The organism is Romboutsia sp. MSSM.1001216sp_RTP31141st1_G3_RTP31141_220114 (assembly GCF_039031195.1).
In the GTDB taxonomy this organism is placed as follows: domain Bacteria; phylum Bacillota; class Clostridia; order Peptostreptococcales; family Peptostreptococcaceae; genus Romboutsia_C; species Romboutsia_C hominis.
The window spans coordinates 71,638-186,980 of record NZ_JBCIUO010000004.1 but is presented as its reverse complement, the minus strand read 5'-3'; the positions used below and the strand labels follow the sequence as shown (position 1 = coordinate 186,980).

The window sequence follows — 115,343 nt, the reverse complement described above, 5'->3', positions numbered from 1 at the left end:
GCAAGTATGTTAAAAGAAGAAGGGATTAATATAGCTAGGAGAACGATTGCTAAATATAGAGAAGAGCTTAAAATACCATCTTCAAGTAAGAGAAAACAATACTAGTATTAGAAAATAAAAATAAAAATATCTCAAAAACTATTGAAATATATTTACATTTCATTTACAATAAAATTATCTTGTGGGACTAAAAAAATACACGGGGACATAAAAAGTCCCTCGGTGGACGTTGATGAAGGAGACAATATGAATAACTTAATAAAAATTCAACAAAAACTAATTCCACAAGTTATAGAGCTAATGGAGAAAAGATACTCTATTTTAAGACAGATATCCTTGAGTGAACCAATAGGTAGGAGAACCTTATCAAATGTTTTAGGAATAAGTGAGAGGGTCGTAAGATCAGAAACTGAGTTTCTAAAAGAACAAGGTCTTATAGAGGTAGCAGTATCTGGAATGACCATGACTCAAGAAGGTATGGATCTTTTAGAAGAGCTTAAAGATATAATGAACGATATCATGGGATTATCAACGCTACAAGAAAAGGTAAAAGAAAAGCTTGGAATAAAGAAAGTTTTACTAGTACCTGGTAGCTATGATCAAAATCCTAGCTTAATAAAAGATATAGCAAAACTAGGATCAGAGTATTTCTTAAGTATCTTAAAAGATGGAGATGTAGTTTCTATAACAGGTGGAAGTACTATGTTAGAGTTTTCAAATGCTATAAAGACTGACAAAAAATACGAAAATACAACTGTAGTACCTGCAAGAGGTAGTATGGGAAAAGATGTAGTGAGTCAATCTAACAACATAGTAGCGACAACAAGTAAGAAATTAGGAGCAAACTACAAATTATTACATATACCTGATGAACTAGGTACAGAGGCTATGAAAACACTTACACAAGAGCCTCAAATAAAAAAGACTTTAGATATGATTGAAAAAACTGATGTATTAGTGTTTGGAATCGGAATTGCACTGGAGATGGCCAAAAAAAGAAGGCTTCCAGAAGAAAGAATACAAGAACTTATTGATAAAGATGCAATAGGGGAAGCATTTGGACACTATTTCAATAAAGATGGTGAAATAGTATGCAAGCTAAATACTGTAGGGATACATCTAGATACTTTCAAAAAAACTAAAGAGAACATAGCTATATTTGCTGGAACTCAAAAAGCAGAGTCTTTTATAGCTATGACAAATATCAATAAAAACATATCACTAGTAACAGATGAAGAAAGTGCAAATAGAATATTAGAGTTATTACAATAGTTTATAACTAGCATTGCTAGTAAAAATATATTTTATACACAATTTAGGAGGTAGCATTATGGTTAAAGTTGCTATAAACGGATTTGGTAGAATAGGAAGATTAGCTTTAAGAAAATTAATGGAGCAAACAGATAAGTTTGAAGTTGTTGCTATAAACGACTTAACAGATGCTAAAACATTAGCTCACTTATTCAAGTATGACTCTGCACAAGGAAGATTCAATGGTGAAATAGAAGTTAAAGAAGGTGCTTTCGTAGTTAATGGACATGAAATAAAAGTTACTGCTGAAAGAAACCCAGCTGATTTACCATGGGCTGAGCTTGGAGTTGATATAGTATTAGAATGTACTGGATTCTTTACTTCTCAAGAGAAGGCTGGACTTCATTTAGAAGCTGGAGCTAAAAAAGTTGTTATATCTGCACCAGCTACAGGAGACTTAAAAACTGTAGTATTCAATGTTAACCATGATGTATTAGATGGAACAGAGACTGTTATATCAGGGGCATCTTGTACAACTAACTGCTTAGCACCAATGGCTAAAGCATTAAATGATGCATTTGGATTACAAAAAGGATTCATGACTACAATACATGCATACACTAATGACCAAAATACATTAGATGGTCCTCATGCTAAGGGAGACTTAAGAAGAGCTAGAGCTGCTGCTGCAAGTATAGTTCCTAACACTACAGGTGCTGCAAAAGCTATAGGTTTAGTTATACCAGAATTAAAAGGTAAATTAGACGGAGGAGCTCAAAGAGTTCCAGTTATAACTGGTTCTTTAACTGAATTAGTTTGTACATTAGATAAAAAAGTTACAGTAGAAGAAATAAACGCTACTATGAAAGCTGCTTCAAATGAATCATTTGGATATACTGAAGAGCTATTAGTATCTTCAGATATAATAGGAATAGACTTTGGTTCATTATTTGATGCAACTCAAACAAGAGTTATGGAAGTAGACGGACAACAATTAGTTAAAGTTACTTCTTGGTATGACAATGAAATGTCTTACACTGCTCAATTAATAAGAACATTAGGATACTTTGCTGGTTTAGCTAAGTAATTTAATATAGAGTCCAGGCTTGTAGTTTAAACTACAGGCTTAGGACTTTTTTAAAAGAGACTTACAACAAATAACAACTAAAAATAAGGTATGCTAAATTCGGTGTTATAGAAAGATTATTCATTTTAACAATGGGTTAGCTTGATTTAAAGGAGAGAGATAAATATGTCAATGCTTAATAAAAAGACTATAGAAGATATAAATGTATGTGGAAAAAAAGTTTTAGTAAGATGTGATTTCAATGTGCCTCTAAAAGATGGCGTTATAACAGATGAAAACAGATTAAACGGAGCTTTACCAACAATAAAGTACTTAATAGAAAATGGAGCAAAAGTTATATTATGTTCTCACTTAGGAAAACCAAAAGGAGAAGCTAAGCCAGAATTATCTTTAGCACCAGTAGCTACTAGATTATCAGAAATGTTAGGTAAAGAAGTTGTATTTGCAGCTGATGACAACGTTGTAGGAGAAAATGCAAAGGCAGCTGTAGAAAAGATGGAAAATGGTGATGTAGTATTACTACAAAACACTAGATATAGAAAAGAAGAAACTAAAAACGAAGAAAACTTCTCAAAAGAATTAGCATCACTTGCTGAAATATTTGTAAACGATGCATTCGGAACTGCTCATAGAGCACACTGTTCAACAGTAGGAGCTGGCGAGTTCTTACAAGAAAGAGCTTGCGGATACTTAATTCAAAAGGAATTAAAGTTCTTAGGAGAAGCTGTTGAAACACCAGTAAGACCTTTTACTGCTATACTTGGAGGAGCTAAAGTATCTGATAAGATAGCTGTTATAGAACAATTATTAGAAAAAGTAGACAATCTAATAATAGGTGGAGGAATGGCTTATACATTCTTAAAAGCACAAGGATATGAAATAGGAACTTCTCTAGTAGAAGAAGAAAAAGTAGATTACGCTAGAGAAATGATGAAAAAAGCAGAAGAAAAAGGAGTTAAGTTATTATTACCAATAGACAACGCTGTTGCTGATAAATTTGCTGATGTTGAACCAGTTATAACTGAAGATGCAAATATACCAGCAGGATTCATGGGACTAGATATAGGACCTAAAACAATAGAGTTATATGTAAATACAGTTAAAAACTCTAAAACAATAGTATGGAATGGACCAATGGGAGTATTTGAATTTGAAAACTTCAACAAAGGTACATTAGCTGTTGCTAAAGCTATGGCAGATTTAACTGATGCTACTACTGTAATAGGTGGTGGAGATAGTGCTGCTGCAGTTAACCAATTAGGATTTGGAGATAAGATGACTCACGTATCAACAGGTGGAGGAGCTTCTTTAGAATTCTTAGAAGGTAAAGAATTACCAGGTATAGTAGCTTTAGATAACAAATAAATTTGAAAATTATCGTAAGGCATTTATTTGTCAAACATTTATATATATGACCACAGTTTAGTTTTACCTTAATAGGTAGAACTACCTTAATAAATATTTATTAAATCTAGAGAAATCTTAAATAAGGTTTCTCTTGGATTTAATCAAAGGTGGAGGAGTAAAAAATGAGAAAGCCTATAATAGCAGGAAACTGGAAAATGCACAAAACTATAGCAGAAGGTATAGCTTTTGTGAATGAAGTTAAAGATAAAGTAAATAATGATAAGGTAGAAGCTGTAATATGTGCACCTTTCACTTTATTAAAAGACTTAAAAGAAGCAACTAAAGGAACTAACATAAAGATAGGTGCTCAAAACATGCATTTTGAAGAAAAAGGGGCATTCACTGGAGAAGTATCACCACTTATGTTAAAAGAATTAGATATAGACTATGTTGTAATAGGACACTCAGAAAGAAGACAATACTTCAACGAAACTAATGAAACAGTAAATAAAAAAGTTTTAAAAGCTCTAGAAGTTGCTATAGACCCAATATTATGTGTTGGTGAAACTTTAGAAGAAAGAGAAGCTGGAGAAACTAAAGCAGTTTGTAAAGTTCAAGTTGAAAAAGCTTTAGAAAAAGTAGCTAAAGAAGATTTAGCTAAGGTTGTTATAGCATATGAGCCAATATGGGCTATAGGAACTGGAAAGACTGCAACTAGTGAAGATGCTAATGATGTAATAAAATACATAAGAGAAGTTGTAAAAGATATATACGGAGACCTAGCTAACGAAGTTAGAATTCAATACGGTGGAAGTGTTAAGCCTGCTAACGTAGCTGAAATAATGGGTCAAAGTGATATAGATGGAGCATTAGTTGGTGGAGCTAGCTTAGAAGCAAGTGACTACACTCAACTTGTTAACTACTAAGGAGAGGAAACTATGAAAAAGCCTATAGCATTAATAATAATGGATGGTTTTGGAGAAAGCAAAATAGTAGACGGAAACGCTGTACTAAATGCAAATACTCCTAATCTAGACAACTTAATAAAAGAATATCCGCACACTTTAATAAGTGCTAGTGGACTTGATGTAGGTCTTCCAAATGGACAAATGGGTAACTCAGAAGTAGGACACACTAACATTGGGGCAGGAAGAATAGTATATCAAGACTTAACTAGAGTTAGTAAGGCAATAGAAGATGGAGATTTATTCAAAAACGAAGTCTTACTAGAAACTATGAAAAATGCTAAGACTAGCGCACTTCATTTAATGGGATTAGTATCTGATGGTGGAGTACATTCACATATAGACCATTTAAAAGGCATTTTAAAGATGGCCAAAGAAAATGGTGTTGAAAATGTATATGTACATGCATTCACAGATGGTAGAGATACAGATCCTAAAAGCGCATTAAAATATATACAAGATGTAGAAGACTACATGAAAGAACTTGGAGTAGGTAAATTTGCTTCAGTTTCTGGAAGATACTATGCTATGGACAGAGATAAGAGATGGGATAGAATTAAGCTTGCATATGATACAATGGTTAATGGAAAAGGATTAACTGCATCTAGTGCAAAAGAAGCTGTAGAAAACTCTTATGCAGAAGATAAGAATGATGAATTCGTTCTTCCAACAGTTATAGTAGAAAATGGACACCCAGTAGGTCTTATAAAAGAAGGGGATTCAATAGTATTTGGTAACTTTAGACCAGATAGAGCTAGGGAGATAACTAGAGCAATAGTAGATACAGATTTTACAGGATTTGAGAGACCAAACATGAAAACATACTTTACATGTTTAACTACATATGACATAACTATAAAAAATGTACATGTAGCATTTAAACCTCAAAGCCTTGAAAATACATTAGGGGAATATTTAGCGAAAAACGGTAAAAAGCAATTAAGAACAGCAGAAACTGAAAAATACGCTCACGTTACATTCTTCTTCAATGGTGGAGTTGAAGAACCTAATGAAGGTGAAGATAGAGAACTAGTACCATCGCCAAAGGTTGCAACTTATGATTTACAACCAGAGATGAGTGCTTATGAAGTAACAGATAAGTTACTTGCTAAAATAGATGAAGACAAATACGACTTTATAGTTGTAAATTTCGCAAATCCTGATATGGTAGGACATACAGGTGTAATAAAAGCAGCAATAAAAGCTGTTGAAACTGTAGATGAATGTGTAGGAAAGGTAGTAGAAAAGATACTTTCTAAAGGTGGAGAGGCTATAATAACTGCTGACCATGGTAATGTAGAACTTATGCAAGACCCAGAAACTAAATCTACTATAACAGCACACTCTACAAATCCAGTACCATTTATATTAGTAGGAGAAAAAGATAAATCATTAAGCCTAAGAGAAGGCGGAAGATTATGTGATATAGCACCTACAATATTAGAAATGATGAATTTAGATAAACCAGAACAAATGACTGGTGAATCTTTAATAATAAAATAAATTTTAAAATTAAAACTATAAAATAATAAAATATAAAACCCCATCAAAGAATTTTTTTATTAAATATAAGATATTATATTCTTAAAAATAGGTATAATATTAAGTAGTTTACTTAATTTTTAAAATTTAGACATTAAAAGTAGCAAATAAACCATTTAAAATCGAAGGGAGATACAAACATGTCAGTTATAGAATTAGTATATGCTAGAGAAGTATTAGACTCAAGAGGAAATCCAACTGTAGAGGTTGAAGTAGCTTTAGAAAGTGGAGCTCAAGGTAGAGCAATAGTTCCATCAGGAGCATCAACAGGAGCTTTTGAAGCTGTTGAGTTAAGAGATGGCGACAAGTCAAGATACTTAGGAAAAGGTACTGAAAAAGCTGTTGCTAATGTAAATGAAATAATAGCTCCTGAATTAGAAGGAATGGATGCATTTGACCAACCAGGAATAGATGCATTAATGATAGAATTAGATGGAACTCCAAACAAAGGTAAGTTAGGAGCTAACGCAATATTAGGTGTTTCTATGGCTGTAGCTAGAGCTGCTGCTGATGAAGTAGGATTACCATTATTCCAATACATAGGTGGAGTAAATGCTAAGCAATTACCAGTGCCAATGATGAACATATTAAATGGTGGAGAACATGCTGATAATAACGTTGACGTACAAGAGTTCATGATATTACCAGTTGGAGCTAAAACATTCAAAGAAGGATTAAGAATGGGTGCAGAAGTATTCCATTCATTAAAGAAAGTTTTAGGAGAAAGAGGATTAGCTTGTGGTGTAGGTGACGAAGGTGGATTCGCTCCAAACTTAGGATCAAACAGAGAAGCTTTAGAATTAATAGTTGAAGCTATAGAAAAAGCTGGATACAAGCCAGGAGATGACGTAAGATTAGGTCTTGACGTTGCTGCTACAGAAATGTACAACAAAGAAACTAAAAAATATGTTTTAGCTGGAGAAGGTAGAGAATTAACTGCTGAAGAAATGGTTAATTTATATGAAGATTGGGCTAACAACTTCCCAATAATAACTATAGAAGATGGATTAGATGAAGAAGATTGGGATGGATGGAAGTTATTAACTGATAGATTAGGAAACAAATTACAATTAGTTGGAGACGATTTATTCGTAACTAATACTGAAAGATTAGAAAGAGGAATAGAAGCTGGTGTAGCTAACTCTATATTAGTTAAAGTTAACCAAATAGGAACAATAACTGAAACTTTAGATGCTATAGAAATGGCTAAGAGAGCTGGATACACTGCAGTTATATCTCATAGATCAGGAGAAACTGAAGATACTACTATAGCTGACTTAGCAGTAGCAGTAAATGCTGGGCAAATAAAAACTGGTGCTCCATCAAGAACTGATAGAGTAGCTAAATACAACCAATTATTAAGAATAGAAGAAACAGTTGGTGAGCAAGCTAGATACTGTGGATTAAAATCTTTCTACAACTTAAAAAAATAATTAAATAAAAGTAATATAAAAGGGGTTTAGATTATCTAAGCCCCTTTTTTACATATAATAAAATTTATTAATATTTTATGGATTGCAACATAGTGTTACAAAAGAAAAGATACAATATAAAACAATTACAGAAAACATCAAACTATACTGTATACCTTGAATACACTAGGGTTATATGATATATTAAAGTGTAAGACAAACCTACAATTAATGAAGGAAAGGAGGGAATATAGATGGATTTAGGTATGATATTAATGGGAGTACAAGTAGTACTATCTATAATTCTTGTAGTAAGCATAATGCCACAAGATACAAAAAGTGCAGTTCCTTCACAATTTGGTGGAGAAGGTAACCAAAGTTACTTCAAGCCGAAAGGAAAAGAAGCATTCTTAGCAAGAACAACTAAGGTAGCAGGGGTACTATTCTTTATAAATGCAATAGCAATGCTTTTAGTAAAATAATATTAAATAATTGGCCATTATTTAATAAAAATTAAGATTTAAAAATTAAATTTAATTTTTAAAGAGGCAGCTACAACTAGTAGTTGTCTTTAATTTTTTTCATCAATTTCTTCTATATAAATATCAGCCCAAGTAACACGATTACAAAAAGGACACTTTAATCTAGATTGAAGACCAGAATTTATAGCAAACATCTGATGAAACTTAATATAAAACTTATGACTACAATTTTTACATACATAAGGAATATGCTTAATTTTATTATAAACAGACACAAAAAGCATAGTAATTGAAACGATGGTAATAACTAAAAAACAAAAATTTTGATTAGGAAACTCATAAAACTCAAAAATTAATCCAATTATAAAAAAAAGGACAGACCAAATAATGATAGGTTTGAAAGTAAGACGATTATAAAAAGAAAATTTATCCCAAAACTTACTCATAAAAACACTCCCTATAAACTAATTAACTAAATAGTAGCACTTGCAAATCAAGAAATCTACCTAATAACCCATAGTTATCTAAAAAAAATAAAGTAAAATAAAACAATTTATGATATCAAAACAAAAAGTATAACCTTAAAGTACTAATATCTAAGAATATATTGAAATTTACTAGTTGAAAGTGTTGAAAAATACAAGAATTTTATACACTCTTATCTTGAATTTAACAAGGATTTTTTAGGTTACATAAAGAAATAAATGATTAAAGATGTTACAAAACAATGGAAACAAGGAGGTATAACTATGGCTGTGTTTAAGATGAAGCAAGATGATGAATGGAAAAGAAACTATATATTAGAATTCAATGATATGAGAGATAATTATGAGTACAAACTACAATTAAAAGACGTAGAAATAGAAAGATTAAAATCAGAGATCTTAAGATTAAGAGACAGTAAAAATACTCTAAAACCAAGAGATAAACAAATTTCAGATAGAGATATACAACTTATAAAAGACTTAAGAGTTTGTAAGCTAAGCTATAGTGAAATATCAAAGAGAACAAAATGGAGCAAAGCAACAGTAAGTAGAGTATTAAATGGACTTTATGATTAATAAAAAAAATATAAATTATATAATATAAAGCTCATGCGTTATAAAAATATATAAACATGAGCTTTTTAATATGAAAATACCTATAATTACATGAATAAATATATAAACTCATATAAAAATAAAATATAAATTACAAAATATGGCTATTGTATTGGAATAAATTGCTTTTTTATATACAATAGACTAATAAGAATAGTTTTCTTTAACATAAAATTTTTTATAAGTATTATATTTACTAAAAAAGTATATATTTTAAATATAAGTAGTAAAAAATAAATAAAATTATAATACTAATAAAGTATGTAAATACACAAACTAAGTAATAACAAATTTAAAAATAAATTTAGGAGGAAGCACAAATGTTACCAGGACTTAAAGAACGTTTATTAGGCTTAATAAATGACAAAGCATACAATCCTCTAAAAAAAGAAGAATTAGCATTAATATTTGAAATACACCCAACTGAAATGCCAATGTTTTATAATTTTTTAGAAGAATTAGAAGAAGACGGATATATATGTAAAACTAAAAAGGGAAAAATAACATCTCCAAAATCAATGGGATACTTTGTAGGAAAATTCGTAGCTCATAGAAAAGGATTTGGATTTGTAGAATCTGATGAAGAATACACTCAAGACTTATTCATACCAGCAAGTGAAACAAATAGTGCTATGCATAACGATAGAGTAGTAGCTGAAATAATAAAACCAGCAACAGATGAAAGAAGAGCAGAAGGTGCTGTAATAAAAATACTTGAAAGAGAAATAACAAAAGTAGTAGGATTATTCCAGCCAAGTAAAAGCTTTGGATTTGTAATCCCAGATGAAAAGAAATTTAACCAAGATATATATATACCTAAAAAATACTTTAGTGGTGCAAAGGCTGGAGATAAAGTAGTTTGTCAAATAACTATATGGCCACAAGAAGGAAGAAAGCCAGAAGGTAAGATAGTAGAAGTATTAGGACCAAAAGGAACTAAAGAAGTAGAAATACTATCAATAATAAGAGCACATGGATTACCAGAGGAATTCCCTAAAAAAGTATTACAAGAAGCTGAAAGTGTAGCACAGCCAATAACACAAGAAGAAATAAGAAGAAGATTAGATATAAGAGATATGAACATATTCACAATAGATGGTGAAGACGCAAAAGACTTAGACGACGCTATATCTATAGAAGTACTTCCAAATGGAAACTTTAGCCTAGGAGTACATATAGCAGACGTTACTCACTATGTACATGAAAAAAGCAAACTAGACAAAGAAGCATTAAAAAGAGCAACTTCAGTATACTTAGTGGATACAGTAATACCAATGCTACCTAAAACTCTTTCAAATGGAGTATGTAGTTTAAATCCAAATGAAGATAAGCTTACATTATCAGTATTTATGGAAATAGATAGAAAAGGTAATGTTAAAAAGTACGATATAAAAGAAACAATAATAAACTCAAAAGCTAGAATGACTTATACAGAAGTATCAGACATATTAGAAAAAGATGATGCAGAGTTAAAAGAAAAATTCGCTCACGTAGTAGAAGAATTTAAAAATGCTGAAATATTAGCTAAAATACTAATGAATAGAAGAAAGCAAAGGGGAGCAATAGACTTTGACTTCCCAGAAGCTAAAATAATATTAACACCAGAAGGAAAAGTAGCTGATATAAAACACTACGAAAGAAGAATATCAAACAAAATAATAGAAGAATTCATGCTTATAACAAATGAAACAGTAGCAGAGCATTACTTCTGGTTAAACATGCCATTTGTTTATAGAATACATGAAACTCCATCAGCAGATAAAATGCAAGACTTAAGTAGATTTATATCTACATTTGGGTATACTATAAAAGGAGACTTAGAAGAAGTACATCCAAAAGCATTACAATCAATAATAGAAAAAATAAAAGGAACAAGAGAAGAAGAAGCAATAAGTACAATAATGCTACGTTCACTAAAACAAGCTAGATATTCACCAGAATGTAGTGGACACTTTGGTCTAGCAGCACAGTACTACAGTCACTTTACTTCTCCAATAAGAAGATATCCAGACCTTCAAATACACAGAATAATGAAGGAACATATAAATAATAAAATAAACAACAAAAGACAAGAACAACTAGCTCATACAGTAGAATATGCATCAACTCAATCATCAGAAAGAGAAAGAGCAGCAGAACTTGCTGAAAGAGATGTAAAAGATTACTACAAAGCTGTATATATGGAAGACAAAGTAGGAGAAGAATACAATGGTATTGTATCAAGTGTAACATCATTTGGTATGTTCATAGAACTTCCAAATACAGTAGAGGGATTAAGTCGATTAGCAAATATGGGAGATGACTATTATATTTATGACGATATGACATATACTATAATAGGAGAAAGAACTAAAAAGACTTACAAAATAGGTGACCCAGTTAGAATAAAGGTTGCTAATGTAAATGTAGATTTAAGAGAAATAGACTTTGAAATACTATACAAATTAGAAGATGAAAATGAAATAGAATCTGAAGAATCTATTGAAGAATAGATAATATAATAGTCGAAATACTACCCTCCGTCGGAGATACCGACAGAGGGGGTGGTATTGACTATTTAATGCACTTATGGTATATTTTTACTAATAAATGTTAGTGAAGAATTTTTAAGTAAGAGGTGAGAGTATGGCAGGAACAAAAACACTTGCTACAAACAGAAAAGCAAGACATGAATATTTCATAGAAGAAACATATGAATGTGGAATAGAATTAAAAGGTACAGAAGTAAAATCTATAAGAGCAGGTAAGGTAAACTTAACTGATGGATTTGCATCTGTAGATAACAGTGAAGTATTTTTAAAACAAGTTCATATAAGCCCATACGAACAAGGAAATAGATTCAATGTAGACCCTCTTAGAGTTAGAAAATTATTACTTCACAAACATGAAATAAGAAAGCTTATAGGAGCAACTACTGTTAAGGGGTATTCATTAATACCTTTAAGTATGTACCTTAAACATGGTAAGGTTAAGATAGAATTAGCCCTAGCAAAAGGTAAAAAGCTATATGACAAACGTCAAGATTTAGCTAAAAAAGATGCTCAAAGAAATATAGAAAGAGAACTAAGAGGAAAATATTAATAGTGATTACAAATACTATTCAAAATTCCATTAGATAACATTGATTTTTATTTTAAAAAGTATTATATTAAATATATCAACAACACAACTTAATATAAATGGTGAAAACAAGGTTTGTGAAAGTAAAGTCCAAGGACTATAAAATACCACGGGGGCGTAAAGGTTTCGACGTGGGTTTGGAACTTGGGGTTGCGTGTCGTGTTACTCTGGGTCACGTAAAAACTGGGGAACTTAAAATAAACGCAAACGATAATTACGCTTTAGCAGCATAGTGCTGCTAGTCCCGCCTCGCCCTCCTGCCGGCTAGGCCTGGACTTCATCTATGCAGGGAACTACTCTCGGGGTGTCTCGACCGAAAGTGGACTAATTGGGACTGGTCAAGCATATAGCCTGCCACTGGGCGATATGTGAGACGAGATTCTAGTACAGTTGGCTACACACGTAGAAGCAACTAGGAAAGGACTTGCGGACAGGGGTTCGACTCCCCTCGTCTCCACCATTGAAATCCACGAAAAACATATTGATATAATAGTCAATATGTTTTTTTATAATTCAAAAAAGTATCTATGATGAATTTAAAATACGTCAAATTCTTTATAAAAACTGATAAAGTATTAAAATAGTTCAATGATTCATGAGATAGATTGGTTTAAAATCAGTTATTGTAAGTGAATTTAAGTATCATACTAAAATAGTAGGTTATTCATTTTAGAAACCAATGGCTACAGATTTAAGTATAAAAATTTTAGATAAGCCTGTCGGTACAATTGACAGGCGAGGTCTTGATATTTCAATTAGACTTAATTATGCATTTTAGTAAAGAGGCACTAATGTAAATTAAAATGGTTTACTAAGAGAATTTTATTATAAAAAAGTTAACTTTGCCATAATAACTCAATATGATATTGATGTAATTGTAAGTATAATAAATAATAGACATCGCAGTGTCTTGGATATAAAACCTTGCCGAGGTCTTTGATACAACATAAATATAAACTGTTGTACTTGCATTGAAAATTATAATTTAAAAGTTTATGATATTTTTTTAGTTTCAATTACATTATTATCTTTATTCATTTTTACTATCGAACTAGTAGAATATAATAATCCTGCATAAGCTATTACAGCATAGATTATTGTAGATATCCATGCATTTGTAAAGCCAGACTTATCAACTATAAATCCAAATACTGTAGAACCTGAACCAAATCCAACCGCAAAGAATATTTGTACAATACCTAATATAGTACCAAATTCTTTGTTACCAAATAGAGCACTAGTCATATAAGATGGTCCTATTATATATGAAAACATAGATATGCCTAGACAAACTGCAAATACAAATCCAAGTGCATTTATCTTACCAATAAATATTAAAGATAAACCACAAATTATAACTAATAATTCTGCTAGTATAAGAGATTTTGTTATACCAAATTTATCAAACAGAACGCCACCACAAAGGTTTCCAAATATTGAAAACAGTCCAAATAGAGAGGCAACTAATGCTGATCCTAAAGTTAATACTTTAGCTTGTTCTAATATTTGTAAGTATGGTATAAATTGTAATGCCATTCCACCAACATATAATCCTACAAATACAAATGATATTGCGAAAATCCAGAAGTATTTTATTTTGCTAACTTCTGCAAAAGTATATCCCCAGTTAGAGCTTTGTGAAGAAGTTTTTTTAGATTTCTTTGATTTATTCATTTCTAATTCAGATTTTGACTTTGGTAATCTCATTACAAATAATGCTATTGGTAATGCTACTATTATAGCTAATAATCCGAATCTTAAATAAGCACCTTTATAGCCAATTGCTGGATTAGATAGCCATTTACCTGCAAATTGTTGAAGAATCATATTGCCAAGTCCTCCACCAGAGAATGCAAGACCCATTGCAATACCCTTATTTTCTGTAAACCAACTATTTATAAGTGTAGGAACTCCTATAGCTGATATTATAGCTGAACCTATTTGAACTAATATAGATAGCGCATAATAAGCGAATATATTTCCTTCAGCTAAAGACATCGATGCAAATCCAACACCTACTAAAATAATACCTAGTACATATAGCAATTTTATATTTGCTTTAGGAGTGGAATATAATTTTCCGATAAAAGGAGAGCATAATGCAGACACTATAGTACCAATTGTGAATATTAGTGAAAATTGAGTATAAGTAAAGCCCTCTCCTGAAGTTACATAACTTGTAAATGCAGGTTGAATATTAGCTGCTAATGAGTATGGAACTGCTTGGATAAGCATACAACCTATAACTATTAACCAGCCATAAAAAAATGTGCTTTTTTGTTTTGTTTGTTCCATGATGAATACCTTCTTTACTTTTATATTTAGAAAAGTTTAATAAGCTTATTAAACTTTTTAGCTAACCTGTTGTAATAGTTATCTAACTTTCACAACAGGTTAGATTATACTTATAATAATATTCCAATCAAAGTTATTGCAGAGACAATTTGTAATAACCCTATAAATAATCCATACAGAGATACTGATTTTCCTTGCTTAATTAAATCTTTTACATTAACCCTTAATCCGATAGCAGCTAAAGCAATTATTTCAAATTTATTGCTTATTTCTTTGCAAAGAATTGAAATATCATTGCTTATTATATTTAAAGAGAATAAGGCACAAGTTATAAAGAAGCCTATTACATACCATGGAACCTTTATTTTTCCTTTTTCCATATCTTGTACTTCTTCTTCTATAATTTCTTTATTTGATTTATGTTTTAAATGACCTAATACGAAAACAACAACAACTAAAAATATTATACGTACAATTTTAAATATTGTAGATAAATCTTTTACATGTTCATTTACCATTGCTCCACTAGCGACAACTTGTCCTACAGATTGTAATATACCTCCGACCATGGCAGATGTTTGAGTAATCTCATTATTATATAAGAATTGAGATATTATAGGTAATAAGAACATAAGGACTATACCAGTTACGTTAACAATAGTTATTGATATTCCTTTTTCCTTATCATCAGCTCCAATTACAGGTGATGTTGCTGCTATTGCAGAAGATCCACATACTGCATTACCACTTGCCATCATATATCTGAAGTTGTCTGAAAAACCTAATTTTTTCCCAATATATAAAGCTCCTATTATTGTAATTGCCATTTGTAATACTATAAATATTACTCCAGAAAATCCAATTTCAGATATAGTAGATATACTTAATGTTGCACCTAATAACACTATTGAGTATGACAACAAATCAGTTTCTGAAAACTTATATCCCTTTTGAAATATATTATGATTTAAAAATACATTACCTACAAACATACCTAAGAATATAGCAATAGATGCTGCTCCAAGCTTTGGAACAAATTTTGCAATAAGTATACTTAAATATGCTACTAATATAGAAACTATAAATCCAGGTAATATACCTTTTATATTTTTTATAAAATTATTATTTAATTTTTTCATTATAGTACTCCTTTTATTATGATATAAATTTAATTTTAAATTCATATTTACAATTTGTTAAATATGTGTTTTTTATAATAAATATAAGTATTTACCTATATATCGCATATAAGTATTTAGTTATATGTGATATAAAATTTACGTATTTAACAAATTAAATAAAAATATTTATAATAAAGTTATGAAATTTAGCAAAGAAAAGGAAAGTGAGAGGATTATGAAAAACGAACAAAATAATAAGAGAAGATACTTAATAGTATTTATTTGTATGTTAATTCAAGCAATACCATATTGCATATCTCAAAATTTACAAAGTCAGATGCAAACACCAGTATCTCAATCAGGTGTAGTATCTGAGGTAGGATTTACATTACTATATTTATCAGGAACAATTCCGGCATTATTCAATCCAATAATAGCTAAAGTATATGATAAATTCAAAATTAAATATATATATGTAGCAGGTTTAATAATATCAGGTATAGCATTCGCATCATATGGAATGGCTCAAAATGCAATAATGTTTAATGGAAGTGCATTTTTTACACAAGTAGGAACAATATTATTTACAGGTTTATCATTACCAATAATGATGAGTCATTGGTTCCCAGGCGAAGGTAAAGGGACAGCATTAGGAATAGCATTAGCAGGTGGATCATTAGGTAATGTATTTTTACAACCAATAACTGTTAAGTTATTAGCTAACGTTGGATGGAGAGGAACATATATGGCATTAGGGGCAGCTATGATAATAATAGGTGTGCCACTAGCATTATTATTCATAAGATATCCAAGACAAGAAGAAGTCGTAATAGAAACATCATCTAATAAGTCAAATGCGAAACCAGCAAGAGCAAAATTTGATGGTTTATCAGACAAAGAAAATGATAAAAATCCAATATTCTGGACTTTCTGTGTAGGGTGTGCATTAATATGTTTTGCAGTTGTTGCAGTATCGACACAAGCAATACCAGTATTAGGACGAAAAGGATTTGAAGCAGGGAAATTAGGAATCGCAGGATCAATATTTGGAGTATCATGTTTAATAGGTAACGTAGTAGGTGGTAAATTATTCGATAAACTAGGATCATTTATTCCGATGGTTTTATCAGGAATATCTACAGTAATAGCATTATTAATAATGGCATTTATGCCAGATGGAAGTGCAATAGGATTTTTAGTACCTATATGTTCAGGATTAACTGTATATACAATAACATCAGCACCAGCATTTATGCCAGCAGATGTATTTGGACAAAAAGATGGAACAATGAAATTAGCAAAAGTAGGTATGTTCTATGCATTAGGTAGTTCAATATCAGCATTATTATTCACAACTATATCAAACAAGTTAGGATTAACTGGCTCATGTATGTTATTTATAGTTGTTGGTGTAGTAGGATTTGGATTAAATTTATTTGCTCAAATAAAATCAAAAAAAATGTTCGCACAAAACTAATGATTGATAAACCTATAAAATATAGATTATTAATAATTTAAAATTTTATAGATGGTCTAAAATAGCTTATTTGATTAATATTAATTTGGGGATATATTGAATACTTAATGCAATAATAGCAATTGCTATATCAGTATTAAGTATTCAATATGCAACATATTTTACAGGAAGAGTTTGGAATGAGTTCAATATTAGTTGGGACATTAGGTTCAGTATTTACTCTACTTTGTTTAATAGGAAGTGTAACTGGAGGAGCTTTATTTGATAAAATAGGTACATTAAAAACAATGTCTATATCATTAGTACTTTCAATTGTAGCTGTAATAGGATTAATGATATTTACTACTTACATCAATAAAAAAGTCAAAGATTAAAATAAAAATTAGCATAAAGTATATATTTACTTTAAGAAATAAATTAAATATGGATTAGGAGTGAATAAAATGAGAAAAATATACTTCAATGGAGACATTATAACAGTTAATGATAAAGAGCCTATAGTAGATGCTGTTTTAGTTGAAAATGGGAAAATAATAAAAACAGGATCAAAAGAAGAAATACTAAGATTAAAAAATGAAGATACAGAACTAGTAGATTTAGATGGTAAAACCATGTTACCAGGTTTCATAGATTCTCATAGTCATATTATTGCAGTAGCTCAGACTTTAATGATAGTAAATTTAAGTGATGCAAATTCTAAAGAAGAATTTATAGCAATATTAAAAGATTATGTTAAAAATAATCCACCTAAAAATGGAGAGTGGATAATAGGATTTGGTTATGATAACACAAGATATGAAAATGAAGAACATCCAACTAAATTTGATTTAGATTTGGTAACTAAAGATATACCTATATTTATAAGTCATGCGTCAGGTCATATTGCAACTACAAACTCAAAGGCGCTAGAAGCTTTTGGATATGTAGGAACAAACTATGAAGTACCAGTAGGTGGAGTTGTTAGAACTGTAGGAGAATCAAATGAGCCAAATGGAATATTAGAAGAAAATGCTTGTTTATCTCCTGAAAAGAGAAAGGTAATTCCTACACCATCTGTAGATACACTTTTAAGCTGTATAAAGAAAGCGCAACAAATATATTCATCTTATGGATTAACAACAGCTCAGGATGCAAGTATAGATGAAAATTTAAATCAACTTTTAAATTTAGCAGCTCAAAAAAATGAATTAATAATTGATATTGTTGGTCAAGCTGTTCAACATACAACATTAAAATTATTAAAGAATGAAGGAACACCAAAGAGAAAATACTATAATCATTATAAGTTACTAGGTGGAAAAACTTGGCTTGATGGCTCACCACAAGGAAAAACAGCTTGGTTAACTAAGCCGTATTATGAAGTTCCAGAAGGGGAATCTAAAGATTACTGTGGGTATGCAACTCAAGAAGATAAAGACGTAATAGAATATTTTAAATCTTTAATTGAGAATAATATACAGGTAAATGTTCATTGTAATGGTGATGCGGCATCAGATCAATTTATAAGATGTTATAAAAAAGCTTTAGAAATGACAGATAATAAAACTGATTTAAGACCAGTAATGGTACATGCTCAAACAGTTAGAGAAGATCAATTAGATGATATGAAGGAACTTGGTATAATACCTACATTCTTTTTAGATCATATATGGTTCTGGGGAGATTATCATTATGAATCAGTATTTGGACCAGAAAGAGCTAATAGACTTAGTCCAGCAAAATCTGCATTAAGAAGAAATATAAACTTTACATTACATCAAGATTCGCCAGTAAAGATGCCAAATCAAATACTAGCAATGCATAATGCGGTTAATAGACAAACTCAAAGCGGTAGGATATTAGGAGCTGATCAAAGATTATCTACTATGGAAGCAATAAAAGCTTTAACAATAAATGCAGCATATCAGTATTTTGAAGAAGATGAAAAAGGATCTATAGAAGAAGGTAAAGTTGCAGATTTTGTAATACTTGATAGAAATCCTTTAGATGTAAATTTATCTGAGATTAAAGAAATAAAAGTATTAGAGACAATAAAAGAAGGTAATACAATATATAAAAAATAGTAAAATTAAGAAAGAGGTGAAACTTTATTTTCACCTCTTTTTGCTAGATATAGTAATATAGATATGAGGAGAATATACTTATGAATATTAGAAAATTAGAGATTTTTTATAAAACAGCTAAGTGTTTAAATATGAGTCAAGTAGCAAAGGATATGTATATTAGTCAACCATCAATAAGTCAATGTATATCTGAAATTGAGTCAGAAATTGGTACAAAATTGTTTGATAGAATAGGTAAAAAACTGTACTTGACACATGAAGGTAAAATTTTTTATGAATATACAAGGAGAATATTAAATATTTATGAAGAAGGGATAAATGTAGTACGTTCATCTAAATCTAATAAAGGAAAATTAGTTATTGGTGCAAGTACAACTATAGGTACATATATAATGCCCTATATAATACATAAATTTAATAAAAAAGAAAAAGATATTGAAATATCTATGATTATAGATAATAAGCATAATATAGAAGAACTTATATTAAATAATAAAGTAGACATTGCATTTATAGAAGGCACAGTAAATTCAAAAGAAATAATATTAAAAGATATATGGACAGATGAGCTTGTATTTATAAGTTCAATAAATTATGAATGGAATGGAAAAAAATACTTAGACATAGAGGATTTAAAAAATAATAAATTTATTATAAGGGAAGATGGCAGTGGAACAAGACAACGATTTGAAGGTTTTTTAGAAAATAATGATATTAAATTTAATTCATATATAGAATTAAGTAATTTAGAGGCTATTTTAAATTATGTTAAATTAAATATAGGAGTAAGTTGTGTACCTTATATGTCTGTTTTATCTGAAGAAAATTCAAAATCAATAAATGTATATAGGATAAAAGATCATAAGATTAATAGATCTTTATATAGTGCTATACACAAAGATAAGTATATTTCTAAACCTATAGAATGTTTTATGAAATTTTGTGAAAAAACAGATATTTTAAATAATAAATAATCATATATGAAAAACTATAATTGACATATTAATTATTTTACTACAATTTATTACATAATAATCGTGGGTATTATTCTTGTGATTCGTCTCCACCATTGAAATCCACGAATACCTATATCCAAAAGGATATAGGTATTTTTATTTTAAGATAATAATATAACAAAAGAAATTTAAAAATCAATTAATATTAACAATAAAGAAAGCATAGCTCCAGATAAACCAACTTGAGTGTACCAAGGTATTAATTGTGTGTTTAAAAAAGAAATCTGATAAATAGAATACTCCATAGAATATAAGAAGTATAAAAATAATTTTACCGACGCGTTTGGTTTTATCAAGATTACATTGTTTAGAATTTTGCGATTTAGAACTATCATATGCTCTAACTTCACCGTTTTTATCGATGAATATATCACCATGTGAGGTATTCCAAGCACAAGAACTAGCACTTAAATTTATTGAATTTTCCTTAAGGTTTTCTTTTTTAAAAGGGTATATATTTATGTTCTTAGAAAACTCTTCAATTATATCTATTTTACTAAGCATTAATCCTCATTTAATTTATGGATTAAAATTATGTATATATTATCACAAATATTTTAGTTTAATTTGTATAAATTACATAATTATTTGTGATTAAAAAAAAGCGAAAATGATATTGATTATCTATATCAAATGCTATATAATGTATTAAAAATAAACGATAATGATGAATAAAAATAATTAATTGGATGCTCATGAATATTTAAGAAAATAAATAATAGTTATAAGACATAATAGAAAGGAGACAGCTATGGAACATATTTTTATTAATTAACAGATTAGACTATAGATATAGCAATGAAATATAATTATGAGGATTTAATGATAATGAGTATCGATATCTACAAATTGAAATATAAGACATGATAGAAAGGAGACAGCTATGAAATATATTTTTATTAATCCAGTTGTAGATAATATGTATATAAAAGAAGATCTAGATAAATTATTACTTAACAATGGTTACTCAAGGGTAGAAGTTGAAAATGATTGGCATAAGGTTGTAAAAGAAAAGTATAATGAAGCTCTTAAATCAACAGAAAAGGCACTTTTAGATCGAAGGTGTCCTTTAGCTATTGATACAATTAATGAATATATAAATGAGCAGGATGTTTTTATTCCTAAAATTGATCCAATTCTAATACATTGTGGTATAGAAATTGCAAATAGAGAGGATCTAAAAGGAAAGAAAAAGGTAATTACTACGCCATGTAAAAGTCTAGCTTCATATGGAAACAAAAAGGGTTTAGAAGATACAGTATTTATAAGCTGGAAAGAATTTATAAAGAAATTAAATTTATATGAAAAAATTCAAGTAAAACTACTTGATGAGAGTCCTATTCCACTGGGTTATTTTAATTCATTAGAAGCTAAAATTAGTAGTATCTCAGGAGAAGAAAATATAGAAGCGTATTTTAAAAATAACCTACATAAGGAAAGCGACTTGGTTGAGATGCTTTATTGTAAGGATGGATGCAACAATGGAGATGGAGTATTAATAAATGAATAAGAATAAAGTTATAAAAACATCAATTTCTATAATAATTTTGGTTTTAATATGGAGTATAGTTACTAAAATGGATATAGTTAGTTCTTATATTTTACCATCTCCATCAAAGGTATTAGACAGCTTATTAAAAATGATTAAATCAGGAGAAATCTTTGAAGATATTTACATAAGTTACATAAGAGTTTTAAAAGGATTTTTCATAGCAACTTTATTAGCTTTTTTATTAGCAATGGTGAGAGTTATTTTACCAAAATTTAATGATTACTATGAAAATATAGTTCAATTTTTAAAGAATGTACCACCATTAAGTTTAATATCATTATTAATTTTATGGTTTGGTATAGGAGAAACAACTAAGATTGGGATAATAGTTTTAACTGCGTTTTTCCCAATATACCTAAATACAGTAAAGGGATTTGTAAGTTGTGATAAAAAACTGTTAGAAGTTGGAGAAATTTATGGATATTCAAAAGTAAATAGCTTTTTTAAGATAAGAATTCCATATGCTATGTCAGATATATTAGTTGGAATGAGAATAGGACTAGGTTATAGTTGGAGAGCTATAATAAGTGCAGAAATGATTGCTGCGTCAACTGGTCTAGGTCATATGATTTTATTTGCTCAGCAAATGTCTAGAACAGATAAAGTTATAGTCGGTATTTTAGTAATAGGTGTAGTTGGTTATATAACTGATAGATTGTTTGCACTTATAATCGATAAGGCTTTGAAAGGATCAGAAGAAAATGGATGGGATTAAATTAGTAAATGTAAGTAAGTTCTATACTGTTGAAAAAGAAAGTATGAAAGTTCTAAATGGAATTGATTTAAATATACCAGCAAATAAGATAACTGTAATCTTAGGTCGAAGTGGATGTGGAAAGACTACTTTATTGAGACTTGTATCAGGTTTAGAAGAATTTGATCAAGGAGAGATATTAGGTACTAATTCAAAAAGAAAGGCATATGTATTCCAAGAGGATAGATTAATGCCATGGCTAGATGTAAAAAAGAATATAACATTTGGTATACATAATAAAAATATAGATAATAGAAAAATTGATAGGATTATTGAAACTGTAGGTCTTAAAAAATTCTATAGTGCATATCCAAGACAATTATCAGGTGGAATGAAACAAAGAGTCTCGATTGCAAGAGCATTTGCATATGATCCAGACTTTATAATGATGGATGAGCCTTTTTCGGCATTAGACTTTTTTACAAGAGAGCAAATGCAAAATGAATTATTAAAGATTCACCAAACATCAAAATGCTCAATTTTATTTGTAACTCATAGTATAGATGAGGCACTTATCCTTGGAGATAAAATAGTAATTTTAGAAAAAGGTGTTATTAAATCTCAATATGAAATTAAAGAAAAAAGTAGCACAAGAGACTTATTAGATGATAAGTTTGTTAAATTAAAAAAACAAATAATTGATGATTTAAAAGTTATTTAATTAAAGATATATAAGTAATGGAGGATAAATTTATGAAATTAAGTAAGTCAATAAAAATAAAATTAACATCGGTACTTGCAACTGGTGTATTAATGATATCAATGGTTGGATGTACAACAACAAAAGAAGCAAGTTTAGATAAGTTAGTAATAACACATGTAACTTCACCTTTAAATGTACCAAGTATAATACAAAAAAATAAAAATGTTTTTGCTAATGAGTTCAGTGAAAATGGTAAAGATATAGCTATTGAGTATGCTGAAATAACATCGGGGGCTGATCAAACTCAAGCATTAGCATCAGGAGATGTTGATATATTATACGCTGTTGGAGGAACTTCTGTAGTTTCAGCAGCAGCAAATGGTGCAGATATAAAAATATTAAATATGTACAGTAGATCACCAGAAGCATTCTGTATGTATTCGCTTGATGAAAACATAAAATCAGCACAAGATTTAAAAGGTAAAACTATAGCAGGACCAGTTGGAACTAACTTACACCAACTATTAATAGCATACCTTGAAAAAGCTGGAATGACTATAGATGATGTTAACTATGTGAATATGTCTATAGCTGATGCAAAAGCAGCTTTAGATGGAAAAAGTGTTGATGCAGCATTAGTTGCAGGACCTACTGCATATAAAGCAGAACAACAGGGATATAACTTAGTTACTAATGGAAAAGGATTAACAGATGCAGTAATAGCAGTTGCAGTTAGAGAAGATTTCTATAATGAGCACAAAGAAGAAGTTGAATTATTCATGAAAGCTCAAGAAAACGTAAATAAATACATGAATGAAAACTACGATGAAACTATGGAAATAGTTTCTAAAGAACTTGATTTAGATAAATCAGCAGTTGAAGAAATGTATAAACAATATGATTTCAGTATAGAAACTACAGATGCAGACCGTAAAGCATTTCAAAATGTAGCAGACTTTATGTTAAAAACTGGAATGATAGAAGAAGAAGTTAAGACAAATGAACTTTTTATAAAATAGTAGGTGAATATAAATGATACAAGAAAAAGTTATAGTAAAAGATCAAAATGATATTATAGAGATAACTTACGATGATATATTAAAATATCATGGTAGAGAAATGATAGGTGGAGCAGCTTTAGCATTTAAAATAATGCTTATGACTTTTCCTAAACTTTCTGATGAAATACCGCAAAGAGGAAAGTTTAGTTTTTATAGTGGAATAGGGAAAAATGGAAAAGGTATAATAGATGCAGCAGAAATGGTTATGCGTGTAAAAACTTATGGAAATTTAGAACTAGATATTGATTATTCTAATGATAAGATGGGACAAGAAGCACCAGGTGGTGGAAGATATTATTTTGAAATAGGATATGATGATAAACTAGTTAAATTGTACTTAAAAGAGGGGGTTATACCTAGTGAATTTATAAATTATTCAAAATTATCACATAAGTGCAAAGCAGAAAATATTTCTATGAGAGTAGAAGATCAAGAAAAATTATTATCATTGAGAAAAGAACTAGCTATCAAAATTATGGCATCTGACCCAGAAGACCTATTTGTAATAATAAAATAAAAATCAGTAGCATAATAAATAATATTACATTAAATTAACTTGTGTATTCTAGGTTAAAAATTAATCGTGGGTATTATTCCTGTGATTCGTCTCCACCATTGAAATCCACGAAAAGGTATTGGCTAAATAGCCAATATCTTTTTTTATGGAAAATAATATTATATTTATACTAGACTTAATAATATATACATTTACAAAATAATTAATGGAATATGCTATAATAGCTTTGTATTAGACTAAAATTATTTTATTGATAAATTTATAGACAATATTTATGTTGTATAGGGGAGATGGCATGAAGAATCGAATTTTAATTATAGAGGACGATAATGAAATATCTAATATGATTGCAGATTATCTTGGTAAAAATGGATATGAAACGCATATAGCTAAAGATGGAATAAGAGGGATTAAATATGTGATAGAAAAGAAGCCTGACTTAATTATCTTAGATATTATGTTGCGATATAAAAGTGGTGATGAGATTTTAAGAGAAGTGAGGGAATTTTCCGATATTCCAATAATAGTAGTATCAGCAAAAGAAAATGTACAGTTTAAAGTTGATTTATTTAAAATAGGAGTAGATGATTATGTAGTCAAGCCATTTGATTTATTAGAACTTCTAGCAAGGATCGAAACAAATTTAAGACGCTACTTAAAACTTACAAGTCAACAAACACTTTATAAACACAAAAACATAACACTAAACTATGATTTAAAGGAAGTCTTTGTTGATAATAATGTTGTCAAACTTACATCTAAGGAGTTTGAGATTTTATACTTATTTATAAAATATCCAAACAAAGTATTTTCTAAGAAAAATATATACGAAACAGTGTGGAAAGACTCATATGCATATGATGATGATACGATAAACACTCATATAAGTAATATAAGAAAGAAAATTGATAGTGAACTAATCGAAACTGTTTGGAAAATGGGATATAAGTTAAAGTGATTATTTTAGAATTTCTTTAGAATTTAATTTAGAAATTCTTATATTCTAAAATATATCATATAAGGCAGAGGAGATGATAAATATGTCAGAGATAATTTGCCAAACAGTAAACTTATCAAAAAAATATAAAGATAATATAGTACTTGATAACGTAAATATCAACATTAAAAGAGGCGACATTTATGGTCTTATAGGGGAAAATGGAGCAGGTAAGACTACATTAATAAAAATAATCGCTCAGTTAATAAACCAAACAGAAGGAAAAGTAAAGCTATTTGGAACAACTGATAAAAATCAATTGTGCAAATTACAAAAAAATATTGGGTATACAATTGAAAATCCAGCACTGTACATGGACATGACAGCAAGAAAAAACCTAGAAGTAATACGTATGCAAAAAGGAATACCTGGAACATACGATATTGAGAGGGTATTAAAACTTGTAAACCTAAATATTAATGATAAAAAGAAGGTAAAAAACTTTTCTCTAGGAATGAAACAAAGATTAGCATTAGCTATGGCATTGTTAGATGAGCCAGAATTATTAATTTTAGATGAGCCTTTAAATGGACTAGATCCTACAGGAATTTTAGAATTAAGGCAATTGTTAATAAGATTAAACTTAGAAAAGGGAATTACAATAGTTTTATCTAGTCATATTCTTAGTGAACTATATAAGCTATCAACATGTTATGGAATTATGCACAAAGGAAAGTTAATAGAAGAGATATCGTCTAAGGAATTAGATGAAAGATGTAAAAAACATATATATCTAAATGTTTCAGATAGCAAAATTGCATCTATTATTTTAGAAAAGGAACTAGGTATAAATGATTTTATTGTTTTTAATAACAATATTATAAAAATATATAGCCACCTTGATGAATGTTCAAAAATCAATTCAACTTTAATATTAAATAAAGTCTTAGTCGAAGAGATTAGTATTAAAGGAGATAGTTTAGAATCATATTTTGCAAAAATAATTGGAGGTGGGGCTAATGTATAATATTTTAAAAGCAGAAATATATAAATTAAAATACAGTAAAGAACTTATGATATGTTTGATAGGACTATTAATACTAGCTATCATAAATACTTACTACGGTTCAGTAGAATTTGGTGCGAAAGGTGCATTAGTCCATCCAAGTAGAGAAATAATTGGAATAATGGCTTGTAGTTTATTTGCGGCTACATATGTAGGAAAAGATTTAGTATCAAAAACTATTAATCACACACTAACATCAGGACATGAGAGAAGTAAAGTTTTTCTAAGTAAGTATTTGTGTTATTTGATTGGTTGTGTGATTATTTTACTTGCAAACTATGCATTTATAGGAAGTACATATGGCTTATTTTACGGATGGGGACAAGTATTTAATAGCAGTGAGTTATATTTTTTAATTGTATATGTAGTAGTTGGGATATTTTTTAATATATGCATTTCTTCAGTTTCATTTTTTATTTGTATACTTGTAAAAAACTCAAGTGTATCAATTGCCTTATGTGGAGGAACTGTAGGATTGATACTAGCACTAACTCAGTTACCTTGGAACACTATTACTTATTATGTTGCAAATAAAGATTATTCTTTAGGAATGATGCCACTTATCTTTGCAATAAGTTTTGGATTAGGTACGGGTATTTTATATTTAATTTGCAATTATTGTTTTAACAAACAAGATATTTAATATGAAAGGATGGATTATGATTTGATAACAATTTTATTAATTATAGGATTTACATATATCGTAATCCGTTTCATATCTATAAAAAAACAACTAAGAAAAATTAAGATTCAACTTAATAAGAAAGAACGGATAAATATAATATTAAATGATAAAGATGTAGAAAAAATAGCTGAATCTTTTAATATTTTTCTGCAAGAACAAAAACAACTAGAGATAAATATAAGAAACAGAGAAGAAAATCTAAAACAATCTATTTCTAATATTTCACATGATTTAAGAACACCACTTACAGCTATTAGAGGGTATATTACACTTCTTGAAAATTGTACTGAAGAAGAAAGAAATATGTATATTGGCATTCTTTCTAAAAAATCAGAAGAACTAAATAATTTACTTAATAATTTTTATGAGCTTTCTATTTTTGATAATGATAGTTACCAAATAGATATAAAAGCTATTGATATAGTAGAAATAATTATGGGGACTGTTATTTCTAACTATGCCTTAATTAAAAATAAAGAAATAGAAATTGATAATAGACTTCCTTCTAAACCAATAGAAGTTCAAGGCGAAGAGGTGGTTTGTTCAAGGATTATTCAAAACTTAGTTTCTAATGCAATAAAGTATTCAACAGGCTATATTTCTATTGAACTTAAAGAGTTTGATGAGTATGTTATTTTTAAGATTAGAAATAGTGTTTCGGATTTAACTCAAGATGATTTGAAATATTTATTTGATAGGTTTTATACTGCAGATAAATCTCGAAACCGCAGTGGAAGTGGTTTAGGGTTATTTATTGTAAAGGTATTACTTGATAAGATTGATGGAGAAGTTTATGAAGTTAGTTTAAATGATGATATATTAAGTATAAGTATTTTATTTAGATATTTTTAAGGATAATTATATAAGTTATTTGATATTTATCAAGAATTATTAGATGAATTAATTATGGGTATGATTGTGAAGAATCACCTCTACCAATTACATAATTTTTATCGTCAAACCAATTGGAATTGTTAGAGTTTAAAATCTATTAGTTCCTTTTTTATTAAAATAAATTAAAGAAATATAGGATTTATATAATAGGGAAATAAATAATTTATAACAAATAAAAGTGAACCCTATCACAAGTAAGGGATAGGGTTGATTATTATATAGCATTTGTTTGTTCATTAATACCTGAAATAGGTGGAAACATCTTAAAAAATAAAAATCTCATTAAAGGAGATACAATTAATAAATTTAAAGGAATTGCAAAAATAAAGTTTGTAACTATAGCAACACCATAAGCAGAAATAAAATTAGAATCTAATCCTACATTAGCAATTACTCCGAATAATGACATCCAAATAACCATACCACATGATGTAAAAAATGACATACACAGTCCTACTTTTTTCATAGTGTCATTTGGCTTTAATATTTTACTTGTAATGACCTTAACAATTCTACCAACTATAAAAATATCTCCTATTAGTGCATATATAAAAGCCAATGGGAACCCTAGTGCTGCATGATTAAATATATTTAATGAAAATCCTTCAATTATAGCTATATTGTAGCAACTCATAATAAATACCATTGTTGCAGCAATCATTAATATGAATATAAAATGTTCTTTTTTGTTTTTAAACAAGTTAAATACCTCTCTTCTAATAAATTGTCAACTAAGTTAACTAATGTATAGTATCATTTTTAACTCTAAAATGTCAACTAGGTTGACTAAAGTTGTATTATTTATTTTAAAAATTATATAATATAGATAGATTTGATTAAAATAAAGGAGTATTTATATGAGTTCAGATTTTAAAAATTTAAATATAATAGATTTAATAAGTGAAAAACACGCAAAGCTTAGAAAAATGGTAATAGAAACTTGGGTTGAAAGGGGAGAAGAAAGGGTTAGTGATACAGAATCGTATATGATTGCATTAGTAGAAAGAAATGAATTAACAGTGGCACAGATTGGAAGGATAATAGGAATATCACGCCAAGGAGCTCATAAATGCGCAAAAGGCTTAATTGAAAGAGGATATATTATTATAGAAAATAAAGACGTAAATTCTAGGGACAAGATACTTTCTTTAACTGAAAAGGGATCAAGATTTTGTAGAGAGACATTAATTTTAAAAGAAGAATTTGAAACAAATATTATAAATTCTATAGGTGAGGATAAATTTAAAATATTAAAAGAGTGTTTAAGTCAAAATTGGTTTGCAAAATAAGTATTGTGCAAAACTAACTCTAATATAAAATTCTTTAGGTTATATTTTAGAATACCCAAAAAGCAAGGTGTAATAAAAGACTTAAAAAGTTACTTTATATAATAAAAACACGCTCCGTAAAGTAGATACGGAAAAACTATATCATAAGCAAGAGAGTATGGCTTGTGAAAATAGCTTGTTGTAAAGAAATGCTAAATAAAATTAAAATAAATACTAACGTAAAAGATTTGTCACCTTAATATACTTGCAAGTACTTCTGACACAAAGTTATATTATTATGCCTTTTATTAAAAAATCCAAGTGATGCAATGAAAAATCTTTGAAATCAGGGGTTTGACCATTGGTTTTAGCTTTTATTATCATTTCAGATAAACCCAAAACATGAACTAAAAATTAACAAATAGATGCGTATATAAATTTAAGGATTGTGAATAATATATTACATAGTTATACTCAGTAATATTAACTAGTATGATTAACACAAATAAAATAAATATTTTGATAATAAAATATCCTAGTTATTACATATAAGATTCAGAAGCAATATTAGTTAATAATAAGTTCGAATATAATAAGTTAGTCTATAAAGGAGAATAAAGGTTATGCTATTAATAAAAAATGGGAAAATAATAACCATGGCTGATAAAAATTATAATAGTGGATCTATTTTAATAAAAGATAAAAAGATTGTAGAAATTGGAGAAAATATTAATATAAATAGTAATGAGGATTGTAAGATAATTGATGCAGAAAATTGTTGGGTTATGCCAGGCATAATAGAAGCTCATTGCCATATTGGAATTCAAGAAGAAAGAAAAGGATTTGAAGGCAATGACTGTAATGAAACAAATGAATCAATTACACCATATCTTAGGGCTTTAGATGGTATTAATGTTATGGATTCAGCTTTTCATAATGCTTTGACTGCTGGTATTACAGGAGTAATGGTAGGACCTGGAAGTTCAAATGTAGTCGGAGGACAGTTTGTTTTTATAAAAACTCATGGTAGAACAATAGATAACATGGCTGTCCTTGAACCAGCAGCAATGAAAATTGCATTTGGAGAAAATATAAAAACAAATTATAATCAAAAAAATATGATGCCATCAACTCGTATGTCAATAGCTGCACTTTTACGTGAGGAATTGTTTGAAGCTCAAAAATATAATCAAAACAAAAAAAATGCTATGAAAAATGGTGATAGTTTTGATGAGGTATTTAGGAGAGAGTGTTGGTTACCTGTAATTAACAGAGAGATTCCTTTAAAAGCACATGTACATAGAGCAGATGATATTTTAACAGCAATCCGTATAGCTAAAGAGTTTAATTTAAGATTAACTTTAGATCATTGTACAGAAGGACATCTAATTTCAGAAGAGATTAAGGAAGCTGGATTTCCGGCAATAGTTGGACCTTCATTAGCAATAAGAAATAAGATAGAGACTCAAAATGCAGATTTTAAAACAGCTGGTATATTACACAAGGCTGGTGTGAAAGTAGCTATTACTACTGATCATCCAGTTACAAGAATACAAGATTTACCTATTTGTGCTGGATTTGCAGCAAGAGAAGGACTAGGAATAGAAGAGGGACTTAAAGCAATTACAATAAATGCGGCAGAAATATGTAATGTATCAGATAAAGTTGGAAGTCTGGAAATAGGAAAAGATGCTGATATTGCAATTTTTGATGGGAATCCAATGGAGGTATTTACAAAAACAATGTATACCATAATTGATGGTGAAATAGTTTATGAAGCAAAAGATATAGATAATTAGCTATTAAAAATAAGAATGGTAGATAGTTTTATATAACAAGCTATCTACTTTTTTATATTAATTATTAATAGTTTTAGATAAATATATTATATAGATTAATAGTATGTATTATAGCAAATAGAAATTATATTAATTTTGAATAAGATTGTAGGTAAGAATTTCGGGAATTTACTTGATGAAGTTAGCTTGGTTAAACTTTGTGGTAGAAAGGATTGGTTTGAATAATTTATTAAGTAGAATAATAATTAAAATTTTCTTATAATTTTTATAATAAAGCGATAACAAAGTCAATTTTATAATGACTTTGCTATCAGCTTATCAATTACATAGAACTTGCTTTACTAACTTCTATGTAAGTTTTGTCAATAAAACTATCTATTGTTGTTGTTTCTATTATTTTCGTTGTTGTTGCAGTTATTATTGTTTCTATTATTGTCGTTATTATTTCTATTATTGTTGTTATTGCAGTTATTGTTGTTGTTATTGTTTCTATTATTGTCGTTGTTGTTTGACTTTATCATGATTATCACCTCCTCGAAAATATTATTGGCAGAAAGGTATCGTAATATACATAATCAATAAAAATAATTTTTTATTAATAATGCTAGAATTAGTTTAATTAATTTGTAGATAATATGGATGTTAATTATCGAATTACATGAAAATGAGGATAGGATTAAGGTAGTTTTACCAGATATAAGGAATTTTCAAAATGGAAAATAGAAATTAAACTATAATATATACTTATCCTAAAAATTGAAATTTTAATGCTATGAAAATAGTGAGGTTGCATACTTTTTATGAAATAAACTATCTATATTTTTTAGTATTTTGCTATATTGAATTGAAGATTTTTAGCATAGGTGAAGGAATCCTACACATAGAATACATTTATCTTTTACCCAAGTGGACTTCATATTGGGCATTTCTATCACTTTAATAGGACATTTTTTTGTATAAAGGCTGCGACAAATACAATTATTTTTTAGATGGAATCTATCTGTTTTTCTCATTTCTTCATATCTTGGGATAATACATATTACATATTTATATTTTTATCTATTTTGTTTGGATTATGGATTGTTTATTATCAAAAAATTTAAAAATGTAACAAAAAATGATATATAGAAATATAATAATATGAAACATATTGTTTATGGAGGTTGAGTATATGGAGTTAAAATGGACTATAGTTATTATTATAATTATACTTGCCTTACTCTTATATAGATGGATAATACAAAGAAAACAAGTTATTAATAATGTGTTACAAAGAAGTGATGAAGAAAAAATTAAAGATATTAATAATGCACTAGAGTTATATGGTTTTGTATATGATAAAACTAATGATATTATATGTTCAAATATGTATCCTTGGCAAAGAGAAGTAGGATATTGTAGGTTTTATGATGAAGCAGCACCTACCTTAAATATGATTATTGATAGCGAGCCTATTTATTTTGAATATGATAATAGAAGATGGCTTATTGAACTTTGGAAAGGTCAGTATGGAATGACTACTGGTGGTGAAATTGGTATATATGTAAGTGAAATGGATGATATTAATATACCAGGTATTTTTTCAGGTCCTTTTTTCGAAGCCGTATCAGATGAAGAACTATTAAATATGGATTTTAAGCTTAAAATAAATGAAGAAGAATTATTTCAAAGACAAGATTATCATTGGTGGCTAACAGGTTTTGATGTAGGTGTATTTTCTAATCCTAATAACTTATCAATGAAAATTAGAATAATTTTTCCAAATTCAATTATGAAAGATGCATTTCTTGGTGGATTAAAAAGAGTAGGTTATAAAGAAGATGAAATTAAAATAACTAAGAATATAATTTATTTTAATTTTGATAAACCTAAATCCGATCAACCATATAATCGTTATAAATTAATAATACCTTTTATCCAATTTATGAATAAAACTTACTGTAAGATATACAATTTAATTACTAAAGATTTTGAACGTACAATAGATAAAATTGACTTTTTACGATTATACTATCCTAATTTGCTTAGATTGATTGCAGGTAAAAATAGAATGAAAAAATTAAAAAAATCTTATAAAGTGATTTCATCTTATATAAGTGGAAATGAGATGAGAAGTAATGAGCATTTATAAACGCTTATCCAAAATCTATGAAAATTCTAAAGTTATTCCTTATGATTATTCTTCAAAATTTGTCATAATGAGTGATTGTCATAGGGGTAGCGGAAATTTAGGAGATAATTTTATAAAAAACCAATATATATTTTTCGCGGCACTTAATGACTACTATAAAAAAGGATTTACTTACATTGAATTAGGTGATGGAGATGAACTTTGGGAAAACAGATCTATGGAACAAATTATGGAAGTACACAGTAGTACATTTGAATTACTATCTAAATTTTATGAGTCAAACAGAATGTATATGATTTATGGTAATCATGATATGCAAAAAAGTTATACAGAATTTTTAGAGTGTCATTATAAAGGATATTATTGTGGAATAAGAAAAGATATTTTTTCATTATTCAATTATATAAGAGCATATGAAGGAATAATTCTAGAAAATGAAGACAATAATCAATATAGAACCTTTCTTGTACATGGTCATCAAGGAGATTTGATTAATGATAGACTATGGAAGCTAGGTAGGTTTTTAGTTCGTTATATCTGGAGACCACTAGAGATATGGGGATTTAATGACCCTACAAGAGCAGCTAAAAATTATAAAAAGAAAAATAGAATAGAACGACAACTGATGGCATGGTCAAAAGAGAATAACATAATGTTAATTGCAGGTCATACTCATAGACCTAGCTTTGCTAACTTAGATGAAGCTATGTACTTTAATTCAGGAAGTTGCATACATCCAACAGCTATTACAGCTATAGAGATTGAATGTGGTTGTATTAGCTTGGTGAAATGGAGTGTTATGACAAGAGAAGACAGTAGTATGTATGTAGGAAAAAAAGTTTTAAAAGGACCAGTAAAATTAGAAGATTACTTTGTAAAAAATTTAAAAGTAGAAAGTTTTTAAGTATTTAAAAGCTGATTCCTGTATTGATAAGGAGTCAGCTTTTTTAGCATTAGTATTACATTAAAAAGGAAAAGTATTATGATATAAGAATGGCAAAATCAAATATAAAAGGTATTAATATTTTAGTTAATGCTTTAGGTAATTCTTTAATGAATGGACAGTATAATCTATATAGATATCCAAATATAGGTTTTTTATACATATTTTTTTAATCTATTTATTTTTTATTGTCATATTATAAGCAAATAGTATATATGGAATTTTTAAGGTAAATTATCTTACATAAATAAGAACCATTGTCTAGTATTTACATATAATATAGAGAACAATATTTATATCAGAAAAAGGGGAATCAACAATGGACAGAAATTATTGGCAAGATTATTGGGAAAATTATTACAAGTTTATGGCTGTATATCTTAGAGAGTTACAAAATGCATATCCTGATGCGGATATAAAAAATGAATACGCAGAAGTTGCTAACTTATTTGAACCTCCTATGTCTCTTGAAGATTACGAGGATTATGATGAATATGACGATGATAATGTCTATGCACAAACAGGTAACGATCCAATTTTTACATTACCTGGTGGTGGGCAATCTCCTACTCCTTTTATATCACCTGGTGGTGGGCAATTTACTATAAATAATTGTAGGAGGATGGCAGTAGTTAGAATAGTAATGAGGAGAGGCTTTACTCCTTCTAATTTCTTTATGCTAGTAGATAGAGCTGATAGAAGAAGTATTCAAGGATTTAGGATAGCTTGTGAAGGTAGTAGAATCAGATTTGTACCAATGGCTGTAGAATATAGAAATATTAATCTTATAGAATGTGCATTTTAGATTAAATGTAATAATAGGGGAAATGATAATTTAATGAGTTATGTTGTGCTCATAGAGAGTATAGGTGACTTAAGTAATAAAATAGAAATAATAGTATAAGTTGATTTTGGGTTTGATTTTGCGAATCGTCTACAATATTGAAATCAAAGAAAAGATATTAGCTACTTAGCTAATATCTTTTTTTAGTATGCAAATATAAAGTATGATATTATAAAATAAAATACAAATTAGGGAGAATGGGTATATGTACAAAGAGAACATTTTAGTAGTAGAAGATGATGTAGATATAAATAACCTAATAACAAAAACACTAGAAAAACAGAACTATAAAGTAACGCAGGCATTTTCAGGTAGTGAAGCGCTGTTACAACTATCTATATCAGAATTTAAATTGATGCTACTAGATTTAATGTTACCAGGTATGAGCGGAGAAGAGATAATCAGCAAAATTAGAGATGAAAAAGAAATACCAATAATAGTAATTTCAGCAAAAACGTCTTTAAAAGATAAAGTAAATGTTTTGAATATAGGAGCGGATGATTATATAACTAAACCTTTTGAATCAGAAGAAATAATAGCTCGAATAAACTCACAGTTAAGAAGATATAGAAAGTATGAAATAAGTACACAATCAAATGAAATATACAAATTTAAAAATCTTATCTTAGAAGAAGAAACAAGAAAAGTAAAGGTCAAAGGAGAAGAGATACATTTAACTGGTCATGAGTTTGATATTTTAAGCATTTTAATTAAAAATCCTGATAAGGTATATTCAAGGGAATCATTGTATGAACAAGTATGGAAAAATGGATACTATGGGGAAGATAACTCTGTAAATGTTCATATTAGCAATATTAGAAAAAAAATTAAATCAGTATCACAAGATGAAGATTACATAAAAACAGTATGGGGAATAGGATTTAAATTAAATAATAATTAATAAAAATCTTTATACTTTCTTTAAACTTTCTTGAATATTTATTAAAAAAATTTTTATATCATAGTTATTATAAGTTAGTTAATAAATGGTACTTAATACTGCTTAAATAAAGAGGGAGAAATATATGAAGGAAGTTATAAAAACGTATAATTTATCTAAGAAATATGGAAATTATGATGCATTGTTAGATGTAAATATTAATGTAAAACAAGGTGATATATATGGTTTAGTAGGTGATAATGGAGCAGGTAAGACTACTTTACTTAGAATATTATCTGGGCAGTCACATGCTAGTAGTGGTAGTTTTGAACTTTTCTCAGTTTCAGATGAGAAAGAATTAAATGAAGTTAGAAAACATACAGGTGTTATTATTGAATCGCCAAGTTTTTATCCTAATCTTACTGTTGAAAAAAATATGGAGTATTATCGTATTCAAAGAGGTATACCAGGAAAAGACAAAGTTATTAAAGCTCTTGAAGATGTTAATTTGAGTCATGCTAAAAAGAAAAAATTTAATCAATTATCTCTTGGTATGAAGCAACGACTAGGATTAGCTCTTGCTATTATGACAGAACCAGAGTTATTAATACTTGATGAACCAATTAATGGCTTAGACCCATCAGGAATTATTGAAATTAGAAATCTACTATTAAAATTAAATAAGGAAAAAAATATTACTATAGTTATATCAAGTCATATACTTTTAGAGCTATCAAATATTGCAACTTGCTATGGATTTTTAAGCAAAGGAAGATTAGTCAAAGAAATATCTTCAACTGAAATTAATGAAAAATGTAAAAGCTATTTAGAAATTAAAGTTACTAATGCCAATAAGTTAACTGCACTATTAGAAGAAAAATTAGGTTATAGTGATTATAAGGTTTTACCTAATGATATAATACAGTTATTTGATAGAAATAGAGACCCTCAAAAGATAAGTGAGCTTATAGTTAAAAATGGAATTGGATTAAATTGCATAGAAGAAAAAACTATAAATCTTGAAAATTATTATATGTCATTGATTGGGGGATATTGCAATGCTTAATTATATAAAAAGTGAATTTTACAGAAATATAAATACTAAAGGAAATTATATATTTTTATTTGGAAGTATAGCATTTGTAATATTTATAAATGTAGCCTTAGGTTTATTTGCACAAAGCCAAGTGAATTTTCCGTATGGAAATACAAAATATTCTCTTAGTAGTTTTTATACTTATATGGGATTATTAATACTTATATCTATTTATTTAGTTTCATTAATTTTTGGTCAAGAATTTAAGAACTCTACACTTAAAAATTCTATTGCCTTTGGAATTTCAAGAAGTGAAATATATTTAGGCAAATTTTTAGTAGAAGTAGTAATTTGTACAATAAATTTAATATTAATTAGTAGTGCATATGTTATAGCTGCATACGTAATGCTAGAGGATAGCGGTATAGTATATTTAAAAGATTTTATACATGCAATAGTAGCATGCTTTCCACTGCTATTAGTTAGTATGACTGCTGCTCATTGTTTTTACTTCATATTTGATAATGAGAGTATAGCTGTGACATTTTGGTCAATTTTTATAGTATTTGTGCCACTATTAATATCAATGGCTGGACGTAAAATAGATATACTAGGTAAAATAGCAAGATGGCTACCTTGGAATATAGTTGGAAATGCTACATTTGACAGTAATACTAATCGAATAATCATGGCATGGAATACTACTGATGGTTTTGTAAGATGTTTTATAGTAGGATTTATAGGAGTTGTATTATTTTATACATTAGGATTAATTATGTTTAAGAAAAAAGAAATAAAATAGATAAAAAGGGGCGTGTGGATGATGGAATGAATGTTAGTAATTTTATTAATACCAAGTGTGTATTTTTCTGCACGCTTTTTCTTGCTTTCTAGAAATATTAAAACATCAGTTAAGGACTTTAAATATATTTCTGAAAATATAGATACAAATCGTAAACTTAAGTTAAATCATCCAGATAAGAATTTTGAGAAATTATTATCTGAAATAAATCAGTATTTAGAAGATACACAAGTAAATAAATTAAAGTACATAAAAAGAGAAGAAGAAATTAGAAAAGAAATCGAAAATGTTTCTCATGATTTAAGAACACCTTTAACTTCTATTAGGGGATATTTAGAGTTAATAAATGATGAAACTATTACATCTAAAGAAAAGAAAGATTACCTTTGTATTGTAGAAAAAAGAGCTAAGGTTCTTCAACATTTAATTCAGGATTTTTATGATTTAAGTAGGTTTGAAAATAATGATTATAATTTAAATATGGAAATTATAGATATTAATAAGGAGCTAAGAGAGCATATACTGGTATTTTATAATGATTTTGAAAAGAAAAATATTGAAGTGGATTTAAAGTTAGATGAAAATCCAGTATTAGTAAGGTTAGATGAAAGTGCTATTAAAAGAGTTTTTAATAATTTAATTCAAAATTCTATTAAGTATAGTAAGAGTCATTTTTGTATGTCAATAAACAATAAAGGTAGAGAAGTTATTATTGAGTTTAAAAATGATGTCCAAGATATTAATAAAGATGAGTTAAACTTACTGTTTAATAGATTTTATATGAAGGATAAATCAAGAAGTAGTGATAGTTCTGGTTTAGGTCTTACAATAACCAAGCTTTTAGTTGAATCTATGAATGGTGAAATTGATGTTGATATGGATAAAGAATGGATTATATTTAGAATAAAGTTTTTATCAGAGATATATTAAATATATGAAAAACTAATTACTTAAATAATTTTATCGTAGGTATGATTTTTGAGAATCATCTCCACCATTGAAATCCAAAAAACACATTGAGAATATTATCAATGTGTTTTTTATTTTATAAAGTAGTTAAGCTAGTCTAATATAATATATAATTAAACATAGGCAAATATAATATGATAATATATGGAGAAAAAGTATGTTTACTATAATGATAATAGAGGATAACGAACTAATAAGAAATGAAATTCATAATTTATTAGATTTAAACAGATATAAAACAATAAAGGTAAATGATTTTAATAGTATTACAAAGCAAGTGAAAGAATACAATCCAGATTTAATACTACTAGATATAAATTTACCAGATGAAGATGGCTTTAAAATCTGTACAGAAATAAGAAGTTTTTCAAAAGTTCCTATAATATTTGTAACTAGTAGAAGTACAAATATAGATGAACTTATGGGAATAACATTAGGAGCTGATGATTTTATAACAAAGCCTTATAATACACAAATACTTCTAGCAAGAATAGCATCATTACTAAAAAGAGCATATCCTAAAGAAAAAACAATAGATAATATAGAACATAATGGAATAGCATTAAATATATTAAAAAGCACAATAGAAAAAAATGATAAATCAGTAGAGCTTACAAAAAATGAATTAAAAATATTACATTACTTACTTATAAACAAAGGTAAGATAGTTTCAAGAGTAGATATATTAGAGTATTTATGGGATAGTGCATTATTTGTAAATGATAATACTCTTACAGTTAACATTACAAGAATAAGAAGTAAGGTAGAGGAGTTAGGGGTAAAAGACTATATAATAACTAAAAGAGGACAAGGTTATATGGTATGAATATAAAAGATTATTTAAACAAAAGGATAGGTATAATTAGCTTAAACATTATATCTTTGATAACATTATCAATATTTTTATTTAGTGTAGGAAACCCTTTTAAAGTTATAAAAATAGTGGCAATAACATGGATCATAGTATTATTAATATATCTTTTGTATGAATATAAGGCTATAAGAAAACATTTTGATGAAATAAATAAATACATTGAAAACACAGATAAAAAATATTTACTAAGTGAAATAATAAAAGAACCTAAGTATATAGAGGCAATGCCATATTACTATGCTTTAAAAAAGGCGAGTAAATCTATGAGAGACGAAATAAACACAATAAAAAAACAAAGAAAAGATTATAAAGAATATATAGAAAAGTGGGTACATGAAGTTAAGACACCTATTTCAGCTATTAAATTAATAGAAGAAAACAATAAAACATCTACGTCAAGACTAGTACTTCAGCAGTTAGAGGAAATAGATACATATGTAGAACAAGCATTATTTTATGCTAGAAGTGAAGATGTAGAAAAGGATTATTTAGTAAAAGAAATATCTTTAGATGAGTGCATTAATAGAGTTATCACTAAAAATAAGCAAGTGCTTATACTTAATAATATAAATATTGAGATAGATGATATTAATAAAAGCGTATATAGCGATAGTAAATGGTTAGAGTTTATAGTAAATCAAATTATAGTAAATGCAATAAAGTATAGGAGAGATAACAATCCTACCATAAAGATATATACTAATGAAATAAAAAATGCAGTTGAATTAATTATTTATGATAATGGTATAGGAATACCTAGTTATGAAATAGATAGAGTATTTGATAAAGGGTTTACAGGTAATAAAGGTCGCCTAAATTATAAATCAACAGGGATAGGATTATATTTGTGTAAAAATTTATGTGATAAGTTGGGGTTATTAATAAAAATAGAATCAAAAGAAGACAAATGTACAAAAGTTAGAATTATTTTTCCAAAAGGAAATTTTTCTAAATTTTAATAATTACCTCTTAACGTTACAATAACGTAACATTAATGAAAGGTTAAATCAAATCAAAACAAGGATAAATCATATAAAATAACCTTGAGGTGATAAATATGGGTGAAATATTAAAAATTGATAGTATAGAAAAATACTATGGAAATAAGGGAAATATATTTAAGGCAATTGATGATATAAGCTTTAATGTGAGGGAAGGTGAGTTTGTAGGGGTTATGGGACCTTCTGGTTCAGGAAAAACGACTTTATTAAACCTAATAGCAACTATTGATGAAGTAAGTTCTGGTCATATCTACTTAAATAAGCAGGACTTAACTGAAATAAATAAAAAGAATATAGCTAGATTTAGAAGAGAAAATCTAGGATTTATATTTCAAGATTTTAATTTATTAGATACTTTAACAATATATGAAAATATAGCTTTAGCACTTACAATAAATAAAACTAATAAAAATGAAATAGACGATAAAGTAAAATCTGTAGCAAAAGAATTGGGAATAATAGAAATACTAAATAAGTATCCTTATAAAGTATCAGGTGGTCAAAAACAAAGGACAGCTTGTGCAAGAGCATTGATAACAAATCCAAAGCTAATACTTGCAGATGAACCAACAGGAGCTCTAGATTCTAGGTCGGCTCAAATTCTAATAGAGATGATATCAAGTCTAAACAAGGATTTTAATGCAACAATATTAATGGTAACACATGATTCGTTTACGGCAAGTTACTGTGATAGAATTTTGTTTATTAAAGACGGAAAGATATTTACAGAATTAGTAAAGGGAAATAATACACGAAAACAATTTTTTAATCAAGTATTAGATGTAGTTGCATTGTTAGGCGGTGATGTAAGGGATGTACGTTAAATTAGCCATAAATAATGCAAAAAAATCTATTAAAGATTACTTAATATATTTTATAACTATAACAATGTGTGTAATTTTGTTTTATGCTTTCACATCTTTATCAAGTTCTAGTTATGAACTTATAACTGAGGATACTTTCAACTTTGAATCTCTAAAAAAGATGTTAAAATACTCAACTTATATAATTACAGCATTATTAGCAATACTTGTTGCATATGTAAGTAAATATATGATTAAAAGAAGACAAAAAGAATTTGCTACTTATATATTATTAGGAGCAGAGCAAAAGAGTATAGCACTTATGTTTTTTGTAGAAATGTTGATAGTTGGAATATTATCCATAGCATGTGGGATATTTATTGGAACACTTTTCTCACAAGTTGTTACAGCTATGGTATATATAAGTGCTAAACAAGAAATAGTATTTTCATTTAAACTTTACTTAGACACAGTTTTTATAACATTTATATTCTTTATAGGAATGTTTTTAGTAGTAGGTATTTATAATATTAGAGTTTTAAATAAGTTAAAGCTTATAGATATGATGAATAATAGTAAAATAAGTGAATTTAAGTTTAAAAAAAGTAAAAAAGTTTATTCAATAGTATTTTTAATATCTTTAATATTATATGGTATATTTATATATTCAATTAAATTTATTATAAATATTAAAAAAGGAATAAATAGCACTAATCATTTAATTAGTGCAAATCAAATGATGTTTGCAGAAGTTATTTCAATAGTTTCATTTATAATAGCAACTTATGCTTTATTTTACTCAATATCATATATTCTTATAAGAATAAAAGAAAAACACAAAAAATTTAGCTATGAAGGTACAAATCTTTTTTTATTAGGAACAATAGTATCTAAAATAAGAACAACTCCAATACTTATGGCTACTATATCATTAACATTTTTAGGTGCTTCAATAAGCTTTATACTTACATTATTAATCTCTCAGTGGTCTTTAGGGTACTTAGATTATAGACTTCCTTTTGATATAGAGTTAAGGAGTGAATATTCATATAGACCTGAGAAAGAGTACAGTATAAACAAAATAGAAGATATGCCAAAGTTTAATTATTCAGAGGTTATAGACTATCTAAAAAACTCTGGTTTAGATATTAATGAGTATGAAGAATTAGAAAAGTACTGTATAAATAAAGAAGATTTTTACATAAGAGATAATAGAGAAAAGCCTGCCTTAGCTATAAGTTTAAGTGATTTTAATAAACTAAGAAGTATGAAAGGTTATGATACAATAAGTTTAAAAAATGATGAATATACAACTCAATGGGATAATACTACTGATCAGCAAGAAATTGACAAGTATATAGAAGAAAATAAAGTTATAAATGTAGAAGGAAAAAGTTTAAAAGTTAGTAAAGATGCATATTATAAAGAAACTTTAGGAGAAGGTATATATAATTATCCTACTACAAATATTATTATATTACCTGATGATATATGTAAAGATCTTGTAAGTGCAGGGGTAGATTTATTTATTACATCTAATAATGAGCTAAGTTATGAAGAAGCTACTAAATTTGAATTAGAGTATATACCGAAGTGGTTTGAAGAAAATAATCCAGAATTAATGAAAAAATATGATAGATTTTATTATTTTATACACGGAAGAATTAAATCAGCAGAAACTAGTGAAATTATAAATTTTACTCTAGGAATGAGAATCTTAGGATTATATTTAGGTACAGTTTTACTTATGATAAGTTTGACAGTGCTTGCTCTTCAACAGCTTACAGATTCAATAGAACATAAAGATAGATTTAATGTTTTACGAAAACTGGGGATAGAAGAAAATGAAATTAATAAAATAGTATTAAAGCAAATAAGTGTATATTTTACTATTCCTGTAATAATAGGCATGATAGGATTTGTAGTATTTATATATAATTTTTATTTAATATATGAATCCTATATTAGTGCTTATATTGGAGATAGCATGTTTGTATTAAATATGATTACAGGTATATTTATTATGGTAATGATTTATATAAGCTACTTTATTGGAACATATTATACATTTAAGAGAAATATAAGAAATTAAGAAAGGGATAATAAGAAAATTTAAAATATATTATCTATGATAGTTATATTCTTTTTAAATTCACTAAATAAGTATATTAGAATTTTTTGCTAAACAATAAATGCTCCAAAGAGTTTAACTCTACGGAGCGTTTATTGTTTAGTAGTGTGAAATAATTTAAATTAATAAGTATAATGACAACACATATATGTAAAGAGATTTATAAAAGATTTTTAATATAGAACTAATAATAGATAGGAGATTAATTATGGATAGATTAAGAAGAAAAGAATTATTACAACAATACAAAGAAATGAAGCCAGAAATGGGTGTATATATGTTTAAGTCTATAAAAACAAACATAGTTTATTTAGGTTGTGATAAAAATATAAAAGCAACTATAAATGGTGATAGATTTAAATTAAATTCTAATAATCATAGATGTAAAAAGTTGCAAGAAGATTGGAATGAAAATAAAGAAGAGAACTTTGAGATAACAACAGTAGAAGTATTACCTTATGATAAAGATGAAAGTAAGGTAGATTATAGTGAAGATTTAAAAATATTAAGAGAAATGTGTAAAGATAGATTTACAGAAGAAAATGTGGAAGAAATATAGAAATAGAATTTAAATCAGTTATAAAAAATTACTTTAGCGGATGAATTTAATAAGCAAGGTGAATTATTAGGTGAAAGATTTTAAGGTAATTGTAGAAACACTAGAAGAGTTAGGATGATCACTGTTAATCTCCTCAAATATTGAAATTTACGAAAACACATTGATAATTTTATCAATGTGTTTTTTATTTAATAATATTGTTTTATAAATGAAAATAAGAAAACTGACAATATAAAAAATAATAACCTAGAAATAATTATCAAAGACAATTTTTAATAAAATAAGGATGCCTTTTTTCTACAACATATTTTATACACATATGTTCTTTGAAATCATCAAACTTCAAATGATATCGTTACCTCATAGAACAAAACAAAACGAAATAGGAGGTAGTAATGAAATACAAAATAAACACAGAAATAATAAAACTACAAATGTTAAGAAAAGGCTATTCAATAACCAAACTAGCAAAAGATAGCAACCTATCAAAATCAACAGTATCATTTTTGGTGTACTGTATTTAAAATATAGAAAAATAGTGTAGTCTAAAATATTTAGTACAGTAGGTACACTATAGCTAATAAAATTTTATATATTTACTTAGTATGTATAGTTTTATAGTTTAGTAGATTGTTAATGTACTTAGTGTACATGCTTTTTTCACTAATGAAAAATAACTTGATAATAAAGGATATTATAGATTAGTAGTGAAAATAAATTAAAAATGATAAATTAGGAAGTTATTAGAGTATAATTTAAAAGTATAGAATATAAACTTATATTAACTAAGACAAAGAAATTAGAAAGGTTGGAACACAGATGATAAGAACAATTGTAAAAGATATATCATTTTTAAAACAAAAATCAGAACCTGCGACAAAAGAAGATATAGACGTTATTAATGATTTAATCGATACATTAAGAGCAAATTTAGATCATTGTGTAGGCATGGCAGCTAATATGATAGGAGTAAAAAAACGTATATTGGTATTTACTGTAGGTAATATTGTAGTCCCTATGGTAAATCCAGTTATATTAAAAAAAGAAAATCCTTATGAAGCAGAAGAAAGCTGTTTATCTTTAGATGGTTTTAGAAAAACAACAAGATATGAAACTATAGAGGTTGAATACCTAGATATAAATTTCAAAAAGCACAAACAAATATTTACAGGATTTACTGCACAGATTATTCAGCATGAAGTAGATCACTTCGAAGGTATAATAATCTAACAGATAATATTGTGAATATTAACATATGGATTTTTTTATAAAAATTATAGAATGATATAACCTTTAAAGTATTTAAATTACCGCATGAATATGTGTGGTAATTTTTTTATTTTATTAATAATAAAAGTATAAGGGTTTTTATTGACATAAGTAGCGATAATAGTTACTATAGTTTTGTACAAAACAAATTTTGTATGGAGGTGTTTCCATGAAAAATAAAAATAAGCTTAAACTAGGCCTTGATATTAGTAAAATTCATCATATAATTTCAAGGAAGATGGATGCTTCTGTAATTAGTGCAATTGATGATAATTTAACTGTATCACAAGCTTATGTAATAGATTTTATTTCTAATGAAGGTAAAGATAAAGAAATATTCCAAAAGGATTTAGAAAAAGCATTTGATTTAAAGCGCTCATCTATTAGCTTGATGCTAAATAATATGGAAAAGAGTGATTTAATAGAAAGAGTACCTGTTACAGAGGATGCACGATTAAAGAAAATAATTTTAACTCAAAAATCTATAAAACTTTATGAAAAAATTTCAACTGCAATTGATTCAATTGAGGATAAATTATCAGAAAATATAACTCCAGAAGAAATAAAAGTATTTCAAAGTGTACTTGATAAAATAAGAAATAGTCTAGAATAACCGTTTGAAATTTTAATAACGGTTATATTTATATAAATATTGTTTTGCACAAAACATAAATAAAAATAGGAGGATGATATATGTCAAAAGTATCTAACTTTACAGAAGGGAAGATATTCTCCCCTTTATTAAAATTTGCAATACCTATACTACTTGCACTATTTTTACAAACCATGTACGGTGCAGTTGATTTACTTATAGTAGGGCAATTTGGTAATGCAGCAGATGTGTCTGCCGTTTCAACAGGTAGTCAAGTAATGATGACTATAACTGTAATAATTACAGGGTTAACTATGGGGATTACCATATTAATAGGACAAAAACTTGGAGAAGGAAAGTCAAAAGAAGCTGGAAATGTTGTAGGAAGTGGTATTTCAATATTTGCTATTATAGCTATAGTTATTACTGTTTTAATTGTTAGCTTTGCTTCACCTATTTCAACTTTTATGCATGCTCCAAAAGAAGCTTTTGATAGCACTGTAATGTATATAAAAGTTTGTGCTTCAGGCTCTATTTTCATAGTCGCTTATAATATTATAGGAGGAGTATTTAGAGGATTAGGAGATTCCAAAACTCCACTTATTACAGTAGGAATTGCATGTATTACAAATATTATAGGAGATTTAATATTTGTTGGAATGTTTAAAATGGCTGCTACAGGTGCAGCACTTGCTACTATAATGGCTCAGGCAATTAGTGTTATACTTTCTGTAATAATTATTAAAAAGCGTGGACTTCCTTTTGAATTTTCTAGAAAAAGTATAAAGTTTCATAAAGGTTTAACGTCAAAGATAATTAAATACGGTACTCCAATAGCTTTACAAGATGGACTTGTACATTTATCTTTCCTTGTAATTATGATTATAGGTAATTCAATGGGAGTAATCCCATCAGCAGGAATTGGTGTTGCAGAAAAACTTGTTGGATTTATAATGCTTATACCATCATCTTTTTCTCAAGCTGTATCTGCATTTGTTGCACAAAACTATGGAGCTAAAAAATACGATAGGTCAAGAAAAGTTCTTATTTATGCCATTTCGGCTTCATTATGTTGTGGGGTTGTAATGTTTTATATTACCTTCTTCCATGGAAATTTACTTGCAGGTATGTTCTCTAAAGATAAAGATGTAGTTTTAGCATCTTGGGAATACATGAAAGCATACGGAATAGACTGTCTTTTAACTGCAATTATGTTCTGTATGGTAGGTTATTTTAATGGATGTGGAAAAACAACTTTTGTAATGGTACAAGGAATAATAGGTGCTTTTGGGGTAAGAATACCAGTATCATATATTATGAGTAAAATATTACCAGTATCGTTATTTAAAGTAGGTCTTGCAACACCAATGTCTACATTTGTACAAATTATATTATGTGTAATTTACTTTATGATTTTATCAAAGAAGTTGTCAAAAGAAGAGACACCTGTAGATATAACTTATCAAGTACAAGAGCAGTAAATCTTTAATTTTAATAATTGAAGTACACGAATACCTATATCCTTTTGGATATAGGTATTTTTTATTATGAATTTTTATATAAGTTTTCAAAAAGTACATAATAATTATTTTTATTTGATTTTAAAATGTTATTGATATTGATTATTAATAATGATAGAATTGTTATAGTAAATTAAATTAGGGGGAAAAGCTAGTGAGTAAAATTAAAAAGTTTATATATGTAACAGTAGGATTAATATCATTTGTGTTAGGCGCGATAGGCGTTGCACTTCCAATACTTCCGACTACTCCATTTTTATTATTAGCGTCATATTGTTTTGTTAGGGGCTCTGAAAAGTTTGATAGATGGCTTAAGTCAACAAAAATTTACAAAAAACATTTAGAAAGCTTTGTAAATGAAAGAGCTATGACTATGAAACAAAAGATAGGTATATTATTATTCGCAGATATAATGTTAGCATTTCCAATTATAATATTAGATAGTTTACATATTAGGTTATTTTTAATAGCTTTAGCATGTTTTAAATATTATTACTTTATGTTTAAAATAAAAACAATAAAACAAGATGATTTAAAAGTAAATTCTCAATAAAGGTAAAAGTAGAAAGGAAAACATGAATGTTACATAGATTAGGATCAATGTTATTTTTGTTAGCTATAATAACATATTTTTTTAAGTATTTAAAATTTATAAATAATAAACTAATTTTAAAGTTACATATTTTAACTGGAAGTTTAGGATCACTAGCAATGATTGTATATTCAATAACAGATTATATTAAGGATAAGGAAGTTACAATATTGCCAGTAGGTATAGCTAGTTTATTAATAATATTATCTGGGACTAATAAGGTCAGAAAAAAATATAAATGGTTACATTTAATGTCGGTTATAGGATTTGCAGTTGCGCTTGCATATCATATAATCAACTAATATGCAGGAGGGAATATTATGGTAAATAAAAGATTACTTTCGCTTAGCAAAGAATCTCAAAAATATGTATATTTTACAGTTTTAATGAACTGGATATCAATAATTTGTAATATAGGAATAGTTTTATTTGTTGGAAATATAATAGACAAATTATATAATAATGATTTGAATTTTAATATGGTAGCTTATGTGGCTTATTTAGGTTCGTTAATATTGATAAGATTTATATGCAATTATATGTCAGGAATATTTTCTTATAATTCTTCAGCAAAGGTAAGAGCATCAATAAGAGAAAGTATTTATAAGAAATTATTAAAATTAGGTGTAAATTATAATGACACAATATCAACATCATCAACTGTTCAAATAGCAGTGGATGGAGTTGAGGCACTTGAAATTTATTTTGGTAGATACTTACCTCAATTATTTTATAGTTTATTAGCACCACTTACATTATTTGCTGTTATAGCACCTATAAGCTTTAAGGCAGGAATAGTACTTTTAATATGTGTTCCATTGATACCAATATCAATAGCGTCAGTTATGAAATTTGCTAAAAAACTTTTAAGCAAATACTGGGGGATATATACTAATTTAGGAGATTCATTTTTAGAAAATCTTCAAGGTCTTACCACTTTAAAGATATTTGATTTAGATAAAGAAAAAAATGATGAAATGAATAAAGAAGCAGAAACTTTTAGAAATATAACAATGAAGGTTTTATCAATGCAATTAAATTCTATAACAATAATGGACTTAATAGCATTTGGTGGTTCTGCTATAGGTATATTAATAGCTGTTAATGAATTTTCTAAAGGCAATATTACTATAGGATCTACAGTAGTAATAATATTATTATCATCAGAGTTCTTTATTCCGATGAGGCTACTTGGGTCATTTTTCCATGTCGCTATGAATGGATTAGCTGCTGCTGATAAGATATTTGATTTACTTGATGCTAAGGTTGAAGAAGAAAAAGAGTTATCAGATAAGAATAAAGCAAAATTAAAAGATATTTCTATATCAATAAAAAATGTTGATTTTAGTTATGATAAAGAAAGAAAAGTCTTACATAATGTAAATATAGACATAGAAAATAAATCAATGGTTGCTTTAGTCGGAGAAAGTGGTTGTGGAAAAAGTACAATAACTAATTTACTTTTAAAGTTAAATAAGGTCGATAAAGGTGAAATTCTATTAAATGAAGTAAACTTAAATGATATACCATTTAATGAATTAAGAAAAAAAGTAAGCTTTATAAGTCATAGCTCGTATATATTTAACTCTACGATAGAGGCAAATTTAAGAATGGGTAAAGAAGATGCAACTGAAGAAGAACTATATATAGCTTTAAAGACAGCAAATCTTTATGATTTTGTAATGGGACTTGATAAAAAATTACAAACTCCAGTTGGTGAAAATGGATCGTTCTTATCAGGAGGGCAAAAGCAAAGATTAGCTTTAGCTAGAATGATACTAACGAATCCGGAAGTTTATATATTTGATGAAGCAACTTCAAATATTGACGTTGAAAGTGAAGACTCAATACTTGAAACGATATATGCTTTAGCAAAAGAGAAAACTGTAGTAGTTATATCACATAGATTAGCTAACATAAAAAATGCGGATAAGATATATGTGTTAGATAAAGGATATATAGCTGAAAGTGGAAATCATGAGGAATTAATGAACAATAATTCAGCATATGCGAATCTATATACTAATCAAGAAAACTTAGAAAATATATATAAAGAAGATATAGTTAGGGAGGTGGCTATAAGTGAATAATGAAAGAAAAAGATTGTCAGGTAGTAAAATAATGCTTAGACTTATAAAAATACTAAAGCCACTAGTACCTGTAATGATGATAACAATAAGTTTTGGTGTATTAGGATTTTTAGCGGCTATAGCAATAACTACATTTGGAGCAGTTGCTATGGGAGATATTATAGGTCTTGATATGGGTTATACTTTTAAAAATGCAGTAAAAATAATAATAGTATGTGCAGTACTTAGAGGTATATTAAGGTATATAGAACAATACTCAGGTCATTATATAGCATTTAAAATACTTGCTATACTAAGAGACAAGGTATATAAAGCTTTAAGAAAGTTAGCACCAGCTAAGCTTGAAAGTAAAGAAAAAGGAAATTTAATATCAGTTATAACTAGTGATATAGAATTACTTGAAGTATTTTATGCTCATACAATAGCACCAATAGTTATAGCCATAATTACATCATCAATAATAGCATTATTTTTATATAATATAAATCCATACTTTGGGATTATAGGATTAGTTTTTTATGTAATAGTAGGATACATAATACCAGTTTTATCTTCTAAATTAGGAAGTGAAGCAGGACTTGATTATAGAAATGAATTTGGGCAAGCTAATAGTTTTTTACTTGATTCATTAAGAGGTATAAAAGAAATATTATTATTTGGTCAAGGCGATAATAGACTAAACTCAATAAATAAAAATAGTGATAAATTAAATGAAAAAATGAAAGTTATAAAAAGTCATGAAGGTTTAATAAGAGCTTTAACTGATATAACTATAATGATAGCAATACTTATAACTCTTTACGTAGGTGTTGAATTATTTAAAGCTGATATTATAAACTTAGGTCAAGTAATAGTTGCTTTAGTTTTACTTTCTAGTTCTTTTGGACCAACTGTAGCGTTAAGTAACCTATCAAATAACTTAATGCATACATTTGCTTGTGCACAAAGATTATTCGATATATTAGATGAAGTGCCTGCTGTTGAAGAAGTATCTGGAAATTGTGATTTAGAAATGAATAATACTAATATAAATGATTTAGAATTTAAGTATGCAGATAGAGATGAAGTATTACTTAAAGATGTCAATCTTAACATTAAAAAAGGGGATAAGGTTGCAATAATAGGAGAAAGTGGTTGCGGAAAGAGTACACTTTTAAAACTTATGATGAGATTCTGGGATGTAGAGAATGGAAGTATTGAAATAGACAATAAGAATATAAAAACTATTCCAACTAAAGCATTAAGAAAAACTCAATCATTAGTAAGTCAAGAAACATTCTTATTCAATGATACTATTATAAATAACTTAAAAATAGGTAAAAAAGATGCAACTATTGAAGAGGTAATAAGTGCTTGTAAAAAAGCCTCAGTACATGAGTTTATAGAAACTTTACCTAATGGATATGAAACTAATGTTGGAGAAATAGGTTCTAATCTTTCATCAGGTGAAAAGCAAAGATTAGGTATAGCAAGGGCATTTTTACATAATCCACAAGTTTTAATACTTGATGAGCCTACAAGTAATTTAGATACACTTAATGAGGCACAAATATTAAAAAGTATAAAAGAAGAATCAGATGATAAAACAATAATAATGGTATCACATAGAAAATCTAGTACATCAATATGTGACAAGAAGGTTTATGTAAAAAATAATACACTTAAATTCAACTAATATAAAAGGGCTATTTTAGCCCTTTTATATTAGAGATAATTAGGGAGAAAGAGTATGACTAGAATAGAAAAAGAGAAAAATATTATTAATCTTATGATAAATATATATTGCAATAAAAAGCATAGGCATAAAAACGGAAGCTTATGTAATGAATGTAGTGAACTTTTAGAATATGCTAACAAAAGGTTGGATCTTTGTAAATTTGGAGAAGAAAAGAAGTTTTGTAGTAAATGTCCTATACATTGCTATAAAAAGGATATGAGAGCTAAGATTAAAGAAGTCATGAGGTTTTCAGGTCCAAGGCTATTACTTCATGAGCCAATAGAAGTTATAAAACATATTTTTGAGAGATAAGATAAATTAATAATATACTTAGAAACTAAAATAGATTTGTAGATGTATATATCATACTTGATTATTTTTAAGTTTAGTTTAAGGTAGAGTTGCTATTATATCCTAAGAAAAAGAATACAAATAAAGATTCAAATTAAATAGATATAATTTTCGGAGGGTAAATTATGAACAAAAAACTATTAACAACGTTATGTGCACTTTCCTTAACAGTAAGTGTAACAGGATGCTCAGTAAAAACTAATACAACAACATCTACAAATACAAACAAAACTACAGTAACCGATCAAACAATAGATTCAACAAAAAGCGAAGAATTAAAAGAAGTAGATACATATATAGAACTTGGAGATAGCATAAGCATAAACGGAGAAGGTGCTAAGGTAGAAAACAATGTAGTAACAATAACTTCAGCAGGTACTTATAGCATAAGCGGAGAATTAAAGGACGGGCAGATAGTAGTAAGTTCAAGTGAAGAAGATAAAGTTCAAATACAATTAAACAATGCAAATATAACAAGCTCAAATAGTGCACCTATATATGTAAAAAGTGCTAAAAAAGTAGTAATAGGGCTAAGTGAGGGAACTAAAAATACTATAACAGATGGAGAAAATTATGTATTTGAAGATGCTACAACAGATGAACCAAATGCGGCAATTTTTAGTAAAGATGACCTTACTATAATAGGAACAGGTTCATTAGTAGTAAATGCAAACTACAACAATGGTATCACTAGTAAAGATGACTTAAAAATAGAAGGCGGACAAATAACAGTAAATGCAGTATCAGATGGACTAAGAGGTAAAGACTCTATTACAATTTTAGATGGTAAAATAACTATAGATGCAAAGGAAGATGGTATGAAATCTAGTAATACTGAAGATGTAGAAAAAGGATATATACATATTCAAGGTGGGACTTTAAACGTCACGTCAGGACAAGATGGAATACAAGCTGAAACTAATGCAGTAATATCTAATGGAGAAATAAATATAGTCTCAGGTGAAGGAAGTAAAAATAGTAGTAGTAAAAATGAAAACTGGGGTAACTGGGGAGGTAAGCAGCCAGCAGAAATGCAATCACCAGGAGTGCAACCACCAGAGAAGAATAATACAACTACTACAGAAGAAACGGATTCTACTAGTGCAAAAGGGATAAAAGCAACTTCTAACATTACAATATCTGGAGGTGACATAAATATAGATTCATCTGATGACTCTATTCACTCAAATGACACCATAATGATCAATGGAGGTAATATCAAAGCATCTTCTGGAGATGATGGTGTACATGCAGATTCTAAAATAGAAATAAACGATGGAGATATAGATATTACAAAATCATATGAAGGGATAGAGAGTCAGTCTATAGCAATTAACGATGGGAATGTAAATGTAGTATCAAGTGATGATGGAATAAATGCTGGTGGAGGCAATGATGCTTCTTCAACTAGTGGTAGACCAGGAGAAAATAATTTTAATTCATCTAGCAAATGTGAAATAGTTATAAATGGCGGGTATACAGTAGTAGACGCTAGAGGAGATGGTATAGATGCAAATGGAACAATAACAATAACAGGTGGTACAACAATAGTAAACGGTCCTGAAAATAACGGAAATGGTTCTTTAGATTATGATGGAAGTTGTGATATAAGTGGAGGAATATTAATAGCAGCAGGTAGTGCAGGTATGGCACAATCACCTAGCGCCACTTCCTCTCAAAACTCAGTAAACGTAGCTTTATCATCACAACAAGCTAACACAATAATTCATATAGAAGATGAAAAAGGAAATGAAGTAATTACCTTTGCACCATCAAAACAATATCAGTCAGTAATAGTATCATCACCTGAATTAAAAACAGGTTCAACATATACAGTATCTTATGGAGGAACTTCAACTGGAGAAGCTAAAGATGGATTATACACTGGTGGTAAATACTCAGGAGGAACAAAATCTACGAGCTTTACAGTATCAGAAAGTGTAACTAACCTAGGTTCAGCAGGAGGTTCTATGGGAGGTCCTGGTGGGGGTCATATGGGAGGTGGAAAAGGTGGCATTAGACCAGATAGAAATGGTAGTATGCAACAACCACCAACACAAAATAGCATGGAAAACAATATTCAAACACAATAACAAATACTAAAAAAGAGGAGCAGTAGCTCCTCTTTTTTAAGTGTTTGTTATTTTATTGAAGAGGAAGCTCTACTATAAAAGTAGTATCTTTTCCTACGTTACTTTTAGCATATATCTTACCTTTATGTTGAGCTACTATAGACTTAGCAATAGATAATCCTAATCCATAACCTCCAGTTTCTCTTACCCTGGAAGTATCAATTCTGTAGAATCTTTCAAAAATTTTCTCTAGATACTCAGGTTCAATACCTTCACCAGTATTTTTAACTATTAGCTTAACTTTATTTTTATCTTTAAATAAATCAACAGTAATTTTACCACTCTTATTACTATGCTTTATAGCATTGTCCATTAATATATTAAATAATTTTTTGATACCCTCAGTATCTCCATTAATAAAGATATCATTTGAGATATTTTCTTCTAATTCAATACCATTTTCATAGATAATAGCATCAAATCCAAGCATCATACTTTGGACTATCTTACTAATATTAATAGATTGGAGTTCAATTTTATTTTCTTCAACATCTAGCTTAGCAAGAGATAACATCTCATTAACTAACTCAGACATTCTGTCACATTGAGAGTTAATGTAGTTAATCCATTTAGACTGATTTTTTACAGCATCATTTGGATTACTTAGTACTAATGAAGTATTGGTCTTTATAATGGTAAGAGGGGTTTTTAACTCATGAGAAGCATCAGCAATAAACTGTTTTTGCTTTTCAAAAGTTTCTTTTATAGGTTTTAGAGCCTTGTTAGTTAAATAAAAACTAATAAATAATAAAGCTATTAAACTTATACAGCCAACTAATAAGAAACTCTTTAAAAGCTGAGTTACTGTATTTTGCAGATAAGTTCTATTTAGTAAAACAATTTTACTGCCCATAGGAGTATCTTCTTTTGTATAAGAATATTTAGTATCACCTATTTCTATTTTGCCAGATCTACTTTTATTGTTTAGTATTTGTACTACAGATTCCTTTAGATTATTGTTGTCAATTTTAGTATTAAAACGAGTAAAAGTATTTAATATATTTTTGTCCTTATCATACTCTGCAATTATATAGTCATAATAAGGTTTAGGTTTATGACCACCCCTTAATAAAACTTCCATTTCACCATTCATTTCATTAACTATATTAGTATAAGTTATGGCAAAAATAGTTCCAAAAATAGCTACAAAAACTGTAGTAAGCAATGTCATATTAATAAGTATAAATTTTTTCTTTAGCTTATCAAACATTTTGCTCCTCCAGTTTGTACCCAACTCTTCTTAAGGTAGTAATTTGAACATTTGACTTTACATAGGCTAATTTTTTTCTAAGGAAGGAAATATACACTTCAATATTATTGTGCTCTACATCAGAATCAAAGCCCCATAGTTTAGTGATTAAATCATCCTTAGTTACTATAGATGTAGGTCTTTCCATAAAATATTTTAGTATATCAAACTCCTTAGAAGTTAGAGTAAGAGAAGTACCATTGACTTCCATATTATAGGTAGAAATATTTAATTTAATATCTCCAAATTCCAATATATTATTATTTACCATAGGACCTTTTCTTCTAGTTATAGCTCTTAGTCTAGCCAATAGTTCTTCAGGAGAAAAAGGCTTAGGTAAATAGTCATCAGCACCATAATCAAGTCCTAAAATTCTATCTTCAATACTACCTTTAGCAGTAAGGAGTATAATAGGAGTTGAAATTCCTTCTTTTCTTAAGTCTTTTAATACATCTAGACCATTCATTTTAGGCAACATTATATCTAAAATAATAACATCATAAACATCTGTTAAACCATAATCAAGTCCATCTTCACCATCAAATACGGCATCAACAGAGTAATTATTTTTTATTAAAATCTGAGTTAAAGCTTCGGAAAGTTGTTTTTCATCTTCTACTAATAATAATTTCATAAAAATATACCTCTTTATATATTGTCTAATAATATATTACCAAATAATTACACATTTATTATCTAAATTTAAAATTATAAAATAAATCCCCTTAAAATTACTTTAAGGGGTTAATATTAACTGTAAGTATTATTTTCAAATCCAGCTAACGTTAAGACTATATTTAAATTTCCATTTCTACATCTTAATTCATCAATGAATTTCTTTTGATTTACATTAGGCTTTAATTGAACTTTGTAATTTAATTCAAACAATGCACCGAAATCTCTAGTCCTGATTCTTTCTATATAAAATGAGTCAGTGTATTTGTTTAATATATCTTCAAAAGCATCTTCATAGTTTAAATCTTCAGGAATAGTAATTTTAAGTTGCATATTTTTATTTTTAGGTGTTGCGAACTTAGTCAATTCAAGGATTGCCATAACTGCACATAATATAGTAGTGAATATTACAGCATATCCAATATATCCCATACCACAAGTAAGACCAACAGCTAAAGTAAAGAATACATAAGCTATATCTTTAGGATCTCCAGGAGCACTTCTAAAACGAATTATTGAAAATGCACCAGCTAAACTAAATGCTCTAGCTATGTTGTTTCCTACTAATAAAATTATTATAGCTATAACCACAGGTAGCATAATAAGAGTAGTAGTAAAACTTGAGCTATAAGTGTTTTTGTTTGTCTTCATATATATAACGCTAATTAAAAGTCCTAAAACAATTGATGATATTATTACAATAAAAGCATTTATCAGAGTAAATGACTCCCCACTTGTTGATGAAATTATTGTTTCTAACATACTTTTTCTCTCCCTTTTATATCTATATTTGAATTGTTTAAGCAGTAATTCATAAATTAACTCCCGTACTTTGAAAAATGAGTGTTGTAAATTTCTAGTTCAGTAAGTATTCTAGTAAACCATAAAGGCATAGCACCTAAAATTTTTACTTCCATTAAATACTTACTTTCGCCTAAAATATCTTGTCCAAAACTTCCAGACTCTAAAGCTAAATCATCTCGTCTAGTAATAATTTGAGAATCAAAAGTTAATCTAAAATCTCTATCATCGTTAGCAAAAAATGCCTTTCTAGAGTAGCTAATATATACTTTTGGATAGACTTTATTTTTTTTTAGATAATACTGTATCTCATTAATAACTTGTTTATTGATATAATCATTAGAAGTAGGTGCTATACCTTGGTTTACAAATTTATAGGCTTCATCTAAAGTAAGAACAACTCTTCTTTTATTAACAATACCGTTGATTTTCTTTTTAAGTTCTAAAAAGACACTATCATCTATACTATTAGGTACAGTATAACTTCTAAGTCTTAGCTTTTCCTTATAATAAGGTTTAGCAATAGAATGTCTAATAACATCGTTGTTATCTGTATCGTAATATATATTGTAGATAGAGTAGTTCTTACCAGACTTACAATGTTCATCTGGATTCATATACTCTAGTAATCTTGGTATTAATGCATCATACTGTTTTTGAGTTAAAATAAACTTCTTTTCATAACGTTTAAATGACTTAATCGCCATCAAAATACCTCCTAAAAAATATTTCTATATCTCTGTGATTTTATTGTATAAATTTAACCTTAAATGAATCTTAAAATAAAATTTGCTTTGTTTAAGTAACCCTATTGAAATCCATGAAAAATATATTGATATTACTACTAATGTATTTTTATATTTTAAAATGATATAATTAATATGCTAATTAGCTAATAAAGAAAAAATATAAAAAGGAAGTACAAGAAATTATATTTAATTATAAGTGGAAGGCAGTAAAACATTTATTTTTAAGCGAAATAAATAATAAGTATAGCTCATCTTCAATAAATAATTTATTTTTATATTGTTATGAGATGATTATGTGTGAAAAGAAATTTGCATCAGTAGAATATATAAATGAGCATTATATGAATGATATAGATTTAAAAGATTTAGCTCAAATTGAACATTATAATATGAATTATTATACTGAATGGTTTAAAAATAATATGGGTGTATCTCCAATTGAATGTCTCCAAAAGTTAAGAATTGATAAGAAAATATTAGACCAAAATAATTCAGGAAATATTCTAAATAAGTGCTAAAAAGTATCTGTATATGAGATAAGAATATTTTTACTGCATAGTATAATAATTTATAAATCAATAAATATCAATAATTTGTTACCATTGAGAAAGGAATTGATATACTATGATAGATATTAAAGTTTCAGAAAAGCTAAAAGAAGTATGTCCAGATATTACATTAGGATGTATACAAGCAAGTGTAAAAGTGGAAAGTAGTAGTGAAAGCCTATTAAAAGAAATAGATAAATATTGTGAAGATCTAATTAAAAAAATTTCTTTAGAAGATATAGCAAGTTTACCGAGAATAAAGGATGCTAGAGAAGTATATAAAAAATTAGGCAAATCACCTAGTAAATACAGAGTATCTTCAGAATCTTTAATGAGAAGAATTTTACAGAAAAAAGGACTTTATAAAATAAATAACATTGTAGAAATTAATAATTTAATATCTTTAAAATCTGGTTTTTCGGTAGGGAGTTATAATGTAAACAATACACAACCTCCAATATGTTTGACTATAGGGAAAGAAGGACAAAAATATAAAGGTATTGGTAAAGATCCTATAAATATTGAAAATCTGCCAGTATTATCGGATGAGATATCTACTTTTGGTAGTCCTAAAAGTGATTCAGAAAGAGCAATGATAACTAATGATGTGAGTGAGATAATTATGTGCATTTATTCTTTTAGTGGAAAGCAAGAAATAGAAGAGTATTTAAAATACGCAAAAGAATTATTAGAAAAGTATGCAAGTGCAAAAAACATTTCGATTAAAGTAATTAGCTAATGAATTAAGGTGTTGGTAGAAATACTAACATCTTTTTTAGTATAAAATTAAAAGGGAGAAGTTAAGTTGATTTTGTAAGATTATTTAAAATAATAAAAAGAGTGTAGATAAGCTTGTTTTTACACAAATCTATCTACACTCTCATACTTAGATATTTCTCTCTATATAAATTTACTTATTAGATTTATATTTACATACACCATTTATATAAGTTTCATGTACATTTAAATTATTATCTATAACTATAAAATCTGCATCCATACCTTGGTCTATACAACCACATACATCATTAATATTACAACTTAAAGCAGGTACATATGAAGCCATTTTTATTGCCTCTTCTAAAGTTGCTATATTCCAATCAATTACATTTTTAATAGCATTATTCATTGTTAATACGCTTCCAGCCAAACTTCCGCTACTTAATCTTGCAACTCCATTTTTTACATTAACATCGAACTTCCCAAGAATATACTCACCATCAGGCATAGCACCAGCTCTCATACAATCTGTAATCAAGGCAATATTATCTCTAGATTTAATATCCATCATTATTTTAGCAGCAATAGGGCTTACATGATGTCCATCGCATATTAGCTCTGCATATGTATCTTTTAATGCCATAGCTGCTCCAACCATTCCAGGTTCTCTATGATTTAATGGGCTCATACCGTTATATGTGTGTACAAATATTTTAGCACCTGAATTAACCACTTTCTCGGCTTGTTCAAATGTAGATGAACTATGCCCAAGTGCTATTGATATATTGTTTTTAGTAGCATATTTAGTAAATTCTACTGCACCTTCACGTTCTGGGGCAATTGCTATTTTCTTTATTAAGTTTCCTGATTTCTCTTGCCATTTTTTTAGGATATTAATTTCAGGGTCCTTAAAATATTTTTCATTCTGGGCACCTTTATGTTTTTCAGTAAAAAATGGACCTTCTAAGAAAATTCCTTGTATTTTTGCGCCCTCAACTTTTTTGTAATTATTACTTATATTTTCTATAGATTCACTTAGTGTTTCTATAGAATCAGTCAAAGTTGTTGGTAGAAAAGAAGTTACTCCATATTTTAGTAATCCTTTTGAAATTGTATTAATAGCCTCAAATGTGTTATCCATAACATCTGCATTTAAAAGACCATGTATGTGAGTATCGACTAAACCTGGAGCAATATACTTACCTGAGTAATCTATGATATTGTCATTAACATCTGGTTTTTCTTTTTGAAATTTGCCAAATTTACCATCAATTATACTAAGGTATCCTTTTTCCTCTATACCATATTTCATAAAAAACTTATCTGCATAAATAAAATTTTTCAAAGTTGATCCCCCTAATCATATTATATTTGGTATGTTTCTTATCTCAAATGTCTTATTTTATATACAAATTTATCACTTCTAGCAACGCTTAGAGTAAATTCAATAACTATATTATTATCATTATATGTAGTACGAAGTAACTTTAAGCATGCTGAATCTATTGGTACTTCCAATAGCTCCGCCTCTTTATCAGATACTATACCTGCAGAAAATTCCTCATCAGCCACCTTGATAATTTCTCCATAGTCTTCTCTAAATATTTCATATAAAGGTTTTTGTATAACTTTTTCTTGTGTTAATCCCGCAAACTCTCTCATAGGAAGATATGTTCTTTCAAGCATCATAGGAATATTATCTGCAAGTCTTAGACGCATTATTTTTATTATTTTTTCGCCAGGATTTATACCTAACTTTTCAGCAAAATATCTTGTACTTTCTATTATCTCAAAGGATAATACTTTTGTACTTGGATTTTTTCCTTGAGCTTTCATATGATCAGTAAAGCTATAACTATCCATTAAATTTTGTGAATTTTGATTAAGTGCAGCTACGAAAGTTCCTTTTCCATGTCTTTTGTATATATACCCCATATGTTCTAAGTCAGCCATGGCCAATCTAACTGTAGTCCTACTTACCCCGTATTCATCACAAATTTTTCTTTCTGATAGCATCCTATCATTAGGCTCCATCTCATTTTCGATTTTATTTCTTAGTATTTCAACCAATTGATCATATATTGGTCTTTTATCATTTCTGTTTATCATAAAAATTTTAATCCTCTCTAAGTGGTTATTACCACATTTTAATTATAAAATGAGCAACTATTTCTGTCAATGAATAAAGTATAGAGATAACTGAGCAAGGAAAATTATTAATTTATGCTAAAACTACATAGTATTGACAAAAATAATAAAATAATTTATATTCTAAGTGGTAGTAACCACATTGAAGGTTATAGATTAGGGGTTTGTATATTAATAAAAGGAGAAGTAATTATGATTACGACAATAACATTCAATCCATCTATAGATAGAATGTATCGAGTAAATAGTATAAATATAGGTGAAGTTCAAAGAGTAATAAGTACAAATGCAACTGCTGGAGGAAAGGGTCTAAACGTAACGAAAGTATGCAAAATTTTAGGAGAAAATCCGCTAGCTATGGGATTTATAGGGGGATTTAATGGAGCATTTATAAAAGATGAACTTAGAAAATTAGGTATAAAAAACAAATTTACAGAAATAAAGCAAGAGACTAGAAATTGTTTAAATATAATTGAAGATAATAAGGTAAGTACAGAGTTCTTAGAAAAAGGGCCAATAATAGAAAAGAATGATTTAGAAAAGTTTGAAAATGATATAAAAGAAGTGATAAAAGACACTAAAATACTAATAGCTTCAGGTAGCTACTGTCAAAATATGCCGCTAGATTATTATGAAAAGATAGGTCATATATGTAGAGAAAATAATATAAAATTTATATTAGATACATCAGGAGAACCATTAAAAATAGCACTAAAATCAAAACCATATTTAATAAAACCTAACACAGATGAAATAAAACAGATATTAAGAACCAATGTAGAATCAAGAGATGAGGTTATATCTGCGGGGAAAAAACTTCTTGAAATGGGAGCACAAAATGTGTGTATATCTCTAGGAAAAGATGGAATGATTTACTTAAATGAATATGGAGTATATGAAGCAAAAGTACCAAAGATAGAAGCTGTGAATACTGTAGGTAGTGGAGATAGTACAATAGCTGGATTTAGTGTAGGTATTTTGAGAGGATATGAAGTAGAAGACTTGCTTAAACTTTCGAATGCTTGTGGTATAAGTAATGCTCTTAACATAGAAACTGGATTTGTAACTTTAGAAGAAGTTAAAAAATATCAAGGCTTAGTTAAAGTAACAAAATTAAGTTAGTAAAATCTGAGATAAATAGGTTCATAATAATTATTTTTAGCATATTTTTATAATTGTAAACTTAATTATAATTAAAGCATAAAGTTTATAAGGAGAGTAATATAAACTTTTTCTTATTGACAAAAAATTCAAATTAATTTATATTTGGATTATTGGTAATTACCACTTGGGAGAGAATAAAATAGTTTAAGTATGATATATATTTTTTTTAAAAATAACTGGTTATAACCTTATTACCAGATTTAAATTTGAAAATATGAAAGGGGAAAGTAATATGTTTAAATTAGAAGAACAAAAGTTACAAGATTTAGGTGCAATAATAACAACAACAGAAATAAAGCAACAACCTGAATTATGGTTAGAAGCTTATGAAATATATAAGGATAATAAAGAGCAATTAAATAAGTTTATAGAAAATATAGGTAATAAGCATGGACAATTTAGAGTTATATTTACAGGTGCTGGAACTTCAGCTTATGTAGGAAATTCAATACTTCCATATCTTAAAAATAAAAATGATATAAGAAAATGGATAATTGAAGCAATACCTACTACAGATATAGTTTCTAATCCATATGATTACTTAAAAAAGGATGTACCAACATTATTAGTTTCATTTGCAAGAAGTGGAAATAGCCCTGAAAGTTTAGCAGCTCTAAATTTAGGAAGACAAATTGTAGATAATTTTTATCATTTAGCTATAACTTGTGCTCCAGAAGGAAAACTTGCTCAAGTAACTAAAAATGATGAAAATAATTATTTATTATTAATGCCATCAAGATCAAATGATAAAGGTTTTGCTATGACAGGAAGTTTCTCATGCATGATGTTAACTGCAATGTTAATATTTGATAACTTAGAAGAAGATGTAGAGAAATCTTATATAGATGCAATAATAGAAATGGGTAAAAATGTATTAGATAGAAAAGATGAAATACACGAGTTAATAAATAAAGATTTTAATAGAGTAGTATACTTAGGATCTGGAGGTCTAGGAGGATTAACACAAGAAGCACAGTTAAAGTTATTAGAACTTACAGCGGGGAAAATAGCTACAGCATATGATTCTCCTATGGGATTTAGACATGGTCCAAAGTCGTTCATTGATGAAAATACACTTATATTTGTATTTGTATCCAATAATGTATACACAAGAAAATATGATTTAGATGTTTTAGAAGAAATAAATGCAGATAAAATTGCTAAACTTACTTGTGCAATATCAGTAGAAAATGAAAATAATTTCTCAGGTACAACATTTGGATTTGAAAGAGAATACGATAAATTACCAGATGCATACCTTGCATTCCCATATGTATTATTTGCACAAACTATATCACTATTTGCATCAGTAAAATGTAATAATAAACCAGATACACCATCGCCAACAGGGACAGTAAATAGAGTAGTAAAAGGTGTAATAATACACGAATATGAGAAGTAAGAAATTGAAAATTTATAAATATTTAGATTAAAATTAGGGGGTATAAATATGGCATTAGTAACGACAACTGAAATGTTTAAAAAAGCACAAGAGGGAAAATATGCAGTAGGGGCTTTTAATGTAGAGAATATGGAAATGGTAATGGCTGTTATAGAAGCTGCAGAGGAACTAAATTCTCCAGTCATACTACAAACTACTCCATCTACTGTAAAATATGCAGGTCTTGACTATTATTTAGCAAATGCAAAAGTTGCAGCAGAGAGAGCGAAAGTACCTGTAGCAATGCATCTAGATCATGGTTCAAGTTTTGATCTTGCAATGAGGGCTTTAAGAACAGGTTATACATCAATAATGATAGATGGTTCCCATCAAAGTTTTGAAGAAAATATATCATTATCAAAAGCAGTGGTAGAAGCTTGTAATCCATCTCTTATACCAGTAGAAGCTGAACTTGGAAAAGTTGGGGGAAAAGAAGATGATCTAGATGGTGGAGAAGGAAGTGCTCATACAGATCCACAAGAAGCAAAGGAATTTGTTGAAAGAACAGGAGTGTCTTCATTAGCTATAGCCATAGGTACAGCACATGGTTTATACAAAGGAGAACCTAAAATAGATTTAGATAGATTATCAGAAATTAAAAAATTAGTTTCAGTACCATTAGTATTACATGGAGGATCAGGAATACCTGATGAAACTATAAAAGAAACTATAAGAAGAGGTATTGTTAAAGTTAACTATGCAACTGAATTAAGAATTGCATATAGTAACGGTGTAAAAAAAGTTTTAAGTGAAGATCCTGAAGTTATAGATCCAAAGAAATATGGAAAAGCTGGACTTCAATCAGTAAAATCATTTGTAAAAGAAAAAATGGTTGTATGTGGGTCTATAAATAAAGCATAAAAATAAAAATATCCTAGATTTATTTTAGATAAATCTAGGATATTTTTATTTTTGAAAAAGGTATGTCATTTATTTAAATAATGGTATAGTTTTTTCATATAATTGTTGAAAAATATCGGCTTTTATTGGAAAAAGATTGAAGATATAATTAAAATATAATAAAAAACAAACTATAGGTTTTATTGTTGTATCAAACATATATTTTATTATGATATATTAAGATACATAAATTTCGCTATAAATATAGAAAAGATCGACTTTTTAAAGAAAGTGTTTTCAATTCATAACATTATTTAAAAGTATAAAAATAACTGAGGGAGGTGGGTATATGAGAGAGCGTGTTATTCTTGAATGCTTAAGAAACAGTGGTGACTATCTAAGTCTAGATTATTTTGCAGATAAGCTAGGGGTATCTACTAGAACTATTAGAAATGAAATTAAGAATATAGAAAGTGTAGAAGAACGCAATGGTTTTAAATTAGAATACAAGACTAGACTAGGATATATTTTAAATCTTAAAGACCAAGAAAAGTTCGAGAATTACCTAAAAAACTTACCCTCATATTCAATTGAAAATCCAGAACAACGGATAGAATCTATAATAGTAGAACTATTAGTAAATGAAGGTTACAAAACTATAGATCAGCTAAGCAAAAAATTCTTAGTAAGTTCATCTCAAATTAAAAATGATTTAAAAAAAGTAGATAAAAAGCTAAGAGATACAGAATTGAAGTTAGAGCGTAAGGCTCATTATGGAATTAAGATAGAAGGTACTGTTAAATCAATTCAAAAAATATTAGTAGAAAATTATTTTAAAGAAAATAGAAATATAACGGAATATAGAGATAAATTTATAGATGATTTCAAATTAGATGATATTAGAAGTACAATAAAAAATGTACTTAATAAGCATGATTTGGAAGCAAACCTAACGGAACTTGAAGAAATATTAGCTCAAATTGTTACTTTATATATAAGGGTCAATTTGAGAGTATTAGAAAATATTAATGAATTAAAGTTAGATACAGAAGATTTAATAATAAATGATTTACTAGATAAAATTTTTAAAGACAAAAAATATTATCTTACTTATGAGGAAAATGATTACTTAAAGCAACTTATAAAGCTAAGGACTAAAGATAAAAAAGCTACCATAATGAATGCTGACAAAAGTAAACTTCAAGATATAATATACGAATTTTTTAAAGGTGTAGATAAAAAATATAATACTAGTTTTTTAGAAGATAAAGAATTCTTTAATTTACTTTATTTACATATCGCGTCTTTAATAGAACGTGTAAAAAGGAATCATAACACAAAAAATCCTTTTTCGGTGAAGATAAGTCAGCAATATCCAACAGTTTTTAATTTAGCTATTCAACTTTCCAAAGTTATAGAAAGTGAACACAAGATAAAGATAAGTCAAGAGGAAATAGGTTTTATAGCCACTCATATAGCTGTACCATTTGAGAAAAGAGAAGAAGCTAGTTTTAATCAAAAATATAAAATAGCAGTAATATGTTCATCAGGAGGGGGAAGTGCATTTCTAATAAAATTAAGATTAAGAGAAATTTTTCCAAATGCTGAAATAAAAAACTTTTCTTTGTTAGATGAAGAAGAAGTAGTATGTTTTGAGCCAGACTTGATTTTTTCAATAACAAATTCACAATTCAAAACAAATGCTCCAGTTATACTTATAAATGAAATTTTAGATGAATTAGATTATCTAAATATTAAAGAAAGTGTACGATTTGCAGACCAGATAGGGAGTTTGTCAAATCCTAAGAAATATATATTAAGTCTGTTTAATAAAAATCATTTTAGATGTATAAAAGAAAAAATTGATTATAAAGATATTCTTGATAATATGTCACAGTGTATAGTTGATGAAGGTGCTTGTTCTCCAAGTTATCCTCAAGATGTATGGGAAAGAGAAAGTTATTTAAGTACCATTTATACAAATGGGGTATCAATACCTCATCCAATTGAAATGACAGGTAATAAAAATATAATATCAGTAGCTTTGGTACACTCTGATATTATTCATGAAAATAGAAAACCAAAAATTATTTTTATGATTTCGCTAATAAAGGGAAATCTAGAGCTTCACAAACAAATATCTAAATACTTAACTAAGATTATGGCAGATAAAGATATAGTAGATATGCTAAATAGATCACAATCTTATGAAGAGTTTATGTATAAATTAAAAATCTACATAGGGGGTTAGATATGAATATAGATTTTTTTAAGAAATTATCAGAAGCAGATGGGATAGCCTCTAATGAAGGAGAAATTAGAGAAGTCTTATTAGAAGAGTTGAAAGATTATAGTGATGAAATAGTATGTGATGGATTAGGGAGTATAATTTTTTCTAAGATAAAAAATGAAAAAGCACCAAATGTAATGATCTGTGCTCATATGGATGAAGTAGGGTTTATGGTAAGAAGTATAGATAAGCTTGGTATGATTCATTTAATAACAATAGGAGGAGTAAAACCTCTTGCACAATTCACACAAAAAGTTAGAATCACTACAAGCGAAGGGAAGAAAATCCCTGCTATCATAAATGGAACATACAATGATGGTAAAGTTGAGAAGGTGTATGCAGATGTTGGAGCATATACAGCAGAAGAAGTATACAATTTAGGTATTCAAGTTGGGGACATGGTAACATACACTACTGATTTTGAAGAATTTACTTTAGAAAATAGATTAGTAGGTAAGGCCTTTGATGATAGAATTGGATGCTTTGCAATGGGAGAGGTCTTAAAAAGACTAGAGAAAAAAGATATAAATTGTAATGTTCATTTTGCAGCTACGAGTAGTGAAGAAGTTGGTATAAGAGGTGCAAAAACAGCAACTCAGTTAATAAATCCTGATGTAGTATTTGTAATAGATGTAGCATGTGCTAAAAATGAATTTTTAAGAGATCATACAAATCAAAAACAAATAGATAAAGGCATAATGCTAATGCATAGAGATAGAACTTTAGTTCCAAATAGAAAAATGATAAATTACATAATAGAAATTGCTGATAAAAACAATATATCTCTTCAACATGATATGTTTGAGTCAGGTGGAACTGATGGTGGAGAGGCGCATCTTGTAAATGAAGGTAAGCCTTGTGCAGTAACTTGTGTCCCAGTTAGATATGGACATTGTGCATTTTCTATAGTAAGCAATAAAGACTTAGAATCTATTATAGAGTTATATACTCAGTTAGTTTTAAATTTTGATGAAGAAAGATACAAAAATATAAAGAATTTTATTTAAAAGGAGAATAAAAAAATGTCAACAGAAATGCAAATAATGGAGCTTATATCAACAGCAGGTGACAGTAAAGCAAAAGCTTTTGAAGCTTTAAAAAAGGTTAAGGAAAAGGATTTTGAGGGGGCAAGAGCATTAATAAATGAAGCTCGTAAAATAGATATTGAAGCTCACAGAATACAAACAGAATTAATCACTCAAGATTTAAATGAAGATGTTGAAAGTCCAGCAATGAGTCTTTTAATGGTTCATGCTCAAGACCACTATATGACTTCTCAATTAGCAAAAGATTTAATAGAAGCTTTAATAGAAGTTTTTGATAAGTAGTAGATAAACAAATTAATTATACAAATACTCCTTTAGAAAGATTAAACTTTCTAAAGGAAAATAAAAAATATAAACTTTAGGAGGAATTGTTATGAAAATATTATTATGCTGTGCAGGTGGATTCTCTACAAATATGTTAATGCAAAATATGAAGAAGGTAGTAAAAGAAAGTGCTAAACTTGATGAAAACGATTTCGAATTTACAGCGATACCAGCAGATTCAATAGAAAGTCAAGTTGATGAGTGGGATATAGTACTTATAGGACCTCAAATATCTCATAAGTTAGACTTCTTAAAAGGAATATTAGATCCAAAAAATAAACCTTATGCAGTAATAGATAAAGATGTTTATGGAAAAATGGATGGAGCTACAGTTATGAAGTTAGCTTTAGTAACTTATAAAAAACATCAATTAGCTCAAGGATAATAAAAATAGTATAGGGAAAAGGGGATTAAATATGTTTGCTAAGTTTGAAGCGTTTATGAATCGAGTATTTATGCCTTTAGCTCACAAGGTTGACAATCAACGTCACCTTGGGGCTATAAAAGCTGGTATGGTTGCTATGACGCCATTCACAATACTGGGGAGTATATTTGCAATACTTCCAGCACTTCCAAATATGCTTGGAAAAAGCAATCCAATAAGTCAATTTATATTAAAAAATGCAGCAGTATTAGATTTACCAGTAAGTTTTTCTATAGGATTAATAGGATTATATGCCTGTATGTGTATTGCCTTTAACTTAGGTAATTATTATAAATTATATATACCAGGTTGTGTTACACTTGCAACTTTCTCATTTTTATTCTTAGTAGCAACTTTTACACCAGATGGTGCATTAGAATTAGGAAACCTAGGTGCTAAAGGTCTATTTACAGGTATGATAGCAGGTCTTGGATCTGTAGAGTTATATAACTTCTGTAAGAAAAAGAATATTACAATAAGAATGCCAGAAGGAGTACCAGATTTTGTATCTAAATCTTTTGAATTAATACCAACTACTATTATAGTTTGTGGTACTTTCATAGCAGCTCGTTTTATTTCATTAGCTGTATTTGGAGAATTACCTCCACAAATACTTACTCAATTCCTATCTCCGTTAGTAGGAAGTATGGATAATCCATGGGCAGTTCTTGCACTTAACTTTGCTATATGTACTATATTCTTCTTTGGTATACACTCATCAGTATTTAAGCCTTTAACAGGACCTATAATGGTTACATTTATAGCTGAAAATATAGCAGCAATGCAAGCAGGAGAAGCAATACCTCACTTCTTTACAGGAGGGGTTTCAAGTGCATTCTTCGGATTTACAGGTTGTGGTATTAGTATAGGATGTGTAGTAGCTTGTATGTTATCTAAAAACCAAACTTATAAGAAGATAGGACGTGTATCATTATTCCCAGCATTATTTGGAATAAATGAACCAATATTATTTGGTGCTCCAATAATATTAAACCCAATAATGTTTATACCACATGTATTTGGTGGAGCTATAATAGGTACATTGCCAATGTTTCTTATGCACTGGGGATGGCTAGCAAAACCAGTATTTGACCCTCCATATGTAGGAGTATTCTTAGAAGGATTCTTAACTAATGGAGATTGGCGTTCTATAGTAGTTAATGCTTTACAATTAGTACTAGCAGTTGCGCTATATTGGCCATTCTTCAAGATAATGGAACGTCAACAAGAAGCTAAGGAACAAGAAGAAGCTAAAAATGCAGCTAAGAATATATTCTCTAAAGAAGACGAAGATTTATTAGGAGATTTAGAATTAGATTTCTAATATTTTATTATGGATAATAGAGTAAAAAAAATAATAGATTTAATTGAAGAAAGAGGCGTTGACGCTCTTTTAATTAAAGGAAAAAATAATAAAAGATATATAGGAGCATTAACCGGTAGCGGTGTTTATGTGCTTATCACAAAAGAACAAAAATATCAAATTCTAGATGGTAGATATACTGATGAAGCAGATAAGAAAACATCTGGATTTATAAAAAGGGTTGTATCTCAGGGATCTTATATAGAAAATATAATTGAATTGTTAGAAGAAATGAATATAAAAAATATAGCAATAGAAAGCCAAACTATGAGTATACAAGAGTATATTTTATTAGATAAGGCAGGTTTTAATATTAACTTAATAACTAACGAATTAGGTAAAGTAAGAGCTGTAAAATCTAAAGAGGAAATTGAGCTTATTAAAAAAGCTTGTGAGATTACAGATGAAGTATTTAGTGAGGTCATATCTGAAATAAAAGAAGGTATGACTGAACTAGAAGTTTCAGCCCTACTTCAATATCATGCACTTAAAAAGGGTGCAAGTGGCATGTCATTTGAACCAATAGTAGTATCTGGTGAAAGGGGAGCAATGCCACACGGAAGACCTACAACTAAAAAATTAAAGAAAAATGAAGCTATAACAATAGATTTTGGTGTTGTTTACCAAGGATATCAATCTGATATGACTCGTACAATATCTATAGGTAAGCCACCTAAAATTATTCAAGAAATATATGATGTAGTTTTAAAAGCACAACTATCGGCAATAGAGTCAATTAAAGAAGGTATGAAAGCTAGTGATGTTGATAAAATTGCTAGACAAATTATAGAGAATCATGGATTTGGTGATTATTTTAACCATGGATTAGGTCATGGAATAGGTCTTGGTGATGGAGAAGTGCCAACACTAAACCCAAGAAGTGATGATATTCTAACAGAAGGTATGGTAATGTCCTGCGAGCCAGGTATTTATATTCCAGATGTAGGGGGAGTTAGAATAGAAGATGATATTGTCATAATCGATGGTAAAGGTATTTCACTTAATAAGACATCTAAGGACTTTATAATATTAGGAGAGTAAAGCTATGAAATATAATTTTGACAAAGTGTTAAATCGTAAAGAAGGTAATTGTAGAAAATGGAGCAATAGTGTAATTCAAGAAAAATTCGGATTAGATGAAGATGCAATTCCTATGGATTTAGCTGATATTGATTTTGAGTGTGCTCCAGCTATAAAAGAAGCTATTACAAAAAGAGCATCTGTGGGAGATTATAGTTATACCTTTATAGGAGATGACTTCTATGAAGCCGTGATAAATTGGAACAAAAGAAGATTTGATGTTCATATAGAAAAAGAGTGGATAAAATTAACTTTCGGAACAGTTTCAACTCTTCATTATATAGTTCAAGCGTATACTAAAGAAGGAGAAGGAGTATTAATAAATACACCTGCGTATGATCCTTTTGCAGAAGCTGTAGTAAATAACAATAGAAAGTTATATTGTAGCTCATTAAAGCTAGAAAATAATAGATATTATCTTGACTTTGAAGATATGGAAAATCAAATGAAGTCTGGTGATATAAAAGTATTTATATTCTGCAGTCCACAGAATCCATCAGGCCGTATATGGACAAAAGAAGAACTATATCAAGTGTCAGAATTATGCTTGAAGTATAATGTACTTTTAGTAAGTGATGAAATTCATAGAGACGTAGTATTTAAAGGTCATACATTTATATCTTTATGGAATGCTCATCCAGAAATTTATAAAAATAGTATAATATGTGTATCTCCTAACAAAGGATTTAACTTAGGTGGGCTAAAAACATCTTATGTAGTAATAAGAGATGCTAAGGTTAGAGAAACTTTATTGGAAAGACTAAAAAGTAACTCAATAACTTCTCCAAATGTATTTGCTATTCCAGCCATTGTTGCAGCATACAACGAAAGTGAAGAATGGTTAGATGAGATGAGAGATTATGTAGAAAGTAATTTCGAAATAGTTTATGACTTCTTTGAGAAATATATGCCAAAAGCAAAAGTTATGAAGTCTGACTCTTCTTTCTTAGCATGGATAGATGTAAGAGAAGTATTTAAGGATGAAGAAGCGTCTAAAGAATTCTTTAGAAGTGCAAATTTAACTATGGTAGTTGGAAGTTATTTTGTAAAAGATGGAGAAGGATTTATTCGTCTTAATATAGGATGCCCTAAAGAAACATTAAATGAAGCTCTAAATAGAATAAAAGAAACTTATATAAGTATGTATTGTCAAAAAGCTTAAATCAATTTTAAGGCATAAAAGGTAAGTCCCATATATATTGAATTTTAATCGATATATATGGGATTTATTTTTATTTAGGAGCTATGATGACAAGTCAAATTTTATTTGAGGAAAATGGGAATTAATCTTATCGAATATTTAAATATGAAAAAGATAGCAGGGGCAAAACCACTGTCAATGGATATAGACAAATCAATAAATAGTATTTCTTTATATTTAAGATTTGAAAATTGTGGCTACCTTATAAGGGTATTTAAAAAGTTAGAGGGAATAACGCCAAAAGGATTTAGATATATATAACTAGTCTTATTGAAAAATAGGACTTTTTTTATGGGAAAAATAGCAAAGAACAAAAAATTACATTTTTTAAATAAAAATAGACTAAAATTTTACATAGAAAAACAAGATATTAAGATGTATTTGATAAGAAAAAAAGTTAAAATTATAACAAGGAAAACGAAAACATTAAATTGGGGTAGGATACAAAATTTAATCCCAAAATATTTTATGCTTTTTATAAATAAAAAATAATGTATACAAATTGGAGGAATATAAAATGGGCAGAATGTATGATTATTTAGTACCAAGTGTCAACTTTATGGGACCAGGATGTTTAAAAGTTATTGGCGAAAGGGCTAAAATGTTAGGCGGGAAAAAGGTTTTAATAGTTACAGATAAATTCTTAAGAAACCAAGAAAATGGAGCAGTTGAACAAACTATAAAATATTTAACAGAAGCAGGTCTTGAAGTTGTTATATACGATGGAACTGAACCAAATCCAAAAGATACAAATGTAGCTGATGGTTTAAAAGTTTTCAAAGATGAAAACTGTGATATGATAATTACAGTAGGTGGAGGTTCTTCTCATGACTGTGGTAAAGGTATAGGTATAGCTGCAACTCATGAAGGTGATTTATATGAATATGCAGGTATAGAAACTTTAACTAATGCACTACCACCAATATTAGCAGTAAACACAACAGCAGGAACTGGAAGTGAAGTTACTAGACACTGTGTTATAACTAATACAAAGACAAAAGTAAAATATGTTATAGTAAGTTGGAGAAACTTACCATTAGTATCTTTTAATGATCCAGAATTAATGGTTGGAAAACCAGCAGGACTTACTGCAGCTACAGGAATGGATGCTTTAACTCATGCAGTAGAAGCATATGTTTCTAAAGATGCTAACCCTGTAACAGATGCTTCTGCCATACAATCAATAAAATTAATATCTAATAACTTAAGACAAGCAGTTGCTATGGGTGAGAATTTAGAAGCTAGAACAAATATGGCTTATGCATCATTATTAGCTGGTATGGCATTTAATAATGCTAACTTAGGTTATGTTCATGCTATGGCTCACCAATTAGGTGGATTATATGATATGCCACATGGTGTTGCTAATGCAATGTTATTACCTCATGTTTGTAAGTATAATATAATATCTAATCCACAAAAATTCGCTGATATAGCTGAATTTATGGGAGAAAACATAGATGGTTTATCAGTTCATGAAGCAGCTGAAAAAGCAATAGATGCAATGTTTAGATTATCTAAAGATATAGGTATACCAACTTCACTAAAAGAAATGGGAATAAAAGAAGAAGATTTTGAATATATGGCTGAAATGGCTCTTAAAGATGGAAATGCATTTAGTAATCCTAGAAAAGGTAACAAACAAGATATAATAAATATATTTAAAGCAGCATATTAATAAAAACATCTCATACTATTTAAAATACCATATCCAAAAGAGAATGTTAATTAACAATATAAAAGTTGGGACAAGTATTTATTTACGATACTTGTTTCAACTTTTTTATTTTAAAAATTTCGTAAATACTTTATTAGAGCTTTTCAAGCATACTTACTATTACAAATCTATAAAACAAAATGAAATAAAAAGTTCTTCATAATTAAACTAGAAAAAGAAAGTAATTTAATAAAATCGACAATATTAAGAATAATTAACCAAAATGAATACTCAATACCTAAAAATATATTTAAAATATTAGAAACTTATATTTTACTATAAAGTGTGTATTTTAGCTAAAACTTATTACCTGTTCGTATAATATTTGAAATTAACAAATTGAAAGAATCAACCAAAATGATATAATTATCTTTAAAGTGGAGGTAATAGAGATTATGAAGAAAATTATTATAGTAGAAGATGAAGAAAAAATTAGAATGGAGCTAAAAAATTTCTTATTAAAATATAAATATGACGTTGTATGCTTAACAAAATTTGAAAATATTATAGAAGATATTTTAAAGTTGAATGGACATCTAATTTTATTAGATATAAATTTACCTATATATGATGGGTATTATATTTGTAGAGAAATAAGAAAAAAATCTGATATACCTATAATTGTAGTAACGAGTAAAGATACAGAAATGGATGAGCTTATGAGTATGAATTTAGGAGCAGATGATTTTATAACAAAGCCGTATAATACTCAAATTTTATTAGCACGAATAAATTCAATTTTAAAAAGAACATATAAAGAATCTAATACAGATATACTTTTATATAAAGAGTTGGCATTGGATTTATCTAAAGATATTGCTATATTTGAAAATCAAGAAGTAGACTTAACTAAAAATGAATTTAGAATACTAAATTGTTTAATGAAAAATAAGGGAAAGATAGTATCAAGAGGAGATTTAATGGATTATTTATGGGACTTAGATTTATTTATAGATGATAATACTCTAACTGTTAATATAAATAGGCTTAGAAAGAAATTAAGTGAAATTGGATGTAGTGGATATATAGAAACTAAAAGGGGGAGAGGCTATATAATGCCGTAACTATGAATATAAAAGATTATTTAAAAGATAGAAACTTAGCTATATTATTAAATTTTATATTTTTTGCTTTTGTAATTTTTATACTAAAAGCATCTCAAGTTGAAAGAGTAACAATAATTTTTACAGCAATGCTTTGGATAGTTTTAAGTAGTATAGAAATTTTTTATGGATATTTTAAAAAGAAAAGTTACTACGATCAAGTAATAAATTCCTTAAATGAACTAGACAAAAAGTATTTACTACCAGTAGTTATAAAAAGACCATCTTTTTGCGAAGGAAAAATTTTATATGATGTACTTAGCATTACAGATAAATCTATGAATGAAGAAGTCAATAAATATAAATTTAATCAAGAAGAATACAGAGAGTACCTTGATTTGTGGGTTCATGAAATAAAAACTCCAATAGCAGCTAGTAAGTTAGTTATAGAAAATAATAAAAATGAACATACATTAAGTATTTTAGAAGAAATAGAAAAAGTAGAAGGTTTTATAGAACAAGCTCTTTATTATTCAAAATCTAATGAAATAGAAATAGATTACATAATAAAAGAAACAGATTTAAGAAAGTGTATAAATAACACTATTAAAAGAAATAAAAACTTAATTAGGGAAAAGAAGATTTGTATAGATATACAAGATTTTAGAGAAATAGTTTATTGTGATGCAAAATGGATGGAGTTTATACTAAATCAAATTATAGTAAATGCCATAAAATACATAGGAGATAAAACTATAAATAAAAAGTTAGAAAAAGAACTTCCAAAGATATCTATATACACAAAGCTTAAAGACAATAGCCTAGAATTGTATATAAAAGACAATGGAATTGGAATTGATAAGAAGGATTTAAAAAAAGTTTTTAACAAAGGTTTTACAGGCATTAATGGAAGAAAACTAAAAAAATCAACAGGAATGGGACTTTACATATCAAAACGATTAGCAGAAAAAATGTATATAGGCCTAGATATATACTCTGAGGTTAATGAAGAAACCACTGTAAAAATAACATTTCCAAAAAGTAATATGATTCAAATATAAAAAATTCGCTTTGCTCATGTCGCCAATGACCTTGAAAAACAGGTCCGTTACTCAAGTTTATATGTTGGAAATTATATTTATCCACAAATCAGGATTAAATATAATTTCCTAAGAAGTAAATAAACTTACATTTTCGTAAGATAGTCGTAAGGTTATCTTATTAATTAAATCCTCTAAAGACTATAAAATAAAGTTATAAATTAAAAAATATGGAGGAGATAAGATGAGTACAGTTCTTAAAGTTAAAAATATAGAAAAATATTATGGGAATAAAAAGAATCTAACAAAGGCTATTAACAATATTTCATTTGAAGTTGATAAGGGTGAATTTATAGGGATTATGGGACCAAGTGGAAGTGGTAAAACTACACTTTTAAATTGTATAGCAACAATAGATAAGGTAACTACCGGAAACATACAAATTGAAGATAAAGATATAACAACTTTATCAAGAAAAAATATAGAAAAGTTTAGAAGAGAACATTTAGGATTTATATTTCAAGAGTTTAATTTACTAGATACTTTAACTGTATATGAAAATATATCCTTAGCACTATCTATACTAGGAGTAAAGGGATCAGAAATAGATAAAAGAGTAAAAAGTGTATCAAGTAGACTTGGAATATCAGAGATATTAAGTAAATTTCCATACGAAATATCAGGAGGGCAAAAGCAAAGAGTAGCTTGTGCAAGAGCTATAATAAATGAGCCGTCTTTGATTCTTGCAGATGAACCAACAGGGTCACTAGATTCAAAATCAGCAAGAGTTTTACTTGAAAATTTATCTGACCTAAATGAAAGTATGAATTCTACAATAATGATGGTAACTCATGATGCTTTTACAGCTAGTTATTGTAAAAGAATTTTATTTATAAAAGATGGAAAAATCTTTAATGAGTTAGTAAGAGGAAATGATGATAGAAAAGAATTTTTCAAAAGAATTATAGAAGTTGTTACTCTTTTAGGAGGTGACAATAACAATGTTATTTAAGCTTTCCAAAAGAAATGTTCAAAGAAGTATGAAAGATTATAGTATTTACTTTTTTACACTTGTTCTAGGAGTTTGTATATTTTATATATTCAACTCAGTAGAAGCTCAAACAGCTATGATGGATATGACAGAAAATCAAAAAAAGCTAATGGAAGTTACAACTATGATAATTTCAATAGTATCAGTTTTTGTGTCTTTCATATTAGGTTTTTTAATAATATATGCAAATAACTTTATAATTAAAAAAAGAAATAGAGAATTTGGTATATATATGACACTAGGTATTAGTAGAAGTAAAATTGCTTTTATGCTATTTTATGAAACTATAATAGTTGGGGTTATGTCTTTAGCAGTAGGACTATTTGTAGGTGTATTTTTATCTCAAGGACTAGCTTCAGTTACTGCAAAATTATTTTCACTGGATATGAAAAAATATCAATTTATATTTTCAAAGGAAGCTTGTATAAAAACAATAATATATTTTAGTATAATGTTTTTTATAACTATGATTCTAAATTTTGTAGTAGTTTCAAGATATAAACTTATAAATTTAATAAATAGTCAAAGAAAAAATGAAAAGTTAAAAGGCACAAATTTAATATTATCTGTAGCACTATTTATAATATCTATAGTTTGTTTAGGATTTGCATATAAATTAATTTTAGAAAATGCTCTTGTAGACATAACAGATAATAATTTTAAACTATCTATACTTTTAGGCGTTGTAGGAACAGTATTATTTTTTAGATCTTTGGCAGGATTTTTAATAAAATTAGTTCAAAATGATAAAAACTTATATCTAAAAAATCTTAACACTTTCACTTTAAGACAATTAAACAGTAAAATTAATACAAACTATATATCAATGAGTATTATATGTTTAATGTTATTTATATCAATTGGGATGTATTCTTCAGCAATAGGACTAAAAAATGCCATGGAAAAATCAGCAGAGTCTCAAACCCCATATGATGTAACTTTTATAGAAACGTACAATCCTCAAGAAAAAACAAACTATAACAATGAAAAATTAAGTGAAATACTTAAAAAGTTAGATTTAAATGTAAATGATTATTCAAAAGAATATTTAGATTATAATTTTTACAAATCTCCTATAAAGTTTATTAAAATGTTTGAAAATACTTCAGATGATTTTTTATCTAAGCAATTAAAAGTTACGATGGATCATAATATTCCTATTATAAAACTATCAGATTATAATAAGCTAAATAAAATGGCAGGTAAAAAAACAATAAATTTAAAAGATAAAGAAGTACTTTTTGTTACAAATTCATCTACTATGGAGAACCCAATAAAAGATTATATAAAAAATAATAAAAGTATAAAAATAGGAAATGATGAATTTAAAATAAATGAAAACTATCAAAATCAATCTTTAGAAAATGATTTAGCAAAAGATAATTTTATAACATTTGTAGTTGAAGATAAATACGCAGATAAATATGATATAAGTCAAAAGTGTTTAAGTTTTAATTATGTAGGAGATAAAAAAGATACAGAAAATAATCTAACTAAAAATCTTGAAAAAAGTAAAAATAAACAAATTCAATATCAAAAAGACAATGGTTCAATCTTAATATTTATAAGTAAACAAATGGTTTTAGAAATTAATATGTCTAATGCAGCTATGTTTTTATACATTGGTTTATATATAGGGATAATATTCTTAATATCTAGTGCAGCAGTACTTGCACTTAACCAATTATCAGGAGCAACAGAAAGTTTAGGAAGATATGAAATACTTAAAAAACTTGGAGTAAGCTCAAAAATGATAAACAAATCAATTTTTATACAAGTATTTATATATTTCTCACTTCCAATAGCCTTAGCCTTAGTTCATAGTTATTTTGGAATAAAGGTAGCAAATAACGTAATTAAAATATTTGGAGACTATGATACAGTAGGAACTAATGTGGTTGCAGTAGTGAGTATATGTGTAATTTATGCTATATACTTCTTTGGAACATGTAAAGGATATAGGAGAATTGTAAATAAGTAATTAAAGTATGTACTATTGAAAGAACATAGATAGTCAATATTGCATATGATTCTTAATGATTGTATCAACCATTGAATAAAAATAACTCATCCTATAATTGAAAGTTTAAGTTATCGGATGAGTTATTTTCTATATTTAAATTATAGCATATAAATAAATTTAATTATAGACTAGTTGGATAGACTGTATTTTTATATACTATTTTAAGTACAAATGATATACAGAAAATATAAACATCGGGGGTAAAATAATGAACTTATTTATGGCAAAGACAAATATTCATAAATTTGAAAAGGCAAAAGAGTTTATTGAAGAATTTAAAATAGGAGAGAATGACTTTATTTTTGCAAGTAAAGGTATATATGAACGAAATTTTAAAGAGTTAGACATAAAGGCAACGGTAGCTTATAAAGATACATATGGAAATGGTGAGCCTACAGATATAATGATGGATGCTCTATTAAAAGATTTTAATAAAGGTAACTACAAAAGAGTTATAGCCATTGGTGGTGGTTCAGTAATAGATATGGCTAAAATATTAGTTCTAAAAAATGGAAAGTGTACAGCAGATTTATTTGAGAAAAAGATAAAGTTAGAAAAAGTAAGAACATTGATAACAATTCCAACAACTTGTGGATCGGGGTCAGAGGTATCAAATGTTAGTATAACAGAAATAACTAAGTTAAACTCTAAACTTGGACTGGCAATTGATGAGTTATATCCAGATTATGCGGTACTTATTCCAGAGTTACTAGTAAATTTACCATATAAATTCTTTGCAACAAGTGCAATAGATGCGTTAATTCATTCTATAGAATCATTTCTTTCACCAAAGGCTAATGTTTATACAGAGATGTTTAGTAAGCAAGCTATGGAAATAATAATAAAAGGGTTTAAAAGAATTGTTAAAGAAGGGCAAGATGCAAGAGTTTCGATGCTAGATGATTTTCTTATTGCTAGTAATTTAGCTGGAATTGCTTTTGGTAATGCAGGAAATGGAGCAGTGCATGCTTTATCATCTCCTTTAAGTGGAACATATCATGTACCTCATGGTGAAGCTAATTATCAATTTTTCACATCTGTTTTTAAAGTCTATAATAAAAAAAATCCAAGTGGAAAGATAATGGATTTAAATATTATTTTAAGTGGATTACTAGAATGTGAAGTTTGTAATGTATATGATGAAATGGAAAAGTTACTAAGTAATATTATAGAAAAAAAATCTTTAAGAGAGTACGGTATGAAGGAATCTGACATATTACTATTTACTGAAAATGTTATAGCTAACCAACAAAGATTACTTAGTCAGAGTTATACTTCATTATCAAAAGAAAATATTAAATGTATTTATAATGAGTTATTCTAAATGTCTAATGTTAAATTTTACATTTATTTTATTTTTATATAAATATAAATAAGCTTTTATATTTAATAAAGTAAGATGTATTTTTTAATCTGAAAACATAGATGAATATATTTATATTAGATTAATAAAAAATAGGTGCGTTAAAGTAATTAAAAAATTAGTTAATGCACTTTTTTATAGTACAAAAATTATACAAAGTATATATGTACTAAGTATTACTTAAAAGTTAATGATAACATTAAAATAAAATACGTAGGTAGGGGGAAAGAAGTCAATATGATAAGAATGTTAGAGAATAAAGATATAGATAGAATAATGGAAATATGGTTAGAAAGTACTATAAAAGCTCACGATTTTATAGAAAAAAAATATTGGGAAGATAATTATAATACAGTAAAACATGATTATATACCTGTATCAGATGTCTTTGTTTATGAAGATGAAGAAAATATAAAAGGATTTATAGCAATTATAAATAATGAATTTATAGGTGCATTATTTGTTGATAATAATTACCAAGGTTGTGGAATTGGTAGAAAGTTAATTGAACATACAATTAATTTATACGATAACTTAACTTTATCTGTTTATAAAGATAATACAAAATCTGTTGAATTTTATAAAAAGATGAATTTTGAAGTTGTTAGTGAAAGTATTGATGAGGGCACTATGTGTATTGAATATACTATGAAAAATAAAAGTAAAATTCATAGATAAATTAGTTGGTTAGATAAGTAATATAGCTACACTTGATAAATAGATACAGTTGTTAGATTTAGTCTGAAGATTTATATAGAAGAATAATTTAAAATTTAAAAAAATGAAATCGAAGTCATATAAAAAGTAGGGGAATTTAAATAGAAAATTAAATTTATAAATAAAAGGTATTATCAAAATCTTGATAATACCTTTTATTCACTACTTAAGTAGTGAAACACCTTTGTTATAGTATTCATCCATCATATCCTTAGGAACCATACTTCCTCCAGTTGCCCAAGCTATATGAGTTATATTTTCTATCTTATCTTCAAGATTATTAGCTTTTAAATATTTCTTACCTTCTTCAGAAGTAAGTACATTTATTATACCTGGGACACCAGCAAGAGCTGAAGGTTCTAAGAATATATTTTCACTATCAGCCATTTTAGTTAATAATCTGTACATATTTTCATCAGTAACAGAGTAGCATCCACTCATTAATTTTTCTAATGTTTTACCAACAAATCCAGAAGCTCTACCAACAGCTAATCCATCAGCAGCAGTTATATTGTCTATTCCAAAGTCTTGAACAGAAACTTTATCATGCTCACCAGTCATGCATCCTATCATCATACATGGAGAGTGTGTTGGCTCAGCAAAGAAGAAATGTACATTATCTTTGTATAAAAGCTTAAGTCCAAAGGCAACTCCACCAGGACCTCCACCAACACCACATGGTAAGTATACAAATAATGGATGATTATCATCTACTTTTACATTCATATCTTTTAATTGTTTATCTAATCTTTTAGCGGCAACAGAGTATCCTAAGAATAAGTTTTTAGAGTTTTCATCATCTACAAAGTAGCTATTAGCATCTGCTTCAGATTGTTTTCTTCCTTCTTCAACAGCTTTGCTGTAATCAGACTCATACTCTATAACTTCAACGCCTCTGCTTCTTAATAAATCTTTTTTCCATTGTCTAGCATCTGCAGACATATGAACTGTAACTTTAAAACCAAGTTTAGCACTCATTATACCTATACTTAAGCCTAAGTTTCCAGTAGATCCAACTACTACAGAATATTGAGAAAAGAACTTTCTAACTTCATCGCTATCTAATTTAGCATAGTTGTCTTCTAATGATATTATATTGTTTGCTAAAGCTAAATCTTCAGCATGTTTTAATACTTCATATATTCCACCTCTAGCTTTTATAGATCCTGATACTTTAAGGTGACTGTCACATTTTAATAATAGATTTCCAGCAAGTTCTTTACCACAGATTTCTTCTAGCTTAGCTTTCATGTTATCTATTTTAGCTATTGGAGATTCTATTATTCCATTTTCTGATTGAGTTTCAGGAAATACCTTTGCTATGTATGGAGCAAATCTATTTAATCTTGCTTCTGCATCTAGTACATCAGCTTTAGAAAGCGAAACATTTTCCATACCTTTATCAAAATTAGTATGAAGTGGATTTATCCATATTGATTCTTTTAAATCTATTATTTCTTGTAATAAAGGATATTCATCAATCCAAGTTGATATTTCTTTGTTTAAAACTTTTGTATTAGACATAATAATAACCACCTTTATATTTTTATTTTTAATTCTTAAAGATAAATATTTATATAAATTTACCTAAGATAAATGAAGTTTATATTAAAACTATTTGTTAATTCAAATAAGTATTAATTAATTTTATTTCGAATAATTAAATAATACTTAACTAATACTAACATTTTTTATGATTGACGTCAATTGAATTTAATTATTATTATAAAATTTAAATAAAATTTAATTAAATTGATAAGAATAAGTTATATTGATATAATATGTAATGATAATTTCAAATACACAAAAGAGGTAAATTAACATATGAATGAAGTAGATATATCAAGAAATATTACTGAATATAGAAAAAGTAAAAATTTAACCATAAAAGAATTAGCTAACTTAACAGGTGTAACACCTTCTTTACTTAGTCAAATAGAAAAGGGAACATCAAACCCGTCTATAAATACGCTAAAACAAATTTCTAAGGCTTTAGATATACCCCTATTTAATTTTTTTATAAATGATAATCCTACTGAAAATTTAGTAGTTAGAAAAGATAGTCGAAAAAAAATAATGTTTGCTGAGGATGATAGCTTTGCTTATGAATTATTGACTCCAAACTCGCGAGGAACCATAGAGTTTATGCTTATGAAGATACCTAAAAGAGAGTCATCTTCAAAAGAACTTTTTAGTCATAAGGGCGAAGAAGTGGCTTATGTTATGAAAGGCTGTGTAAGTTTACATTTGATGAATACAGTTATTGAGTTAAATTGTGGAGATAGTGTAAAAATACCACCACACTCAAATCATAAGTGGGAAAATAATTCTGATGAGGATTGTGAGGTTATATTTGCAGTAACACCGCCATCATTTTAAAAAATAAAAAATTTAAAATAAATTAGAAAAATAGAAGGATTTGTATAAAAAAGTACCTAAAGCTAAAATAGTTTTAGGTACTTTTTTTATATATTGCCATAATTATTCTGTTTAAATTTATTAAAAAGGTATATTAATTATAATAAGAAATAATTAAAATAGATAAAAATTAAAAATAAACATAGAGGGAAAGGTATGCTATGGAAGAAGCAAAACTTATAAAGATGATAAATAATAATCCATTTGTTATAAAAACTATAAACAATCCGACAGATGAGATTAAGTTATTAGCTATAAAGAAAAATGGGCTTGTATTAGAGTATATAGAAAATCCAACTATAGAGATGCAAGAATTAGCTATAGACAACAATGCTAGAGCAATTAAATATATAGATAAACCAACAGAAGATATGATGATAAAAGCTGTAAGTGATGGATGGACTATTTTAGAGTGCATTAAAAATCCAACTGATAAGGTAATTAAATTAGCTATAGATAAAGCTGGATGGGCTATTAAATATGTTGAAAATCCAAATGAGGAGCTACAATTATTAGCAGTAAGAAAAGATTATGATTCATTAAAATATATAAAAAATCCTTATGAAAGTGTTCAAGAAGAGGCTGTAAAAATAAATTATACTGCATTAAGATATATAGATTCACCTAGCTATAATGCACAGATTTTAGCTATTAAAAGCAATGAATCGGCTATTAGATTTATAAAAAACTTAGATAAAAATAAAATGTTAGAATTTTTAAAGGCAAACATTTTAACCATTAAATATATTTCAAATAAGATATCTAAAGAAGAATTAGAAGAAGTATTAAAAGAAATGCTATTAAAGGAAGATGTTGAAGAAAAATATGTTAGAGATTTTTTAAACTGTAAAACTATAGATAAAAATAATGATAATATATCCATGGATAAGATAATATTCATTCATAAATACGGAAGTAAAAAAGCTAAAAAAATAGCTGTAGATGAAAAACTTAAGATGATATAGGAGAAATAAAAAATGAATTTTATAGAGACATTAAAAAGCGTTGACTTAGTTTTAGCTACTGGGGAAGTACCTCTAGTAGTTGGCGAAAGTGGAATAGGAAAAACTGCATTAGCAAAAAAGCTTGCTAAAGAAAATGAGTGGAGTTTAATTGTTATTGATGGAAACTTACTTAAAGAAGGTGAAATAGGAGGCTTACCAACTGTAGAATCTTATATAATAAGTAATTCTAATGGTCAGGAAGTAGTAAAGAAAACAACAGTATATGCAGTTCATAACAAGCTAAGGGAAATTGATGAAGAAATATCTAAAGGAAGAAATGTTCTTTTATTTATAGATGAAATAAATCGTTGTGAGCATACGGTACAACAAGAGCTTATGAACTTAATATTAAATAGAGAAATAAATGGATATAAGTTACATGATGATGTAAAAATTTTAGCAGCAATGAATCCATCAAGCAAGTATGGTTCAGATTTTGATTATCAAGTTGTAGATATGGATGCAGCTCAAGAAAATAGATTTGTATGGCTAAATATGGAGTCTGATTATAATCAATGGCTAAAATGGGCAATAGGTGAAGGTCTTGAACAAAAGGTTATAGAGTTTATTTCAACCTTCCCAGAATATTTACACAAAATAAATGAAGGAGATGTATCAGCAACTCCAAGAAGTTATGAAAGAGTTTCTAAAAGTTACAAAGTATATAAGGATCAAAAAGATTCAATACCAAAGGCTGTATTTTTAAATGTTATAAAAGGAAATGTAGGTAAAGTTATCGCAGAGGAATTTATAAACTTTATTGAATCAGATTATAGTCCACTTATATCTTATGAAGAGGTTTTTTGTGGAGAAACTTTAAGTGAATCTGTTATAGAAAAAGTAAAAAATGAAAGTCATACAAGACTTTATTTATCAGTAATGAATATTTTAAGGGATTTAGAATCAAATATTAAAAATGAAGATTATGAGGCAAGCTATTATATTAATAGATTTGTACAGTTTTTAAAAGTATACCCTATAGATTTAATGGTAGGAATTATGAAAGAGATTAAAAATAGCTATAAAAAAGTATATGAAAAAGCTATAGAAAATGAAGAATTTGTAGAAGCTTACTTCGAATCTTATAAATTAATAAGGGGATAGCCTATGGAAACTTACTTTGATAAACAAAAAAGAGATCTTTATTATAAAACAGAAAAAATTATAGATACGTATGCTATGTTAAAAGCAAATCACAAGGGTGAAAAATTTGAGATAGATATACCACAAGATTTCAAAAATGAATTTTTCAGTTTAGTAGATAAAGTTAATCTAAGCCTTATGGAAGACAAAGATAATTTCTATGGATATTTTTTATTTCAAACATCAAGAGAAATAAGATTTGATATAAGTAGTCCCACTGCTATAAATTTTAAAGGTGCTAAGTATGTCATATACTTTAACCCAATAATTTTTTTAGACCTTAATATGAGACAAATGGAAAGTACAATTAAACATGAAATTCTTCATGTAATATCTATGCATTTAGTAAGAGCAAGAGAATTAAAAGGAAAATACAGTACATTAGCTATTAATATGGCGATGGATATAGTGGTTAATAAATATTTACATAATTTACCACCATATGCTGTTACTTTAGAAAATGTAAATGTAAAATATAATTTAAAACTTGAGCCTTATGAGCCTTTTGAATACTATGTAGAAAAAATTCAAACTGAATTAGATTTACAAGAAGTAGATAAAGATGGCGAAGAAGATGATACTCGTCAGTCTGATGATATAGAAACTGAATACAATCCAGAAAAAACTCATGATATTTGGGAAGATTCTAGTAATATAGATAAGGAAACTCTTAAAGAATTTACCCAAAAAGCTATTAATAATTCTCAAAAAGGTAAAATTCCAGAATACTTAGATGGTATGATATCATCACTTAAAAATAGTAAAGGTGAATTGCCTTGGAACTTATATCTTAATAGATTGATGGGAACAATCGAAAGTAATAAAAAGAAGACTATAACAAGAAGAAATAGAAGACAGCCAAATAGATTAGATTTGAGGGGGCAGTTGAGATCTCATAAAGCAGAGATAGCTGTTGCACTTGATATAAGTGGAAGCATTAGTGATGAAGAATTTAAACAAGCTATTAAGGAAGTACTTAATATAGTAAAAAATTATAACCATGAAATTACAATCATAGAATGTGATAATGAAATTAGACGTGTGTATAAAGTCAAATCTGTAAAAGATATAAAAGAAAGGCTTAAAAGAAGAGGATCAACTAAATTTAGCCCAGTTTTTGAATATGCTAATAATAAAAAAATTAATTTATTGGTATACTTTACTGATGGTAAAGGAGAAGACAGGCTACAAGTAATACCTAGAGGATATAAAATTTTATGGGTTATTTCAGGAAGAGGAGACAAACTTTCATTAAGAGAGCCTTATGGAGCAGTTAAAAAACTTAGCAAGGTTAAAATAAAAGATGATACATTAGATATGAGTGATGTTAGAAATGATGGATATTCAATGAATAACCAAGCTCCAATTTTATAAATTTATGTATTAAATTCTGGTTATTCTAATAACATAATAATAAAATTTCAATGAGAAATATAATTTCTAAAGGAGATAATAATATTATGAAAGAAGCAGAAAGATTATTAAATGAATAATTTGCGATTATTTTAAATATTTCTCCTGATGAAGTAACCTCATATATATTAAGTCAAATATCAAAATAAAGTACTTTATACTATACTTTATTTAAAAATATTAAAATTAAAAAATCTCAAAAAGTATCTTAATTTAAGATATTTTTGAGATTTTTACTTTAAAGTAATACAATTATATTAATAATTAAGCTAATTTATTAAAGTTTTTTACCTAAACAAGCCATATAAATTACAAACTCATTTTCTCCATCTAAATCTAACATATTATCAATTATATCCTGATCATATATTCCGATAGCACAAGTCCCGTAATTAAGAGATTCTGATGCTATGTAAAGATTCTGGCAAACATGTCCAATATCTATAAGTATTTTCTTATGAGCAGTTATACTAAATCTATGTTCACTTCTATATGGAATACAACTCCAAGCAAACACAACGGCACTTTTAGATACGAAACCTTGAACAAAAGGTTGGTTTGGAGTTGCTTTATCTATTTCATCATCTATATTGCTTAAAGTCTTTATAAATAAAAGTTTATGTTCTAAAGGTAAATATCTGTAAACTCCACTCTTTAAACCATCAACATTATTTATTATTAAATATGTTTCAAATGGGTGAGTGCAACCAGCAGAAGGTACAGTTCTTAAGGCACTAAATTTATCTTTTACAGTTTGGATTCCTTGAGTAGCCCATAGTAAATACGAAAGTTCAGATAAATTTATTTTTTCATCACTATATTTTCTTATACTTCTTCTATCATTTATACAATCTAGTACGTTAGGTTTAACTAAAATGTCTTTGCTTACAGGAGGTAACTCTATTAAATTAGAATTTGAATCATATTCTTTTTGGAAAGAAGGAGCGGGTATTCCTTTTTGTTTATCCGTTTTTATCTGTTTTAGTATTTCAAAATCAGCTTTGAAAAATTCTCTGTTTTGTGCAATTTTATCCATAGATGTCTCCTTATTAAAATGTATAAATTTTTACACTTATTATACCATATATATAAATATAAGTGGAAAAAGCCTAAATGGTAAAAATTTCATATTAGAAGCTTAATTACAGATAAAAATTAATAAATATTTTTGTGTAGTAATAATTAATATTTGCTTTAATAGAATATATTCAAAAATATATTAAAATTATTTTAAATTAAAAAAAACTATTTTAATTTATAAAAAATTATGTATAATTAATATAGATGACTAAAAATTACATATTAGCAAACCTAGAGAAATCTAGCGACGCAAAGCTAAAGGGGCTAAGGTAAAATTAGACTATGCCAGCCAGTTGCCAAAGAATTGATATTCTTTGTTTTTATAGAGTTATCTTATGATATAATTGTAAGATTGTTTTATAATGTTTACTTTAGATGGCAACTACCCTTTATAAAGGGTAGTTTTTTATTTAATAAAAACAACTATAGCTCTATAGCAAGACTATATTTTGAAATTTGGGGTAAAATATTTAGTTATTGTAAATTCATATAATATAAGAGGGAGAATATTATGAAGAAAAAGATAGCATCAATATTGGCCATATCTGTTATAGCAACAAACAGCACACCTGCTTTAAATGTTTTTGCTAACGAAGTAATAAAGGAAAAAGCATTAGCGATAGAGGAACAAGTTTCTAAAAGTATGACAGTTAGTGATTTTAAAATTAAGAACAATCCTAAATTCGCTAAGTATAATGAACTTTATAGAGTTGAGATACAGTCTATAACAAACAATGGAAGAAGTTACCCAGGAACTAAGATAGAAAATGCTATAGATGGAAAACTTAATACACATTGGGAAACATACACTAGAAATACAAATGAATTTAAAAATGAAGTAATTGTGGAGTTTAAAGATATAGCCGAGATAAATAGATTAGCTTATGCTACAAGACAAGACGGGGCTAAAGGTAAAGGATATCCTACTAGTGCAGAGATATATGTTTCAGAGAGTGAAATAGGTGAAGATTTTAAACTAGCAGGAAAAATAGAAGGAAGTAAAGTTACAGGTGGAATGGTTGAATTTAAATTTGATACTGTAAGAGCAAAGAGAGTTAAATTCAAATTCGTAGAAGCACATGACGAGTGGGCAAGTGCCGCAGAGTTTTGGTTCTATAAAGAGGATAGAATTCTAGATAAGATGGAAAGATTATTTACTAATGCAAACATGAATGAAGTAAGTAAAGAGTTTGCAACTCCTGAAGCATTAAACACTTTAGAGAAAGAAACTGAAGGACATCCATTCCGCGATAGCTTTAAAGAATATATAGATAATGCAAGACTTGTTCTAGAGAACAAAGAGGTTAACTTTATTGAAACTAAAGTATCTAAGTTATTAGGGTATGGAACTGAAAACCAAAAAGCTTATGATGACAAGTTTATGTTAGGTAAAGACCACATCGTTAATACACAAGTAAATGGTGGAACTTACTCTACAACAAAAATAGAATATATGTATGATGGTGACCCTAATACACATTGGGAAACAAACAGAAGCAATGGTAATGGTTTCACTAATGAAGTGGTATTCACTTTTGATGAAATAGAACAACTTGATAGAATAGCATTATTACCTAGAAGCGGAAATCAAAAAGGATTTCCTACTAAGTATGAAATATATGCTTCAGAAACTTCTCAAGGGGATACATTCAAATTAGTTTCTAGCGGTACTGCAGAAGTTACTAAAGACTTCATGCAATTTAAATTTAACCCAACAAACTTTAAGAGACTGAAGTTTGTATTTAAAGAGTGCCATGAAAATAGACCATTCATATCAGAAGCTAGGTTCTATAAAGAAGATGCTTTATCAGAGAAAATGGATAAACTATTTACAGACAGTAATAAGAATACAGTAAACCCTGATTTTGGGACTTTAGAGAAACTTACTGCTTTAGAGAATGAAGCGAAGGCACATCCTTTATACAGTAAGTTCAAAGAAGATTTAGATGATGCTAAACTTGTATTAGAAGGTAACGAGGTAACTTATGCAGATGCTAAAGTTTCGAAGTTTAAAGCTTTTGGAACTCCAGAGTTAGCAGAGTATGATAAGACTTATAAGATAGATAACAGTCATATAAAGAATATAACTACTAACGGTAGACATTGGTCAAATCAAACTATAGATAAAGCTATAGATGGTGATCCTAACACTAACTGGCATTCTGATGCTAGAAATAGCGAAACTCATACAAACGAAGTTATAATGACTTTAGACCAAATAAGAACTTTAGATAGAATAGTATATTATTCTCCGAGAGATAGAGGTTTCGCAGAGAAGTTCGATATCTATACTTCTAAGACTAGTGCAGGAGACACATTTACTAAAGTAACTAGTGGTAGTGCTTCAAGAACTGGAGACTCTATATCTATAAAGTTTAATCCAACTCAAGCTAAAAGAGTTAAGTTTGTTTATAAGCAAGGATATGAAGGTTGGGCTTTAGCGTCAGAGTTTGGTTTATATACTCAAGATGTTACAATGGATAAAATGGATAGATTATTTACTGACAACACTATGAGTGCCTTAAGCGAAGAGTTCAATAGTATAGATAAGCTTAATGCTTTAGAAGAAGAATGTAAGAAGCATCCATTTTATAATGACTTCAAAGAGGATTTAGAAAATGCTAGAAATATTTTAGAGCAAGAAGAAATAGTAAGTGGTGTTGCATTTACTAAATCATTTACTCATTTAGATAATAAGGAATATATAGAACAATTTAGAATTCCTTATGAAAACATAAAGAGTATAACTAATAATGCCGGGAGATATGCATCACAAACTATAGATAAAGCGGCAGACAATGACATAAATACTTACTGGGAAACTAATAAGTCTAACGATACAAATTGGAGTAACGAAGTAACAGTTGAATTCGTTAACCCTGTAACTATCGATAGATTAGCTTACGGTGCTAGACAAAGCGATGCTAAAGGTTTTGCTCAAGAGTTTGAGATTTATGGTTCTACAACTAGCAAAGGTGAGACATTTAAGTTAGTTGCTACAGGTAAAGCTAACAAGACTAAAGACTTAATAGAAGCAAAATTCCAACCTACTAAGTTTAAGAGAATAAAATTAAAATGGACTAAGGGTGACCAAAACTGGGCTACTTTAAATGAAATAATGTTCTTTAGAAAAGATTTAGTTTCGGATAATGTTAACGATATGTTTACAGATGGATTAATGAGTGAGCTTAAAGACAAATACAAATCTCTAGAAGCAATAGAGTCTTTAGAAAAAGAAGTTATGAAACACCCTTTAAAGGATAGTTTAATGCCTACTATAGAGTTAGCTAAGAAGGTTTTAAATGGCGAACAAACTGAAACTGAAAATATGTCTAGAACTTTGGTAGGAGAGCAAAGAGGTAATTTCGGTACAGAAGGTGCTAAGAGAAGTATTAACGGTGGAGCATATACTTCATTAGAGTCTTTCGGAAGATACGTAACTCCAGGTGAAGAAATAATAGTATATGTTGATGCAGACCCAACAGGTAAAATGCCTCAATTAGGATTTGGTCAAGTAGGTAAGACACAAGGTACCTGGAGAAGAACAGTAAACTTACATCCAGGTAGAAATGTTGTTAAAGTTCCAACTGACATGAACTGTGCGGCAGTTTATTTAATAAATGAAGCATATCCTGAAGAACAAGCTTATGCTCCTAAAGTAAGATTTGAGGGTGGAACTAAATTTCCTACGTATTTCCATGGTGAAACTGACCCTAAGGAATTTGCTAAGGAATTGGAGGAATACGAAAGAAAAGTAGCAGTTAATGACGAAGATTTTGTTAATGGAAACCCTAAAGGTAAAGTTTACAATATAGCTGAGTTCGTATCTGAGAACGTTGTAATAACTACAACTGCAAAAGGTGCATTGAAAGGAATTAAACAAGCAGAAGCAAAAGGGTATGACTCTGCGGATACTATGGCAGGTTGGGAAGAAATATATGACATGTTCCAATCATTTATGGGATTTGAAGAAAATGCAAAAGAAGAGAAGGATAGTCTTTTCCCTAATAAGTTCGTAGCCAGAGCATTCCAAGGAGGACCTCATGCATATGCGGCTTATGGTTATACAGGATATAGAGGTTCAGATAATATAGAGAAAGACGAAGGTTTCTTTAAGTTATTAGCAATGCCACCACAAATGCCAGGTAACGATAACTGGGCTTATAACCATGAATTTGGACATATATTTAATACTAAGCATATAGTTCATGGAGAAGTTACAAATAACCTTTATGCTCAAGAGTATAGAAGATTACACCCAGGTACAGGTGGAGACCGTGCAAACTGGAATGAGGTACTAAAGAGATTTAAAGGAGAAGAGTATAACTTAAGTCACTTTGAGAACTTAGCAATACTATCTCAATTAAACATTGCTTATGGATACGACGCTTATACTAAAGCATCTAAAGCAGTTAGAGATAACACAGATTTAATTAAGTCTATAAAAGGTTCAGATACACAAAGATTAACAGTAGCTTATTCTTTAGGATTAGGTGTAAACTTAATGGACTTCTTTGAAGGATGGAAGTATGTAGAAGTTACTCCTCAAATGAGAGAAGCAGTTGCTCACTTACCTAAGCCTGATAAGAAAATAGAATATCTTCATGGTGGTGCTTATGATTATAAAGGCACAGGCTTTAGTGAAGATGTTAAGGTTACAGTATCTTCTAATATAAACAAAGAGGATAAAACCAATACATTAAAGTTTAATATAGATACTAATAACAGTGACGATTTATTAGGTTATGAAATACTTAAAGATGGTGAAGTTATAGGTTATACAAAGGATAGTAGTTTCGTAGTTAAGAATATAGATATAGAAGAGAATGCTAAGTATGATGTAGTGGCTTATGCTAAAGATTTAAGTACTGCAAAACCAGTAAGTATAGAAGCATTCCAACCGATAGTAAAAATAGTTGGTGGTTTAACTTTAGGTTTACGTGAAGAGTTTAATCCTCTAGATTATGTTAAAGCAACTGATTATGAAGGAAATGATTTACGTGACATTAAGGTTGTAAATAATGTTGATAATACTAAAGCAGGAGTTTATGATGTTGTTTATGAAGTTAGTTACAAAGGGTCAACAACTAGAGAAACTATGAAGGTAACAGTTGCTAGTGCTTATGATTATCTATCTGACAGAGAATGGGATAGCGTTAAAACTGACTGGGGAACTCCCTCTCGTAACAATTCTATAAAAGGTAGAACTTTAGGTGAAATTAAAGATTACGATAAGGGTATAAGACTTCATGCTAATGGTAATGTAGTTTACGATTTAGGCGAGCACAACTATGAAGAGTTCGAAGTTAAAGTTGGCGTGGATATGAATATACCAGTCCAAAACAATTCAAGTATAACTTTCAAAGTTGTAGGTGACGGAAAGACTTTAGCTACTACTAAAGTAATAAAACATGAGGATGATTTACAATATATAAAAGTACCTATTAAAGGAGTTAAACAACTTAGATTAGAAGTTAACAATGGTGGAAACGGAAATACTTCAGATCACGGTGTATTTGTAGAACCTAAGTTAACTACTAATAATGCTAAGCCTGAATTAACTATACCTAAATCTCAAACAGTTAAAGTTGGTCAAACTTTAGAAGATTTAGCAGGAACATATAAAGCTACTGATGCGGAAGATGGAAATATAACTGGAAGTGTTGTAGTTACTGGTCAAGATAAAGTTAACTTTAATAGAGTTGGTAACTATCCTATAGTATATACTGTAACAGATAGAGATGGTAACAAGACAGAGAAAAATAGAATTATAAGTGTAGTAAACCCTGAAGACTTTAGATACTTATCTGATTATGACTGGAAGTCTGCAACATCTGGATACGGTGGAGTTAAGAAAGATAAATCTATAAGTAACAACAAAATAAGACTTAATGGCGAAGATGGAAGTGAAGTGGTTTATACTAAGGGATTAGGTACACATGCACATTCCGAGATAGTATATGATTTAACAGATAAGAATGTAAATATGTTTAGTTCATTTGTAGGTGTAGACCGCCAAGTATATAACAGAGATATAGCTTTAAGTTTCGAAGTTCATTTAGATGGCGAGAAAGTTTATGATAGTGGCGTAATGAAAGCTAAAGATGCACAGAAGTTTGTGGAGGTAGATACAACTGGTGCTAAGCAGTTAAAGTTAATAGTTAGAGATGGGGGCAATGGTACTGACTATGACCATGCAAACTGGGCAGATGCTAAGCTATACTTTGTTAATACTGACAGAGTTGATACTACTGAATTAACTAAGACGATAGAAGAAGCTAAGAAGGTTGATAAAGATAATTATACTGAGGACAGTGTAAAAGTTTTAGAAGACAAATTAGCTAAAGCAGAAGCTTTATTAAAAGAAGAGAAGCCTAGCCAAGAAGCTATAGATAATATGACTATTGAACTTCAAGATAGTGTAAAAGGTTTAATAGAAATAAATCTACAGGAAGTTGTTAATATTCCAGATAAATATTTAGTTAAATCTATCCAAAATCAATTAGGTAAAACTGAAAATATAACTTTAGGAGATATGCGTAGTTTAACTACTTTAAGGTTATCAGGTGTTGTTGATTTAACAGGTATTGAACATGCTAGAAACTTAGAGACTCTAGAAATGAGCTATAATGAGGTTAAAGATTTAAGACCATTAGCAAATCTAAAAAAACTTAAGACATTAAATGCAAAAGATCAAATTATTGCAGTAGGAGAATTAACTCCATCTAATGGTAAAGTTGTAGTTGACTCTAAAGCATATAATAGAGAAGGAAAAAATGTAGCTAAAACTGTTAAACTTGTAGATAAAGATGGTAATACAGTGATAGAACAAGATGCTAAAGATGAGTCTGTTATAAGTATAGAAGGTTTACCTAAAGGTTTATATGGTGTTCATGTATTATTTGAAGATGAAAATTTTGATGGCATAATGATATATCTATTTGATATAAATTAAAAAAGTATTCAAAATATTACTTTTGTAACTGTAGAAAATCACTGCTTATTTTTAATAGGCAGTGATTTTTTTATTTTATTAAGCATATTGAATTATTAGAAATATATTTTCAAATAATTTTATGAAAAAGGCACACCACATTAATGGTTTTGTTTTAAATATATAGGTGAATGATTAAATAAATAATTAATATCAGAGTGATATAAAATATTAAAGCTAAAAAAACGTGACAAAACTTGATAAATTTCTAGAAAACGGTTGCAAAAAAAACAAAAAGTGTGTTAGTATACTAGTATAAATGCGAAGGGCTTGGATAGATAAAAAAATAACAAAGGTAATTATACGGATAATGACTAAGTCCAAATCAGATATTTCAAATTACATACTAAATTGTACTTAGTAATAATTAATAATTAATAATTAAAAAGGCTGCCAATTCATTTTAAAAGTATTAGTATACTAGTATAAAACATGATGGGTATTTGAAATATTATAAGGAAAAAAGAATAATAATATGTTCTAAGGAGTGGGGAAATGGAAATATCAACAGAGAAAGTTCTAAAGCAGGATGTAGTAAAACCTTTTGGTATGCAAGACAAGATAGGATATATGTTAGGGGATTTAGGAAATGACTTATTCTTCCAATTTATAAGTGGATATTTAATGCTATTCTATACAGATGTGTTAGGAATAACTGCGGGGGCAGTAGGAACTATGTTAGTAATTGCTAGAATATGGGATGCAATAAATGATCCAATGATGGGGACTTTTATAGATAGAAGAAAAGTTGGCAAAAATGGTAAATTTAGACCGTACTTATTATACGCCGCGTTGCCTGTAACGATTATGGGATTTTTAACATTTACAGCTATACCTGGTATACCAGATAACTTAAAGTTAGTATATGCATATATAACTTACATAGGTTTTGGTATGTGTTATACAGCTATAAACATACCTTATGGGTCATTGGCATCAGTAATGACAACAGACCCAGTGGAAAGAACATCTTTATCTACATTTAGATCAGTAGGTGCACTAATTGCAAATTTAGCAATAATGATTATAGTACCTAAATTAGTATTTAGTGATGGTGTAGCCACAGCAGGTGGGTTTATGAAAGCTTCGGCTGTCTTTGTAGTATTTTCTAATTTATGTTATTTTGGGGCATTTAAATTAACAACAGAGCGTGTTAAGCATAAAGTTCAAGAAACAAAAGAAAAGTCAAGTTTTATAAAAACAGTTAAAACTTTACTAAGTAATAGAGCTTTAATAGGGTTAATGTTAGCTTCATTTGGTATGTTAGCATCTATGATGGCAGTTAATGCTTTAACACCATACTTATATAAAGATTATTTTAAAGCACCAGAACTAATATCTCTTGGTGGTGTAATTGGAATGATTTCATCATTTTTAATATTACCATTCTTATCACCACTTGTTAATAAGTTTGGAAAGAAGGAGCTTTCAGTAGGAACTATGTTAATTGCTGTAGCAGCAAACTTAGCATTATTCTTAATGCCTATAAAAAGTCCATATGTGTATATGGCTATAAACTTTATAGCATCTATAGGAACTGGGTTCTTCAATGTATTAATTTGGGCATTAGTAGGTGATGCAATAGATTATCAAGAATATATAACTGGTAAGAGAGAAGAAGGTATTGTTTATGCATCTTACTCTTTAGTTAGAAAGCTAGGTCAAGCTATAGCTGGTGGAATAGGTGGATTTGCGCTTACTTTCATTGGATACAAAGCAGGGGTAGCAACACAAACACCAGAAGTTGCTCAAGGGATAAAATACATAATAACGATACTACCTTTCGTATCAGCTTTAATTTCAACTATAGCTATGACATTTGTGTATAACTTATCAAAAACTAAATTAGCAGAAATGACAAAGGAGTTAGAACTTAGAAGGGGATAAATATAGGAAATTACTATAAAATTATAAGAAAATTAAGCAAAACAGATATAAATACTTAATTAGCCCTTGTATGTACAAGGGCTTATAGTTTATAGGCTAAATTATATTAGGTATTAGAATTTTATCAATTTATTTTTTATTAACTTTAAAAAGCAAAATTTTTGTAGAAATGAATTGAAAAACGATTGCCTTTAATTATTGCGTATGTTAGTATACTAGTATAAAGGAAAGAGCTATATAATTGCTTACTAATGGAGGATATTATGGCGAATATATTTGATAAGTATGAAAAGACACAAGAATTTTTAATATGTATTGACTCTGATGGATGTGCAATGAATACTATGGAAATAAAGCATAGAAGATGTTTTGCACCAGAGATGATAAAAACATGGAACTTATATGAAAAAGAAGATTATATATTAAACCTTTGGTATGACATAAATCTTTATACAAAAACTAGGGGTATAAACAGATTTAAAGGTTTAGCTGAAACCTTTAAAATCATAAGCAACGAAGGTATAGAAATAGATGACCTTGATAGCCTTGTAAATTGGGTTGAGACTACAAATGAATTATCAAACAAATCCTTAGAAAGAGAAATAGAAAAGACTAATAGTAAGGCCTTAAAAATGGCATATGAATGGTCTTTAAATGTAAACAAATCTATAGAACAATTACCAAAGGGTGATGAACCATTTGAAAATGTAAAAGAAGGATTAGAAACATTATCTAAGTTAGTAGATGTTGCAGTAGTATCATCAGCAAATGGAGAAGCTTTAGATGATGAGTGGAATAGACATAATTTTGTTAGGCATCTTAAAGCACTACTAGGGCAAGAAGCTGGAACAAAACAATATTGTATATCTGAGCTTAAGAAAAAAGGATATGATGAGAAGAAAATATTAATGGTAGGAGATGCACCAGGAGATTTACAAGCTGCTAAAAATAATAATGTAAATTTCTATCCTATATTAGTAAATAAGGAAGGTTATTCTTGGAAAAGATTAGTAAATGAAGTAGTTCCTAAATTAATGAATGGTACATTTGATGAAGCTTATCAAAATCAATTAATAAAGGAATTTAATGATTCATTAAAATAATAAAAATATTTGTAATAAAAAACATCCATAATAAATACAATAGGGGGAATAATTATATGTTAAATTTAAAATCAAAACCTTATAATCTTGATGAACAATCTATACAATGGGTAAAAGACACAATTGCAAATATGACGATAGAAGAAAAAATAGGTCAACTATTTGTAAATATGGGTGCAAGCCGTGATGAACAATACTTAAAAGGTGTTTTAAATAATTATCATATAGGGGCAGTTAGATACAATCCAGGTAAAGCTGAAGATGTATATGATCAAAATAAAATATTACAAGAAAATAGTAAAATACCACTATTAATAGCTGCAAATACTGAAAATGGTGGTAATGGAGCATGTACAGATGGGACATATGTAGGAAGCCAAGTTAAGATAGGAGCAACAAATGACCCTAAATATGCTTATGAAATGGGGCGTGTTTCTGGTGTGGAAGCAGCAGCAATAGGATGTAACTGGAGCTTTGCACCAGTAGTTGATATAAATAGAAACTGGAGAAATCCAATAATATCTTCTCGTTGTTATTCATCTAGTGCAGAGCAAGTATTAGAATTTTCTTTAGAGTACATGAGAGGAATAATGGAAAGTGGTATTATGCCTGCGGCGAAGCATTTCCCTGGAGATGGAATTGATGAACGTGATCAACATTTATCATTTGCTCCAAACTGGCTTTCAGTAGACGAATGGGATGCTACATTTGGAAAGGTATACGGAGGATTAATAGATGCAGGTCTTCCATCAATAATGGCAGGACATATAGCTTTACCTGAATATGTACGTTACTTTAATCCAGAAGCAACTATTGAAGAATTAACTATGCCAGCCACATTAAGTAAATATATATTAACAGATTTATTACGTAAAAAAATGGGATTCAATGGAGTAATAGTAACAGATGCAAGCCATATGGTAGCTATGACATCGGCAATGAAGCGTAGTGAAATGTTACAAACAGCTATAGCGGCAGGTAGTGATTTATTCCTATTCTTCAATGATCCAGATGAGGACTTCAAGTGGATGATGGATGGTTATAAGAATGGAATAATAACTGATGAGCGTCTTGAAGAAGCATTAACTCGTATATTAGGATTAAAAGCTGCTTTAGGATTACATAAAAAAGCTAAAACAGAAATACTACAACCAAAAGAAGAAGCTATGGCTAAAATAGGATTAGAAGAAAATAAAATACCTGCTTTAGAAATAGCAGATAAAGCTATAACATTAGTTAAGAATAAAGAAGATATATTCCCTATATCTCCAGAAAATCAAAAACGCGTATTACTTGTAGAGCCTAAAGGTCATGACGGTGGATTTGGAAAACTAATGGCTATGATGTGTGGAAAAGGTAAAAATGCAATCGAGTTAATGAAAGAGTTATTAGAAGCAGAAGGATTTGTAGTTGAAATATATGAATCTCCAATGGAAAAAGCAATGAAGTTACCACCAGAAGAGATGATGAAATCAATGATGGATATTTACTCAGGAAAGCGTCCTATATCTGAGTTAACTAGCAAATATGATTTAATAATAAACATAGCAGATATTGGACCAGGAACAGACCAACGTATACAATGGCCAATGAGTAAAGGTACTCCTGATATACCATTTTATGTAAATGAAATACCAACAATATTTGTGTCAGTACAATGTCCATTCCATTTAGCTGATGTACCTCAAGTAAAAACTTATATAAACACTTATGATAATAAAGAATACACTATAAAAGCATTAGTTGAAAAGATGTTAGGTAGATCAGAATTTGTCGGTGTAAGCTCAGTAGATGCGTACTGTGGATTATTAGATACACAATATTAATTTATAAATATAAATAATCAAATACTAATAGTTGTAGTTAAATATTGTATTTAACTACAACTATTTTTAATATATTACAAAACTTTTTATAATGATTAATGGATATAGTTAAATGATGTAAAATAAATAATATAAAATAAAATAACATAATACAAACTCTACGATTAGTTTATTGAAAGATTTTCTCTAATAGTTTAAATTATTAACAAGAGGTGAAACTGATGGATTGTAAGAAAGTTGGCAAATTAATATATGAACTAAGAAAAGAAAAAAACATGACACAAAAACAAATTGCCGAATTAATGAATATAAGTGATAAAACAATAAGTAAATGGGAACGAGGATTAGGTTGTCCGGATATTTCTTTACTTTTAAAGTTATCAGATATATTTGGTGTGAGTATAGAAGGAATTCTATCAGGAGAAATAAATTTAAACGAATTAGAAGGAGGAAATATGAAAAATATAAGATTTTATATATGTGATAAATGTGGAAATTTAATAACAACAACAGGTGAAGCATCTATATCTTGTTGTGGTAAGAAAATAGAACCATCAATTGCAAAAAAAGTAGAAGATGGACATAGACTTAATGTAGAAAATATAGAAAATGAGTTATTTATTACATCAGAACATGAAATGAAGAAGGAACATTATATTTCTTTTGTAGCACATGTAAAAGGAGATAGAGTTCAGATTGTAAAACAATATCCAGAGTGGAATATGCAGTTTAGGTTAAATCAAAATGGACGTGGAAAGTTATATTTTTATTGCACAGAACACGGACTATTTTACCAAATAGTATAGAGAAAAGATTAGTTATAAAAACAAATCTATTTATATAGATATATTAATTTTAAAGATAAAACCTACTATCGATTTATTGATGGTAGGTTTTTTTATAAGAAAATAATAGTAGAAAAATACTATATAAATTTTAATTATTTACATATGTTAGATTTTTGTTCTTTAATATAAAAGTTTATCTTATTATTGACAATTTTAAGAGAAGAATTAAAATTTTTTATCTCATCTTCGATATATTTTTTATGTTTTAAAAGTATATCTTCACGTTGGCATATAGTATCTGGACCTTCTATACATAAATTAACATATTCTTTAATTTTAGAAATAGGCATATGAGTATTTCTTAAACAGCATATTAGATTAAGCCACTCCAAATCTGTATCTTTAAATATTCTATTGCCTTGTTCATTACGTTCAATAAAAGGAAGTAACCCTTCTTTTTCATAGTATCGAAGTGTATGAGGTGACAAGTTATATTTTTGTGCTACTTCTTTAATAGTATATGACATATATAGCCTCCTAAAATATATGATAATATATTATACCTTTATAGTTAATTGTAAGCAAAATCAAAATAGATAAACTAAAAAATACTTATTGACTTAGAGTTTACTCTAAGGGGTATACTTATTAAAACAACGAAAATTACTTTAAAGACTAGCATCTAGGAGGAATTAATATGACATTAAATGTTTTAAATAAAATTGATGAACCAAAAGATTTAAAAGAACTTTGTAGTAATGACTTAAAAGTATTAGCTGACGAAATAAGGGAAATTTTAATAAAAAAAGTAAGTACAACAGGTGGCCACTTTGGTCCTAATTTAGGGATGGTTGAAGCAACTATAGCACTACACTATGTGTTTAATTCACCTATAGATAAGATAGTTTATGATGTTTCTCATCAATCATATACACATAAAATTTTGACGGGAAGAAAAAATGCATTTATAAATCCTGATAAATACAACAGTGTTACAGGATATACTTCACCTCAAGAAAGTGAACATGACTTCTTTACAATCGGACATACATCAACTTCAGTTAGTTTAGCATGTGGATTAGCAAAGGCTCGTGATTTAAAAGGTGGTAATGAAAATATTATAGCAGTTATAGGTGATGGTTCTTTAAGTGGTGGAGAAGCTTATGAAGGATTGAACAATGCATCAGCATCAGGAAAAAATATAATAATAGTAGTTAATGATAATGATATGTCTATAGCTGAAAATCACGGAGGTCTTTATCAAAACTTAGCTTTACTTCGTAATACTAATGGAAAATCAGAAAATAACTTCTTCAAATCATTAGGATTTGATTATCATTATATTAAAGATGGAAATAATATTGAGTCTTTAATTGAAACATTCTCAAAAGTTAAAGATACAAATCATCCAGTGGTAGTTCATATGCATACTATCAAAGGAAAGGGATATAAAGATTCAGAGGAAAATAAAGAAGCTTTCCATTGGATAATGCCATTTGATTTAGAAACAAAAGAACCAAAATTTAAAAGTACAGGAGAAACTTATAGTGGTATTTCAGGTAAATTTTTATCTGAAAAAGCTAAAAAAGATAGTAGTATTGTAGCAATAACAGCTGCTACTCCTGGTCCAGTTGGATTAGGCTCATTTAGATATGAATTTAAAGATCAATTTATTGATGTTGGTATAGCAGAAGAGCATGCAATAGCACTTGCATCAGGTATTGCATCGCAAGGTGGTAAACCCATTGCATCTTTCATGAGTTCCTTTATACAAAGAACTTATGATCAGCTATCTCAAGATCTTGCTATCAATAATAATCCTGCACTTATTATGGTTTACAATGGAGGTATAAGTGGTAGTGATGTAACTCACCTTGGTATATTTGATATACCTTTAATATCTAATATACCAAATATAGTATATCTTGCACCAACTAATAAAGAAGAGCATATTGCTATGATGGAGTGGGGAATAGAGCAAGATAAACATCCAGTTGTAATACGTGTTCCTAATATGGATGTAGTATCAACGGGTATTAGGGTAGAACCTAACTTCGATAAATTAAACACTTATGAAAAAGTTAAAGAAGGAAGTGAAGTAGCAATTATTGGACTTGGATCATTCTACCATTTAGGAAATAGGGTACAAGAGATGTTAAAAGAAACAACAGGAATAAATGCTACATTAATAAATCCTAGATTTATAAGTGGAATAGATGAAAAATTATTAACTGAGTTATTAGATAACCATAAATTAGTAGTAACATTAGAAGATGGAATACTTGATGGTGGATTTGGTGAAAAGATATCAAGATTCTATTCAGATAAAGATATGAAAGTATTAAACTTTGGGGCAACAAAAGAATTTACAGACAGTGTATCATTACAAGAATTATATGAGCGTTATCACCTAACTGAAGAGTTAATAATTTCAGATATAAAGGATGCTCTTAAATAAGAGTAAAATCTGATTATAGAGAGATTATAATCAACCTCATTATTTTGAATATTCAGAGGTAAGAATAGGAGTAGTTTTCACTATTAAGAGCCATATTGATGAATTTATCAATATGGTTTTTATTTATGTAAAAATAAGGTATTGTATAACAAAGAACCACCTCAATTTAAATAAGGATTCATATCAATTTGATATGAAGTTTAATGATAGATTTAACTTCTATTGTATAGTGTATATCTAAATTGATTAAAATTATTTTAAGAATATATTCTACTTTATTAAAGATTATTGACAAATAAAAAAAATGAGATATACTTATAAGTGCAAATACCCCATGGGGGTATTATGAAAATAGTATTCAAGCGGCTGAAATAAAAAATAAGGCTTATAAATATATAAAGTCTATAAAAAATATGAAAGGAGATTTAACATGAATAATATAGTAAAAAGAAGTTACAAAGTAACAGGAATGACATGCTCAGCTTGTGGTAAAGCAGCAGAAAGAGCTGTTAAAAAAATAGATGGCGTAGTTAGCCAAAGTGTAAATATGGCTACAGAAAAAATTAACATAGAATATGATAAAAACAAGGTTAGCTTTGAAGAATTGCAAAATGCAGTAAAAAAGGCAGGTTACAATTTATTAGAAGATGTTAGTTATAGCAAAATAGATTTTAAAATAGGTGGTATGACTTGCGCTTCTTGTGCAAAAGCAATAGAGAGAGCAGTCAATAAATTGGATGGAATACAAAGTATTAATGTAAATATAGCTACTGAAAAAGCAACTATAAGTTATGATTCATCTAAGTTAAAATTAACCGCAATAAGAAATACTATTGAAAAAGTAGGATATAAAGTATTAGAAAAAAGTATAGATAGTAAATCAAACAATGTAGATGAAGATAAATTAAGAAAAGAAAAAGAAATGAAAACACTATTTATAAAGTTTTTAGTGGCAATAGGATTTTCAATACCGCTATTTTATATAGCAATGGGACCTATGGTACCAAGTCCAATTGGACCGTGGCCAGTTCCGGATATTATAAACCCAATGACAAATTCTCTAAACTATGCTTTAATCCAAATAGTACTAGCAATACCAGTAATGATAGCGGGAAATAAATTTTACACTAATGGATTTAAAGCACTTATAAATAAAAGTCCAAATATGGATTCACTAGTAGCGATAGGAACATTAGCAGCATTTTTATATAGTTTATATACAACAGTTCAAATGGCTACCACAAATATGGTAGCAGGACATGAACATCACCAATTATATTATGAAAGTGCAGGTATAATAATAGCGCTAATATTACTTGGTAAATATTTAGAATCGAGATCAAAAGGAAAAACAAGTGAAGCTATAAAGAAACTTATGGGGCTTCAGCCTAAAACCGCAATAGTTATAAAAAAAGGAAAAGAAATAGAAACTCCAATAGCAGAAGTAGAAGTTGGAGATGTAATAATAGTTAAACCAGGAAGTAAAATACCAGTGGATGGTATAGTAATAGAAGGACATACTTCTGTAGATGAATCTATGCTTACAGGTGAAAGTATACCTGTAGAGAAAAGTGTAGGAGATAAAGTTACAGGGGCAAGTATAAATAAAAATGGTAGTATAAAGTTTAAAGCAGAAAAAGTTGGATCGGATACAGCTTTATCTCAAATTATAAAATTAGTTGAAGATGCACAAGGTAAAAAAGCACCAATAGCAAAATTAGCAGATACTGTATCTGGATATTTCGTACCAACAGTTATAATAATAGCTGTAGTAACGGCATTACTTTGGTTTACAGTTGGAGGAAAAGGTGTAGAATTTGCACTTACAATATTTATATCAGTACTTGTAATAGCTTGCCCATGTGCACTAGGACTTGCAACACCTACAGCGATTATGGTAGGTACAGGCAAAGGTGCAGAAAATGGTATATTAATCAAAGGTGGAGAAGCATTAGAGTTAGCACACAAGATAGATACTATAATATTTGATAAAACAGGAACAATAACAGAAGGTAAACCTCAAGTTACAGATATAGTAGTAACTGACAATATTGATAAAGATTATTTATTAAAAATAGCAGCAAGTGCTGAAAAAGGTTCAGAACATCCATTAGGAGAAGCAATAGTAAGATTTGGTGAACAAAAAAATATTGGATTTATGAAAGTAGATAAATTCAAAGCTATACCAGGTCATGGTATAGAGGTAACTATAGATAATAAAAATGTATTACTTGGAAATAAAAAGCTTATGGATGATAGAAAAATAAGCTTAGGAAATTTAAGTAATAAATCAGATGAATTAGCAATTCAAGGTAAAACACCTATGTATATAGCTTTAGAAAATGAATTAGGTGGAATAATAGCAGTAGCCGATGTAGTTAAAGAAAGTAGTAAAAGAGCAATAGATAAACTTCACAGCATGGGAATAAAAGTTGCTATGGTAACAGGAGATAACAAAAAAACTGCTGATGCAATAGCAAAAGAAGTTGGAATAGATATAGTACTTGCAGAAGTTTTACCACAAGATAAATCAAATGAAGTTAAAAAACTTCAACAGCAAGGTAAATTCGTTGCAATGGTAGGAGATGGAATAAATGATGCTCCAGCATTAGCACAAGCAGATATAGGTATAGCAATAGGTAGTGGAACAGATGTAGCCATGGAATTTGCTGATATAGTTTTAATGAGAAGTGACTTAATGGATGTTCCAACAGCTATAAAATTAAGCAAAGAAACTATAAAAAATATAAAACAAAATCTATTCTGGGCATTTGCATACAACACAGTAGGAATACCAGTAGCAGCAGGTGTATTATATATGTTTGGTGGACCATTATTAAATCCAATGCTTGCAGCAGCGGCTATGAGTTTAAGCTCAGTATCTGTAATAACTAATGCACTTAGACTTAAAGGATTCAAAGCATATAAATAATATTCTAGTTAATATAAGTTGATTAGACAGATATAAAGTATGAACATTAAATTAACTTATGAAATACAAAATATTCTTTTACAAAATGAATTTACGTAAATATCCATAAAAGATGATTCCATAAATTTAAAGGTCAATGAAAAAACTATAACTTTTATAATCATAAGGATAAAATGTATTTTTAATATAGTAAAAGATTAATAAATACCAAAGTGGTAAGATTATATCAAAATAAAATCATATATGGATTTTCAAGAGCTAGGGTAAAATCTAGCTCATTTTTATGTATAAATTTTTAAAAAATATTTTATAGGGAAAACTTATTCAAGTATTATTTCTATATTCAAGTACTTAATTATAGAAAATATCTATTTAACGTGGGAAAATTCCAATGTTATAATAATAACCAGAAAAAATAGGAGGGATATTATGAATAATATTGAACAAAAAGCAAAAGAAATAAGAAAAATAGGCGAAGGATACTTTGAAAGAGGAGAATTTTACTGTTCTGAAGCAGTAGTAAAAACTATAAATGACGCTTTAGGTAATCCTTTTAGTGATGATATAACTAAACTAGCATCAGGTTTTCCTATAGGAATAGGTAAAGCTGGATGTTTATGTGGAGCAGTAAGTGGTGGAGTAATGGCACTAGGAATGGTATATGGTAGAAAACATGGAGAGCCTATGAATGAGGATATGTTTAAACGTTCATCTGGATTACATGACCACATAAAAGAACTTTACAAAAGCACTTGTTGTAGGGTTATGACTAGAAATTTTGAATTTGTATCAGAAGAAAGAAGACAACATTGTATAAAAATAACTGGTGAAGTTTGCGAATATGTAGCAAAAACTTTAATGGAAGATAATAAATTAAATAAATAGTCGAAGGATTTAGTTACTATGAAAGATAATTTTAAGAATATACCAATAGCATTATCAGCTATATCATTAGGTTTTATGGGATTGGGAACTGCCTTTGCAGGATTTAATATTTTATGGGTAAGACACATAGCAGTTTTATTTTCAGTAATTTGTTTAGGACTTATATTTTTAAAGTATGTTATGCACCCAAAAGTAGTTTTAGAAGAAATAAAACACCCTGTATTAGGAAGTGTTTATCCTACTGTCTGTATGACACTTATGGTTATAGCTGTCTATTTTAATGATTTTAATCATGTGATAGGAAAAGGAACATGGGTATTTGCAATAGCTCTACATTTTATAATAAGTATATTTTTCTTCAAAGAAATGTTTAAAGAGTTTAAATTAGATAAAATGATACCAGGTTGGTTTATTCCTAGTGTAGGGATAGGAGTAGGAGCCGTTACCAGCGGTCCAATGAATATGCCTTTACTTTCGGATATTGTATTTTACTATGCATTAGCTATGTTTGCAATAATAACACCAATTATGATTTACAGACTAAAAAAACATTCTAAATTACAAGGGCCTGCAAAATCTACAATAATGATATTTACAGCTCCAGCTAGTGTATGTTTAGCGGGTTGTTTAGCTACTAGCAATATGGAAAATCAAATACTTGTAAATATTCTTGCAATATTAACCTACATATCTATTATTTATAGTTATGTATTATTACCACAACTTATAAGGGAAAAATCACTTCCGCATTTAGCACCATTGACATTCCCATTATCTATAGGAGTTATAGCTTCTCAAAGATATGTAAAATATCTTGGAAATAAAAATTCAAATTTACAAGGGATATGCGAAATATTATTATATGTCCAGTGTGTAGTGGCTACTTTAGTTATAGCATATGTAGTAATTAAAGCTGTTTGTTTATTATTTAGTAAATTTAAAACAGTAGATGACAAAGGATTAAGTGTATAAAGAAAGCAAGTGTAGTTTTTACACTTGTTTTTTATATGCCATTTTATATAAAAGAGTATAATGCGGATTTTGAATAAACGATTATTTATAGTCATTTTTATGTTAGTAAATAAATAAAAAACACATTTAATATTATAAAAATTTAAGGTAATAAAGATTTATTTAAGAATATAGAATTTCCATAGTTTAATTAAGTGTTTACTAGGTATAAATAAAATATACTTTAGCCTAGGGAGGTTTTACTATGAATAATGATAGAATATGTGGTTGCTGCAATGTGACTATTGAAGATATAATAAAAGCTAAAGAAAATGGATGCACAAGTGTTGAAGAGATAGTTAAAGAAACAAATGTAGGAAGAGCCTGTGGTAGATGCAAAGATAAAGCAGAGTTAATGATTTTAAAAGTACTTTTAAATAGACTTTATATAAAGTAATAATTGGCCATATTGATGAAAGATTCAATATGGTTTTTATTTTACAAAAAAATTATATTAGTTTTTAAGTATTAAATAATATATAATTTATGTGATATGATTGAAAAGAACACAATTAAGTAATTGAATAAAGTTTAAATAGGATTAAAGTGGGGGGCTTAAAGCTAATTAAATCATAGCTTTAAATTTTATATTGGGAGAATAATAATGATACTTAGAATAATTGTAAACATTATTTTGGCAGTAAATATATTTTTATATGGTATGGAAAATGATATATACTTCGACAAAGTAAGTTATCCAATATGTATAGCTTTAATTAGCATAAGCTTATCAGTTTATATGCTATACATAATCAAACTTAAAAATAAAAAAATACTATTAGGAAATATTTTATACATGATTATAGTAACCTACCTTTATCCTCCATCTTTAGTGATTTTGACATATATGATAACTGAATATATACAAGTTAAAGGCTATAAATGTAGGTATATTTTACTTTTTGTATATATAATGTTATCTATAAAGATAGGATTAAATTATAATGATATATTTATAGGAATAATTGCTAGTATTTTTACTTATGAAATTATGAGATATGAACAAAAAATCTTGAAAATAGAAAAAATTAACTATGATTTAAAAGAGAAAAACTATAACATTGAAGAAAGAAGAAAAAAAGAAAATCGTATAAGACATCAAAATGTTGAAGTTGTAAAAATCGAAGAAAGAAATATGATATCTCAAAAACTTCACGATAAGATAGGACATACTTTGGCAGGAAGTATAATGCAACTAGAAGCTTTAAAAATAGTAATTGTAAATGATAAAGAAAAAGGCAATGAAATGCTAGAAAGTATAATTACAAACTTAAGAAATGGTATGGATGATATAAGGCAAACTTTAAGAAAAATAAAGCCAGATCAATCGCAAGTTAATATAAATAATCTAAGGTTAATGTTAGAGGATTTTTCTAATAAATCTAATATAAATACTAAATTAAATATAGAGGGAGATTTAAATGAGATAAATTTAGTTTATTGGAAAGCTATAATAGAATGTTGTAGTGAAATATTGACAAACAGCATGAAATATTCCAATGGGGAATTAATTAACATTGACATTAGCGTATTAAATAAAATTATAAGATTACATATAAAAGATAATGGTTGTTATCAGGGTGAAATAAAAAAAGGAATGGGGTTATTAGGGATTGAAGAGAGAATCATCAATTTAGGTGGAGATATTTATTTTAATAATGAAGATGGATTTTCAAACCTAATAATACTTAAAAGGTGAGAAAATGATAAAATTAATTATAGTAGATGATGATGTTTTAATAAGAGAAAGTCTAAAAATAATAATAGGGATAGATAATGAAATTGAAGTAGTTAAAGCTTTGGAAAATGGGAAAGAATGTATAGATTTTTTAAGTGAAAATGAAGTAGATGTAGTACTTTTAGATATGAGAATGCCAGTGATGGATGGTGCAGAAGTGCTAGAGGAAATTAGCAAGAGGAATATAAAGGTTAAGGTATTAATACTTACAACTTTTGATGAAGAAAAACTAATAAGTAGTGCTATAAAGCATAAGACTAGTGGATATCTGCTAAAGAGTAGTAAGCCAGAGAAAATCATAAGTGGGATAAAATCTGTTTATCTTGGAAATGGTGTGTTTGAGTCTGATATAGTGTCAAAATTGGTAGTGGGTAGTAGTAATAAAAATGATAAGTCAGATGATGAGGGTTTAAATATTTATGGGTTAACAGATAGAGAAAAAGACATAGTAAGACTTATATCAAAAGGCTTATCAAATAAAGAAATTGCAAATAAGCTTTTTTTATCTGAAGGAACCATAAAAAATCATATAACATCTATTCTGTCTAAAATGGATTTGAAACATAGGACACAGATAGCTATAGAGTATTTAAATAGTAAAATACACTAATTACATAATTGATTTTGAAGGAAAACCACTTAGGTTTTCTTTTTTATTTAACAAGGAATTATTTTAAATGAAATTAGTAAATGATTAAGGTTATTTGATAATCATGAAATTTATGACTTTAGTCATGGTTAATCAATGACTATGTGTACTTAAGGAATTTATATATCTTTAATATAATTAAAATATAAACTAATGTAAATAAATGGGAGTGATATTTATGAAATATATTGAGATAAGTGGCTTATATAAACGTTTTGGGGATGTAAATGCTATAGAAAATTTAAATCTATATATAGAAAAGGGGGATATATTTGGCCTGCTTGGACCAAATGGAGCTGGAAAAAGTACAACAATAAATATACTTTGCCAACTACTAGAAAAAGATAGGGGAAGTATAAAAATATGTAATGAAGAGTTAAGAAGGAGTGATGCTAACATAAGAGGTAAGCTTGGGATAGTTCCTCAAGACTTAGCTATATTTGAAGATATGACAGCATTAGAAAATACAATGTTTTTTGGTAGCCTATATGGGCTAAGAGGAAAAGACTTAAAAGAAAAAGCATTAAAAGCTTTGGAATTTGTAGGATTAGAAGACACTAAAAAGTTAAGCAAGACTTTTTCAGGAGGAATGAAAAGAAGATTAAACATTGCTTGTGGAATAGTACACAATCCAGAGTTATTAATCTTAGATGAACCAACTGTTGGAATAGATCCACAATCCAGAAATCATATAATGAAATCTATAAAATTTCTAAATAAAAACGGATGCACAATAATATACACAACACATTATATGGAAGAAGTAGAAGCTATTTGCAATAATATCGCAATAATTGATAAAGGGAAGGTCATAGCAAGTGGAAGTAAGGAAAGCTTAAAATCAATTATTACAGATAAAAACAAGTTTGAAGTAATGGTTAATGATATTACAGAAATAAATGAAAAAGAGTTAATGGATATAAAAGGAATAGATAGTGTTGAATTTAAAGACAATAAAATTATTGTAAGTATAGATAGAGAAATTAATGGTTTAAATGAGTTCATACTTTATATAAGTAGTAAATCCATTAAAATTTTAGATATAAAAAGTAAGGCACTAACACTTGAAGATGTGTTCTTAAATCTCACAGGAAGAAAGCTTAGAGATTAAGGAGGAGGAAAAAATGAGTATAATACTATCTGCAATAAAAAGAAGTTTAAGAGATAAGAATACAATCATTGGTACTATATTTTTAGTTATAATGCTTCCTTATATATTCTCAATAATTTTTAGCTTTGATAGTGTAAAGGAAAGCCTTGATATAAGTATAGTAGGAAACAAAAATAGTGAAATAAACAAATCATATGTAAAAGCATTAGAAGAATTTGATAAAGAAAATGAGATGATAAGCTTAGATTATAAAATCTATAACAAAGAAGAACTTGATAAAAATATTGAAGAAGTAAATAAGAGTAATTTAACTGTAATTATAGATGATAAAAATAGGAATATAAAGTTTGAAGGAAGCAAAAAACTTAGTATGGGTGAAGAAGTTATTGAAGGGATTACAAAAGAATTTTTTAATTTAATGTCTGTATACGAATCAGTGGCCAAAGAAGGTGAAGTACCTAGTATAAGTAATAATTTAGTAAAGGTATCAGAATACAAAAGTGAAGGAAACAAAAACTTAATAGCAGAAGATATAGATTATGGTAAATACTTCAGTGTAGTCATGCTTCAAATGGCAATCCTTGCAGTAAGTGCTTGTTCTTTTAAAAATACCTTTTACATAAAAGAAAATATAGGAGAAAGGGCAAAGTCCTCTCCAATGAAAATATCTAAACTTATGTCACTAGAGTTAATAGGCTCATTCATAGTTATTTTTGGTCAAGGAATTATAATGTTACTTGCAATATCCATTTTATATGGTGTAAATATTACTAAACAAAATTTATTAGGAATGATAGCCTTGATAAGTGTACTTAGTATGCTTTCTGTTTGTATAGGACTATTTGCATCATCTATATGTAAGAAAAGAAGCGTTGGAGAAAATGTCTGCTCTATAATTGTAACTGTTATGGCTTTAGCTTCAGGCGAACTTATGCCGAAAATAGAACAATTTGCAAAAAATATTCCAATATTAAAGTTAAATCCATTTGTATGGATCAGTAAAGAATTTAATTCATTAGTAACTTTAAATTATAGTGAAAATTTATATACTGCATTAGGTGTTGGAATTATAGCATCTATTGTGTTAATGGCTATATCAATACTAATTTTAAGTAGAAAAGTGGTGAAATAATATGAAAAATATCATGATTATATTAAAGCATAATTTAAAAGGTACTATGAAAGGGTGGTTTTGGTTAGTATTAATATTTCCAATAGCTATTAATATACTTGTTAGCGTGTTGGTTGATAAAGTAGACTCATCTCTAGAAGATTCAAATAATAGTTTTAATGTAGGGATATATACAAAAGACAATAGTGAAATAGTAGATGGTTTATTGCCACCAGATAAAGTAGGTAGTTTTTTTAAAGTTAGTAGTGTAAAAGAGCTTAAAGAAACTTTAGATAAAGGAGATATATCTGTTGGAGTCATAATAAATAGTAAAGATATATATAAAGATATAAAAACTAATAAAGAAGGAACAATAGAAGTCATTTCTCAAAGTAATTCAGGAAACAAAGAGTATATACTTAGCGTTATAAATACTGGAATTATGCAAATTCAATCTTTTGGAGATAACAAAGATGAATACCTAAAATTATATAAAGAATATGAAAAGAATAGCTATAAATTTACTTATGAAAATAGTGATTTATCGTATGCTTTCCATTATATAATCATGTTTGGTTTATTTGAAATGGCATTTTTAATTATAGGAGGAAGATGTATAGCACCATTATTAAAAGAAAGGGAGCTCAAAATAGACAGGAGAATTTTAATGTCTAAGATAAGTAAGGTAGAATATACATTAGGACACATATTAGGATGCTTTGTATTATTGTTGTTTCAAGGTGTAACTTTAGTAGCTACTTTTTATATACTAAATCCACAGTTTGATATTAACTTAATATGGATGATGCTACTATCGTTTGCATTATCCATTGTAGGGATAGCAGTAGCTTTAGTAGTTTTAAGTATATCTAATAATTCAACAATGTATTATACACTACTTTCTGTAATAGTAACTCCAATGTGCTTATTAAGTGGTGGATTTCTTCCTATAGAATTTATGCCAGAATCAGTTCAACATTTTTCACTGATTTTACCACTAACTTGGATAAATTCAGCATTTAAAAAGATTATTATGGAGGGGAGTTATTTAAGTATAGGGTTAGATTTATTAGCAGCAGTATCAATATCATTAGTATTAATTATGCTATATTTAGTATTAGAACGTAAAAGAAAGAATAAATTAACTTATTAAATAATATCATTAAGAATAGAGAAGTTTTTATTTATATTATTTAATATTAGATACCACTTTTTCATAAATAAACTGAAGCTAATATTTAAGACGGTTTATAATGGATAGGTGGTTTTTATTTTTGTAATAAAATATAATAAAAGATAGTTTTACTTAAAATAAATATAATGCTAAAGAGGAGACAAGGTGATTAATAATATAAATAGTAATTCATATAGCAATTTATCTAAAGCAGTATTAACAAATAGAAATAATCAAGCTAAGACAATACAAGATAAGTCAGCAATAAAAATAGATTTAGAGGCAGTATCAAAGGAACAATTTGCTAAATTAAATAAATCTCAAAAAGAAGAAGTAGCAAATTTATTAAAGCGAATTCAAGGAGAGATAGCAAAGGCAGAAATAATAGCAGTAAAAATAGTTAAGGGAGAGACATTAAATTTTGAAGAAAAAAAGTTTATAAAAGAAAAATATCCAGATTTAAAGCAAGTAGCAGAAGAATCTGCAAAAGAGGTAAAAGAATTAAAGCATGAAATAAAAAATTTAAAAAGTGAAGAACAAAAACAACAAGTAATATCAAAAGCAATAAATAATATAAAACTAATGAATAAAAAAGGAATACTTTCTGAGGTACAAACTAGAATTAAAATGTCAGGAATAGAAGAAGTTGAAAAGTTCATAAAGAATATTCAAAAAGAACTTAAAAAGGCAGAAATGATAGCAGTAAAAATAGTTAAAGGAGAGATATTAAATTCTGACGAAAAAAACTTTATAAAAGAAAAATATCCAGATTTAAAGCAAGTAGCAAAAGAATCTGAAAAAGAAGTAAAAGAATTAAAGCATGAGATAAAAAACTTAAAAAGTGAAGAACAAAAACAACAAGTAATATCAAAAGCAATAAATAATATAAAACTAATGAATAAAAAAGGAAT

104 protein-coding genes, 1 other RNA gene and 1 riboswitch (1 of these 106 running past the window's edge) are annotated in these 115,343 nt (G+C 28.0%); of the genes, 90 read left to right on the top strand and 15 right to left on the bottom strand.

Annotated features, from left to right (window positions below; all coding sequences use genetic code 11):
• The 8 genes from rpoN to secG all read left to right on the top strand — a co-directional run.
• Positions 1-105, top strand: partial view of an RNA polymerase factor sigma-54 gene (rpoN, locus tag ABCP60_RS08950; RefSeq protein ID WP_343101634.1) — the 3' portion only. The gene continues 1,242 nt to the left of window position 1, outside the view; only the last 105 of its 1,347 coding nucleotides appear in the window; its start codon lies off the left edge, out of view; it ends in the stop codon at positions 103-105.
• A 141-nt stretch (positions 106-246) separates the two neighbouring features.
• Positions 247-1,272 carry a sugar-binding domain-containing protein gene (locus ABCP60_RS08945; RefSeq protein ID WP_195581477.1) on the top strand — a complete coding sequence of 342 codons (1,026 nt, stop codon included), beginning with the start codon at positions 247-249 and terminating at the stop codon, positions 1,270-1,272.
• A gap of 58 nt (positions 1,273-1,330) precedes the next feature.
• The gene (gene gap / locus ABCP60_RS08940; protein ID WP_343101633.1) at positions 1,331-2,338 is read left to right on the top strand and encodes a type I glyceraldehyde-3-phosphate dehydrogenase; all 1,008 of its coding nucleotides are present in this window, start codon (positions 1,331-1,333) and stop codon (positions 2,336-2,338) included.
• Positions 2,339-2,503: 165 nt separating this feature from the next.
• The gene (locus tag ABCP60_RS08935) at positions 2,504-3,703 is read left to right on the top strand and encodes a phosphoglycerate kinase (protein ID WP_195238023.1); all 1,200 of its coding nucleotides are present in this window, start codon (positions 2,504-2,506) and stop codon (positions 3,701-3,703) included.
• Positions 3,704-3,867: 164 nt separating this feature from the next.
• On the top strand, positions 3,868-4,611 hold the full coding sequence (gene tpiA, locus ABCP60_RS08930) for a triose-phosphate isomerase (RefSeq protein WP_343101632.1): 744 nt from the start codon (positions 3,868-3,870) through the stop codon (positions 4,609-4,611).
• 12 nt (positions 4,612-4,623) lie between these two features.
• Positions 4,624-6,153 carry a 2,3-bisphosphoglycerate-independent phosphoglycerate mutase gene (gpmI, locus tag ABCP60_RS08925; protein WP_343101631.1) on the top strand — a complete coding sequence of 510 codons (1,530 nt, stop codon included), beginning with the start codon at positions 4,624-4,626 and terminating at the stop codon, positions 6,151-6,153.
• Positions 6,154-6,332: 179 nt separating this feature from the next.
• Positions 6,333-7,625 carry a phosphopyruvate hydratase gene (gene eno, locus ABCP60_RS08920; protein ID WP_166504738.1) on the top strand — a complete coding sequence of 431 codons (1,293 nt, stop codon included), beginning with the start codon at positions 6,333-6,335 and terminating at the stop codon, positions 7,623-7,625.
• 233 nt (positions 7,626-7,858) lie between these two features.
• On the top strand, positions 7,859-8,086 hold the full coding sequence (gene secG, locus ABCP60_RS08915) for a preprotein translocase subunit SecG (protein ID WP_166504739.1): 228 nt from the start codon (positions 7,859-7,861) through the stop codon (positions 8,084-8,086).
• Between the two features lie 89 nt (positions 8,087-8,175).
• Here secG and ABCP60_RS08910 read toward each other — a convergent pair whose 3' ends face one another.
• Positions 8,176-8,532, bottom strand: coding sequence for a hypothetical protein (locus ABCP60_RS08910; protein ID WP_343101630.1), 357 nt, complete (start codon positions 8,530-8,532; stop codon positions 8,176-8,178).
• A 303-nt stretch (positions 8,533-8,835) separates the two neighbouring features.
• Between ABCP60_RS08910 and ABCP60_RS08905 the strand changes: the two genes are divergently transcribed.
• The 4 genes from ABCP60_RS08905 to ssrA all read left to right on the top strand — a co-directional run bounded on the left by ABCP60_RS08905 (position 8,836) and on the right by ssrA (position 12,766).
• Positions 8,836-9,147, top strand: coding sequence for a DNA-binding protein (locus tag ABCP60_RS08905; protein WP_092922577.1), 312 nt, complete (start codon positions 8,836-8,838; stop codon positions 9,145-9,147).
• A 359-nt stretch (positions 9,148-9,506) separates the two neighbouring features.
• Positions 9,507-11,678 carry a ribonuclease R gene (gene rnr / locus ABCP60_RS08900; protein ID WP_166504741.1) on the top strand — a complete coding sequence of 724 codons (2,172 nt, stop codon included), beginning with the start codon at positions 9,507-9,509 and terminating at the stop codon, positions 11,676-11,678.
• Positions 11,679-11,811: 133 nt separating this feature from the next.
• Positions 11,812-12,267 carry an SsrA-binding protein SmpB gene (gene smpB / locus ABCP60_RS08895; RefSeq protein ID WP_092922583.1) on the top strand — a complete coding sequence of 152 codons (456 nt, stop codon included), beginning with the start codon at positions 11,812-11,814 and terminating at the stop codon, positions 12,265-12,267.
• Between the two features lie 150 nt (positions 12,268-12,417).
• Positions 12,418-12,766, top strand: a transfer-messenger RNA (tmRNA) gene (ssrA, locus tag ABCP60_RS08890).
• Between the two features lie 533 nt (positions 12,767-13,299).
• Here ssrA and ABCP60_RS08885 read toward each other — a convergent pair.
• Both ABCP60_RS08885 and ABCP60_RS08880 read right to left on the bottom strand, forming a co-directional pair.
• On the bottom strand, positions 13,300-14,601 hold the full coding sequence (locus tag ABCP60_RS08885; RefSeq protein ID WP_271893287.1) for a conjugated bile salt MFS transporter: 1,302 nt from the start codon (positions 14,599-14,601) through the stop codon (positions 13,300-13,302).
• Positions 14,602-14,711: 110 nt separating this feature from the next.
• Positions 14,712-15,740 (bottom strand): putative sulfate exporter family transporter, encoded by a 1,029-nt coding sequence (locus ABCP60_RS08880; RefSeq protein WP_271893285.1) that lies wholly within the window; start codon positions 15,738-15,740, stop codon positions 14,712-14,714.
• Positions 15,741-15,957: 217 nt separating this feature from the next.
• On the opposite strand from ABCP60_RS08880, the gene ABCP60_RS08875 reads away from it, so the two are divergent.
• From ABCP60_RS08875 to ABCP60_RS08860, 4 genes are all read left to right on the top strand, one after another.
• Entirely contained in the window at positions 15,958-17,199 is a 1,242-nt protein-coding gene (locus ABCP60_RS08875) for an MFS transporter (protein ID WP_166504744.1), read from the top strand.
• A 179-nt stretch (positions 17,200-17,378) separates the two neighbouring features.
• Positions 17,379-17,573 (top strand): hypothetical protein, encoded by a 195-nt coding sequence (locus ABCP60_RS08870; protein WP_207741715.1) that lies wholly within the window; start codon positions 17,379-17,381, stop codon positions 17,571-17,573.
• 69 nt (positions 17,574-17,642) lie between these two features.
• Positions 17,643-19,262, top strand: a complete 1,620-nt coding sequence (locus ABCP60_RS08865; protein WP_343101629.1) for an amidohydrolase — start codon at positions 17,643-17,645, stop codon at positions 19,260-19,262.
• 80 nt (positions 19,263-19,342) lie between these two features.
• Positions 19,343-20,236, top strand: a complete 894-nt coding sequence (locus ABCP60_RS08860; protein ID WP_343101628.1) for a LysR family transcriptional regulator — start codon at positions 19,343-19,345, stop codon at positions 20,234-20,236.
• Positions 20,237-20,413: 177 nt separating this feature from the next.
• Here the strand turns inward: ABCP60_RS08860 and ABCP60_RS08855 are convergent, their stop codons facing one another.
• Positions 20,414-20,782, bottom strand: coding sequence for a hypothetical protein (locus ABCP60_RS08855; RefSeq protein ID WP_092922609.1), 369 nt, complete (start codon positions 20,780-20,782; stop codon positions 20,414-20,416).
• 379 nt (positions 20,783-21,161) lie between these two features.
• On the opposite strand from ABCP60_RS08855, the gene ABCP60_RS08850 reads away from it, so the two are divergent.
• From ABCP60_RS08850 to ABCP60_RS08810, 9 genes are all read left to right on the top strand, one after another.
• Positions 21,162-21,788 (top strand): hypothetical protein, encoded by a 627-nt coding sequence (locus tag ABCP60_RS08850; RefSeq protein ID WP_166504748.1) that lies wholly within the window; start codon positions 21,162-21,164, stop codon positions 21,786-21,788.
• Positions 21,781-22,545: an ABC transporter permease gene (locus ABCP60_RS08845; protein ID WP_092922615.1), complete on the top strand. Its 765-nt coding sequence runs from the start codon at positions 21,781-21,783 to the stop codon at positions 22,543-22,545. The genes ABCP60_RS08850 and ABCP60_RS08845 overlap by 8 nt, the downstream gene beginning before the upstream one ends.
• The gene (locus ABCP60_RS08840; RefSeq protein WP_092922618.1) at positions 22,532-23,245 is read left to right on the top strand and encodes an ABC transporter ATP-binding protein; all 714 of its coding nucleotides are present in this window, start codon (positions 22,532-22,534) and stop codon (positions 23,243-23,245) included. The genes ABCP60_RS08845 and ABCP60_RS08840 overlap by 14 nt, the downstream gene beginning before the upstream one ends.
• 32 nt (positions 23,246-23,277) lie before the next feature.
• The gene (locus tag ABCP60_RS08835; RefSeq protein ID WP_092922621.1) at positions 23,278-24,246 is read left to right on the top strand and encodes an aliphatic sulfonate ABC transporter substrate-binding protein; all 969 of its coding nucleotides are present in this window, start codon (positions 23,278-23,280) and stop codon (positions 24,244-24,246) included.
• 13 nt (positions 24,247-24,259) lie between these two features.
• Entirely contained in the window at positions 24,260-24,805 is a 546-nt protein-coding gene (locus ABCP60_RS08830; RefSeq protein ID WP_166504749.1) for a hypothetical protein, read from the top strand.
• Between the two features lie 295 nt (positions 24,806-25,100).
• Positions 25,101-25,763, top strand: coding sequence for a response regulator transcription factor (locus tag ABCP60_RS08825; protein ID WP_343101627.1), 663 nt, complete (start codon positions 25,101-25,103; stop codon positions 25,761-25,763).
• Between the two features lie 82 nt (positions 25,764-25,845).
• A complete protein-coding gene (locus tag ABCP60_RS08820; RefSeq protein ID WP_343101626.1) occupies positions 25,846-26,769 on the top strand; it encodes an ABC transporter ATP-binding protein in 924 nt (307 codons plus the stop codon).
• Positions 26,762-27,451 (top strand): ABC transporter permease subunit, encoded by a 690-nt coding sequence (locus tag ABCP60_RS08815; RefSeq protein ID WP_343101625.1) that lies wholly within the window; start codon positions 26,762-26,764, stop codon positions 27,449-27,451. The genes ABCP60_RS08820 and ABCP60_RS08815 overlap by 8 nt, the downstream gene beginning before the upstream one ends.
• Positions 27,452-27,472: 21 nt before the next feature.
• Positions 27,473-28,345 carry a HAMP domain-containing sensor histidine kinase gene (locus ABCP60_RS08810; protein ID WP_195581488.1) on the top strand — a complete coding sequence of 291 codons (873 nt, stop codon included), beginning with the start codon at positions 27,473-27,475 and terminating at the stop codon, positions 28,343-28,345.
• 256 nt (positions 28,346-28,601) lie between these two features.
• Here the strand turns inward: ABCP60_RS08810 and ABCP60_RS08805 are convergent, their stop codons facing one another.
• A complete protein-coding gene (locus ABCP60_RS08805; protein WP_343101624.1) occupies positions 28,602-29,087 on the bottom strand; it encodes a DUF2798 domain-containing protein in 486 nt (161 codons plus the stop codon).
• Between the two features lie 157 nt (positions 29,088-29,244).
• Between ABCP60_RS08805 and ABCP60_RS08800 the strand changes: the two genes are divergently transcribed.
• On the top strand, positions 29,245-29,676 hold the full coding sequence (locus tag ABCP60_RS08800) for a helix-turn-helix domain-containing protein (protein WP_343101623.1): 432 nt from the start codon (positions 29,245-29,247) through the stop codon (positions 29,674-29,676).
• Between the two features lie 602 nt (positions 29,677-30,278).
• Positions 30,279-31,454, top strand: coding sequence for an amidohydrolase (locus tag ABCP60_RS08795; RefSeq protein ID WP_166504751.1), 1,176 nt, complete (start codon positions 30,279-30,281; stop codon positions 31,452-31,454).
• Positions 31,455-31,825: 371 nt separating this feature from the next.
• On the opposite strand, the gene ABCP60_RS08790 is transcribed toward ABCP60_RS08795, so the two are convergent.
• Positions 31,826-31,975: a hypothetical protein gene (locus ABCP60_RS08790; RefSeq protein WP_343101622.1), complete on the bottom strand. Its 150-nt coding sequence runs from the start codon at positions 31,973-31,975 to the stop codon at positions 31,826-31,828.
• 650 nt (positions 31,976-32,625) lie between these two features.
• On the opposite strand from ABCP60_RS08790, the gene ABCP60_RS08785 reads away from it, so the two are divergent.
• The 22 genes from ABCP60_RS08785 to ABCP60_RS08680 all read left to right on the top strand — a co-directional run bounded on the left by ABCP60_RS08785 (position 32,626) and on the right by ABCP60_RS08680 (position 54,651).
• Positions 32,626-33,585, top strand: coding sequence for a DUF4474 domain-containing protein (locus ABCP60_RS08785; RefSeq protein ID WP_343101621.1), 960 nt, complete (start codon positions 32,626-32,628; stop codon positions 33,583-33,585).
• Positions 33,572-34,489 (top strand): metallophosphoesterase, encoded by a 918-nt coding sequence (locus tag ABCP60_RS08780; protein WP_195581490.1) that lies wholly within the window; start codon positions 33,572-33,574, stop codon positions 34,487-34,489. The genes ABCP60_RS08785 and ABCP60_RS08780 overlap by 14 nt, the downstream gene beginning before the upstream one ends.
• A gap of 358 nt (positions 34,490-34,847) precedes the next feature.
• Positions 34,848-35,333: a hypothetical protein gene (locus ABCP60_RS08775; RefSeq protein ID WP_343101620.1), complete on the top strand. Its 486-nt coding sequence runs from the start codon at positions 34,848-34,850 to the stop codon at positions 35,331-35,333.
• Positions 35,334-35,577: 244 nt separating this feature from the next.
• On the top strand, positions 35,578-36,273 hold the full coding sequence (locus ABCP60_RS08770; protein WP_271893261.1) for a response regulator transcription factor: 696 nt from the start codon (positions 35,578-35,580) through the stop codon (positions 36,271-36,273).
• A gap of 124 nt (positions 36,274-36,397) precedes the next feature.
• The gene (locus tag ABCP60_RS08765; protein ID WP_343101619.1) at positions 36,398-37,318 is read left to right on the top strand and encodes an ABC transporter ATP-binding protein; all 921 of its coding nucleotides are present in this window, start codon (positions 36,398-36,400) and stop codon (positions 37,316-37,318) included.
• Positions 37,311-38,090: an ABC transporter permease gene (locus ABCP60_RS08760; protein WP_195581493.1), complete on the top strand. Its 780-nt coding sequence runs from the start codon at positions 37,311-37,313 to the stop codon at positions 38,088-38,090. Before ABCP60_RS08765 ends, ABCP60_RS08760 begins: the two co-directional genes overlap by 8 nt.
• Positions 38,091-38,120: 30 nt before the next feature.
• On the top strand, positions 38,121-39,020 hold the full coding sequence (locus tag ABCP60_RS08755) for a HAMP domain-containing sensor histidine kinase (protein ID WP_195237988.1): 900 nt from the start codon (positions 38,121-38,123) through the stop codon (positions 39,018-39,020).
• A 196-nt stretch (positions 39,021-39,216) separates the two neighbouring features.
• A complete protein-coding gene (locus tag ABCP60_RS08750; protein ID WP_343101618.1) occupies positions 39,217-39,885 on the top strand; it encodes a response regulator transcription factor in 669 nt (222 codons plus the stop codon).
• Complete coding sequence (locus tag ABCP60_RS08745; protein WP_092922672.1) at positions 39,882-40,892, top strand: sensor histidine kinase; 1,011 nt, start codon at positions 39,882-39,884, stop codon at positions 40,890-40,892. Before ABCP60_RS08750 ends, ABCP60_RS08745 begins: the two co-directional genes overlap by 4 nt.
• 98 nt (positions 40,893-40,990) lie before the next feature.
• Positions 40,991-41,758: an ABC transporter ATP-binding protein gene (locus tag ABCP60_RS08740; protein WP_343101617.1), complete on the top strand. Its 768-nt coding sequence runs from the start codon at positions 40,991-40,993 to the stop codon at positions 41,756-41,758.
• A complete protein-coding gene (locus tag ABCP60_RS08735) occupies positions 41,748-43,829 on the top strand; it encodes an ABC transporter permease (protein WP_343101616.1) in 2,082 nt (693 codons plus the stop codon). The genes ABCP60_RS08740 and ABCP60_RS08735 overlap by 11 nt, the downstream gene beginning before the upstream one ends.
• 247 nt (positions 43,830-44,076) lie before the next feature.
• Complete coding sequence (locus ABCP60_RS08730) at positions 44,077-44,427, top strand: GIY-YIG nuclease family protein (protein ID WP_343101615.1); 351 nt, start codon at positions 44,077-44,079, stop codon at positions 44,425-44,427.
• Between the two features lie 395 nt (positions 44,428-44,822).
• Positions 44,823-44,951: a helix-turn-helix domain-containing protein gene (locus ABCP60_RS08725; protein WP_166504764.1), complete on the top strand. Its 129-nt coding sequence runs from the start codon at positions 44,823-44,825 to the stop codon at positions 44,949-44,951.
• Between the two features lie 274 nt (positions 44,952-45,225).
• The gene (locus ABCP60_RS08720; protein WP_343101646.1) at positions 45,226-45,657 is read left to right on the top strand and encodes a peptide deformylase; all 432 of its coding nucleotides are present in this window, start codon (positions 45,226-45,228) and stop codon (positions 45,655-45,657) included.
• Positions 45,658-45,865: 208 nt separating this feature from the next.
• Positions 45,866-46,309 (top strand): MarR family transcriptional regulator, encoded by a 444-nt coding sequence (locus ABCP60_RS08715; RefSeq protein ID WP_343101614.1) that lies wholly within the window; start codon positions 45,866-45,868, stop codon positions 46,307-46,309.
• Between the two features lie 80 nt (positions 46,310-46,389).
• A complete protein-coding gene (locus ABCP60_RS08710) occupies positions 46,390-47,769 on the top strand; it encodes an MATE family efflux transporter (protein WP_343101613.1) in 1,380 nt (459 codons plus the stop codon).
• A 193-nt stretch (positions 47,770-47,962) separates the two neighbouring features.
• A complete protein-coding gene (locus tag ABCP60_RS08705; RefSeq protein WP_092922693.1) occupies positions 47,963-48,361 on the top strand; it encodes a YbaN family protein in 399 nt (132 codons plus the stop codon).
• Positions 48,362-48,387: 26 nt separating this feature from the next.
• Complete coding sequence (locus ABCP60_RS08700; RefSeq protein ID WP_092922696.1) at positions 48,388-48,702, top strand: hypothetical protein; 315 nt, start codon at positions 48,388-48,390, stop codon at positions 48,700-48,702.
• An 18-nt stretch (positions 48,703-48,720) separates the two neighbouring features.
• The gene (locus ABCP60_RS08695) at positions 48,721-50,490 is read left to right on the top strand and encodes an ABC transporter ATP-binding protein/permease (protein WP_195928578.1); all 1,770 of its coding nucleotides are present in this window, start codon (positions 48,721-48,723) and stop codon (positions 50,488-50,490) included.
• On the top strand, positions 50,483-52,165 hold the full coding sequence (locus ABCP60_RS08690) for an ABC transporter ATP-binding protein (RefSeq protein ID WP_330615404.1): 1,683 nt from the start codon (positions 50,483-50,485) through the stop codon (positions 52,163-52,165). Before ABCP60_RS08695 ends, ABCP60_RS08690 begins: the two co-directional genes overlap by 8 nt.
• 54 nt (positions 52,166-52,219) lie before the next feature.
• Positions 52,220-52,519: a nitrous oxide-stimulated promoter family protein gene (locus ABCP60_RS08685; RefSeq protein WP_343101612.1), complete on the top strand. Its 300-nt coding sequence runs from the start codon at positions 52,220-52,222 to the stop codon at positions 52,517-52,519.
• 164 nt (positions 52,520-52,683) lie between these two features.
• Positions 52,684-54,651: a carbohydrate-binding domain-containing protein gene (locus tag ABCP60_RS08680; protein WP_343101611.1), complete on the top strand. Its 1,968-nt coding sequence runs from the start codon at positions 52,684-52,686 to the stop codon at positions 54,649-54,651.
• Between the two features lie 52 nt (positions 54,652-54,703).
• Here ABCP60_RS08680 and ABCP60_RS08675 read toward each other — a convergent pair whose 3' ends face one another.
• The 4 genes from ABCP60_RS08675 to ABCP60_RS08660 all read right to left on the bottom strand — a co-directional run bounded on the left by ABCP60_RS08675 (position 54,704) and on the right by ABCP60_RS08660 (position 58,122).
• Complete coding sequence (locus ABCP60_RS08675) at positions 54,704-55,900, bottom strand: HAMP domain-containing sensor histidine kinase (protein ID WP_195581502.1); 1,197 nt, start codon at positions 55,898-55,900, stop codon at positions 54,704-54,706.
• Positions 55,893-56,573 carry a response regulator transcription factor gene (locus ABCP60_RS08670; RefSeq protein WP_343101610.1) on the bottom strand — a complete coding sequence of 227 codons (681 nt, stop codon included), beginning with the start codon at positions 56,571-56,573 and terminating at the stop codon, positions 55,893-55,895. Before ABCP60_RS08670 ends, ABCP60_RS08675 begins: the two co-directional genes overlap by 8 nt.
• A gap of 116 nt (positions 56,574-56,689) precedes the next feature.
• Positions 56,690-57,376, bottom strand: a complete 687-nt coding sequence (locus ABCP60_RS08665) for a DUF4956 domain-containing protein (RefSeq protein WP_195237962.1) — start codon at positions 57,374-57,376, stop codon at positions 56,690-56,692.
• Positions 57,377-57,432: 56 nt separating this feature from the next.
• A complete protein-coding gene (locus ABCP60_RS08660; protein WP_343101609.1) occupies positions 57,433-58,122 on the bottom strand; it encodes a polyphosphate polymerase domain-containing protein in 690 nt (229 codons plus the stop codon).
• A 335-nt stretch (positions 58,123-58,457) separates the two neighbouring features.
• On the opposite strand from ABCP60_RS08660, the gene ABCP60_RS08655 reads away from it, so the two are divergent.
• Positions 58,458-58,682 (top strand): AraC family transcriptional regulator, encoded by a 225-nt coding sequence (locus ABCP60_RS08655; RefSeq protein ID WP_343101608.1) that lies wholly within the window; start codon positions 58,458-58,460, stop codon positions 58,680-58,682.
• Between the two features lie 106 nt (positions 58,683-58,788).
• The gene (locus ABCP60_RS08650) at positions 58,789-59,451 is read left to right on the top strand and encodes a phenylalanine--tRNA ligase beta subunit-related protein (RefSeq protein WP_343101607.1); all 663 of its coding nucleotides are present in this window, start codon (positions 58,789-58,791) and stop codon (positions 59,449-59,451) included.
• A gap of 171 nt (positions 59,452-59,622) precedes the next feature.
• On the opposite strand, the gene nagA is transcribed toward ABCP60_RS08650, so the two are convergent.
• Together nagA and ABCP60_RS08640 are read right to left on the bottom strand one after the other, a co-directional pair.
• Positions 59,623-60,777 (bottom strand): N-acetylglucosamine-6-phosphate deacetylase, encoded by a 1,155-nt coding sequence (nagA, locus tag ABCP60_RS08645; protein ID WP_092922726.1) that lies wholly within the window; start codon positions 60,775-60,777, stop codon positions 59,623-59,625.
• Between the two features lie 38 nt (positions 60,778-60,815).
• The gene (locus ABCP60_RS08640; RefSeq protein WP_092922729.1) at positions 60,816-61,541 is read right to left on the bottom strand and encodes a GntR family transcriptional regulator; all 726 of its coding nucleotides are present in this window, start codon (positions 61,539-61,541) and stop codon (positions 60,816-60,818) included.
• 231 nt (positions 61,542-61,772) lie between these two features.
• On the opposite strand from ABCP60_RS08640, the gene pfkB reads away from it, so the two are divergent.
• The 19 genes from pfkB to ABCP60_RS08545 all read left to right on the top strand — a co-directional run bounded on the left by pfkB (position 61,773) and on the right by ABCP60_RS08545 (position 81,668).
• Positions 61,773-62,702, top strand: coding sequence for a 1-phosphofructokinase (pfkB, locus tag ABCP60_RS08635; protein ID WP_343101606.1), 930 nt, complete (start codon positions 61,773-61,775; stop codon positions 62,700-62,702).
• A 274-nt stretch (positions 62,703-62,976) separates the two neighbouring features.
• Complete coding sequence (gene agaS, locus ABCP60_RS08630; RefSeq protein ID WP_343101605.1) at positions 62,977-64,146, top strand: tagatose-6-phosphate ketose isomerase; 1,170 nt, start codon at positions 62,977-62,979, stop codon at positions 64,144-64,146.
• A 48-nt stretch (positions 64,147-64,194) separates the two neighbouring features.
• A complete protein-coding gene (gene fba, locus ABCP60_RS08625) occupies positions 64,195-65,046 on the top strand; it encodes a class II fructose-1,6-bisphosphate aldolase (protein WP_092922735.1) in 852 nt (283 codons plus the stop codon).
• 328 nt (positions 65,047-65,374) lie between these two features.
• Positions 65,375-67,276 carry a PRD domain-containing protein gene (locus tag ABCP60_RS08620; RefSeq protein ID WP_343101604.1) on the top strand — a complete coding sequence of 634 codons (1,902 nt, stop codon included), beginning with the start codon at positions 65,375-65,377 and terminating at the stop codon, positions 67,274-67,276.
• Between the two features lie 2 nt (positions 67,277-67,278).
• A complete protein-coding gene (gene ypdE, locus ABCP60_RS08615) occupies positions 67,279-68,322 on the top strand; it encodes an aminopeptidase (RefSeq protein WP_343101603.1) in 1,044 nt (347 codons plus the stop codon).
• Positions 68,323-68,337: 15 nt separating this feature from the next.
• Complete coding sequence (locus ABCP60_RS08610; RefSeq protein WP_092922744.1) at positions 68,338-68,643, top strand: PTS lactose/cellobiose transporter subunit IIA; 306 nt, start codon at positions 68,338-68,340, stop codon at positions 68,641-68,643.
• 91 nt (positions 68,644-68,734) lie between these two features.
• The gene (locus ABCP60_RS08605) at positions 68,735-69,070 is read left to right on the top strand and encodes a PTS sugar transporter subunit IIB (RefSeq protein WP_092922747.1); all 336 of its coding nucleotides are present in this window, start codon (positions 68,735-68,737) and stop codon (positions 69,068-69,070) included.
• Positions 69,071-69,101: 31 nt separating this feature from the next.
• Positions 69,102-70,433 carry a PTS transporter subunit EIIC gene (locus tag ABCP60_RS08600; RefSeq protein ID WP_343101602.1) on the top strand — a complete coding sequence of 444 codons (1,332 nt, stop codon included), beginning with the start codon at positions 69,102-69,104 and terminating at the stop codon, positions 70,431-70,433.
• A gap of 9 nt (positions 70,434-70,442) precedes the next feature.
• Positions 70,443-71,513, top strand: coding sequence for a Xaa-Pro peptidase family protein (locus ABCP60_RS08595; protein ID WP_195237954.1), 1,071 nt, complete (start codon positions 70,443-70,445; stop codon positions 71,511-71,513).
• A gap of 4 nt (positions 71,514-71,517) precedes the next feature.
• A complete protein-coding gene (locus ABCP60_RS08590) occupies positions 71,518-72,714 on the top strand; it encodes a MalY/PatB family protein (RefSeq protein WP_343101601.1) in 1,197 nt (398 codons plus the stop codon).
• Positions 72,715-72,828: 114 nt separating this feature from the next.
• A complete protein-coding gene (locus ABCP60_RS08585) occupies positions 72,829-73,014 on the top strand; it encodes a hypothetical protein (protein WP_343101600.1) in 186 nt (61 codons plus the stop codon).
• Positions 73,015-73,044: 30 nt separating this feature from the next.
• Positions 73,045-73,245 (top strand): hypothetical protein, encoded by a 201-nt coding sequence (locus ABCP60_RS08580; RefSeq protein WP_092922762.1) that lies wholly within the window; start codon positions 73,045-73,047, stop codon positions 73,243-73,245.
• Positions 73,246-73,270: 25 nt separating this feature from the next.
• Positions 73,271-74,431 (top strand): iron-containing alcohol dehydrogenase, encoded by a 1,161-nt coding sequence (locus ABCP60_RS08575; protein WP_166504783.1) that lies wholly within the window; start codon positions 73,271-73,273, stop codon positions 74,429-74,431.
• 434 nt (positions 74,432-74,865) lie between these two features.
• Entirely contained in the window at positions 74,866-75,534 is a 669-nt protein-coding gene (locus ABCP60_RS08570; protein ID WP_092922768.1) for a response regulator transcription factor, read from the top strand.
• Positions 75,535-75,536: 2 nt separating this feature from the next.
• Positions 75,537-76,574, top strand: coding sequence for an ATP-binding protein (locus ABCP60_RS08565; RefSeq protein WP_195237950.1), 1,038 nt, complete (start codon positions 75,537-75,539; stop codon positions 76,572-76,574).
• Between the two features lie 223 nt (positions 76,575-76,797).
• On the top strand, positions 76,798-77,565 hold the full coding sequence (locus ABCP60_RS08560; RefSeq protein WP_092922774.1) for an ABC transporter ATP-binding protein: 768 nt from the start codon (positions 76,798-76,800) through the stop codon (positions 77,563-77,565).
• A complete protein-coding gene (locus tag ABCP60_RS08555; protein ID WP_343101599.1) occupies positions 77,555-79,585 on the top strand; it encodes an ABC transporter permease in 2,031 nt (676 codons plus the stop codon). Before ABCP60_RS08560 ends, ABCP60_RS08555 begins: the two co-directional genes overlap by 11 nt.
• 250 nt (positions 79,586-79,835) lie before the next feature.
• On the top strand, positions 79,836-80,951 hold the full coding sequence (locus tag ABCP60_RS08550) for a 4-hydroxybutyrate dehydrogenase (protein ID WP_092922780.1): 1,116 nt from the start codon (positions 79,836-79,838) through the stop codon (positions 80,949-80,951).
• A gap of 276 nt (positions 80,952-81,227) precedes the next feature.
• A complete protein-coding gene (locus tag ABCP60_RS08545) occupies positions 81,228-81,668 on the top strand; it encodes an N-acetyltransferase (protein WP_092922783.1) in 441 nt (146 codons plus the stop codon).
• 201 nt (positions 81,669-81,869) lie between these two features.
• Here ABCP60_RS08545 and ABCP60_RS08540 read toward each other — a convergent pair whose 3' ends face one another.
• Positions 81,870-83,231, bottom strand: a complete 1,362-nt coding sequence (locus tag ABCP60_RS08540; RefSeq protein ID WP_195581515.1) for a D-serine ammonia-lyase — start codon at positions 83,229-83,231, stop codon at positions 81,870-81,872.
• Between the two features lie 300 nt (positions 83,232-83,531).
• On the opposite strand from ABCP60_RS08540, the gene ABCP60_RS08535 reads away from it, so the two are divergent.
• From ABCP60_RS08535 to ABCP60_RS08520, 4 genes are all read left to right on the top strand, one after another.
• Entirely contained in the window at positions 83,532-84,086 is a 555-nt protein-coding gene (locus ABCP60_RS08535; protein WP_092922789.1) for a helix-turn-helix domain-containing protein, read from the top strand.
• A 200-nt stretch (positions 84,087-84,286) separates the two neighbouring features.
• Complete coding sequence (locus tag ABCP60_RS08530) at positions 84,287-85,090, top strand: hypothetical protein (protein ID WP_195928574.1); 804 nt, start codon at positions 84,287-84,289, stop codon at positions 85,088-85,090.
• Positions 85,091-85,102: 12 nt separating this feature from the next.
• Positions 85,103-86,233 carry an ATP-binding protein gene (locus tag ABCP60_RS08525; RefSeq protein ID WP_166504789.1) on the top strand — a complete coding sequence of 377 codons (1,131 nt, stop codon included), beginning with the start codon at positions 85,103-85,105 and terminating at the stop codon, positions 86,231-86,233.
• 3 nt (positions 86,234-86,236) lie between these two features.
• On the top strand, positions 86,237-87,646 hold the full coding sequence (locus ABCP60_RS08520) for a VWA-like domain-containing protein (protein WP_343101598.1): 1,410 nt from the start codon (positions 86,237-86,239) through the stop codon (positions 87,644-87,646).
• A gap of 316 nt (positions 87,647-87,962) precedes the next feature.
• Here ABCP60_RS08520 and ABCP60_RS08515 read toward each other — a convergent pair whose 3' ends face one another.
• A complete protein-coding gene (locus tag ABCP60_RS08515; RefSeq protein WP_166504791.1) occupies positions 87,963-88,721 on the bottom strand; it encodes a SagB/ThcOx family dehydrogenase in 759 nt (252 codons plus the stop codon).
• A gap of 258 nt (positions 88,722-88,979) precedes the next feature.
• A riboswitch (cyclic di-GMP riboswitch) is annotated at positions 88,980-89,066 on the top strand.
• Between the two features lie 210 nt (positions 89,067-89,276).
• Here ABCP60_RS08515 and ABCP60_RS08510 point away from each other — a divergent pair.
• From ABCP60_RS08510 to ABCP60_RS08490, 5 genes are all read left to right on the top strand, one after another.
• Positions 89,277-95,720, top strand: coding sequence for an NPCBM/NEW2 domain-containing protein (locus ABCP60_RS08510; protein ID WP_343101597.1), 6,444 nt, complete (start codon positions 89,277-89,279; stop codon positions 95,718-95,720).
• 534 nt (positions 95,721-96,254) lie between these two features.
• Positions 96,255-97,646, top strand: coding sequence for a glycoside-pentoside-hexuronide (GPH):cation symporter (locus ABCP60_RS08505; protein WP_343101596.1), 1,392 nt, complete (start codon positions 96,255-96,257; stop codon positions 97,644-97,646).
• Positions 97,647-97,909: 263 nt separating this feature from the next.
• Positions 97,910-98,749 carry an HAD hydrolase-like protein gene (locus tag ABCP60_RS08500; RefSeq protein WP_092922810.1) on the top strand — a complete coding sequence of 280 codons (840 nt, stop codon included), beginning with the start codon at positions 97,910-97,912 and terminating at the stop codon, positions 98,747-98,749.
• 56 nt (positions 98,750-98,805) lie between these two features.
• Complete coding sequence (locus ABCP60_RS08495; protein WP_343101595.1) at positions 98,806-100,575, top strand: glycoside hydrolase family 3 N-terminal domain-containing protein; 1,770 nt, start codon at positions 98,806-98,808, stop codon at positions 100,573-100,575.
• A 221-nt stretch (positions 100,576-100,796) separates the two neighbouring features.
• Positions 100,797-101,381, top strand: a complete 585-nt coding sequence (locus ABCP60_RS08490; protein ID WP_195928570.1) for a helix-turn-helix domain-containing protein — start codon at positions 100,797-100,799, stop codon at positions 101,379-101,381.
• A gap of 134 nt (positions 101,382-101,515) precedes the next feature.
• Here ABCP60_RS08490 and ABCP60_RS08485 read toward each other — a convergent pair whose 3' ends face one another.
• The gene (locus ABCP60_RS08485; protein ID WP_092922819.1) at positions 101,516-101,890 is read right to left on the bottom strand and encodes a MerR family transcriptional regulator; all 375 of its coding nucleotides are present in this window, start codon (positions 101,888-101,890) and stop codon (positions 101,516-101,518) included.
• A gap of 170 nt (positions 101,891-102,060) precedes the next feature.
• On the opposite strand from ABCP60_RS08485, the gene ABCP60_RS08480 reads away from it, so the two are divergent.
• From ABCP60_RS08480 to ABCP60_RS08430, 11 genes are all read left to right on the top strand, one after another.
• On the top strand, positions 102,061-103,821 hold the full coding sequence (locus ABCP60_RS08480) for a 1-deoxy-D-xylulose-5-phosphate synthase (RefSeq protein ID WP_343101594.1): 1,761 nt from the start codon (positions 102,061-102,063) through the stop codon (positions 103,819-103,821).
• 430 nt (positions 103,822-104,251) lie between these two features.
• Positions 104,252-106,753, top strand: coding sequence for a heavy metal translocating P-type ATPase (locus ABCP60_RS08475; protein ID WP_343101593.1), 2,502 nt, complete (start codon positions 104,252-104,254; stop codon positions 106,751-106,753).
• Between the two features lie 429 nt (positions 106,754-107,182).
• Positions 107,183-107,638, top strand: a complete 456-nt coding sequence (locus ABCP60_RS08470; RefSeq protein WP_092922828.1) for a C-GCAxxG-C-C family protein — start codon at positions 107,183-107,185, stop codon at positions 107,636-107,638.
• 18 nt (positions 107,639-107,656) lie between these two features.
• The gene (locus ABCP60_RS08465) at positions 107,657-108,610 is read left to right on the top strand and encodes a TDT family transporter (protein WP_166504798.1); all 954 of its coding nucleotides are present in this window, start codon (positions 107,657-107,659) and stop codon (positions 108,608-108,610) included.
• A gap of 244 nt (positions 108,611-108,854) precedes the next feature.
• Positions 108,855-109,046 (top strand): (2Fe-2S)-binding protein, encoded by a 192-nt coding sequence (locus ABCP60_RS08460; protein WP_092922834.1) that lies wholly within the window; start codon positions 108,855-108,857, stop codon positions 109,044-109,046.
• A 207-nt stretch (positions 109,047-109,253) separates the two neighbouring features.
• Positions 109,254-110,348 (top strand): histidine kinase, encoded by a 1,095-nt coding sequence (locus ABCP60_RS08455; protein ID WP_092922837.1) that lies wholly within the window; start codon positions 109,254-109,256, stop codon positions 110,346-110,348.
• Positions 110,349-110,352: 4 nt separating this feature from the next.
• Positions 110,353-110,997 (top strand): response regulator transcription factor, encoded by a 645-nt coding sequence (locus ABCP60_RS08450; RefSeq protein ID WP_092922840.1) that lies wholly within the window; start codon positions 110,353-110,355, stop codon positions 110,995-110,997.
• A gap of 217 nt (positions 110,998-111,214) precedes the next feature.
• A complete protein-coding gene (locus ABCP60_RS08445; RefSeq protein WP_092922843.1) occupies positions 111,215-112,147 on the top strand; it encodes an ABC transporter ATP-binding protein in 933 nt (310 codons plus the stop codon).
• Between the two features lie 13 nt (positions 112,148-112,160).
• Entirely contained in the window at positions 112,161-113,279 is a 1,119-nt protein-coding gene (locus ABCP60_RS08440) for an ABC transporter permease (RefSeq protein WP_092922845.1), read from the top strand.
• Position 113,280: 1 nt separating this feature from the next.
• Positions 113,281-114,411, top strand: coding sequence for an ABC transporter permease (locus ABCP60_RS08435; RefSeq protein WP_092922848.1), 1,131 nt, complete (start codon positions 113,281-113,283; stop codon positions 114,409-114,411).
• 186 nt (positions 114,412-114,597) lie between these two features.
• On the top strand, positions 114,598-115,343 hold a 746-nt coding region (locus ABCP60_RS08430), incomplete at its 3' end, for a hypothetical protein (protein WP_343101592.1).

What these genes read in the sequence shown, in the direction of transcription:
- ABCP60_RS08945 (WP_195581477.1), top strand. Translation starts at nt 247, where the DNA reads ATGAATAACTTAATAAAAATTCAACAAAAACTAATTCCACAAGTTATA.
- gap (WP_343101633.1), top strand. Translation starts at nt 1,331, where the DNA reads ATGGTTAAAGTTGCTATAAACGGATTTGGTAGAATAGGAAGATTAGCT.
- ABCP60_RS08935 (WP_195238023.1), top strand. Translation starts at nt 2,504, where the DNA reads ATGTCAATGCTTAATAAAAAGACTATAGAAGATATAAATGTATGTGGA.
- tpiA (WP_343101632.1), top strand. Translation starts at nt 3,868, where the DNA reads ATGAGAAAGCCTATAATAGCAGGAAACTGGAAAATGCACAAAACTATA.
- gpmI (WP_343101631.1), top strand. Translation starts at nt 4,624, where the DNA reads ATGAAAAAGCCTATAGCATTAATAATAATGGATGGTTTTGGAGAAAGC.
- eno (WP_166504738.1), top strand. Translation starts at nt 6,333, where the DNA reads ATGTCAGTTATAGAATTAGTATATGCTAGAGAAGTATTAGACTCAAGA.
- secG (WP_166504739.1), top strand. Translation starts at nt 7,859, where the DNA reads ATGGATTTAGGTATGATATTAATGGGAGTACAAGTAGTACTATCTATA.
- ABCP60_RS08910 (WP_343101630.1), bottom strand. Translation starts at nt 8,532, where the DNA reads ATGAGTAAGTTTTGGGATAAATTTTCTTTTTATAATCGTCTTACTTTC.
- ABCP60_RS08905 (WP_092922577.1), top strand. Translation starts at nt 8,836, where the DNA reads ATGGCTGTGTTTAAGATGAAGCAAGATGATGAATGGAAAAGAAACTAT.
- rnr (WP_166504741.1), top strand. Translation starts at nt 9,507, where the DNA reads ATGTTACCAGGACTTAAAGAACGTTTATTAGGCTTAATAAATGACAAA.
- smpB (WP_092922583.1), top strand. Translation starts at nt 11,812, where the DNA reads ATGGCAGGAACAAAAACACTTGCTACAAACAGAAAAGCAAGACATGAA.
- ABCP60_RS08885 (WP_271893287.1), bottom strand. Translation starts at nt 14,601, where the DNA reads ATGGAACAAACAAAACAAAAAAGCACATTTTTTTATGGCTGGTTAATA.
- ABCP60_RS08880 (WP_271893285.1), bottom strand. Translation starts at nt 15,740, where the DNA reads ATGAAAAAATTAAATAATAATTTTATAAAAAATATAAAAGGTATATTA.
- ABCP60_RS08875 (WP_166504744.1), top strand. Translation starts at nt 15,958, where the DNA reads ATGAAAAACGAACAAAATAATAAGAGAAGATACTTAATAGTATTTATT.
- ABCP60_RS08870 (WP_207741715.1), top strand. Translation starts at nt 17,379, where the DNA reads ATGAGTTCAATATTAGTTGGGACATTAGGTTCAGTATTTACTCTACTT.
- ABCP60_RS08865 (WP_343101629.1), top strand. Translation starts at nt 17,643, where the DNA reads ATGAGAAAAATATACTTCAATGGAGACATTATAACAGTTAATGATAAA.
- ABCP60_RS08860 (WP_343101628.1), top strand. Translation starts at nt 19,343, where the DNA reads ATGAATATTAGAAAATTAGAGATTTTTTATAAAACAGCTAAGTGTTTA.
- ABCP60_RS08855 (WP_092922609.1), bottom strand. Translation starts at nt 20,782, where the DNA reads ATGCTTAGTAAAATAGATATAATTGAAGAGTTTTCTAAGAACATAAAT.
- ABCP60_RS08850 (WP_166504748.1), top strand. Translation starts at nt 21,162, where the DNA reads ATGAAATATATTTTTATTAATCCAGTTGTAGATAATATGTATATAAAA.
- ABCP60_RS08845 (WP_092922615.1), top strand. Translation starts at nt 21,781, where the DNA reads ATGAATAAGAATAAAGTTATAAAAACATCAATTTCTATAATAATTTTG.
- ABCP60_RS08840 (WP_092922618.1), top strand. Translation starts at nt 22,532, where the DNA reads ATGGATGGGATTAAATTAGTAAATGTAAGTAAGTTCTATACTGTTGAA.
- ABCP60_RS08835 (WP_092922621.1), top strand. Translation starts at nt 23,278, where the DNA reads ATGAAATTAAGTAAGTCAATAAAAATAAAATTAACATCGGTACTTGCA.
- ABCP60_RS08830 (WP_166504749.1), top strand. Translation starts at nt 24,260, where the DNA reads ATGATACAAGAAAAAGTTATAGTAAAAGATCAAAATGATATTATAGAG.
- ABCP60_RS08825 (WP_343101627.1), top strand. Translation starts at nt 25,101, where the DNA reads ATGAAGAATCGAATTTTAATTATAGAGGACGATAATGAAATATCTAAT.
- ABCP60_RS08820 (WP_343101626.1), top strand. Translation starts at nt 25,846, where the DNA reads ATGTCAGAGATAATTTGCCAAACAGTAAACTTATCAAAAAAATATAAA.
- ABCP60_RS08815 (WP_343101625.1), top strand. Translation starts at nt 26,762, where the DNA reads ATGTATAATATTTTAAAAGCAGAAATATATAAATTAAAATACAGTAAA.
- ABCP60_RS08800 (WP_343101623.1), top strand. Translation starts at nt 29,245, where the DNA reads ATGAGTTCAGATTTTAAAAATTTAAATATAATAGATTTAATAAGTGAA.
- ABCP60_RS08795 (WP_166504751.1), top strand. Translation starts at nt 30,279, where the DNA reads ATGCTATTAATAAAAAATGGGAAAATAATAACCATGGCTGATAAAAAT.
- ABCP60_RS08790 (WP_343101622.1), bottom strand. Translation starts at nt 31,975, where the DNA reads ATGATAAAGTCAAACAACAACGACAATAATAGAAACAATAACAACAAC.
- ABCP60_RS08785 (WP_343101621.1), top strand. Translation starts at nt 32,626, where the DNA reads ATGGAGTTAAAATGGACTATAGTTATTATTATAATTATACTTGCCTTA.
- ABCP60_RS08780 (WP_195581490.1), top strand. Translation starts at nt 33,572, where the DNA reads ATGAGCATTTATAAACGCTTATCCAAAATCTATGAAAATTCTAAAGTT.
- ABCP60_RS08775 (WP_343101620.1), top strand. Translation starts at nt 34,848, where the DNA reads ATGGACAGAAATTATTGGCAAGATTATTGGGAAAATTATTACAAGTTT.
- ABCP60_RS08770 (WP_271893261.1), top strand. Translation starts at nt 35,578, where the DNA reads ATGTACAAAGAGAACATTTTAGTAGTAGAAGATGATGTAGATATAAAT.
- ABCP60_RS08765 (WP_343101619.1), top strand. Translation starts at nt 36,398, where the DNA reads ATGAAGGAAGTTATAAAAACGTATAATTTATCTAAGAAATATGGAAAT.
- ABCP60_RS08760 (WP_195581493.1), top strand. Translation starts at nt 37,311, where the DNA reads ATGCTTAATTATATAAAAAGTGAATTTTACAGAAATATAAATACTAAA.
- ABCP60_RS08755 (WP_195237988.1), top strand. Translation starts at nt 38,121, where the DNA reads ATGTTAGTAATTTTATTAATACCAAGTGTGTATTTTTCTGCACGCTTT.
- ABCP60_RS08750 (WP_343101618.1), top strand. Translation starts at nt 39,217, where the DNA reads ATGTTTACTATAATGATAATAGAGGATAACGAACTAATAAGAAATGAA.
- ABCP60_RS08745 (WP_092922672.1), top strand. Translation starts at nt 39,882, where the DNA reads ATGAATATAAAAGATTATTTAAACAAAAGGATAGGTATAATTAGCTTA.
- ABCP60_RS08740 (WP_343101617.1), top strand. Translation starts at nt 40,991, where the DNA reads ATGGGTGAAATATTAAAAATTGATAGTATAGAAAAATACTATGGAAAT.
- ABCP60_RS08735 (WP_343101616.1), top strand. Translation starts at nt 41,748, where the DNA reads ATGTACGTTAAATTAGCCATAAATAATGCAAAAAAATCTATTAAAGAT.
- ABCP60_RS08730 (WP_343101615.1), top strand. Translation starts at nt 44,077, where the DNA reads ATGGATAGATTAAGAAGAAAAGAATTATTACAACAATACAAAGAAATG.
- ABCP60_RS08725 (WP_166504764.1), top strand. Translation starts at nt 44,823, where the DNA reads ATGAAATACAAAATAAACACAGAAATAATAAAACTACAAATGTTAAGA.
- ABCP60_RS08715 (WP_343101614.1), top strand. Translation starts at nt 45,866, where the DNA reads ATGAAAAATAAAAATAAGCTTAAACTAGGCCTTGATATTAGTAAAATT.
- ABCP60_RS08710 (WP_343101613.1), top strand. Translation starts at nt 46,390, where the DNA reads ATGTCAAAAGTATCTAACTTTACAGAAGGGAAGATATTCTCCCCTTTA.
- ABCP60_RS08700 (WP_092922696.1), top strand. Translation starts at nt 48,388, where the DNA reads ATGTTACATAGATTAGGATCAATGTTATTTTTGTTAGCTATAATAACA.
- ABCP60_RS08695 (WP_195928578.1), top strand. Translation starts at nt 48,721, where the DNA reads ATGGTAAATAAAAGATTACTTTCGCTTAGCAAAGAATCTCAAAAATAT.
- ABCP60_RS08685 (WP_343101612.1), top strand. Translation starts at nt 52,220, where the DNA reads ATGACTAGAATAGAAAAAGAGAAAAATATTATTAATCTTATGATAAAT.
- ABCP60_RS08680 (WP_343101611.1), top strand. Translation starts at nt 52,684, where the DNA reads ATGAACAAAAAACTATTAACAACGTTATGTGCACTTTCCTTAACAGTA.
- ABCP60_RS08675 (WP_195581502.1), bottom strand. Translation starts at nt 55,900, where the DNA reads ATGTTTGATAAGCTAAAGAAAAAATTTATACTTATTAATATGACATTG.
- ABCP60_RS08670 (WP_343101610.1), bottom strand. Translation starts at nt 56,573, where the DNA reads ATGAAATTATTATTAGTAGAAGATGAAAAACAACTTTCCGAAGCTTTA.
- ABCP60_RS08665 (WP_195237962.1), bottom strand. Translation starts at nt 57,376, where the DNA reads ATGTTAGAAACAATAATTTCATCAACAAGTGGGGAGTCATTTACTCTG.
- ABCP60_RS08660 (WP_343101609.1), bottom strand. Translation starts at nt 58,122, where the DNA reads ATGGCGATTAAGTCATTTAAACGTTATGAAAAGAAGTTTATTTTAACT.
- ABCP60_RS08655 (WP_343101608.1), top strand. Translation starts at nt 58,458, where the DNA reads ATGTGTGAAAAGAAATTTGCATCAGTAGAATATATAAATGAGCATTAT.
- ABCP60_RS08650 (WP_343101607.1), top strand. Translation starts at nt 58,789, where the DNA reads ATGATAGATATTAAAGTTTCAGAAAAGCTAAAAGAAGTATGTCCAGAT.
- ABCP60_RS08640 (WP_092922729.1), bottom strand. Translation starts at nt 61,541, where the DNA reads ATGATAAACAGAAATGATAAAAGACCAATATATGATCAATTGGTTGAA.
- pfkB (WP_343101606.1), top strand. Translation starts at nt 61,773, where the DNA reads ATGATTACGACAATAACATTCAATCCATCTATAGATAGAATGTATCGA.
- agaS (WP_343101605.1), top strand. Translation starts at nt 62,977, where the DNA reads ATGTTTAAATTAGAAGAACAAAAGTTACAAGATTTAGGTGCAATAATA.
- fba (WP_092922735.1), top strand. Translation starts at nt 64,195, where the DNA reads ATGGCATTAGTAACGACAACTGAAATGTTTAAAAAAGCACAAGAGGGA.
- ABCP60_RS08620 (WP_343101604.1), top strand. Translation starts at nt 65,375, where the DNA reads ATGAGAGAGCGTGTTATTCTTGAATGCTTAAGAAACAGTGGTGACTAT.
- ypdE (WP_343101603.1), top strand. Translation starts at nt 67,279, where the DNA reads ATGAATATAGATTTTTTTAAGAAATTATCAGAAGCAGATGGGATAGCC.
- ABCP60_RS08610 (WP_092922744.1), top strand. Translation starts at nt 68,338, where the DNA reads ATGTCAACAGAAATGCAAATAATGGAGCTTATATCAACAGCAGGTGAC.
- ABCP60_RS08605 (WP_092922747.1), top strand. Translation starts at nt 68,735, where the DNA reads ATGAAAATATTATTATGCTGTGCAGGTGGATTCTCTACAAATATGTTA.
- ABCP60_RS08600 (WP_343101602.1), top strand. Translation starts at nt 69,102, where the DNA reads ATGTTTGCTAAGTTTGAAGCGTTTATGAATCGAGTATTTATGCCTTTA.
- ABCP60_RS08595 (WP_195237954.1), top strand. Translation starts at nt 70,443, where the DNA reads ATGGATAATAGAGTAAAAAAAATAATAGATTTAATTGAAGAAAGAGGC.
- ABCP60_RS08590 (WP_343101601.1), top strand. Translation starts at nt 71,518, where the DNA reads ATGAAATATAATTTTGACAAAGTGTTAAATCGTAAAGAAGGTAATTGT.
- ABCP60_RS08585 (WP_343101600.1), top strand. Translation starts at nt 72,829, where the DNA reads ATGGGAATTAATCTTATCGAATATTTAAATATGAAAAAGATAGCAGGG.
- ABCP60_RS08580 (WP_092922762.1), top strand. Translation starts at nt 73,045, where the DNA reads ATGGGAAAAATAGCAAAGAACAAAAAATTACATTTTTTAAATAAAAAT.
- ABCP60_RS08575 (WP_166504783.1), top strand. Translation starts at nt 73,271, where the DNA reads ATGGGCAGAATGTATGATTATTTAGTACCAAGTGTCAACTTTATGGGA.
- ABCP60_RS08570 (WP_092922768.1), top strand. Translation starts at nt 74,866, where the DNA reads ATGAAGAAAATTATTATAGTAGAAGATGAAGAAAAAATTAGAATGGAG.
- ABCP60_RS08565 (WP_195237950.1), top strand. Translation starts at nt 75,537, where the DNA reads ATGAATATAAAAGATTATTTAAAAGATAGAAACTTAGCTATATTATTA.
- ABCP60_RS08560 (WP_092922774.1), top strand. Translation starts at nt 76,798, where the DNA reads ATGAGTACAGTTCTTAAAGTTAAAAATATAGAAAAATATTATGGGAAT.
- ABCP60_RS08555 (WP_343101599.1), top strand. Translation starts at nt 77,555, where the DNA reads ATGTTATTTAAGCTTTCCAAAAGAAATGTTCAAAGAAGTATGAAAGAT.
- ABCP60_RS08550 (WP_092922780.1), top strand. Translation starts at nt 79,836, where the DNA reads ATGAACTTATTTATGGCAAAGACAAATATTCATAAATTTGAAAAGGCA.
- ABCP60_RS08545 (WP_092922783.1), top strand. Translation starts at nt 81,228, where the DNA reads ATGATAAGAATGTTAGAGAATAAAGATATAGATAGAATAATGGAAATA.
- ABCP60_RS08540 (WP_195581515.1), bottom strand. Translation starts at nt 83,231, where the DNA reads ATGTCTAATACAAAAGTTTTAAACAAAGAAATATCAACTTGGATTGAT.
- ABCP60_RS08535 (WP_092922789.1), top strand. Translation starts at nt 83,532, where the DNA reads ATGAATGAAGTAGATATATCAAGAAATATTACTGAATATAGAAAAAGT.
- ABCP60_RS08530 (WP_195928574.1), top strand. Translation starts at nt 84,287, where the DNA reads ATGGAAGAAGCAAAACTTATAAAGATGATAAATAATAATCCATTTGTT.
- ABCP60_RS08525 (WP_166504789.1), top strand. Translation starts at nt 85,103, where the DNA reads ATGAATTTTATAGAGACATTAAAAAGCGTTGACTTAGTTTTAGCTACT.
- ABCP60_RS08520 (WP_343101598.1), top strand. Translation starts at nt 86,237, where the DNA reads ATGGAAACTTACTTTGATAAACAAAAAAGAGATCTTTATTATAAAACA.
- ABCP60_RS08515 (WP_166504791.1), bottom strand. Translation starts at nt 88,721, where the DNA reads ATGGATAAAATTGCACAAAACAGAGAATTTTTCAAAGCTGATTTTGAA.
- ABCP60_RS08510 (WP_343101597.1), top strand. Translation starts at nt 89,277, where the DNA reads ATGAAGAAAAAGATAGCATCAATATTGGCCATATCTGTTATAGCAACA.
- ABCP60_RS08505 (WP_343101596.1), top strand. Translation starts at nt 96,255, where the DNA reads ATGGAAATATCAACAGAGAAAGTTCTAAAGCAGGATGTAGTAAAACCT.
- ABCP60_RS08500 (WP_092922810.1), top strand. Translation starts at nt 97,910, where the DNA reads ATGGCGAATATATTTGATAAGTATGAAAAGACACAAGAATTTTTAATA.
- ABCP60_RS08495 (WP_343101595.1), top strand. Translation starts at nt 98,806, where the DNA reads ATGTTAAATTTAAAATCAAAACCTTATAATCTTGATGAACAATCTATA.
- ABCP60_RS08490 (WP_195928570.1), top strand. Translation starts at nt 100,797, where the DNA reads ATGGATTGTAAGAAAGTTGGCAAATTAATATATGAACTAAGAAAAGAA.
- ABCP60_RS08485 (WP_092922819.1), bottom strand. Translation starts at nt 101,890, where the DNA reads ATGTCATATACTATTAAAGAAGTAGCACAAAAATATAACTTGTCACCT.
- ABCP60_RS08480 (WP_343101594.1), top strand. Translation starts at nt 102,061, where the DNA reads ATGACATTAAATGTTTTAAATAAAATTGATGAACCAAAAGATTTAAAA.
- ABCP60_RS08475 (WP_343101593.1), top strand. Translation starts at nt 104,252, where the DNA reads ATGAATAATATAGTAAAAAGAAGTTACAAAGTAACAGGAATGACATGC.
- ABCP60_RS08470 (WP_092922828.1), top strand. Translation starts at nt 107,183, where the DNA reads ATGAATAATATTGAACAAAAAGCAAAAGAAATAAGAAAAATAGGCGAA.
- ABCP60_RS08465 (WP_166504798.1), top strand. Translation starts at nt 107,657, where the DNA reads ATGAAAGATAATTTTAAGAATATACCAATAGCATTATCAGCTATATCA.
- ABCP60_RS08460 (WP_092922834.1), top strand. Translation starts at nt 108,855, where the DNA reads ATGAATAATGATAGAATATGTGGTTGCTGCAATGTGACTATTGAAGAT.
- ABCP60_RS08455 (WP_092922837.1), top strand. Translation starts at nt 109,254, where the DNA reads ATGATACTTAGAATAATTGTAAACATTATTTTGGCAGTAAATATATTT.
- ABCP60_RS08450 (WP_092922840.1), top strand. Translation starts at nt 110,353, where the DNA reads ATGATAAAATTAATTATAGTAGATGATGATGTTTTAATAAGAGAAAGT.
- ABCP60_RS08445 (WP_092922843.1), top strand. Translation starts at nt 111,215, where the DNA reads ATGAAATATATTGAGATAAGTGGCTTATATAAACGTTTTGGGGATGTA.
- ABCP60_RS08440 (WP_092922845.1), top strand. Translation starts at nt 112,161, where the DNA reads ATGAGTATAATACTATCTGCAATAAAAAGAAGTTTAAGAGATAAGAAT.
- ABCP60_RS08435 (WP_092922848.1), top strand. Translation starts at nt 113,281, where the DNA reads ATGAAAAATATCATGATTATATTAAAGCATAATTTAAAAGGTACTATG.